This window comes from Brevibacillus jepli (assembly GCF_047229145.1).
In the GTDB taxonomy this organism is placed as follows: Bacteria; Bacillota; Bacilli; order Brevibacillales; family Brevibacillaceae; genus Brevibacillus.
The window spans coordinates 1-115,343 of sequence record NZ_JBFEFW010000001.1 but is presented as its reverse complement, the minus strand read 5'-3'; the positions used below and the strand labels follow the sequence as shown (position 1 = coordinate 115,343).

Sequence of the window (115,343 nt, the reverse complement as noted above, 5' to 3'; positions counted from 1 at the left end):
AATCCATCTGCTTCATGGAATGGGAATCCATCGCTCCTTGTGAAAATGCCTGCCCCATCAATTCTCTTTCATGGGTTACACCTAAATGACGAAACAATTCCGCTATCGGGTTTGCAGCGGTGGCACCATTCGCTGCACCAGGTGCTTGGGACAATATCTGCGGAATGCCTTTTTGCCCTGTATCTGTCGTTACCGCCTTTTGCTCTGCCATCTGCTTGTTTTGGATTGGCTCCTGATTCATCTGCGATGACTGTTGATTAGGCGAAGGCTGGTTACGAACGATGGTTGACTCGACACTGGGTCCACTGCTCTGGTTAGGCAACAATTGATTACTCTTCCCAGTCGTGTCGTTTTGCACCGTATCTACCTGCTTGCCGATGATGTTGGGCGCTGGGACTGTTTCTGTTGGAACTCTTGACGCCACAGCTTGCGATTGTGATGATGCATGACTGACAACCTGGTTAGGTGATGGAGACGACGTCTGGACTTGCGTTGAAGGCTGACCGTTCTTCGCAGGCAGTGGCTGAGTCTGGCTTCCCCCAGCTCCAGTCTGCGGAGCACCTTGATTGTTCGAAGTCGCTTGTGGCATCTGTTTGACTGCTGGTCCTTCTTCTGTTCCATCGTTGCCAGTGATGAGTAAAGACAGGCCTGACAATTTATCCTTCAACTGACTGACGAGCTGTCTGACATCTACCGTTGCTGCATTGGCTTGTCCGGGTGCTTGCTGTGATTGGCTCTGTGGGGATTGACCCGACGTCTGTGAAGGTTCGCCTTCACCATCTATGAAGAGTGAGGCTTGCTGCAACAGATTTTGGATGAGCTGCCCCATTGGCCTGTCCGATAAAAAAGCTTTCAACCCTGAGATCGTATCGGGAGTAAGCGGCAGATTTCTTTTCATAGCTGTCAGGAATGCCTCTATGGTGGCATTGTCGACTCCTAATCGTCCAGCAACAGCTGAAAAAGCTTGTATCGTATCCTTATTCACTGGAAGATTGGCACCGAGCAGAGCTTGCACGATCGCTTTGTTCTCTTTTGTATCTGCGACGCCTAACGACCGTATCAGCCCTTCAAGTGAAGCGTCTTTTCCTGCTCCTTCCCCAGCGGTCTCCAGGACCTTCAACGTGACGACGCCTGTAGATGGCTGGACTTGGAGCCAAGCTTTTTGGCCCGGTTCGAGACTTGCTTCCATTTTTGCCTGAACCTGCATTCCTCCGACTTGTACGAGCGCCATATTGTCCGGGTAATGCTTAATTACCGTGCCTTTAAACACTTGGCCGGGAGTAAGCTCAACTGGCTTCGGAGCGGATATGGGAGCTTTTTGCACGAATGATTGAATAAGTTGCGACGGGGAAAACATGCAGATCCTCCTCCTGTAGGCAGTATGTTACAAGCGCTCTTTATGCGTGTTCTTTTACGCCAGTGAAAGTCTTACGATGAATCGGCGTCGGTCCGAAGCTAGCGATTGCTGCCAAATGCTCTGCGGTACCGTATCCTGCGTGCTTGTCAAACCCATACGCTGGATATTGCTCCGCGTACTGAGCCATCAATCGATCCCGAGTGACCTTCGCTACGATCGATGCAGCTGCGATCGAGACGCTTTTCGCATCTCCGCCTATAATCGGGATCTGCTCGCATTCCATTCCACTCAGCTGTACGGCATCGATCAATAAAGCGTCTGGAGATTGTCCTGCCTGAAGAATAGCCAGCTTCATCGCTTCTTTTGTAGCCGCTAAAATATTGATAGCGTCGATTCTTGCTGCATCCACAATTCCGATACCAACAGCTAGTGCATCTCTTTGAATGATTTCGCAAAAAGCCTCCCGCGTAGAAACGGGTATCTTCTTGGAGTCATTCAAGCCTGGCAAATAAAAATCTTTAGGCAGACAGACAGCACATGCCACCACTGGGCCAGCCAACGGCCCTCTTCCCACTTCATCTACGCCGAATATGTATTGATGCCCCTTATCGAACATGGCTTTCTCATAAACGGTCATGTCGGCCCACATTTGTGCTAGCTTTTCTTGGCGCGCAATTGCAGCTTCCACCTGCTTCACTAGCGTCTGCACGCCCGCCCTTTTATCCTCTTTCAGCAATTGTAAAAAATCTTTGGGTACCTCGTCCAACTTTTCCATCGTCGCTCGTATTTCTTTTATCGACATATCCGCTACATTCATTGACTCATTTCTCCTTACAGAACCTCATAGTAAAAAAACCTGCCTACCGTATATGTCGATAGTCAGGTTTTTGATGGCTGCAAAAGCTTATTCCGGAAAAGATACCGGCTTGCCAATCGGCTCTTCCATTTCCCAGTCAATCGGGCGCTCGACAGATACCGTTCCCAGCTTACCGGAACGCAGCTCCCTGAGAAAAATTTCCGCAGCCTTGTCATAGTCGATATTTCCGCCAGAAACGAGGCATCCGCGCTTCTTCCCGATTTCCTCGAGCATTTCCACTCGATCCTCGGGTAATTCTTTTAGCTTGAAGCGTTCTATCAGGCGTTCCGGATAGTAGTGCATCATGTAGCTGATGACAAATAACGCTACCTCCGTAAAATCGATGAGTTCGTCTTTAATGGCTCCGCTTGCCGCCAAACGCAGACCTACCATCTGATCCTCAAATTTCGGCCAAAGAATACCTGGTGTATCCAGAAGCTCCAGTGTATCCCCCATTTTCACCCATTGCTGCGCTTTGGTTACAGCTGGGCGATCGCCCGTTGCCGCTACGGAGCGCTTCGACAATCGGTTAATAAGGGAAGACTTGCCAACATTGGGGATTCCCAAGATCATGATGCGGATGGCACGTCCTTGCATTCCCCGCTCGCTGCGCTTCGCCAGCATATCAGCAGCTAGCTCCTTGCACATTTCTGGCAGCTTACTGACACCTTTTCCACTCAAGGCATCAATCGGCAATGTACGAATGCCCTGCTTGCGAAAGTAAGCAATCCACTCATCTGTGGCCCGCTCATCAGCCAAATCTGCTTTATTAAGTAATATCAATCGTGGTTTATCACTGACAATCTCGTCAATCATCGGATTTCGGCTGGAAAGCGGCAGACGTGCATCGAGTAGCTCAATGACCACATCAATTAATTTCAGCTTTTCCGTTACTTGACGACGTGCTTTAGCCATATGGCCAGGAAACCATTGGATCGTCATGATGTCTCACCTACCTTGAAGCTTTACGTTATCTTGTCAAGCGAATACCTGCAACGGGCCAGAATGTAAATTCAGCCCGACCAACCACTGTACTGACGGCAACAGGTCCGATGGCTCTACTGTCATGACTGTTCAGCCTGTTATCACCCATTACAAATATATGGTCTTCTGGTATTTTGACTGGGGGAAAATCGTTAGTAAAGTACCGCTCCCCCTGTTGCTTCACTTGTTCTTTTAATGGTGCAAGATACGGTTCCTCTACCACTTTGCCATTGACCAGAAGTTGATCGTTTTTGACCTCGACCGTATCACCTTCAACAGCAATGACTCTTTTGATGTAATCCCGTTCCTTTTCTGCATGGAAAACGATGATATCACCAGGCTTCGGATCTTGCAGATAGTAAATCGCCTTGTTCACGACTAATTTTTCACTATTATGTAAAGTGCTTTCCATGGATTCGCCTTCTACAATAAACGGGGCGAATAAAAAGGTTCGGATCAGAAACGCCAATACCAAGGCGATCCCGAGTGCCTTTATCCATTCCCATAGTTCATTTTTCTTCTTATGACTGGAGGTAATTTCTTCGCTCATGACTTACGATCCTCCCATGAAAGCTCGTCCAACCTTAGCTGTAACATATGTCAAGATGAACTATTTTATTTCAAGATCGTTAAATGGAAAAAAGAGGCCTGGCAAGCAGACCAGTCCTCTTTCTAAGCATTACGCTTATCGACGAATTTCTTTAATACGAGCTGCTTTACCTACGCGATCGCGCAGATAGTACAGTTTCGCGCGACGTACTTTACCATGACGCACGATTTCGATCTTGTCGATCTTAGGCGTGTGTACTGGGAATGTACGCTCAACACCTACGCCGTAAGAAATCTTACGAGCTGTAAATGTTTCGCTGATACCTGTACCGCGACGGCGAATGCATACGCCTTCGAACAGCTGAATACGCTCACGCTGACCCTCGATAACCTTAACGTGTACACGAACAGTGTCACCAGGACGGAACGCAGGAATATCCTGTTTCAATTGAGCTTTTTCCAGTTCACGGATAATTTGGTTCATTTGTATTTCCTCCTTCCGATAGACGTTCTTACTCGTCTAACCCGTAGGTCCAGCCGCTAGTGCTGCGTTACGAGTAGCGGACCGCCTTAGTCAGCGGGCAAAATTGCCACAAGAAGTATATTAACACAGTGGGCAGTAAACTACAAGGATGTTTTCAATATGGTTCCTACTTTTTTTCCTGCTCCAGTTCAGCCAACAGCTTCTTCATTTCTTTCGTCAGCTCTATCTTTTCCAGCAAGTCCGGGCGGCGTTCCTTTGTTCTGCGCAATGACTCCTTTAATCGCCAGCTTTCGATATTGGCATGATGTCCTGACAATAAGATGTCCGGAACCTTCCACCCACGAAACTCAGCCGGTCTGGTGTAATGCGGGTATTCTAGCAGTCCAGTGGAAAAGGAATCCTCGACAGCGGACGTCTGGTTTCCCAAAGCGCCTGGCTGCAAACGAACGACACTGTCGATCACAACCATTGCGGCAAGCTCCCCGCCTGTCAGTACATAATCCCCAATCGAAATTTCATCCGTAACCAGATACTCCCGGATTCGCTCGTCATACCCTTCGTAATGTCCACAAATGAAAACGAGGTGCTCCTCTTGGGCAAGCTCTTCTGCTAGCTTTTGATGATAAGGCACACCTTGTGGACACATCAGAATCACACGAGGCTTCTTCTCGCCGCTCAAAGCTTCTACTGCTCGAAACAATGGCTCTGGCTTCAAAACCATGCCTCCGCCGCCACCATAAGGGGTGTCATCTACTGTGCCGTGCTTGCTCTCAGAGAAATCGCGAAAATTGGTTACGTGAAAATCAACCAGTTCCTTTTCGCTTGCCTTTCCCAAAATGCTGCTAGACAAAACACCTGTAAACATTTCGGGAAAAAGCGTAAAAATATCGATCCGCAATTGAGGTTCCTCCTACAGCAAGCCTTCCATCAGATGGCAGACCACACGTTTGTTCGCGATATCCACTTCCTTGATGCAGTCATCGATGTAAGGCAGCAAGATCTCTCCGCGCTTTCCTTTCACTACCCATACATCGTTTGCTCCCGGCTGCATGACATCGACGATTTTTCCCAGCTCTTCACCCTCGTCCGTCACAACCTCGCATCCGATGAGCTGATGAATGTAGAACTCGTCATCTTCTAATTCCATCAACGCTTCTTCTGGAATTTTCAACTCTCCGCCCTTGTACTTCTCAATATCGTTAATATGCTCATAGCCATGAAAGCTAACGATCTCAAAGTTTTTGTGCGAACGACGAGATGCGACTTTCAAAACTAATGGCTCACTGAGTGTCGGATGGAACAAATATAGCTCATTGCCTTTGCGAAAACGCTGATCTGGAAAATCTGTCGTTGGTGTTACACGTACTTCACCTCGCAGGCCATGCGTATTGACCAACTTGCCTACTCCGTAAAAACTTTTTTGACTCAACGTGTTCACTCCTCCTTTGCTTTTTTCCCATTATTCGTTTGTAACCGAATCTCATGCACCAAGCCATCTTTTATCATGATTTCCGTTCCGGACATGATTTCATCCCAAACATCGCCCTCTTGAATCGTTACAGGGCTTTGGACTGTCTGGTAATCAATCTCGCTCCCCTCTGGAAGATTCTCGACCTGCTGGAGAGTAAGCGCCAGATTATCTATTTTTTCCTTGCGTCGTCGCTCTTCCTGCGCGATTTTCTCTTGCGCCAACGCATATGTATCCGCAGACTTTTTTTTCGCCTCGGTTAATAGTTTTTTCGATTGAAACTGCCACTGCTCCCACTCTTTACGCTGCAAACGAAGTCGCTGGCTGTACTGATCGATTAAAGCGGCGCGCGATACCTCCGTGATGATCAGTTTGACTTGTACTGTCCGAAAAATCGTAAGCATGTACGCCACTCCTTTCGGAAAAAGCATAATGGTTTATGAGCATCTTGGATACTAGAAAAAAGACTGGGAAAGCTCCCAGCCTTTTCTCATACAATCTCAACCGTGACACGCTTGTCCGTTTCCACGGATGCTGCGATCACGACCGTGCGCAGGGCTTTAGCGATTCGTCCTTGTTTGCCGATAATCTTCCCCATATCATCAGGGTGAACCGACAATTCAAAGACGAGAGTACGCTCTTTATCCACTGCGTTAACACGAACCTCATTCGGATGATCGACGAGAGCTTTTGCGATCGTTTCGACCAGCGCTTTCATCATCAAACCTCCAGATGACCGACTTATTTGCCGTATTTGGTTTCGTGCACTTTAGCCATAACGCCCTCTTTGGAGAGAAGGTTACGAACGGTGTCAGTTGGAGCTGCACCATTCAGGATCCATTGTACCGCTTTGTCGGTATCAATTTTCACCACTGCCGGTTGTGCAACCGGATTGTAGTAACCGATTTCTTCAATGAAACGGCCATCGCGAGGGGAACGGGAGTCAGCTACTACTACACGGTAGAAAGGAGCTTTCTTGGAACCCATACGCTTCAGACGGATTTTTACTGCCATGTTGTGTCACCTCCTGTATTAATCAACGCTAGATGAACATCTGCGTTGGTGCTACTATATCTGAACCATCGCGTCCAACTGACAAGTCAGTGTCGCGAAGAGATCATGCCTGATTACTTGAACGGTGGCTTGAAGTTAAATGGGAAGTTCATCCCGCCTTGGTTGTTGCCTCCGCCTTTACCACCCATGAACGGTAGTCCGAAGCCCTTTTTCTTCGACTTCTTGACCATCTTGTCAGCAGCGCCCGAGAATTGCTTCATCATCTTTTTCATTTCCTCGAATTGCTTGAGGAAGCGATTGACTTCTTGAATGCTCGTTCCACTGCCGTTTGCGATGCGCTTGCGACGGTTGGCATTCAATAGATCAGGATTGGCGCGCTCTTGTTTCGTCATGGATTTGGCGATTGCTTCAACACGGGCGATCTGTTTCTCATCCACGTTCATTTTGCCCTTCATCTTGTTCATTCCTGGCAGCATGCCGAGAATGTCTTCAAAAGGACCCAAGTTGCGAAGCTGCTGCATGGAATCCAGGAACATGTCGAAGGTAAACTCACCTTGACGCATTTGGCGTTCCATATCGCGTGCTTTGTCTTCATCCACGGATGCCTGTGCTTTCTCAATCAGGCTGAGCACGTCACCCATACCCAAGATACGGGAAGCCATGCGATCCGGATGGAACGGTTCGAGCGCATCCAGCTTTTCACCCATTGCCGCGAATTTGATCGGCTTGCCAGTGACAGCTTTGACGGATAATGCGGCACCGCCTCGGGTATCACCGTCTAGCTTGGTGAGAACCACACCAGTCAGTTCGAGCTGGCTGTTAAAGCTCTCTGCCACATTGACGGCATCTTGACCTGTCATCGCATCCACGACGAGCAAAATCTCATCGGGCTTGGTTACCTCACGAATCTGCTTCAACTCGTCCATCAGTGCTTCGTCGATGTGCAGGCGGCCTGCCGTATCGATGAGGACTACGTCGAGATGATTCGTCTTCGCGTGTTCAATCGCTTGGCGAGCGATATCAACAGGACTGACTTGATCACCGAGAGTGAAGACGGGAACATTTAATTGCTCCCCTAAAACCTGGAGCTGCTTGATCGCAGCAGGACGGTAAATGTCCCCCGCTACCAGAAGTGGCTTGCGGTTTTGCTTTTGCAAGTACTTCGCTAGCTTACCAGTCGTGGTCGTTTTACCTGCCCCTTGCAGACCTGCCATCATAATGACAGTTGGCGGGCGGTGCGCCATCGTGAGCTGAGCGACATTGCCACCCATCAGAGCGACCAGCTCTTCATTCACGATTTTGATCACCATTTGACCAGGTGTCAGGCTTTTCATGACTTCCTGACCGACTGCGCGCTCCTTGACGCGAGCGACGAAGTCTTTTACTACTTTAAAGTTAACGTCTGCTTCCAACAGAGCCAGACGAACTTCACGCATCGCTTCATTCACGATGGTTTCGTCGATCTTCCCTCTGCCGCGCAGTTTGTCAAACGCGTTTTGCAGCCGATTGGCTAAGCTCTCAAACGCCATGCGAGCCCTCCTAATCCATCTCTGACAGTTGGTGGAGCAAAGTGTTCAGCTCGTCTCTTGTCTCGCTCTCCGACAGCTCATTCACAAGCTCGTTCATGCGATTCAACACTGCCATGCGGTTTTCATGACGTTCAGCGAGGCGCAGCTTCTGATCGTATTCAAACAGTTGCTTCTCAGCCCGCTTAATATGATCATAAACAGCTTGGCGGCTGACCTCATGCATCTCGGCAATTTCTCCGAGCGATAAATCGTCCAGATAATACAGCTCAAGATATTCTCGCTGCTTGCCCTTGAGTAGCGGCGCGTAAAAGTCAAACAAGAGATTGACTTGATTGGTCTTTTCTAACATGAAACCAATCCTTTGCTATGAGGTACTCGTTTCAAACTGTAAAGACTTTTTCTTTACAGCACGTAGATTATAGTACCTAATTCCACACCTAGTGTCAAGGTTTTTTATTGACATCATTTTTTCTTCTTCGAATCACTATGTTTTTACGCGTTTTCCTGCTCTTCTGTTTCATCTTTTTGGATCAATCCCGCAAATAACGCATGAACAAATTGCTCTGGATCAAACTGCTGCAGGTCATCCATTCGCTCACCCAAACCGACGTATTTCACTGGAATGTTGAGCTCGTTGCGAATCGCGATAACGATACCGCCCTTTGCTGTTCCATCCAGCTTGGTCAGGACCAGGCCAGTTACACCAGCTGACTGTCCAAAGGTCTTAGCCTGCGAAAGCGCATTTTGACCAGTCGTCGCGTCCAAAACAAGCAAAACTTCGTGTGGAGCTCCTGGCAGTTCGCGCTGCAATACACGGTGAACCTTCGCCAGCTCTTCCATAAGGTTGACTTTATTTTGCAAGCGGCCTGCCGTATCGCACAGCAGTACATCGACTTGACGGGATTTTGCTGCCTGGATGGCATCGTAAATCACTGCCGCAGGATCAGAGCCCTGCTGCTGCTTGATTACATCGACACCTACACGCTCTCCCCATACCTCCAGCTGCTCAATAGCAGCGGCTCGGAACGTGTCCCCTGCTGCTAGCAGTACTTTTTTATTTTGCTGCTTGAACATATGTGCCATTTTACCGATCGTAGTCGTTTTACCTACGCCGTTTACACCCACGAACAAAATGACGTTCAAGCGGCCATCCTCAACATTGAGAGCTGTATCAGAGGCCTCGTCATTTTTCAAAAGAGCAACGAGCTTTTCCGAGAGAATCGGTTGCAGATCGATAGCATTTTCGATCTTTTGCTTGCGTACTTCTGTTCGCAGGTCGTCAATGAGCTCCATTACGGTATTGACGCCCACATCGGACGTAATCAGGATTTCTTCCAATTCGTCGAAGAAATCGTCGTCGATCTTTTTATAGCGACGCACCAGATCCTCTACTTTTTCTACCAGCAGGTCTCTCGTTTTGGCTAGTCCGTCCGTAAACTTCTGGGTCACCTCTTCAGACTTTTGGACAATGGCATCACGAAGGCGCTTGAAAAAACTCATGTTCATCTTCCTTTGCGGGTAATATCAATTTGGATTGCGTATCAGATTAAGAGGCAGATTCGATAAACTTGTCGCTTTCCTCCAGCTTCACGGAGACGAGCTTGGACACGCCGCCCTCCTGCATCGTAATACCGTATAGCACGTCTGCACTCTCCATTGTACCTTTTCTGTGCGTGACGCAAATAAATTGAGTTTGGTTGCTGAAGTGATGCATGTACTCGGCAAAACGGTTTACGTTAGCCTCGTCCAGCGCTGCCTCGACCTCATCCAATACGCAGAATGGTACTGGCTTCACACGCAGGATGGCGAATAACAAGGCCATCGCGGTCAATGCACGCTCGCCCCCGGACAATAGCGCCAAATTCTGCAGCTTCTTGCCAGGTGGTTGGGCGACAATATCAATCCCTGTTTCAAGCAGATTGTCTGGATTAGATAGGACGAGATCAGCTCGTCCTCCCCCAAACAATTGGACAAATACGTCGCGGAATTGCTCAGAAATCGCATCAAACGTGTCTTTGAAGCGACGCGACATTTCAGCGTCCATCTCTTGAATCACCTGATAGAGCATATCTTTTGCCTCATTCAAGTCAGCTTCCTGCGAGCTTAAGAACTGCTGACGCTCAGACAAGCGCTCATATTCCTCAATGGCACCGAGATTCACGGTACCAAGCGCTGTAATCTGCTTTTTGAGGCGATTGACCACTTGAATCTCTTCCTGAAGATCCCCACGCGCCGGATATTTTTGCTTCGCCAGATCGTAGCTCATTTCGTATTCTTCGGAGAGTTTATTCAACAGATGGTCAAGTTCTACCTCGTTGCGGTTGACCTTTACTTCTTCCTGATGGAGCTTCTCCTCCAGAGATTTGACTTCTCTGCGGATTTCCTTCACCTGCTGCTCAACCTGCTCCTGTTTGTAAAAGAGAGTCGCTCGCTCGCTGCGTCGTTCTTGAATCAAGCCTGCTACACGGTCTTTATCCTGACGCAATTCCGTTATGCGCTGATCCAGCTCAAGCCCCGACGATTCATTCGTGCGCTCCAGCTCATCAAGGGATGCCAGGTTCGCATTTTGTTCTTCCCATTCACGCTGCAGCTGGCTTTTTTGCTCAAGCAAGCGCTCTGTTTGTTCCATGCGGGATTGATGCTCTTGCTTTACCTGCGCATTTAGCACTTTGAGACTCGTTATTTTTTGATTCATTTCTTCTTTGGATTCTAGCTGCTCCTGGCGTTTCGCCTCTGCCTCAGCAATTCGCGCACTGAGCTCTTGTTCCTCTTGTTCCATTGCGGTCAAGGAGGTTTGAAGCTGCTCTTGCTTGCGCTTGGCTTCTTCCATCTCTTTGCGATAGCCTTCAATATCTTGATCGACTAGCTTAGCTCGCTCACCCAAGGACCTTCCTTCTGCTTCCTTTTGCTGCAAGAGCCCTTTTACTTCCTGCTCTTTGAGTCGCAGACTCTCGCCTTCCGTGCGCAGAGCTTCCTGCTCTTGCTCCATTTGCGCCAGTTCCTTGGTTAGCTGCTCCATAAGGGTAGTATGTCCAGAAATTGCCTGGTCGATTTCTACCATTTGCGCTTCCAGCTCTTCTGATTGACGATTCCGTCCGAGCAAGTTCGTGCTGTTTTTCTTCAGCGCTCCCCCGGTCATGGAACCGCCTGCGTTCACGATATCGCCTTCCAGCGTTACGATGCGATAGCGGTAGCCAAGTGTACGGGCGACACGGTTTGCCTGCTCCAGCTTTTCCGTAATAATGACGTTGCCCAAAAGACTTTCGAGGATCGGTCGGTACGCTTCCTCAAAGGTCACGAGCTCACTCGCGATTCCGACGACTCCGCTCTCGGATTCCAGCTGGCGCTTATCGCTTGCCTGCAAGGTGCGAGGACGAATGACGTCGAGTGGTAAAAACGTCGCCCTTCCTGCATTGTGCTGCTTCAAGTGAGCAATTGCTGCACGACCTGCCGCTTCATTGTCTACAACGACATTTTGCAGGGCTCCACCCAATGCAACTTCCATCGCCGTCTCGTATTGCTGCGGCACGACGACCAGCTCAGCGACCGCTCCGTGGATACCTTTGAAGCCCCGCTCGCGAGCTTTCAATATTTCTTTTACCCCTTGCTGGAACCCTGCGAATTCAGACTGCATTTCCTTTAGCAGGTCAAAGCGGGACTTTGCTGCTTCCCGTTTTTGTTCCCAATGACGCAGTTCTCTGCGGGCTGTTTCGAGGCGGGCTTGTCCTTCTCGCATGCCCTCGACCAGCTCTTTATATCTCGACCCTGTCTCTTGGATGGTAGAAACGATCTTCTCTAGCTGATCCTTGAACTGACTCAACTGTGCTTGTCGTTCTTCCTCTTCTTGATCGAGCTGTTTTTTTCCAGACAGTTGGCGTTCTACTCTGGCTTCACTCGTCTTCAGCAGCTGCTCTTGGTGACGATTTTCGTTGCGCAGATTCGCCATCTCATTGAGCTTTTCGAAGTAGTCGCTCTTCAAGCGCTCTACATCATCTGTGAGTGATTGCACCATGGAAAAGAATTGACCTTCTGCTTCTTGGAGCGAAGCGTGGGCTTCGGACATTCGGCGATCTGCTTCCTTGGCGCGCTCTTGTTCTTCCGCCAGTTCTGCTTCAAGGCTGTGCTGCTTCTCCGTAATCCGATGCATCTGCTCCATCGTCTGTTGCCGATTGGCAGTGAGATTGCGCATCCGCTCCCGCAATACCTCGCGTTGTCCTTCTACTTTCTCGGTCTCTTCACTGACCGTCAAAAGCACCTGTTGCAATTCTTCGATGGATTGGTCAATTTGCGTCACATGAAAACGCGCCTGCTCCAAATCTGCTTCTTGCTTGGATGCCTCAGTCGTCTGCCCTATCAACAGATGCTTGAGCTCCTCAACACGTCCTGTTGCTGCTTCCCACTTCGTATGGGCCGCTTCAATTTGTTGTACATAGAGGGCTACCTCATGCTCAACCAGCTTGCGATGAAGCTCTTTGTACGTCTTGGCTGTTTCTGCCTGCTCCTGCAAGGGTCCGATCTGCTCCGTGATTTCACTGACGATATCGTGAATACGAACCAGATTTTGCTCCGTGTCATCGAGCTTTTTCTCCGCCTCGCGCTTGCGGGTCTTGTATTTAACGATTCCGGCTGCTTCTTCAAATATTCCGCGGCGATCCTCGGACTTGGTACTGAGAATTTCCTCAATTTTACCTTGACCGATAATGGAATACGCTTCTTTTCCCAGCCCGGTATCCATGAACAGCTCCATAATGTCTTTTAGACGGCAGGATCTGTTGTTTATGTAGTACTCACTGTCTCCAGAACGATACACTCTACGGGTAACGGACACCTCCGAATATTCCATATCGAGCGAACGATCCGTATTGTCCAAGGTGAGTGTCACTTCTGCAAAATTCACTGGCTTGCGCTTGTCACTGCCCGCGAAAATAATGTCTTCCATTTTCGCTCCACGCAGCGACTTGGCGCTTTGTTCTCCCAGCACCCAGCGGATCGAATCAGAAACGTTACTTTTTCCGCTTCCATTCGGTCCGACTACGGCTGTTACCCCCGGTACAAATTCCAATTCCGTGCGATCAGCAAAGGACTTGAATCCAGCAAGCTCCAGGCGTTTCAAATACATACTAACGGTCCTCCTTAAGAAACCATCCACGAATGCCTACCAAACTTACAGATGTAAACATGCAAGAATCGGATGGTACCCGAAAAGAAGCCCCTGCATCGAACAGGAGCTACCTACTACGAGCCTACATGGTCTTCTGTAGGTAAGTGTATCATAGATAGAGGGCATCTCGCAGTATTTTCCCTATGTTTCCCACCCGAAAGAAAAAAGCTGCACCATCTTGTAGCAGATGATGCAGCCCCTCACTTCACGAGTGATTATTTATCCCCCAGCTTGACCAACGCTCGCGCAGCAGCTTGCTGTTCCGCTTCCTTTTTGGAGCGGCCAGAGCCAATCCCAAGCGAACGATTGTTCAAAAGCACCTCAGATACGAACTCTCGATTATGAGCTGGTCCTTTTTCTTCTACTATACGATAATGGATGTCTCCCAGATTGTCTTGTTGAACAAATTCCTGCAACTGGCTCTTGAAGTCGGTTACCTGGGCAAACTCTCCCTTGTCGATGCGTGGATAGACGTATTTTTCCATAAAGGAAAAAACAGCGTCCAACCCCTGATCCAAATAAAGCGCACCTACAAACGCCTCAAAAACGTCCGCTAGCAAGGCTGGTCGCTGACGGCCACCTGTCAGCTCTTCCCCTTTTCCCAGCAATACGAGATCGCCAAAATTCAACAGTTCAGCAAACTTGACGAGAGAGGGTTCACAGACAATCGCTGCACGCAGCTTTGTCATTTCCCCTTCGCTCATCTTCGGAAAAGTTTTATACAAAAACTGGGAGACCGTCAATTCCAGGACTGCATCCCCCAAAAACTCCAGCCGCTCATTGTCTGATATTCGTTTGCCGCGTTGCTCGTTCACGTAGGAAGAATGGGTGAATGCCTGCCGCAAAACACTTTCATCGTGAAAGCGAAAGCCTATCGTTTCTTGCAGCTGTGCAAAACTCATCACCCTCACCACCATTCCAGGAGACTGCCTACTATTTCTCTCAGTAGGGCTCATTTATGCTTCGTATCGCTTCAGGACTACCGTTGCGTTATGACCGCCGAATCCAAAAGTATTGGAAACAGCCACATTGACGGTCGCCTTGCGCGCATGGTTCGGAACATAGTCCAGATCACATTCTGGATCCGGGTTTTCCAAATTGATTGTTGGAGGCAGTACTTGATCTCGCAGCGCATACGCTGTCGCAATTGCCTCGATACCACCTGTAGCACCCAGCAGATGGCCTGTCATTGATTTCGTCGAGCTGACAGCCAGCTTGTATGCGTGCTCGCCAAATACGGACTTGATCGCTTGTGTTTCTGCGATATCGCCCTGGTCAGTGGAGGTACCATGTGCATTAATATAGTTTACCTCAGATGGGTCAACTCCAGCATCTTTCAGCGCACTTGCCATGCAGCGTGCTGCCCCTTCGCCACCAGGAGATGGAGAAGTAATGTGATGGGCATCTGCGCTCATGCCGTAGCCAATCACTTCGGCGATGATCGTTGCCCCACGTTTTTTCGCATGCTCAAGCTCTTCCAAAATCAGAACACCAGCGCCTTCACCCATTACGAAGCCATCGCGATCTTTGTCAAACGGACGGCTTGCTTTTTGCGGCTCATCGTTTCTGGTGGACATTGCCTTCGCAGAGCAAAAGCCTGCAAATGCCATTGGACGTACGGTTGCTTCCGCTCCACCGGCGATCATGACGTCTGCATGATCAAACTGGATCAAACGCAGTGCATCACCGATTGCATTTGTTCCTGTCGCACAAGCGGTAATCGCGCTGGAAGTCGGTCCTTTAGCACCGTATTGAATGGATACTGCACCAGACGCCATGTTCGCAATCAGCATCGGAATGAAGAATGGACTCACGCGACGAGGCCCTTTTTCCAGCAATACGGAATGCTGTTCTTCCCAGGTAGACAGACCGCCAATTCCGGACCCGATGTATACACCCACTCGTTCCGCATTTTCTGGCGTGATTTCCAGTTTTGCATCTTCTACGGCCATCTTGGCAGCAGCCAATCCAAACTGAACGAATCGGTCTGTACGTCGAATATCTTTTTTGTCCATGTACTGCTCAGCATCGAAGTCTTTCACTTCGCCTGCAATTTTGGTTGGATAATCTGAAGCGTCAAAAGCAGTCAGACTATCAATGCCTGATTTTCCTTCCAACAAGCTATTCCAGAAGGTCTGTGCGTCATTTCCCACTGGAGAAACGACACCAACGCCAGTAATCACCACTCTGCGTTTCATTGCAATCACCTCTATATGAAAGTCAGCAGTCAGCTTCTTTACGTTCACTTCATGCAAAACGTGTAATCATTTGGATTATGTACATGTGACAATTGAAGGAGAAGTCCCGTATGGTACGGGACTTCCAACTGATCAACTACTTGTGAGATTCTATGTATTTAACAACCTCACCTACAGAAGTGATCTTCTCAGCATCTTCGTCGGAAATCTCTAAATCAAACTCATCTTCGAGTTCCATTACGAGTTCAACCACGTCCAGGGAGTCAGCGCCCAGGTCTTCTTTGAAAGAAGCTTCCAAAGTAATTTTGGACTCATCTACACCCAGACGATCGACGATGATTTTCTTCACACGCTCCAAAGTATCTGCCATCTTGCTTCACCCCCTCTCCCGTATTATAGTGGATGAGCTTTCAAAAAACCAGTTATCAGAAAACGCTGGTAAGTTGATTTCTTTACATGTACATACCGCCGTCTACATGCAGGGTCTGACCTGTCATATAATTGGCTGCATCGGATGCCAGGAACAGTACTACAGACGCAATATCATCAGTTTGTCCCAAACGAGCAAGCGGGATTTGGCTTGTCAGTCCTGCTTTTACATCCTCCGGCAAAACAGCGGTCATTTCTGTATCGATAAATCCAGGTGCCACAGCATTCACCGTGATGTTGCGGCTAGCCAGCTCACGAGCAGCCGTCTTCGTCAAGCCGATGACCCCAGCTTTTGCCGCCACGTAGTTTGCCTGTCCAGCATTTCCCAGTACACCTACGACAGAAGTGATATTGATGATTTTACCTGAACGCTGCTTCATCATCGGGCGGGTCGCTGCCTTCACGCAGTTGAATACACCCTTCAGATTCGTGGCAATCACATCATCCCACTCTTCTTCCTTCATACGCATGATCAGGTTGTCGCGAGTAATTCCCGCGTTGTTCACGAGAATATCGATCGCGCCAAAATGATCCAAAGCCGCTTTGAACATGTCATTGACGTCTTCAGTTGAAGAAACATTTGCCCGAACCATGATGGCATCGCGGCCCATTTCTTTAATTAGTGCAACAGTCTCACTCGCTGCTGCTTCACTTCCTGCGTAGTTAACGACTACATTCGCGCCTGCTTCAGCCAGCTTCAATGCAATTGCTCGGCCAATACCACGAGAAGCCCCTGTGACGAGTGCTGTTTTTCCTGCTAGCATAGTACCCCTCCGTTCAAAAGCTCAGTAAGCGAATCCATATCCTGCACAGAGATAATCGTCGTCTCTGCTGGTGCGATTTTCTTGATCAATCCGGCCAAAACTTTTCCTGGACCGATTTCTACAAAGGTTGTTACACCTTGTTCAACCATCCATTGTACAGAGTCCTCCCACAAAACAGGGGCGGAAACTTGTTGAACCAACTGATCCACAATGGTCGTAGCCTCAGTCACCGGTCTAGCTGTTACATTTGCCACGACAGGCACAGTCGCTTCCTGTACCGTAACACCAGCCAAAACTGCTTGGAGTTTGTCTGCTGCCGGCTGCATCAAGCTGGAGTGGAACGGCCCGCTCACATTCAGTGGCAGTACGCGTTTGGCACCAGCTTCCTTCGCTTTTTCTCCCGCCAGCTTTACACCTTCAGCCGAACCAGAGATCACAATTTGCCCTGGGCAGTTCATGTTCGCCAATTGTACCGGATGTCCGGTTGCCGTCACTTCTTCGCAAACAGCATGCAGTGCCGCGCGATCCATGTTCAGAACTGCTGCCATCGCGCCTTGACCTGCTGGTACTGCCTCTTCCATGAACTGACCACGAGCTCGAACTGTTTTGACTGCATCTGCAAAGGATAGAGCACCTGCTGCAACCAATGCAGAATACTCGCCCAAGCTGTGACCTGCTACGAATGCAGGCTTGTAGTCTGGAAGCTTTTCATTCAATGCAGCAAAAACGGCGATACTTGCTGTCAAAATGGCCGGCTGTGTGTTCGCAGTCAGCTTCAAATCCTCTTCAGGTCCTGCAAAACACAGTCCTGACAAGGAAAAGCCAAGTGCTTCATCAGCCTGCTCAAATATGCGACGGGCAGCTTCCGATTGTTCAGCGAGCGCTTGCCCCATGCCTACAAATTGTGATCCTTGTCCTGGAAAGACAAATGCTATTTTCCCCATTCCTACTTGCTCCCTTCTGCTGGTGTCGTGCACCACTTCAAAAGCGTCGCTCCCCAAGTCAAACCGCCACCAAAACCAACCAGAATAAGGTTATCGCCTTCTTTTACGCGACCAGCTTTTACTGCTTCATCCAACGCTACCGGAATGGAAGCAGAAGACATGTTTCCATAGCGATCCAGGTTGATCGCTACTTTATCCTCAGATAGACCGAAGCGCTGTACAGCGGAGTCGATGATGCGTTTATTCGCCTGATGCGGCACCAACAGGTCGATCTCATCCTTCGACACTCCAGCTTTGGACAAGACAGCCTCTGTTGCTGAATTCATCACACGAACAGCGAATTTGAATACTTCTCCGCCTGCCATGTAGAGATAATGCAGTCCTTGTTCTACTGACTCAGCGGAAGCAGGTGTTCTGGAACCGCCCGCAGGCTGGCACAACAGAGAACCACCCGATCCATCTGCTCCAAGCTCAAATGACTGGAACCCGTATCCCTCGGAAACTTCGCCGATAACCGCAGCACCCGCACCATCTCCGAACAACACACATGTGTTTCGATCTTTGTAATTCGTAATTTTGGACAAGGTCTCAACGCCTACAACCAACACTTTTTTATATAAACCATTCTGAATGAACTGAGTTGCCGTTGTAATGCCATACAAGAAGCCTGTACAAGCCGCAGAAAGATCCATAGCAGCTGCACGTGTAGCACCCAGCTTTTCTTGCAGCAAGCAAGCCGTAGATGGGAACGACATGTCAGGCGTGACAGTCGCTACAATGATCATATCCAACTGTTCCGCGCTGATGTTGGCTTTTTCCAATGCTTCTTTCGCAGCCTCGTATGCCAAATCGGAGGAAGCTTGCTCCGGTGAGCAAATGCGGCGTTCTCTGATTCCAGTACGGGAAACAATCCATTCATCGGAAGTTTCCACCATTTTCTCCAGATCAAAGTTCGTCAACACCCGCTCTGGGGTGTATGAGCCTGTAGCCAAAATCCCTACCGAACGCTTTGCACTCATCTGCTTCACTCGCTTTCTCCCCTAGTATTTTTCTGTAATGATTGCTGAATAACTTCGTTCACGTCCTGTTGAATAAAACGTGTTGCACTAACGATGGCGTTTTTCATCGCACGCTCATCTGAAGAACCGTGGGCCTTGATTACTGGTGATTTCAATCCAAGTAATGGAGCACCCCCGTATTCCGCATAATCCATTTTCTTTTTAAAGCGTACCAATCCCGGCTTGAGAATGGCTGCTCCTACCTTATTAATCAGGCTGGAAGTAAACTCCTGCTTCAACTGCGAAAAGATTGTGGAGGCAGCACCCTCTACGGCTTTTAACAAGACATTGCCTACAAATCCGTCGCATACAAGCACGTCACATGCTCCCTGCATCACGTCGCGCGCTTCCACATTTCCTACAAAGTTCAAGTCAGCTTCAGCGAGAAGTGGAAAAACAGCTTTCGTCAGCTCGTTCCCTTTTCCTTCTTCGGTTCCGACGTTGAGCAAGCCTACTGTCGGTCGTGTGAAGCCCAATACTTTTTCTGCATACAAGCTACCCATCAACGCATATTGTACGAGCTGATGCGGCTTGGCATCCATGTTGGCTCCGACATCTAATGTCAGGGTCACTCGACCTTTTGTATTCGGGATATAGGCACAAAGCGCTGGACGCTCGATTCCCTCCATGCGGCCCGCATACAGCAAGCCTGCTGTCATTAATGCGCCAGTATTCCCGGCAGAGATCATCGCATCCACTTTTTTCTCGCGTGCCATCTCGATCGCTACGACCAGCGAAGAATTCTTCTTACGTCTTACAGCTCGAACCGGTTCATCATCTGGCAAAATCACTTCCGCTGCAGGAACGATTTCGATGTTTGCCGGCATATTCTGCGGCATGTGGTTCCGAATAGCCTGTTCATCTCCCACCAATACAACTGTGATTGACGGGTTTTCCTTGACGGCAGCAAGCGCTCCTAATACTGCGCTTTTCGGTGCGTGATCGCCGCCCATCGCATCCACTGCAATTCGCAACCGTGTCTCCTCCTTACTCCTCATCCATGCTGTTATTGTAGCGCGACATTTCAACGACCCGGAAGGTTGCTGTAAAGACCAATTCACCCTGGACCTTGGTCTCTACACGTACCTTGCATCCGTCGCCGCTACGACTTCTCACCACCGCTTTGGCAACCAGCTTTTCCCCTGCTCGTACAGGACGGACAAAGCGGATTCTCGCCGTAGCTGTCAGTGCCACTTCCGCGTTAATCACTGCTACTGCCAATGAATTGGCCTGAGCAAATATGTAATGCCCTCTGGCAATTTGTGTTTTCGAAAAGACGTGTTCTTCTTTTATTTCCAACACGGAAATGGCTTGCGAATCAAGCTGTAGATCAATAATCTCACCTATGATTTCATCGATGCCCAATGATTTTACAGGATCCAGACTTTTCTCAGCGACTGTCTTGATTCGTTCGCGTAGCTCCGGTATTCCTAATTCCAGTCGATCTAAACGTATTGTTTGAATACTGACGTGAAATAACTCAGCCAGATCTTCGTCCGTCGCAAATGGGTTATCCGCCAGATACTGCACCAAGCGAGACTGGCGATCTTTTTTTGGCAAGCGGGCGATGCTGAACACCCCCTTAAGCAGATTCAGTTTTGAATATGTATGATTGCGATCTGTTTTTAATACCTGGTACCAAAACACAGTATAAGGGAGACGAACTGGAATTACAAGTGAAGTTCTTGAAAATGGGTAGCCGTCCCTAGCGGTAAATAAGTCGAATGATCTCCTCGATCCCTGGTTCTTTCATCTGGATGTCCACAGGCTCACCCCAGCTCGCCACTTCGGCAAGAATACGCGGGGACGAAATTTTGCCTTTGTCGAAGTAAATCGAAAGCACATGATCTGAAAGCTCCATCCGCTCGATACCTTCTAGCTCGTGCAGCTTTTCCGGCGGCTGTCGATATTCGATATGGATCAAGCTCGGCAGACCAATCTGGCGCCGCAAATCGGACAGGCTCGTATCCATCATCTTTTGACCATGATTGATTACGATGATTCGGTTACAAAGCTGCTCAATATCGTCCATGTCATGTGTGGTCAATAGAATCGTCTTCTTCTGCGATTCATTCACTTCTTTTAAAAATGCCCGGATACGTGTCTTTGCGACCACATCCAAACCGATTGTAGGCTCATCCAAAAACAGAACTGGTGGATCATGCAACAGCGCCGCAGCCAAATCCGCTCTCATCCTCTGCCCTAACGAAAGCTTGCGCACTGGTGTATCGAGAAATTCATTCAGATCCAACAGCTCCTGATACGCCTGCATGGAACGCCGATACGCCTTGTCATCTATCTTGTACATGGCTTGCAATATTTCAAAGGAATCTCTTACCGGCAGGTCCCACCAAAGCTGAGTTCTCTGCCCGAACACTACTCCGATTTGAGAGGCAACCTGAATCCTTTCGCGCTGCGGACTATATCCTCCGATTTGTATTTCCCCTTGACTAGGATGTAGAATTCCGGAGAGCATTTTGATGGTTGTCGATTTTCCTGCGCCATTCGGCCCTATATATCCTACGAACTCGCCTCTTTCTATCGAAAAAGAGATATCGTGTACAGCCTTGACTTCCCGTTGTTCACGAGAGAAGAGCGTTCGCAGTGAAGCGAAGCGCCCCTCTTTCGCCTTCGTCAGGAAAAATGATTTACCGATATGCTTTGCTTCAATCATGTTATCCCTCCTTAGCTCCCCGTACTATGGTAGTGTCGAATTCCGACATTCCACAGCATTCGAGACAAATATAATGCGGACAGTGCAGCCACAGGGGTTACGAGCGGATAAAACCAGTCGCCCCCTTTGTCGAGCAGAGTCAGCATAGGCAAATAATTCATATAAGCGATCGGGATCGCCGAGAAAAACAGCCATTTCAGCCAGCTTGGGTATAGCCCGATCGGATAATTGGATGCATTGGCTGGCGCGTAAATGGTAAAGGTCAGCATGTCTTTCATTTGGTGGGTCCAAAATGCGATAGCAGCCGTAGCAAGTCCAATAGAGAAATAGATGATCCCTCCAGACAAAATGGCAACGGGCGAAAAGAGCACCAGCCACATGATCGACTTTCCTTGCGCCGCAAGACCCGACAAAGAGATGACCAAAACAGACAATCCTTGCACCAAACCGCCCACTCTCGACAAGTCAAGATTGCGTGTCAATAGAAGCAATAATGGTGAAACGGGACGGATGAGCAATTGATCGAACTCACCCTGCACGACGTATTTCTCGAAGTCGTTGATTTCCGGGGCAAACAGTCGGTACAAGGAGACGGATGCAGACGATATCCCGTAGAGCATCCCTACCTCGTAAATATTCCAGCCGACTACATCGTGAAATCGGTACAAAATAGCTGACAGGATAATAAAATCAAGCACCATAATCATTCCGGTCGTGGCAGCACTCGTGACAAAATTCATTTTGTATTGCATTTGCGAACGTATACTTGCTCCGATTAGTTTCCGATAGAGGGCAAGCATGTGGTTATCCTCCTTGAATTTCTAGCTTTCTTCTTGCCATGTTCGTCACCCATAAAGCAACTGCGGTCAAAACGAGTGCCCAGCCAGTTTGTACAAGCAACCCATAAGGAGGTGCCAGCTCTAGCAAGGTCATGACTGGATAATAAATCATCGCGGAAAACGGCAAATAAGGCGCTACTTTCCCAATCATCCCGGGCATCAAGTCCAGCGGGATCATTTGTCCACCCAACCCGAAGATTAAAGACAAAAGAATGTAGTGTATCCAGCGAATTTCTGTCGTCCAGAAGGAGGAAATGCCCGCGAGATAAAAAAGCAGCATGCCTACGTAGGTTCCTAGCAGTAGCGAGAGGATAAACCAGAAGTAAGTGAACGGATCGGAGGGAAAAAAGAAGCCTACCGCTAATCCTAGCAGCAAGCTAATCGGAACACTTCGAAAACAAGCATTGTACACAAGTCGCCCAAACTCCTGACTAAGCATGTACCAAAGGTAATGAACAGGCTTAATCATATCCAGAGCGACTGCCCCGCTCCTGACTCCTATTTGTACGTTCAGACCTGGCGACAAAAACGTTGTCATCCAGAGAACACTCTGACAAATGGCAATGTAATACCCCATCGTTTTGACATCATACGGACCGTATACTTGCTTTCCAGATAGGACACCTGTCCAAATGGCAATAAAAACAAGCCCAAAAATCGAGCTTGCGACATTGTTAATGAGGTGCGATAAACGATACTGAAGATTTCGACGATAGCTCTTTTGGATAATCAGCCAATAGACCATGGAACCCCCCTTGGAAAAGTCAGGAATAATAGAATAGCAGGGGCTGTCGGTGATTGCAAGAAAAAATAAAGAAAGAACCCCTCTGAATTGAAGGATTCTTTCTGATAAATCCATTTGCTGTCACGCTGGTCTCCCATTCACGCCAGCCAAATGGAACTTATCCTCTTTTTTATGGATCAATAGCTTCATGAAGAAGCTACAATCACCTCAACATCGTTCGCTTGCAAGGCATCCGCTATTTCCTTTTCAGGCTGCTTATCGGTCACAATGATATCGATCCGGTCAAGACCAGCAACGCGGTATAACATGCTTTTTCCGAATTTGGTATGGTCCGTTACTATGATGACTTGATCGGCACGCTTGATCATTTCTTTGATCAGAAAGCCATGATCTTCCTCTGTAGACATGAGACCTTCCTTCGTAAGACCGCATGCACCAACCAGCACTTTGTCGACGTGAAAATCAGCGAGATTTTGGATTACGCGCGTACCGAGCACACATTGATCCTCTGCATGCACATCGCCACCCAGAAGCTTGACAAGCACCCCGTCTTTTCTAGACATACTGGCGGCTGTCGCCAACGAGTTCGTGATAATGACATGATCGCGGGTCTGCAAGGATTCCACTGTGAGCTGAACGGTTGTGGATGCGTCCAGCAGCAAGTAATCGCCATTTTTGATTAAACGGGCTGCGGCAGCTGCAATGCTGCGCTTCCCTGTCAAATCCAGCTGCATTCGTTCCTGATGGGAATAGCTCTTTTTGTTTAGACTAGGCAGTACTGCACCACCTCTGGTCCGCAGGATTTCTCCCTGCTCCTCCAGCTTGACGATATCGCGTCTTGCAGTATCACGGGAAACCCCGAATTGTTCAACCACTTCCTGAACACTGATTCGCTGATGCTCCTGCAAGTACGCAAGAATTGCAGCCAGCCTTTCCTCTTGAAACATGAAGCCTCAACCCCATCCTCATTTCCACTTCATTATAAGGCATGTAAGCAAATCATGCAAGCGATTATAAGCATTCGTAAGTAATGATAAGCAATTAGGATGAACAAAAAAAAGCAAGGCGATTTCTCACCTTGCTTTTTAGCAGCAAATATTACTTCGCTACTTTCACGCCTTTGTAGTGACCGCAGCTTGGGCAAACACGATGCGCAAGCTTGTATTCGCTGCAATTATCGCATTTGATCATGCCTGGAATCTCTAATTTGAAGTGCGTACGACGCATTCTTTTACGGGTTTTGGAAGTTCTCCGTTGAGGTACTGCCATCTTCCTTACACCTCCTTCAACTGACAAATGCTAAGAAGCTCTATTGGGTGGATAGTATAGGCAAAATGCTTATGCCATCCTTCAAAAATGAGACGCTGCCATAAATGATCGGCGACTCATCTTGAATACGGTAGGAATACTTATTTGCTGTCTTTGAAAAAGTCAGCCAACCCAGCCAATCTCGGGTCGACCCGCTCATTCTTGCAGCTGCATGCCACTTCATTACGGTTCACACCGCAAGTCGGGCACAGTCCTTTACAATCCTCCTCGCAAAGCGGGAAGATCGGCATCGCCAGTAAGAAATCCTCTTGCAACAGCGAGTCCAGCTCGATTTCATCACCTTCCAGGGGAAGAATATCACTGTCCTCGTCATCTTGCAGGATCGGATCATCTGCAAGCGCAAATGTCTCAGAGAAATCTACTGCTGCCTGATGGGTAAAAGGATTCAAGCATCTCGCGCAAACAAAATCTACGTCTGCCTTCATGTTGCCTTTTACATAATAGAGATTGCCCAGCTGTACTGCTTCACCACTCGCTGACACAGGAGTAATCCCGCGAATCTCGTGATGGCGCTTCTTCAGCTCTGCTGCATCCAGGGTTACCTGAAATGGCAACGGCTCTCCTTTTCGGTGTTCTAACTCTGCTAGCTTAATGTTCATAGCATTTCACCTCATGCACAACAAAGATGATTATAGACCCTGCCCAAAGCTTTGTCAACCATTTTTGCTTGACAGCTAGTTTGCTCAGGTTGATTTCGGTTTTTGTCCATTCAAGTACGCAATCGCTTCTCCTACCGTCTTGACCGGAACTACTTTCATTGACGTTCCGATCCGCTTGGCAGTAGCTAACGCCTCCTCGAAATTGGAGTTCGCATCTGGCGTATCCTGTGGAGCAAAGAAGATCTCTGCGCCCGCTTTGTCTGCTGCGATTACCTTTTGATTGATGCCACCGATCCTGCCTACTTTTCCGTCCAACGAAATCGTACCTGTTCCTGCAATTTTATAGCCTTTTGTCAAATCCGTCTCCGTATTTAACTGGTCATAAATCTCCAGCGTCATCATTAATCCTGCAGAAGGACCACCGATTCCTTGGGAGGCAATGGTTACTTCTTTCGGAATCACGATTTCCTGTTTGTTGTCAGGGCGTACGCCGATCCCGACTGACTTCGATTCAGGTAGTGGTTCCAAGGTTAACATCGTTTTGGCCTCTTGTCCATCTCTTGTGTACGTAATTTCGACTTGATCGCCAGCTTTTTTTGCGGAGAGGGCTGCCAGCAAATCCTTTGCTTCAGATGTGCGCGCCCCATCTACATACGTAATGACATCACCAATTTGCAATACTTTATGGGCCGGGAATCCTTCCAGTGTTCCCATCACCCAAACGCCCTGTTTCTCTATCTTCACTTCAAACCCTGCAAGGCGGAATGCGACTGCCTCCGCAATTTTTTGTGAATTATCCATGACTGCCTGTTCCCGACGAATAAAATCCTCGCTGTCTTCTCCTTGGCTGACAATCAGCTCCTTGGGCATCAGTTCAACATCCTGTGCCATACTAGCATACAAATACCACGGCAGATTAGCTTCGCCCATTCGAACCGTTGTGAGCATGAAGGAGCCCGTCTCGTCCTTCTTACCACCTTCCACGGCAATCATCGGACCTAATTCAATCGCTGAGCCCGGACGACTCACGTAATAATTCGTCGGGACAAAAAAAGAAATACCTAACAAGACAAAAACCAAGGCAAGTATCCAGCTAAAGCCTCTGGTTCCTGTAGGTCTGCGTCTATTGGCAGAAAGCTGATCCTCACTCATTCGTTTGCCTCCCAGTTTGCAATTAGTTCCTGGATGCGCTCTATATGTTCGGCACCCGCACGTTCGCCTAGCTCGATAATTTCTTCTACACCCGTGTATGCGATACTGCTATAGTGTCCAACATCCGGTCTGATTACGATATCAGCCGCAATGATTCGATGCCGCAGAATTTCCCTTTCCATCACATCAATCGTCTGGGCGATCACGTCAAAAATACTTTTGACCTCCATCCGCGTATCGAATTGGGCAACATCTACAGCGATAACGATATCCGCACCCATTTCACGCAGTACAGTCACGGGCACACGATCAATGACACCGCCATCGACCAATAGCCGATCCCCTACTCTTTCAGGTACGAAGATACCCGGTATTGAGATACTGGCTCTCACCGCTTGATCAATCGGTCCTTCGCGAAAAACAACTCGCTCTCCTGATTCGATATCCGTTGCAACAATGGCAAGCGGTTTGTCCAGCTCCTCCAGACGCTTCCCATGCGTCAACAAGCGAATTAATTGCTTAATCTTCTCCCCTGTTACGAAGCCCATGCTCGGTACGGTCAGATCAAGCCAATGCTTTCGTTTTAAATTCAGGGCGAGCTTCCCCATCATATGTGGTTCAATTCCGTTTGCATAGACTGCGCCAATCAGACTGCCCATACTGGAGCCAGCCAGCATGTCAATTTGAATTCCGTGTGCTTCCAGCGCATTCAATACACCGATATGCGCAAAACCACGAGCGCCGCCAGAACCAAGTGCTACACCCACGATCGGCTTACGTTTTGTCTGCATGGAATAACCCCTCCCTGTAACCAGCCTATGTGGTACATCACTATTCCTTTCACACTTGGGAGATATTCGTCGACCAAGCTTACGCATAGTTCTCCCGCCTGCCACGTAGACATGTACTACTACTTTTCTTCGATTCAGGAGGAATCCATGTCACGCCACTCACCCATACTTACTTTGTTGCTCGCCCTCTCGACAGTTTCTATCGTGATTTCACTGGTTGCTTACTCGCAGATTTCATTTGAAGCTGCCGTACGCGGTCTTAAAATATGGTGGGAGGTAGTTTTTCCCTCTACTCTTCCCTTTATTGTGCTCTCCGAGGTGCTGATGGGACTAGGTGTCGTCCACTTCGTCGGCGTTTTACTGGAGCCCTTGATGCGCCCCCTGTTCAATGTACCCGGCACAGGCGGATTCGTGCTGGCTATGGGCTTCTCTTCCGGCTATCCGGTAGCTGCGAAGCTGACAACTCGATTGAGACTGCAAGGGAATGTGACAAAGGCCGAGGGAGAGCGCCTCGTATCTTTTACAACGACAGGAGACCCCTTATTCGTCATGGGAGCCGTGGCAATCGGCTTTTTCCACAGTGAGCAAATGGGCATTATTTTGGCCATGACTCATTATTTGTCAGCAGTAATCATGGGCGTGATTTATCGCTTTCACGCGCCTTTTGCCATCACGTCAGCTCCGTTGGAGAAAAATTCGTTGCCGCTTCCCATACGAGCCTTGCAAGCGATGCACCGAGCACGGGTCCGCGATGGACGACCGTTCGGAAAATTAATGGGAGATGCCGTACAATCCGCTCTGAACACATTGCTCATGATCGGTGGCTTCATCATTGTCTTTTCGGTACTTATCCAACTCTTTTCCACAATTCATCTCACGCAGATTATTAGTACAGTACTCTCGATTTTTCTCGGTCCCTTTGGTTTTCCCCCAGCCTTTTCCCAAGCAATCGTGGCTGGATTGTTCGAAGTCACTCTCGGCGCACAGGCTGCGAGCATCGTACCGGATGGCGTTTCCTTGGTCTGGAAGGCTGCCATTGCCAGCGCTGTCTTGTCCTGGGGCGGTTTGAGTGTACATGCGCAGGTCGCGAGTATTTTGAGTGAAACCGATATTCGTGTCGGTCCCTATTTGATTGCCAGATCATTGCATGCTTTGCTTGCTGCGATCTTAACCTTTATCTTTTGGGGGCCTCTTGCCACTGTCAGCTCCTGGTTCATTGAAAAAGCTGTTCCCGTTTTTGTGCATACGACATCCGCCATATCTGCGACGAGCTGGTGGGAGACCTTGCTCCTATCAGGAGGAATCGCCATTGGAGTCGGTGCGATTCTTTTGATTGGCAGTTTGACTCTTTTCCATTGGAACCGCAGCAAGACGCGATAATCTACTCGGCCAGCTTTCGTTTCAGCGCTTCTTCTACGATCGGCGGCACCAGATCAGCGACACTCGCTTTGTACTTCGCCACTTCCTTCACAATACTTGAACTCAAGTACGAATATTGATTGTTCGTCATCATGAAAAACGTTTCGATATTTTCGTCGAGCTTTTTATTAATGGAGGCAACTTGCATCTCATATTCAAAATCAGAAACGGCACGAAGACCGCGAACGATCACCTGTGCACCCTTTTTGTTCATATAGTCAATCAACAACCCGTCAAAAGAGTCCACTTCTACATTTTTCATGTCAGCCGTTACCTGACGAAGCAATTCGACACGCTCTTCTACGCTGAACAATGAGTTTTTCTTTGAATTGATCAAGACTGCGACAATAACCTTATCAAAAACGTTGGCACCTCGCGCAATAATGTCGAGATGCCCATAGGTAACTGGGTCGAAGCTTCCTGAACAAACAGCGATTGCCATAGCGTGTAATCCTCCCTTAATGCCCCTTAAGGACGTTGTATAGCCATTATGCTTCCGGCTCTGAATCGTAATAATATACGGTAACAGCCGTATCACCATACTTTGCCGCCCGATCTTTTACACAATGACCGATGGCATCCGGGAATGAGTCAGCGATATCGTGCTCAGCGACGATCCACGCGCCGTCCGCAAGCATTCCCAGCTCCTGTAGCAGCTCAATCTCTGCGACAATTTTTTGCTGTGCATAAGGCGGGTCCAAAAAGACGAGGTCAAATTTCTGGCTGCGCGTACTCAGTGTACGTATGGCGCGATCCGCATCCATTCGATACAGCTCTGTGTACTCGTCCAGTCTGCAGGTGCTAACATTTTGTTTTACGACAGCAAATGCTTTTGGATCTCGCTCCACGAAAACAGCTCGTTCCGCTCCCCTGCTCAATGCCTCAATTCCAAGTCCGCCTGTTCCAGCGTACAGATCCAATGCCCATCCGCCATCAAAATACGGACCAATCATGTTAAAAATCGATTCTTTGACTTTATCGGTTGTCGGCCTGGTTCCTTTGCCTGGAACTGCTGCCAACCGTCTTCCTCTGTGTTCTCCAGCGATGACTCGCATACTCTTTTCACCTGTCAGCTTTCGTATGTATGTTTTATTCTGAACGTATATCGTCAGACGCGAATTGCTAAGACTGAGAATGATATCATACTATCACAACTGCATACACCCGTAAAATTAGCAACTGGAAAATTTTATGTATAGAAAATGTATACAACCTACCTGATTTGGAAAAGATGATGAATAGCGACGCAACGGTGTCGCTGACAACCGCGGAGAAGACTTACGTTTCCCCATAAGCTCTTCCTCCGGTTTCTCCTCTCCCATAATTGAAAGCCTGTTCACTTTGGCGCACGACGTGTCTGATAGGAGCATTTCGTGCCATTGCTCCCTTATTGGGAGGAGTTGAACGGCTGCCCCTCGTCTTTTGGCGGTGGGGTATTTTTTTGTGCGCAGGAGCATACTACATGTGCGTGTTCAAACAACCTGTACATCCAGATTGCCTGAAAGGAGTGAGTCGTTCATGGCAGCAAAGCAACCGTCTGAACAAAAGCTGAAGGCGTCCAAAGCCCAGTCCATCGCGGACCGCACTGGCAAGGATGTCGAGCTAGCGCGAGATATGCAATCGCGTGCAGACCAATCGGACATTATCAAGCACGGACAATAACAGCAGGGAAGCCAGCCGTCATGCCTCATACGGTTGGCTTTTTACTTTTCCACCTTCAATTCCCTCGGCGCTTCTTCTCTTTTGATACAGATACTATACGAAAATGGCTGTGAAGGAGGTATCCGTATGCATACGGTGTGGAAGGGCTCAATTAGCTTCGGCCTCGTCAATATTCCTGTTCGCATGTTTACTGCAACGGAAGAGCGCGATATTCGCTTTCGCCAACTGCATAAAGAGTGTAATACCCCTATCAAGTACACAAAAATGTGTCCCCACTGCCAGCGTGAAGTCGATGCAAGCGAGATCATCCGCGGCTTCGAATATGAAAAAGGCCATTTTGTCATGATTGACGATGATGATCTCGAAGCCATTACGCCTGAAACGCGAAGAGCCATCGAAATCCTTGATTTCGTGGACTTGTCGGAGATCGATCCTGTCTATTTTCATAAGAGCTATTTCTTATCTCCACAGGACACTGGCGAAAAAGCATACGCATTGCTCCGCTCCGCCATGGAACAGACAGGAAAAATCGGCGTTGCACAAGTAACGATGCGTAATCGCCAAAGCTTGGCGGTGATCCGTCTCTATGAACATTGCATTATGCTGGAGACGATTTTTTATCCAGATGAGGTCCGGCCTGTCAGTCAAGTACCTGCCTTGCCGGAAGCAACTGTCTCATTAGCGGAAAACGAACTGAAGATGGCAACCGAGCTGATTAGCAATATGACGATCCCTTTTGATGCTGCAAAATATACAGATGAATATCGTTCCGACCTGCAAAAATTGATTGAGAAAAAACTCGAGGGTCAGGAGATCGCAACTGCGCCTACTGTGGCAAGAACGAATGTAATTGATCTCATGCAAGCTCTAAAAGAAAGCTTGGAGTCCACAGCCGGTCAAGCCGCAGCACCCATCAAAATCGATCCGGAACCTACTCCGGCAAAGACTGCGCGAAAACGCACTACTGCAGCTTCTTCGTCGGAGACAGATGAAGCCGCGAAAAAGGCTTCTGCCAGTCCGAAAAAGACTGCGACCACTTCTACAACAAAAACTTTGCGCAAAAAGAAGGCTACCACCGTCTAAGCTGTACGTAAAAAACCTGCCCACTTTTGGACAGGTTTTTTGTATTCACATCAGGACATCTAGCTTGGCGCCATCTTCCTGCATGGTTCAATATGGATATGAACGGTGTTAATTCGGTGGATCTTGCGCATTTGTTCTTCAATTTTCTCGGTGATTGTGTGGCTCTCCACCACATTCAGACCTGGGTCTACATGGATCACTACATCAACCAGTACGCTGCTTCCATGGTAGCGGGCTTTGATGTCACTGATATCCTTCACTCCTGAAATCGAGGAAATCGTCGTCCGCAAATCTTCGAGCTTGGTCTGATCAAAGCCATCTGTCAAACGGTGTGTTGCCTCCCTGAAAATGTCCCATGCAGTCTTCAAGATGATGAGACCAACGACAAAAGCAGCTAAAGGATCGAGCCAATGCAATTGAAACTGTGCGCCAGCTACCCCGATAAATGTCCCTATGCTGACGAATGCATCTGAACGATTGTCTGCGGCCGCTGCAAGCAGTGCTTGACTGTTTGTTTTGATGGCGAGATTTTTGTTGTAGCGGTATACAAACAGCATAATTACTGCGGTCGCAAGTGCTGTCCACCCCGCCAACAAGTCAGGTGCCGCGTGATGTGGATCAAGCAATGATGGTACGGCATTCGTGACGACTTGAACTCCGACAAATAGCATAATAAATGAAGCGACAAGTGCTGAAATCGTCTCGGCACGAAAATGGCCATACGGGTGGTCTTTATCTGGCGGTTTCCTAGCAATACGCAGACCGATCAGAACAGCAATCGATGCGACGACATCCGTTGAGTTGTTAAGTCCGTCCGCCATTAATGCTTCAGACGCAGTTACGTACGCAACCCCTATTTTTAATACGGAGCAGAAAATGTAGGCGAAAATACTCACCCACGCGCCACGCTCTCCTTGTTTTAAATCCGAATAAACATCCATACCTCATCACCTCAAAAAACATCTCAAGCATGCTCCGCAACCTAGGTAAATCAAGGCATCTGGAAACAGTTGCTTTTTTTTCGAACTTCATCGTAACAGATAGGGTTCATGTGGGTCTACAGAAACAGTTTTAGTCCGATTCACGAGAATAGAGGGGGGGAAAATGTGTTGCACGCCCGCAATATTTCTCTGGAAAATTTTCCTTGAAATTAACTGGACTTCCCGTTATCCTAATCTTGCAATCCGAAATAAAAAAGCACGGGAGCTTGGAATTCACCAGGCTGAGAGGATGGTACTGTGCCATCGACCGTTGAACCTGAACTGGGTAATGCCAGCGGAGGAATGTCATATACGACACGATAAGATGCGTGTATCTTTAGGATACCCGTTTCTTCTCTACTCTCGCGTTGGCGTCGCATGTTGTTTTCATGTGGCGCTTTTTCGTGGGCAGTTTCTTTCGCCTCCCTAAACGGTTCTCGCTTTCGTGCAACCAAAACAAGGAGGTTTTTCTTATGTCATTGGTGTCATCTTTTCCAGGCAGTCGCAAAGTATACGAAACAGGTAGTCGAGCGGACATTCGTGTCCCGATGCGCGAAATTTCCCTTCACCCTACTGAAGGACTGTTTGGCTCCACACCCAACCCACCTCTGCGTGTTTATGACACAAGTGGCGAGTATACCGCAGCTGATTATGTCGCTGACATTCGAGCAGGTCTTCCCTCCATACGCCATGAGTGGATTGATGAGCGAAAGGATGTGGAAACGTATGTGGGTCGTAAGCCAAAGCTAGTCGACGACGGAATCAGAAGCGAAGAAAAGGCAACCGCACTCCCTTCTTTTCCAAGAGAAGACTACAAACCTAAACGAGCACAAGCCGGGAAAATTGTTACCCAGCTTCATTATGCCCGAAAACATATCATCACACCGGAAATGGAGTACGTTGCCATTCGAGAGGGCGTTTCCCCTGAATTTGTTCGGGCAGAAATCGCCGCCGGACGTGCGATCATCCCGTCAAACGTCAATCATCCCGAAAGCGAACCGATGATCATCGGCCGCAACTTTCATGTAAAAATCAATGCCAACATTGGAACTTCCGCTGTCAGCTCCTCGATGGAAGAAGAAGTCGAAAAAATGATTTGGTCGGTTCGCTGGGGCGCTGACACTATTATGGACCTGTCGACTGGCAAACACATTCACACCACACGCGAGTGGATCATCCGCAATAGTCCCGTCCCAGTCGGAACGGTCCCCATTTATCAAGCACTCGAAAAAGTAAATGGAAAAGCGGAGGATTTGACGTGGGAAGTTTATCGAGACACCTTGATTGAGCAAGCGGAACAAGGCGTCGATTACTTTACCATTCACGCTGGCGTACTTTTGCGCTATATCCCGATGACAGCGAAACGTGTCACGGGTATCGTCTCCCGCGGTGGATCGATTTTGGCTGCTTGGTGCCTCGCACATCATGAGGAAAACTTTTTGTATACGCATTTCGCTGAAATTTGCGAAATTCTGAAGGCGTATGATATTTGCGTATCTCTCGGGGATGGTCTGCGCCCTGGCTCTATCGCGGATGCGAACGACGAAGCGCAATTTGCCGAGCTCGAGACATTAGGTGAGCTGACAAAAATAGCATGGGAGCACGATGTGCAAGTCATGATTGAAGGACCCGGCCATGTCCCTATGCACTTGATCCGGGAAAACATGGATAAGCAGCTAACCATTTGCCATGAGGCACCGTTTTATACGCTTGGGCCGCTCACGACAGACATCGCCCCTGGCTACGATCACATTACCTCAGCCATTGGCGCTGCCATGATTGGCTGGTTCGGAACAGCCATGCTCTGCTATGTGACACCGAAAGAGCACCTCGGCCTGCCCAATAAAGAGGATGTCCGCAACGGTTTAATTGCATACAAAATCGCAGCCCATGCCGCTGACCTCGCAAAAGGACATCCCCGCGCGAAGCAGCGAGATGACGCTTTATCCAAAGCTCGCTTCGATTTTCGCTGGACGGATCAATTCAACTTATCCCTGGACCCGGAACGCGCTCGCGAATATCACGACGAAACTTTACCCGCCGAAGCAGCCAAATCCGCGCATTTTTGTTCCATGTGCGGGCCTAAATTTTGCAGTATGAAAATATCGCACGACATCCGTCATCTTGCAAATGAGCAGGAGTCTGCCCAAGAAGCTTCTTCCATCCACGCAGGCATGCAGGAGAAAGCGCGTGAGTTCCGCGAGCAAGGAAGCCGTCTGTATCAGTCGTAATAAGGAGGATGCATATGGAGGAAGCCAGCCGTTTACGCGAAAGGATCATGCGACTTGAAGCAGAGCTAGAGCAATCCAAGCAGCAGTTGCGACTGATTCAACAGAACTGCACCCATGTTTATATCGAAACACCGCTCACTCGAACATGCGCCAAGTGTCTGCAGACAGAAAGCCTCTATTATTAATAGTCATAAAAAAACCTCTATCGAGGCCTTTTCAAAGTGGAGCGACCGCGTTTTAGCGGAAAGTTTCCATGCGCTCCGAAATTTTACAAATTCCTATACGTTCACAAAAAAAGGTCGAAATCCACTTGCAGGATCTCGACCTTCTTCTTGCTTATTTCGTCATTCCGACTTGCAACGGAAGTCCTTCTTTATAATAGAGAGTTGGCGATAGCAGGATGAAAAAAATATGGACATTCAGAAAGCCCTGCTTCTTCAAGACGTCGTGTATGGCGCTAGCGATCGCGTCATGCTGTTTTTGGTCTCGCGGAAACATCATGATCTCTACTGACAAAGGACTGTTCGTCAGTTGTTCTACCTGTAGCAGCTCCAATTTGACCTTTTCCTGGGCTACTTCAGCAATTTGGGAAAACTCTTCGATAAGAATCTGAGAAATAGGCTGAATATCTTGATGATCAAAGCCTTTAAATCGAAGAAACGGCAAGTCAATTCCTTCTTTCGTAAATGAGTTCGCACAGTCATTATAAACAAGTCACTAATTGCAGATCAATTAAAAAAGGGTTAAAGAGAATGAAATTCAAACATTTCCAACGTGATTGATCACGAAAGAGGGCCATATCAGAGAGCGCTCCTTCCCATGAGGTGTGGTGGACGTACCACGGAAGGAAGGAACAGCTCAACCAGATATAGCCCAATTCGTTATTAGTATAGCTCGAATCCAATACTTAATCAACAAAAAAGTTTCGTAAAATTCAGTGAAAATAGCCGGTTGTTGGGAGCTATTGACTACCTCTATCCTCAGCTTAAGATGAGAGGTGTCACGAATGAACAACTACAACCTATCGTCAAAACTGTACAGAAACATATTTATCCTGTTAGTTAGTGCATGATTGGCTGTTCTCCTAAATTGGGAACAATATCAGTAATTGATCTCGATTTAGGAGGAATTATGGATATTAATCCAATCATACCATTTGAACCCATAAGTGCTGATCGTTTGCCAGGAGGAAATAACTGGATTGCACAAATTAAGTGGGACGGTGTAAGAATGTTAACCTACTATGATGGTCGTGAAGTACGCCTAGTCAACAGGAAATTGAATGATCGAACATTACAGTATCCCGAATTTTTAGATGTAAAAACCTATTGTTCAGGTTCCTCCTTTATCCTCGATGGGGAATTTATTGCTTTTGACAGTAGTAGGCCATCCTTTTATGAAATCATGAAAAGAGACAGTTTACGAAATAAGCAAAGTATTGATCTTGAAATTAATCAAACTCCTGTGACCTACATGATTTTTGACGTTTTGTATTACAATGGTGATTGGGTTATTGATCAGCCATTAACAATGCGACACCAATTGCTTGAACAGATCATTATACCTCAACCAAATGTACAGATTGTACAAAATTTTAACGATGCAAACGCACTATACGAGATAATGAAACAACACGAAATGGAAGGGATCGTTTACAAGGATCTTTCCAGTACTTATGCAATTAACGGTAAAGATAAACGATGGCAGAAAAAGAAAATCTTCCGGGACCTCTTCGCTATTATCGGAGGTATAACACTTCGAAATGGAATTGTAAACTCGTTACTTCTTGGTTTATACAACGACGATGGAAAACTAATATATATTGGACATGCAGGTACTGCGAAATTTAGTAAAAAGACTTGGTATGAACTAACACAGAAGATACTACCGTTAACAATACAAAACAGTCCTTTTAGCTTTGAAGTTGACAGAAGTAAAGACGCTATTTGGGTCAAACCTGAGATTGTAGTTAAAGTGAAGTTTATGGAATGGACACCAGGAAAAACGATGAGGCATCCCAGTGTTCAAGCTATTGTTAACACGCTTGTATCAGATTGTACATTTTCCCAAAACTAATATGTTATGACCAATCGTTCGTTGAAAAAAATGTTTTAGACTGAACCCGAATATTTGAAACAGCAGCGACCTAAGACCTGAAAATAAAGTCTTAGATTCGCTGCTGTTTTATTAAGCTAACGATACTCGTTAGTTTTATCAAAACTAGCATTTTAGTGTTATATCCGATCCTCCCGATATGCCTGCTTTACCCGCTCTATCTGGGCGAGGTGGTCATGGACATGCTGGACGCGAATTTCCAGCAACTCTTTAAACATGTACCGCGCTCCATCGGGATATATCCCCACCCGTTCAAGCTGCTCGGCAGTCAGATTTTCCAGAATCGGCTTCATGCTGGCCCGCAGCATTTGGAACAGGAGCAGATGCTGCTCGAGGTCTAACCGTTCATATCCTAGGTTATCCACCCAGGCTTCCTGATCAAATGATTGCAGAAGTGGTTCTTCCTCCGCCAAGACTTTTCTCATCCGATGTGTCGACAGGATTTCGGAATCCGTCACATGAATCAAAATCTGATGGATGCTCCATTTGTTCGGTGCAGGTTGGAAACGCAGCTCTTCCTCAGACAATCCTTCGACAGTCTCTCGCAGCAACGCATAGCCTTGGCCGTACTCCTCGATCAACTTTTCCATCCGACCCTCTCCTTCGTCTTTTTCCCGTTTTCCCGTGAATATTCTACGTTACAAAATAAATACCTTCTTGGATCTGGTTCTAACCAATAATAAGTCACCCTAAAGTGATTTCTTCGGAAAGTCCTAAATGTTTATTCTACTATTGGAACTTTAGAGGTTAAGCAAAACTGCCCAATAGCTTAACGAGGCTGCCGGATCACATTTCCAGCAGCCTCGGATGTTTTTGCGAAGCTATCGATCTCCGTTAGTTTCGTCCTCGAATTTTTTCATGAAATTTTATTGGTCCTTTGTAAACATATAGGCTCGTCGTTTATAGAACCTGTGAGAATGTATTCGACTTGGGTGGGATAACAGTTTCATTCCAGAAAAACCATTGTCCTTTCCCCACTGTTCAAGACGTTCAATCAACACGCTGCCTATACCTTGATTTCTATAACTATCTTTTACAACAAATCCCAGGAGGACTATCAACCTAATCCTTAACCTCAATTTCATGTGATGTTTTTAATACAACGCTACTAACATTGTTGTAATAAAATTGCAACTAATTTCAGTTTAAAGTATGTTAGAAATAAAATATGGGAATCATGAATGCCAGTTAAAAAAGCGAACTTGAGATTATTGCGACAGAAGCAAATAGTTGAGGAGAGATTAAATGAAATCACAAATTAAGTGTGTGCTTCTTATGTTTCTGTTAAGTATTTCAATAACTGCGTGTTCCACCAATAAAAGCAGTGTAAACCTAAATAATGACAGTAGCTCAAGTAGTAATAAAATTTCTGACACCAGTGTTCCAGCAATTACTTCTTCTGCCCATATTACTCCTTCTGAAAGTAAACCTGAGAACAATAAGAGTTTAGCAATGGAAGCATATAAGTTAGTATTGCAAAATAAGATTGAATTTTACAGCATAGAAACTAAGAAAAAGGTATATTTGAATGATTTTTTAACTAATAACGAGATTTATGGAACTACATCTAAAATAAATCACTTTGCCGTGCTTGATATGGATGGTGACAAAATACCTGAAGTTGTTCTTGGATTAACAGTAGATGAGAATCCAAATTTTGTTGAAGTCCTGCATTATATGAACGGTGAAGTCTATGGCTACTTTTTTGGAAAGGACCAGATAAGTGATCTTAAAACTGACGGAACATTTAGATGGTTAAGCGGCGGGTTAACTTACAACGGATATGGAAAATTAAGATTCCAAACCAATTCCTGTGAAATTGACAACTTAGCTTATCATGAATCAAGTGCTACTGATGAATCATTCACCACATTCGCCACAGCATACTACATCAATAATAAACTAGTTACTAAAGATTCATATAAAGCTTTTGTTAAAGAAGAAGATGCTAAAAGGGATGTAACGTGGTATGAATTTTCTCAAGAGAATATATCAACAGTGACTTCAAAAACAAGATAGTGATATTACGTGATATATAACAATAAAGTGCGATAATAATTAATACCATGGAAATAATCATTTGAATTATGAAACTAACCAAACTTTTCACCCCTTATTATCACTAGCAAGGCTAGTTATTATGCAAACCTACCCGTTAGTTCAACGTTATCTGATGACCACACTACTATTTGTTATAAAAAGTGTTTAATATTCCAATTGCTTTTATTTCAATTTTTTTACCGTTCTGGTCTTCATAATAATCTCTATAAATCGAAAGAATTCCATAGTCCTTTACAGACCGCGATTCCGGGCAATCCATCACGGAGGATGTCGTTAGACTGCTTGCTGCTGACAGGGTATCCTTCTGTGGCAAAACGTATTTGGCGAAGGAAATTGCCCAACGTTATCAGGAGTCTGGCTTTAGAGTGAAAATAACAAGTGAGCTAGATGGGGACAGCGTCCATAATAAAGCACATTATAACAACTTATAATCCATCTAAGATCACCGAGCGAGCATTGCAATAAATCTGTATTTGAGCTAACTCTGGGAATTGGTGAGTCCGCTCATTTATTCTCCGATTGTATAAACGAGTTCCCTGTCCATCAAAGTACGTTAGGATTCGAACCCCATCCCATTTAACTTGGGCGATCCAGTCGGCCCCTTTGGGTATTTCCTCACAACTAATTGGCTCCATAGGTATAATTGGATTCATTTTTCACCTCAGAAATGGGAAATGTAGTATTCATCTTATACTCTTCTTTATGGGAGTTTTTGTTGTGCTTCATACTAAATTCGCTTTCAGAAATTTTCCATGCGGAAAACGAAACGACCGCTCCCCATTGGAATATCGGGTAACGGTCGCTGCGTAATTGCTGTCTTTTTAAGTGTGCTCCAGCTCCTTCCTATACGTACAAATGTCCGGTTAACCTATTGGGTAAACGATAGGGCCCAACAGGTACTTGTATTAAACAGCTTTGGTTTACATTCGTGATTTTGTAGATTTTATCGCATGTTTTTGCATCATACTCGAGAAGCGGATGGCCTGCCAATCCGATCGAAGAAGCTACCAACAGTAATTTTTGTACAAGTATACCCGCTTCCATTTGTTGAATACGATATCCTCTGTATCCGAGTTTATGTCTGTAGTAATGATAGTCCCCTACTACATGCAGGCAGATCGGAACATCGAGTAAATTGAAGTCGCTTCTAGTCATTGCCTGTTTTAATATGGGGCGATGGTCTCCTAGACGAATGAGCCTTAATTTATGGGAAGGATAGTCATAATAATAGGCGCCAGCGGGAATATCCTCCACAGAATAGAGACAGCAGTACAACGAAACTCGAGACCTCGGTTGTTTTTGGGTTTCGGGGATATCTATTCGATCCAGATCATTACGGTAAAAGAAAGCATTTGTCGCCTCACGCAAAAGAGTGGCTAATTGCTGTTGACTCACTTCGCGTAAAACGAAGTGCTCACCAGGTGAAAACCTCTTTCGGCTTGCCTCCATGAGATCCCAGTTTAGAGGTTTTACGTTTGGTAATGCCAAAGAAGGACCTCCAAGGGCAGGCTTTTTTTCTCCCCGTACCCGCAAAAAGCAGTCCGTTGTTTCGAACTTTGATGCCTCATTCAACTTTATCAGCATGGGATATTTTCTTATCCTTCGAGAACGGGTATAGGAATGATGCTGAACAGCGGGTAACTTCCGATACAATTCTATATCCCAAACACTTGCCATTCCTTCACGCTTATGGGCAAACCAATTGATATCTGATTTTATCGAGAGAGGAATCACCGCATATACGCTTTCTTCCCATTGGTTCAGTCCCAGCAGATGATTGACGGCTCGATCGAGAAATTGATAGTAAACACCTGTTGTAAAACCAAACCTTTTCGCTGCTTCAAGCATTTGGCCAATCAGTACCCCTGCATCCAAACCTTGGAGGCGGTATGACAGATTATGATACTTAAAGAAATTTTTCCAAAACATTGTCGATACAAATACTGCAGCAAAACACTCCGACATGTCACAATAGTAACCCAGAGCCATTGTCAGATATGAATCGCAATTTCCTTTGCGCAGCAACACCAAACGATGATGGGCAGCGTCGTAATGGTACACTCCCTCGGGCAAGTCATCCAAGTTAACATACACGTATAATTCGCTTGGATACAAAGCCCCTCCAGACGGAACAAATCTTCGGAATAACTCCTCTGATCTTTGGTCGAAGGAATCCCAGTCATTACCTGGATCAGACACTCGAGTAAGACCAAATGTGACCCAGAGAAAATGGCCAATATCATGAATGGTTGGCTTCGATGACTGTTTTTTTCTGCCGTGTTCAAGAGACAGCGGAACTTCTAACGAAAGCGGCACGACAGGCAGCTCGAGATAGATCTTATAAACCAGAGGGGAATCTTCCCAATCTACTGTCCAGTCGGCGGGGATAATTTTTTCGACATCATACAGCAGATTGTGCAAAAATACATCCCTGCGCATACTTTTTCCTCCTACTTCAAGACCTATGGAAATGGATGCGGATGCGGATTCAGTTGTTCATATGTCAGGGGATGTTTGGTATAGCCAAGCTGCATGGGTACGTTCAAGACACGATCCAGTCCTGTTAAGCGGGTTAAGTGATAGCCAAACGTCATCGGCAGCATCCCTGGGATCAGAACTTTCACGCTGTACAGTTCGTTTCTGATCATTTCTGGTGTCGTCTGGTTAACCACTATCACTTCGAGGTTTAATTGCTTAAAAATCTGCAGAATGCCTTTCAAATCATCCGTCAGGTCATGATGACCTGCCTGCGGCTTAAACTCCTCGTCAAATGTTCGCATGGGCCGATCATCATAAAGCAAAAAGTGCAGTCGCTCTTCCGCTTCAGGCAGACTGTACAGCATCCCGTGGTCTTTCATCCTTTGCACCCGGAAGGGATCGTGCAGCATTTGCAGAAACTCTTCCCGATGCGTTTCATATTTTTCATCCAGTGTTAACAGCATATCGGCCAGTTCATGTACCGCGGTTTTTACAGCTCGCAACGGATCCGGATGAGACCCGGCGGCACAGACGAGATTGACTCCCTTCTGTTTCCTGTTTTTCGTAATGGCCCAAACACTTGGTATCCCATTCTCCATTGTCGCGTTATACAAATACAAATCGTAGCCTGCCACTGCTTTTATTCTCTCAATCATCAAGAGCAATTCTTTGTCTTTCGCAGATGCAGGATCAAGCCGCGGTAAAGGCAGTTGTGCGTACCATGTCAAAAGAAATGCGTCTCGTTCCACCACTTCCAATATACCGTAGAAAATGGCCTCCTCTAAACACCTGCCTAACGCGCAACCATTGGAGTTTTCATAGACGAAGTCATCTTCCAGGTCGTAGTAAGCAATCGATTCTGGTACCAAGATTGGCTTCTCCTTAAAAAATGAATAACCCCATACCCAATTCATGGGTCGTTTTGGATCAAACCTTTGGAAACGATAATCAGGACTTGCATATTGTTCCTCCGAATGCAGCCCGATCTTCACCGGGTTGAGCGCGTGGTCTTTCACCTTCTCATAACTGTCGCAGATGACCGTTCTTTTGCCTCGTGGATGCAGACCTGCGTATCGCTCCAATGCCTCCAGGATGGCTGTCAGTTCACTCTGCTCATAAGAAAGTGTTCTCCCGGCTGCTCCTTCATTAGACTTCATCATCGGCAGATTCACGCTCATGACGGCAAATGGGGTCAGTTGGTCTTTGGTTTTTTGGTTGATCATGCCAGTTCGAAAATCGAGATATTCCTGAATGAGGACTTCCTTCAAAACATCTAGCGAACTGATTCGATAACTGTTGGGATTTGCCTTTGGTCTTGGTTGAAGAGTAATACTTGCGGCCTCAGGTGTATCCTCAGGCAATTCCCCACATACCTCACATATTGGATTTGGCAAAAAGAAGTGCTCTGAGGTCGCCAGCGTTTGCAAGTTTACCAAATGGATTCTTGTTCTTTGTACTGTATATGGGCGACTGCCCTGTAACACTCTTTGCGCTTCCGCTGTGATCATGTTCGCCAATTGGTACATTCCCGTATTTGATGCCCATGCATCACGCTGTCGTTTCTTTTGATTTTTTAGCTGGAGTTGAATTTCCCTCAGATCTCTCCGGTTTTTGCGGGTCATCAGTCTTCGGAAGTCGGCACACTGCGGACATCCTTGCATATGTGGTCCCACGAATGGTCCTACTACGCCCTCTCCAAATGAAACAAAGCCCCTTAACCAAGGAATGCCAGCCTTCTTGAACACCTCTTCAGCCTGCAGATGAATGGAAGGATGCCAGAAATCATGCAGTACGAAAGCCAATTCCACCTCTTTGGGTATATCAGCCTTATAATCAGGCTGCTGCACGACACTGTATTGACTGGACAAGTTCCGATATACGAAATCCGCTAACAATCCCTCTCCGACAATCATCAGGACTGTGCTCATCAGGATTCATCCTTTCGTAACAGCACACCAAATACTCCTGCCAATTCCTCTTTGAAGACTTGCTCCAATTCCAATTCACATACGAACAGCTCTTTATTGTTTCGTCTCAAAGAGGACAAGGCGGCTTGCAACATTTCGGAGTGTGCTGCCTCTTCAACTGTGGGGATGACCAAACTGTGTGGAAGCTTTTCTTTTACTACAATGGAGGACGGATGAATCCCATATGTCGTTATTTGGCTAAGAGTTGGGGTATGGTTTACCCATAACGCCTGCTGCAATGCGGTGCGCAATCCCATAGTCAGATGTAAGCATACGCTGTAATACCAGCGATCATTTGTCCCTATCCAGACTACCGGGAAGCCTGATATTTCCTCCCCCAGGCATACCGTTGGTGGGCCGTTCATGATTGTCAGAGCCTGTAAGTAAAAAAGAGATTGTTTATCTTCTATTGAGTTTGGCTCAACTGGATAAACAGCAGTTTGGTGGTTTTCGAGATGTTTACGCAGCTCTGCTGTCAAACACTTTTGCAATCCTCGGGTAACGGCTTCCGGAACTGTCTCACCCGCACCTATTCCAACAAATTCCTCCGTCCCAAATAGCGGTTTAGCCATTCTCGATGCATACGCTTCAATTCCCGCCAATCCCGCTTCACGCCTAGCTCCATCATGCGTCAAATCTGAACTAACGATGTCAGCAAGTAACTCTACCGGACCTTCGGATATAGGATCAACTACTACCACTCGGCATTGCGCCAATGGGAGTTGTTCCAATCCCCCCTCGTCCCAAGTATGAAAAATTCCTGTTTGATCCGATGTTAACGAACCAAAGAATGCTGGCAAATCATATGAGCCATTTTGATGGGTACGTTGTTCAAAAAGTAGATTCGTGTCCTGCACCCATTTCACACGTACACCACCAGTCACCAAAGGGTGAGGGGTAAACGGATGCCACTCTCCTTCCATCGTCTCCAAATTCATGAGAAAGATTTTATTTTCCTGCCCAGATGTCCCTGTAATGGTCTTAAGCAATTCAAACACAACGATGTTTGCTAACATGGCAGCGGAAATGGCGGAATAAGCGCTGAAACAAGAGCCGTTGTTGAAAGAAGATCGGTGGATTCGACGCCAGGCCGATTCAAAACATCCATCTGCATCTGGGCGTAAAACTGGCCCCACAATTCCAACTTGGTCCTGGCAAATAGCTGGAATAAAGATTTTGTTTTCTTCCTTGCAAATCGAAGAAAGCTCCCGCAATTCCTCAAGGTCGCCTTCTTGTTGTACATATAAGACAACTTGAAAAGTCTGCACAGCCTTCTGCCAACCATCCCGATCATTTTTTTGCAGGTAAATTTCCTCCACCTTTACCTCGGAGTCCTCTTTTCGAGCATGTGCTGCCAATTCCCACAAACGTTCCCGATTGGTCCTGGTGGAATGGGGAGTGACTATGTATATAGCAGGCAATCCTGATTCCAACAATGCTGCAACCAAAGCAGAAAGTAGGGGACCAGAGCCAACGGCCAGCACTTTGGTTTGACGGTACAACTGAAAACGATAGGCAGCGGAATCAGTGAAGCTGTTCAAAAATTGTATCTGAGGAGCGTATTTCTCCATAATTCCCTTGGATAACTGGTGTGGAAGCTGACTGCTCCAATCGTGGACAAAGCCGTTTTGGTACAGCATGTCTGCAATGTGATAGATGTGATTTCTACGCTGGTCAGACAGGCCATTTGTCAATTCTTCCAAAGTATGTTCCCCGTTAAACAAGGGCATCAGTTTTTCAATCCACTTGTCAATTCCCTTCCCTTCCATCTGAAATGATCCTAGATTGTTTTGAAAATACACTCGCCCATCTGGATCAGGAACGTAATACGTATCCCCTTTTACTTTTAGTCGCATGGATGGGTTGACAGATGTCATTTTATGCCTCCTCCCGTGACCTGATTTCGGAAATATGCCTTTCACAATTATTTTGATCTTATGCTCTGCAATTTGTCCTTCTTGTCAAAAAATGATGGGGAAGAAAAAAAGCCATAACCCACGATAATCATGGATTATGGCCTTTCTATCAGCATATCTATTTCTTACCCTCTAGACACCTGTCCCAACATTAGTCCCAACATCTGGGTCTGCATCTGTCTCTACAACCGCATCTGTCTCTACAACCGCATCTATCTCTACAACCGCATCTGTCTCTACAACCACATCTGTCTCTACAACCACATCTGTCTCTACAACCACATCTGTCTCTACAACCGCATCTGTCTCTACAACCGCATCTGTCTCTACAACCGCATCTGTCTCCGCATCGATATTGGTATAAATCCCCAGAATCACTACTACTATCATAAAACATGCTGCTTGCATTTATCCTGTTTACTTCCATACTTTCAAAATCTCTCCTGAAATCACTGCTCACTTGTTTTCCTCCCTTTTTCATGTCCTAGGGCATTACTTAAAAACCCTAATTCTCTCAACCCATGATCAACAAAACCTACTACCAGGGGAGTTAAAGTACTTCAGTTCGTCTTGCTGCAAGATATTCTCGGAACAACTTGTTCGTCACTTCATTTCCTCAATTCGGGTATTTGCCAAGCGTACAAAAAAGTCCAGGAAGAAAAGAGTGATCAATAATGTCTAACTCTCCAACGAGGAGAAAAACCGCACATTTCTCATTAAATGTGATGGTACAGAAGGGTGCATTTGAGGATTTGGAAATAGCCAAGTCTACGGTGAAACAAAACGTTGTCTATGCGCAACATTATTTTGATAGGAACGCTGAGGTGAATGGTTTTCCATGGATGAATCTCGTGTTTCATGAAGAAAATGATGTCTTCGAGAATGACAGGCTTCAGCATAGCTTCCACTCATCGCACGACTTACGGGATTTTTTTATAGAAACCGCTCGTGCAGGAGGTTGGAGAAAATCAAAACAACGATTACCTTGTATTAACATCTACTACCTTATTGCAATCCCTCCTGATGGTATATCTGCTGGCGTTCATATACCCGGTGCTGCAACATTCTGCAATCTGCGGGCAATCGAAAAACTATCTTTGTTGCTGCGGAAATGGAAGAGGGCCAGTCCTTCTGAACACCTTGCCTTGTACGGAATTATTAAGCATCGCCCTTCCGTTTTTCTTAATGCAAACGCTATTGCGCCATCTACATTGGCTCATGAGATTGGTCACATCTTGGGGTTAGGCCACAGTTCAGAACCGAGTAACCTTATGTACCCCATAGCTAATCAACGAATTCAATGTGAACTAACCTATGAACAGAGCATTTGTTTGAGAGATGGAATATGGAAGTACAGTCACGGGTATTTTCCGTTCCTATGACGATCGCAAAACAAGAAAAAAGCCCACCCGTTATACGAGTGGACTACAGGCTATCGATAAGGTGAATCGCAGCGACTAAACAACCTTTTGAACCTTGTTTTACCTCAGAATTAAAAATAGTTTCAAAGAAAAATACTAGCTCCCCAATTCGTAACCACGATATTCTCTTCTTCATTGTCGGAACGAACCAGACTCTTTTGCCCTCCCCAGCCTTTGCTTTCCATGGTTGAGAGCCTGCATTTCCCCGTAGCTCGTCAACAAAGCAATCATTAACAAGACAATATACGCAACGGCTGTCGCAACCCCTGCTACTGCTGGTTTGTTTTTAAAAATGTCCCCAACTATAATGACGAGCACGCAACCAATCAAGCAGACTGTTGTGCTCCACACCATCGTCCGGTAAAATCGATAAAGCTTCGTTCCCTCGGGAATGAGGCTTTGCTCCCTTCCTTTGTTCTTTCGCCTTACATGAATGAGCAAAAAGAGCGCCAACGGCAATTGGAAGACGAGCACAATCACCGGCAAGCTATAGCTAATAAATTGATCAATATGCGCTATATTTGGAAAGCCGAATATGGACGATACAACCATAAACCATCCACACGGAGCATTGAATGTATTATAATGCCGCTGTCCACCAAACGATCCAACCCCGACCAAAAATGCCAAATAAGCGACGATGACCTTGATCGTAAAAGCAGGGAACCAAATGCTAAAAAGAATCATTTCGACCCTGTCCAGAAAATCTGTGACGTGAATTTGCTGCACAAGAATATAGATGGGGAAATTCAGCCGACCGGCGATAATGAAGCCCATCACCCCGAGCAAAATGAGCAACAGAATCGTTGTCCCAAAGCCAACAATGATGACCCCGTGCTTCATGGCAGCATAAAAGAGTCGTGGTTCTACAATGGCATGCAAAAACGCTCCGATCAGAAATATATCCCCATACACACCAAGAGGCATAAAATTACTGACCACGATCCGATCCAAGCTGCTGGTCAAGATCGGCTCCAAGCGCTCCACGTTGTATTCATTAATCAACAGGAAATACAGCGATATGCACATGATGAAATATAGAGGAAAATAAAATTCATTCACCCGTGCCGCCACCTCGAGACTCGTTTTGCCATAGTACATCATCAGCAGGACAAAGACGAGTAAGATGATCTCCAATGGTGTGGTTGGCAATAACGAGATATGTAAAAAATCAGCAACCCCTTTAATATCGATCGCCAGGATGATCCAAATGTAAAACAAAATGAGCAGATTGACAGCTCCACCAATCCACTTCCCGCCAATAATAAACAAGATTTCAAAGATATTTTTCCCTGGGTACGCCTCAACCAGCCCACTAAAAACATAGGCGATCAGAATCGCAAAAAAGATGGGTAATATTTGAGAGAACCAAGCATCCATCTTAGCTACCTGAACGACAGACTTCAAGAAACTGATCATCATTCCTGTCATCAAGACACTGCCGACCAGCCAGGCAATTTGCCGGTGATTGACAACTTGCTTGTGAATCATACTTGGCCTCCTAATACGAACTGATCCACCCACTGCTTAACATAGGGTGATAAAATATTCATGATATGACTCGCAGGTAGCACTTGATAATACTGGAATTGCAAAGCGATAAGACAAGCAATGGTTAAGGTGTAGAAAATAGCAATGACTCGCTTCTGCCTCCCCTCCATGCCTTTTCGCTTGAGGATAAATTCTCCAAACGAAAGTAACAGCATGGCGACGAAAAAGACTAGAAAGATTCTATTCATGATCATCTTCACCTTGGGTAATATTTTTCGTTGTCTGTCCGAAATTGGCCATGTTCACTTTGGTTCTGATTTCATAAGTAATTTTCGGAAGCTCCTCATTCCATCTGTTCCGATACCGGACTCGCCACTCCTGTGGATAATTCCTTGACAATGTGATTCCTAGCCCGATGAAGTCTGATCGGTGACGTTGAATCGTTTGCATCGTCTGTTTCACACCGCTATTGATTTGCTCAGCGAGCTTCGCTTGCAGCATTCTGATATTTTTCTCTTTCTCGAGATCGAGGTTTGACATATTCTCTGTTACAACAGCAGAAGCATAGAGATCAATATTGAAATGGACGTGTCCTTTCCTGATCTCTGGGTTGATATTCGCTCTTCCTTTCGAGTAGATAATCGTAAGCTGTTCATGCTTGTTAAGGGGCAGCACGACTGAAAACGGTGTAAAATTAGGCTGGAACAATCGCAAGCCAGTCAGTTCTTTCGGCTTCGCAATGGTAACGAGCTTGTTGTGTCGAAACAGACCTACCCCCGTCGCCTCTATTTCTTTTGACTTTCCTTTTGGATGGGAATCCACTGCTGCCAAAACGGGCAAAATTGCATCAACCCCTGGTGTACTGAGCATCTGAGCCACATCCTTAAGCGATACCTTAATGCCCCCCATTTTGACCAGCTCACGCATCGCTTCACCTGAAAAACGTTCAAATTGCGGTTGGGCAGTTAGCAATTCAATCCCTTTGCCTCTCGTCATGACAATATACGCTGTCAACCTGTTTTCGGGAAAGCGCGCGACGATATCCAATACTTCCGACATGCCCTCCTTCGCTAATTGTTCACCTATGACAATCATCCGGTGATGGGAATAGTAAATTTCTCGTGACATTCTTGCTTGGATCAAATTATTTGCTTCCCTGATCGTCCTGCCTACTGCAGAATCTACATAGTAACTCTTGTCACCACTCGTACCTCCACCACCTCCGGACTGTGCACCGAGGCTACTGACCAGCGGAACCTGGATGGATAACCGATACCTACCGTCTGGTTCCTTATCCATCGCCATCGCAATGACGATCGCTATATCATTTACTTCACGGCGATCCCAACATCCAGATACTAGGAACATACAGAGCGACAGCACCAAAATTCGGGTAACAGCCTTCACGATTTCCCCACCTCATTCGGATCACTGTTGCCTGTCACCCCGGATTGCCCTCCTCTTTGTTGAATCGAATTAGCATAACCATCGTTCATACGCCTTGCATTTTGAACACCCAAAAAGCTCGGGCGTTTTTCCATCATCGACCATGGCGCCCTCATCAGTACGTCTTTGAGATCGCCGATCGACATCGGTCCTAGCGGGGATAAATAAGGAATACCAAAAGAACGTAGGTTAGCCATGTGACCAAGGATGAGCAATAACGCTACCAGCATCCCATAGATGCCGAGGATCGAAGCTGCAATCATGATCGGAAAACGCAGCATCCGCAGTGAAATCGATGCATTAAAATGCGGGATGGTAAACGAGGCAATCCCTGTGAGCGATACGACGATAACCATGGGGGCAGAAACGATCCCCGCCTGTACGGCTGCCTGACCAACGACCAGTGCGCCTAAAATACTGACGGCTTGCCCGACTGTTTTCGGGAGACGAATCCCCGCTTCTCGCAAGGCTTCAAAGGAAATTTCCATGATTAGAGCCTCCACAATAGCCGGAAAAGGAATGGACTCCCGAGCAGCCGCAATGCTTAAAAGGAGCGTGGTTGGCAGCATCTGCTGGTGATAAGTAGTAATGGCCACATATAAGGCAGGGGTAATGAGTGAAATGACGAGGAATATGTAGCGCAGCAATCGAACAAGGGTGGCCATTTGAAATCGCTCGTAATAATCCTCGCTGGCCTGCATCATCATCCAAAACGTAACAGGCACGATCAAAACCATCGGTGTCCCGTCCACAAATATCGCGATACGTCCCTCGAGCAATGCCGCTGCTACCGTGTCAGGTCGCTCTGAATACATCACCTGCGGGAAAGGCGAATACGTGTTATCCTGGATCATCTCTTCGATATATCCGCTTTCCAGCACCGCATCCATATTGATCTTGCTGATTCGGCCAGTGACCTCCTGTACGATCTCTGGATCAGCAATCCCATCAAGAAAGGCAACCACCAGATTCGTGTTCGTCTCACGTCCAACCACCAAGGACTTCATTTTTAATCGAGGTGTTCGCAATTTTCGCCGGAGCATCGAGGTATTGGTACGAATATTTTCGATAAAGCCCTCACGTGGCCCCCGTACGACCGCTTCTCCTTCTGGTTCGTTGACGGAGCGTTTTTCTGCTCCACGGATTCCGAGCGTCAGCGCTTCTGTATTTCCCTCTACGAGAATGCCCGTATCCCCTGAAAGCACAGCTTGTAACAGCTTTTTGTAATCGTCTACTCTTCCCATCTGGGAAACGGGCAAAAGCGCCTCTTCTATTACTTTTATATCTTCATCGCCGTCTTCAAGCACCATTAACGATTTCAGTGCTGAATTGACCTCTTTCGTATCAATCAGCCCATCTACGAAGACTGCAACCGCACGCACACTGTTTTTTTGACGGAATTCTCTTAAGACAAAATCGGAGCAATCAGAGAACATTTTTTTCAACAAATCAATGTTCTCATCCAATCGAGGCGAAATCGGTATACCCTCCAGCTCAATCAAGCTGCAGGAATTCATCGTTTCAATCAGTTCTTTCATCTTATCTTTCTTCTTGAATTTCATTTCATCACCAACCACTGGAAAGCTACCCGTATTATGGTTGATTGACAGGAAATATATGCAAAGAGGTATTTCCACTACATAGAGAAACGCGGATGGGAGATAGTAGGAACACTTATGCCATTAAAAAAGAAGGTGAAAAAGTCATTGGCTCCAGCAACAAAAGAGTACGAACTGACCATCGATAATCACACCTTGTCCATTACCAATCCTGACAAGCCTCTATGGCCACAGGCCAAGGTAACCAAGCTAGATTACTTGCGTTATTTGTTGATTGTCGCAGCCCCACTCCTGCGGTATAGCAAGGATCGGCTCTTAACCGTCATTCGCTACCCTCACGGAGTTGGCGACAAACACTTCTATCAAAAAAACGCCCCTGACTATGCGCCTGACTGGATACAAACACATACGTGGGAGAATGTTCGTTACATACTGTGCAATGACAGGGCGACACTCGTATGGATGGCGAATCAAGCAGCATTGGAGTGGCACGTTTCCTTTCACCTCGCCCAGGATGAGACTCCGACAGAGCTCGTATTTGACCTTGACCCTTCCACAGATGATTTTGCTGTTGTGATTGAGTCTGCCCTCTTATTGAAACAGCTGCTCGATGAATTGCAGCTGCCATCTTGGGTTAAAACTTCTGGTTCCAGCGGCTTGCAAGTATACGTCCCAATCGAACTCCGCTATACGTTTGAACAGACGCGCCAAGTCGGACATTTCATCGCATCCTATTTGGTCAGCAAGCATCCCTCCCTTTTAACCATCGAGCGCTTGGTGAAGAATCGGGGAGATAAGCTGTACATTGACTATTTGCAGCACTGGCGCGGAAAAACATTACCTGCGCCCTACTCAACTCGCGCAAAGGAACAGGCTACCGTATCAACACCACTCCTGTGGGAGGAGGTTCCCCATTGTCATCCCACAGACTTCACCGTTTATACGGTTCCCAAACGGCTGGAGACATTCGGAGATTTATTCTCATCCGTATCTGCTCCGTCGAGACGAGCCTCCCTTGATGCTATCCTCGGTTTTTTGCAGTCACCGTAAGCCATTAGTTGGAATCCTATAGCCCATTTGTGCTATACTTGGCACAGATGTTTTGAGGCAAGGAGGCACATTCATGATTGATCCGATCGCAATTGCAATCGGCCCCTTAAAGATTCACTGGTATGGCATTATTATGGGGCTGGCTTTTTTCTTGGGTACTTATCTCGCTCGCTACAATTCCAAACGTTCTGGCATTGATCCTGATCACATCTTGAACATGGTGGTTCTGATCATTCCGGCTGCCATCGTTTGTGCAAGATTGTATTATGTCACGTTTGAATGGGAGCAGTACAAAGACAACCCGCTGGACATCTTCGCAGTTTGGGAAGGTGGCTTGGCCATTCACGGCGGATTAATCGGTGGTGTTCTGGCAGGAAGCTGGTATATTCGAAAGCATAATCTGCCGTTTCTTCGGTTGGCTGACATTTTTATGCCAAGCGTTATTCTGGGTCAGGCTATCGGACGTTGGGGTAACTTTATTAACCAGGAAGCGCATGGTGACGTGGTCTCTGCAGAATTTATGGCAAACTTCCCTGCGTTTATCCGCGATCAAATGTTTATCGGCGGACAATATTACCATCCTACGTTCTTGTATGAATCGGTATGGAACCTTGTCGTTTTCGCGATTCTGATGTTCATGCTTTACCGATTCAAAAAATTCGATGGACAGGTATTGTTCAGCTACATGATCCTGTATTCGATCGGTCGCTTTTACATTGAAGGCATGCGTACGGACAGTTTGTTAATTGCTGATACTCTCCGTGTCGCTCAGTTAGTCAGTCTGTGCTTAATCGCTGCTGGTGTCGTGCTCATGCTCGTTTTTGCACGTAAAAGCAAACAGACAGGACATTCTCAAAACTCGATTGAATAACATCGAGATGTCAACCATTTATAACCACTCGGGTCAGGACGACTGAGTGGTTTTTTCTATGCCCTCGTCTGAATTGTCGCAATGCGGGGAATAACTAGTAGATAAAATGAAAAAGGAGGGAAACAGGATGGATGATGGGATTTTGGAAGATTATCTGGATCGCCATGTACGTATTCATTTTGCTCCTGATATGATCGGTCAAGGATTATCTGCTTATGCGGAAGGCAAATTGTATGATTACAGTCCGAACGGCATTTTAATAGAAGAGCGCGACGGATCGCTTGACTACATTCCATTCTCTGCCGTACGACTCGTGCAAATTAAACCCAAGCCCGGCTTATGGGAACGATTAACCGGTTCATCCTAATGAAAAAGACACCTTCCCGCGTATCTATCACGGAAAGGTGTCTGTTGTATGAAGGTAATCACCTACAGAAACACGTCAAACACTACGTAGCATGCAGCAGCCAAAAGTCCGGTAATCGGAAGGGTAATGACCCACGTGACCAAAATGCGGCCAGCCACGCCCCATTTTACTGCGTTCAGCTTTTGCGATGCCCCAACCCCCAAGATAGCGGAGGTGATTACATGCGTTGTGCTCACAGGCAGTTTCAAAGCTGTAAAGATTGTGATAATCAAGGCAGAAGACAGGTCTGCTGAGAAACCGGAAATTGGCTTGATTTTCATAATCTTACCACCCAAGGTCTTGATGATACGCCATCCACCAAACGCTGTACCAGCAGCCATTGCCACAGCCGCTGAAATTTTTACCCACAGCGGAATAGTGAATTCGCCTGGTTCTTGTATTAAGAAACCTCCAGAAATCAGAGCAAGGGTGATTACGCCCATTGTTTTTTGCGCATCGTTAGCTCCATGGCTAAATGCCTGCCAAGCCGCTGACACAACTTGCAGCGAACGGAAGCCACGATTGGTTTTGTGGTACGCTGAGTTACGAACAAGGAAAGACACGAGCTTGATTACTACAAAACCAACAGCAAAAGCAACAAGAGGTGAAACAATCAACGCTTGGATAATGCTAGCGAAGCCAGACCAGTTAATGGCACCACTTCCTGCGGCACCAAAAGCAGCACCTGCAACGCCACCGATAATCGCGTGCGAGGACGAACTAGGAATTCCGAACCACCAGGTGATCAGGTTCCACAAAATCGCAGATGTCAGCGCAGCCAAAACGACGACCAATCCATTTTCCAGCTTGAATGGATCGGTAATGCCTCCCCCGATTGTCTTCGCTACACCCGTATACGAGAGTGCCCCAATCAAGTTACACAAGGATGCAATAATAATCGCCGTTTTCGGACTTAAAGCACGCGTCGAAACAGAAGTCGCAATTGCGTTCGCTGTATCGTGAAAACCATTAATAAAGTCAAAGGCTAGCGCCATGATGACGACGAGTACCAGAATAAGCAGCTCTGGCGAAAGATCAGGCATTCTTTAACACGATCCCTTCTACCAGGTTAGAGACGTCTTCAGCGAAGTCAGCACAGTCCTCAAGTTTATCGTAAATCTCTTTCAGTTTGATCGCTTCCATTGGATTCGTATCAGGAGAGTTCAAAAGATCAGATACCATTTTGCGGTAGTTGGAGTCAGATTCATGCTCCAAATCTTTGATTTCCCCAGCGATTTGTGTAACAACTTTATGATCCAGCTTACGCAGTGTGCGAATCAGCTCGATCAGTTTTGCTGAGCATTTCACCAAAATATTAGCTTGTGCCAAAACACGTGGATCTGGCTGACTAACTTGATACAGATACATGCGATCAGCGACACCGTCAATGTAGTCGATCATCGAGTCCATTGTATGAGCGAGTTGGTGGATGTCTTCACGCTCAAGCGGAGTGATAAAAGTAGAGTTTAACTCGTTCATGATGCGACGAACGATCTCGTCTCCTTCTTTCTCAACAGCCTTGATTGCCTTAACCTTTGTTTCTAGATCTTGATAGTTACCTATCATTTCGTAGAAAAGATGAGTTCCTTTGTGCACCGTGGCAATCTGCTGCTCGAACAGATCAAAGAAGATATACTTGTTTGATTTCAACATACGGGACTTCTTCACTCCTTTGAATAAATGACACCTTACAGATTATATCGAAAGTTATTGTTTCCGTAAATTTAAAATCAAGGCTAAGTGTGTATATTTTTCTTTAAGTAATTATTAAGTTTTTGTAAATATCCTTTACAAAGAAAAAAAACACTCGTGTCAAGATTGATTACGAGTGTTAGTCTTGCCAATTTTTATCTTTTAATGCGATGCGACCATCATGCAGTCTTTCTTTTTTTTCGCTTCATACATAAGCATATCTGCTTTTTTCGCTAATTCTTCCGCTGTTGACGCATGGTGTGGATATGAGGCTACTCCGATACTGACCGTGACACCTGAAAGCGCATGTCGCACTTGATTTTGAATTCGTTCTCCAATGGCCAATCCTCTTTTTGTGTCTGTATGCGTTAACAAAACGACAAATTCTTCGCCACCCCACCGTCCAACAGTATCTTGTTTACGTACACTTGCTTGCAATAGCGTCGCAAATTGGCACAGGAGCCGGTCCCCTTCCAAGTGACCGTAACAATCATTGAATATTTTGAAATTATCCAAGTCAATAAATAATAAGGTAACAGATTGATGATTGCTTTTTGCCAGCTCAACTTCTTCGACCAGCTTGTCCAAAAATCTGCGATTCACGAGAACACCTGTCAGTGAATCGTGATAAGCCATCTGTTGCAACTGATTTACATACCTCCCGATTTGATAGGCAGTAATCGTTTGAACGACGACCACAAGTAAAAGAAAGATAATCATGCTCTCATCCGCTGGCAAACCGTATCCGATAAGCCAAACCGAGATGATTACACAGGACACACCCAAACCAATCCAGCGTGAGTCCATCGTACATTACCCCCGATCTATCCGATGTCACCCTCTTTTCTCTTCATACATTAGACCTATCTCATAAAAATGAATATAGGTCTTTTATCACATATACAGGAATATTTTACCTATCTTCTTTTGTAAGTTCAAGCAAAACCACACAACTGCCACATGCTTTCTTTGAATTGGAATCAACTGGAAAGGATAAAATAATGGCGAATACATTAGACGGGAGTGAATGAATGGATGCCCCGTATTGAAGCAGTCGCTACGGCCGTACCGCCACACGAGATCACCCAAGAGGATTCCATGAAGCTTGCGCGTCTTTTCTTTGAGGATGCTTTTCCAGACATCGATCGTCTTTTACATGTTTTTGCGCATAGCCACATTCAAAAGAGACATTTTTGCATGCCGATGGATTGGTTTTTGGAGGACCGTCCGTTTGCAGAGAAAAATAACTTGTATATCGAGCATGCGGAAGCATTGGCAGTGGAAGCTGCCCGAAAATGTTTGTCAAAAGCGGGAGTCGAGCCTTCATCCGTCGATTGTTTGATGTTTGTATCAAGCACAGGCATTGCAACCCCAAGTCTTGATTCCCGCTTGCTTCATCGTTTAGGACTGCGTTCGGAAGCAACCCGTGTCCCCTTGTGGGGCTTAGGCTGCGCCGGTGGTGCGATGGGACTGTCGCGTGCATGTGAGTACACACAGGCTTATCCTTCGCGACGAGTTTTGCTCGTAAGCGTAGAGCTATGCGGCTTGACCTTCATCCGACAAGATTTGTCCAAAAGCAATTTGGTTGCAACTTGTCTGTTTGGAGATGGGGCTGCTGCTGTATTAATAGAAGGGGATCACGTACTGTCCTCCTCAGATACACCCAAGGTTCAATTTTGTGATGCTCGTACGACAACATGGCCGGATACCCTTGATGTAATGGGATGGGAATTGACTGATCCAGGGCTAAAAGTCATTTTCTCACGCGACATCCCTACTCTCATTCGTTCCTCGATGCGCGAAAACGTTGAGAGCTTTTTAACTCCGCACGGGGTGTCGATTGATCATTTACGCCATTTCATTTTCCATCCAGGAGGAGCCAAGGTGTTAACTGCTTATCAGCGATCGCTGGGAATTGGTACAGAGGCGACTCGTTTTTCCGAGGACGTCTTAACCAACTTTGGAAACATGTCTTCGCCTACTGTTTTGTTTGTCTTGGAAAAAAGCATGGAGAAGGCGTGGGAGCCAGGAGATCGCGGCTTGGTCGCTGCACTTGGACCGGGCTTTAGCTCGGAGCTGCTACTGCTGGAGGCGAGATAATCATGTTGGGTTTCTTTGGATTCGTCTTTGGGGCTGTCGTGCTGCAGCGAATGGCTGAGCTGTTCATTGCGGCGAGGAATGCCACATACATCCGTGCAAAAGGTGGCTACGAGGTTGGGGCAAGTCACTACAAATACATCGTGCTTCTACATCTTCTCTTTTTCCTTTCCCTTATGATAGAGGTTGCCGTGAAAGGAAGCGGTATGTCACTCCCCTCATGGTGGTCCATTCCTTTCGTCCTGTTTTTACTGGCGCAAGGACTGCGTTACTGGTGCATTCGCAGTTTGGGAAAACGGTGGAATACCCGCATCTTCATCCTTCCGGGAGAAGCCCCGATCAAACGTGGTCCTTATCGGTTCCTTCGTCACCCTAACTACTTGGTCGTCATGATCGAGTTTCTCATGCTACCATTGACTTTCTCCGCTGTCGTAACGGCATTGACGTTTTCACTCTTCAATGCATGGCTGCTCTTACGCGTAAGGATTCCGCTAGAAGAAGCTGTGGTCTACGACGGGCACAGCGAGTCATGAAAAGGAAAAAGTCTTTGGCTACCACTCAAGCCAAAGACTTTTTATCGAGTAAAAGGTTTATCACTCGCTGCCAAGCGGGAAAAGGAAAGAAGCAGTTACTTTTTCCCGTGAGGTGGATCTCAAGTGAATCGTACAAGCATAGTGGAGCCTCAGGAGACGAAGCGTATCATCGTCCGAGACTTTTTCGCTTTGATTGAAACGGTACCGAACAAGGATGACCAGGCTAGTATTCAAACATTTCTCCGCTACTTGCAAAGTCTTTTACGAATCAAGCAAGTCGTTCCTCCGGTTGTGGAAATCATGACCGTCATCAAACAAAACAAGCCCCTTCTCTACCACGCGGCACGCAGAGGTACTCTTCCTTCAAGCAACCTGCACATGCTTTTTCAACTAGAAATGGACATTGTGCTTGCTCACGAAAGGCTCCGACAGTACGACAAACAATAGGGGTAGGTCTTTGCCTTACCCTTTCAAGTTTTCTGGATTCAGACACTCAAGCTCTGGAATGACAAAACGACCATCCTTGCGAATCAGGACGTCATCGAACCAGATTTCCCCGCCACCCCAATCTGGACGTTGAATGGAAACCATATCCCAGTGTACAGACGATTTGTTACCATTGTATGCTTCGTCATAACATTGACCTGGTGTGAAGTGAAAGCTGCCGTCAATTTTTTCGTCAAACAAGATATCTTTCATCGGGTTGCGTATGTAAGGATTCACACCGATAGCAAACTCTCCAATGAAGCGTGCTCCCTCATCTGTATCCAAAATTTGATTCAGACGTTCTGTATCATTCGCTGTTGCTTCCACAATTTTACCGTCTTTGAAGGTCAAGCGAACATTTTCAAAAGTAAAGCCATGATATGGGGTTGGCGCATTATGGGTAATGACGCCATTTACGGAGTCCTTCACAGGAGCAGTATATACTTCTCCGTCTGGAATATTGCGCAGGCCCGCACATTTCACAGCAGGAATGTCCTTGATCGAGAAGGTTAAATCCGTTTCAGGTCCGACCAAGCGCACTTTATCCGTGCGGTTCATCAGATCAACGAGACTGTCCATGGCCTTGTCCATTTTCGCGTAATCCAGATTACACACCTGGAAGTAAAAATCTTCAAAAGCTGCTGTAGACATGTTCGCCAGCTGTGCCATAGAAGGATTCGGGTAGCGCAGAACGACCCATTTTGTTTTCGGCACGCGTACGTTCATCACCGGCAGTTCATACAGACGCGAATAGATGCCGAGCTTTTCACTTGGAACATCCGCCATCTCATTGATGTTGTTCGCTGCGCGAATTCCGATGTAGCCTTGCATTTTTTCCATGAGTTCAACTTCATGCGAAGCCATGATCGTCAGCTGTTCTTCATTGCAATTCATCGCGATTTCACGGCTTACGGCAGGATCAATCAATTGAACGTAAGGACTTCCCCCTGCTTTGTAAATCTCGCGCACAAGGGCTTGCACCAATTCTGGTGTGTCTCCTTTTGCGTTGATCAAAATGTTTTCCCCTGGCTGTACCCGTACGGAGTAGTTGACCAGATTGTAGGCCAATTGATCCAATCGTGAGTCTCTCATGCGTGACACACCCTTTTTAAATTTTCTGATTCCTCTTGTATTTTTACCGATTCAATCTCTCAAGTCAATAAAAAATTTTTTATCAACTATCCAGAAATGGGCCAGCCTTCATGCATCCAGGCTGGCCTTATTCTTCTTATGTGGTTACGTCGTTGCTTCCCTGTCTTCAATCGTCCCCATCTTGTACATGTCACTGACCAATTCCTGTGTCGTAGCCAAGCCAGCCGTGTGTTCGTCAGCTTCTTGATAATAGACTGCTCCGCTTGCATCTTCTGTGCCTTGATCACTCATCCTGTGTCGAGTCTGCTCTTTATCATGATTTGCCATTTTCATTCCTCCTTCCTTTGCCGTTTCGATCCGGTATAGTTTGTACGAGAATCTCCAGATTTAGCCGAAAAAAAAGACGCCTTGCCCAATCGAGGGACAAAGCGTCTTTATCATCAGTCATTATTTATCGTTATCGGATTCTGGTGCACTCATTGTCCAACCAGCTGCTGGAGCACTCACAGGAACAAAGCCGCCATTTGTAACAAATTGATCTGTTACTGGCATCATAGCCCATCCTGCTACATTGGAAATTACTGGAATGTATTGGCCACTCACGAGTACGAACTCATCTTTACCTGGCATCGTCATCCAGCCACCTTGTTGAGACAGGCCTTGGATAGGGCTTACTGTTTCAGGAGTTGCAGGTTTTACTTCAGGTGTAGTTGTAGGTGCAGTTGTTTCAGTTGCAGGCTTCTCTTCTGTTGCTGGTTTCTCTTCAGTTGCTGGTTTCTCTTCAGTTGCAGGCTTTTCTTCTGTTGTTGCAGGTTTTTCTTCAGTTGTTGTCGCTTCAGTTGCCGTAGTAGTTTCGGTAGCTTTTACTGCCTCTTCTGCAAATGCAGCTTGTGTAAACAGAGCTGCTCCCAAAATACAAGAACTCATGATCAGTGTGCTTTTCTTTTTCATATGTGTACACTCCCATTCCCGCGGTACACACTTTTGTCTTGCAAGAATGTCCCCAAACCCCAACTTGATAGCGTGCCTATATGCACTGCTGCATTTTCCTGAGAAAATACGTAAACTGATCTAACTCGTCGTCAGTCAGATTCTCCAGCAGCTTTCCTACTAGTGCTCTCCTGTCGCACAAAAGTCCTTCCAGAGTCGGAATCGCTTGTTGCGACAAAGTGACCCACACGACACGTCGATCTTGTTCGTCTCGGACACGGTCGATGTAACCGCCCTTCACCAGTCGATTGAGTGCAATTGTGGTGGCACTATTGGATAATTTCAAAATGGTCGCCAGCTCAGAAACTGTGCTTCGTCCTTTTTGATGAAGGACACGTAGCAAGATAAACTGCTTCGGACTGATTGACTCTTCCTCTAGCCAATTACTAATAAAGAAACGAGCAATTTCGACAAATACTCGATCCAGGTCCTCAAGTTTACTGGCACGGGACATATTGCTCACAACATCACCCATTTTCGGAAAATTAATAATATAAGTACTTTTACTATAAAACTATATAGTCTAAGTACTTGAAGATCAAGAGGACTCCCCAAAATTATTTCTTTTCACGAAAGATATGTATGAGCCAGACAAAGTGTTTACCACTTAATATTTTTATTGTAAAACTTATTTCAAGAACATCTTAACTCAAACAGGAAAAACTGACAATAGGTAAGCTAGCAAAATAATGTTACGACTTTTTCCATCTTCATCCACCGAGCCAATTATTTCCTTGAATCATCTTTCGTATCTATTCGTATAGCATGTATAATGGAAAGGCAGCCTTACACGCAAGAGGCAATCGACCACGGCATGTTTGCCACAGAAACCACATACATAGGAGAATTATTAATGGAACAAACCAACCCTACACCAAAATGGAAAGTGGAATTGCTCGATTGGTTAAAATCGTTTGTCTTGATTGGCGGTTTGACCGCCTTTATCTACGTCTTCGTCATGGCTCCCTATGTTGTCCAAGGGCGTTCCATGGAAAGTACGTTGCATGATCGCGAGCGCGTCATCGTAAACAAAGCAATTTACTATCTGAAAGAACCGCAGCCGGGAGAGATCGTCATCGTTCATCCGGATGCAACGGGTGACAACTGGATCAAGCGAGTGGTCGCAGTAGCAGGTGATACTGTGGAAGCCAAAAACGATCAGGTTTATGTCAATGGTCAACCGCTCAGTGAAGAGTATTTAGTCGAAAACAAGTTAAAAGCTTCAGCTTCAGGCGTAACGCTAACCGAGGATTTTGATCCTGTGACGATCCCAGAAGGCAGTGTGTTTGTCATGGGAGATAATCGCAACAATAGTATGGATAGCCGCGTCATTGGTCCTGTTCAACTGGATCATGTAGTCGGACGTGCAGAAGTCGTTTACTGGCCTCTCTCCGAAATCCGCCTTCCACGCTAAGTTTTTTTGCAACAAAAAGCCGCTCCATATACGAGCGGCTCTTTTTCGTTTTCATTTGAATTATTTGTGGGCAATCGCCGCTCCAGAGAAATAATCCTCCAAAGTGAGGCCACCTGCCATAATTTCTGTCGCGATATCCTTACCTACATAACGCAAGTGCCACGGCTCATACGCATATCCAGTGGTTTCTTCCTTGCCTTTCAAATAGCGAATAACGAAACCAAATTCTGCACAGTTTGCCTCTAACCATTGTCCTTCCGGCGTCTCGGCAAACGACTGTTCCAAGCGTGTTTTTGCATCTAATCCGGAAACATCCATTGCTAATCCAGTCTGATGCTCGCTCTTCCCAGGTACTGCACTAAAGGCTGCTGCATGCTCGGCACCTTGCGTTCTTACATACGTTTCGTAGAGCGATCTCTGGGTCTTATACGAACGATAGCCAGAAACGGCATACAGCTCAATTCCTTCTGTCTTTGCTTTGGCAAACAGTTCTTCTAATGCTTGTGCGGCTTCCGCCCTCAACAGTCGCTTTTCTACTTTTTCATCAAAAGGAAACGGCACATTTGGCTCTACTAAATCTGGTGGAATATAATCTGCCGGCAATGCCCGCTGCTTGTTTACGACAACCGTGAGATCTGTTGCATTCGTTACGGTTGGTACTCCATCCACATCTGTAATCGTCTCTGCAAGAGATGCCAGTTGAGGGCGTGCTGTCCCCTCGTTCGTTGGCTCAACTGTTGTTGTTTGCGTTCCCTCACCCGTCGTCTGTCCATTCTCAGCTGCTCCGTTAGACTCACTGGATAACAATCCACTTAATGAAGGAGGTTCACATCCACTGAGTAGTGCTACTGATAGTGCGGCGACGATCGCAAGACAACTGGTGCGATTCTTATTCATGATCGATCCTCCTGGTTCCTTACAGACACATATGTTCTGCTCTACCTTACCATGGAGTTATACGAAAGAAAAGGTAGCTAGGTCACGCTTTTTGCGTGGTATATTCCTCATTTACTGTTTTAATAAGCGCTGGCATCCATTCCTCCAGCGACCAAAATGGGAAGCCCGCTGCTTTTGCCTTGCTGTTATCCATGTAAAAGGATGCCACAAATCCGAATGGAGACTCATCAGCAGCGTCTGCCGTTTGTTCTATTCGAACAGGTTTCCCGACGGTTTGCGCAATCGTCTCCATCAGTTCAGCAAGCGAAACGGTTCCATCTGAGCACGCATTCACAGGCCCTGTGATAGACGCAGTCGCCACCCATTCCAAAAATTGTGCCGCTTCCTGCGCATGAACGAAGCACAGCTGAGCAGCGGGGTTCGAGATACCTATCGGGCGCTCCTCTTGCACATGCTCAATGTGAAAGTATAGTCGACGCGTGTAATCGTCTTCCGCCAGCACGATCGGAAATCGAACCGCTACGACAGGGAAGACCTGCTCCTGAAAAAAGACGGCTTCTGCTTGACGCTTCCCCTCTTGATAGGTCACCTCTTCTCTCGTTTGCGCCTGGATCTGATACGCATACGGATCAAATGCTTCTTCCTTCAAGCTTTCCTCTGCATAATCGTATACCGACAACGTTGAGGTCAAAACGTATTTACCCACTTTCCCCCGGAAAACCTTACATGCATCCATTGCATTTTGGGAGGAATAGCAGATGTTATCGTACACCACATCCCACTGCTCTTCCCCTGCAACCGCAAGTGAGCCGATGTCATCGCGATCAAGTGTTAGCCTTTTGACTGAGGCAGGCAAATCCACATCAGCTAGCCCCCTCGTTGCCACCGTCACATCTGCTCCTGATTCAACGAGGAGATTCACCAATCGTTTTCCAAAAAATCGCGTTCCGCCTAGAACAAGTACTTTCTTCATTTTTTGCCACATCCTTTTCTTGATCGACCTACTTGGTGTTCGTCAACTCGATAGACCGCTCCTCTTCCTTCCAGATGACCGTATAGCCGAGCTTTTCGCCAACTTTTTTGACTGGCAAAAATGATATTCCGTTTACCTTCACTACATCTGACTGGAAGGCCTTCAATTGTTGACCCAGCCCTAACAACAGCTTTTCGGCGTGAACATATGCGGCTCCATCTATCATCGCTTTTTGTTCTGCTGTATACGGATACACATGTCCATTTACGCGTAAATCAAAGGAACCTTCCTTTTCTTCCGGCGTCTGAACGGGCTGTGCAGCTGTATACGCAATAGCATCGACCCCAAGCACCGTACCCTCTCGCGTGTTATCTGCTCCGCCGTACATTTTTCCCGTTTCAAAATCGTAAACAATTGCTTGAACGTTACCAATGTTCGTTGGCTTTTCGGCAAAAACGTGACCTTTTGCCATCAATTGCAGAATGACATCTTGGTCAATGCCCGCTTCCCAAGTAACATTCGGATAGCTGCTAGAGAAAATGCGCGGCGCGCGTATCGCATCCTGAATCTCCATTCCGTGGTCAATCACATTGAGAATGGTCTGGGAGACAGAAGCGATGATCGTGGACCCTCCAGGTGAACCGATTGCCAAGAATGGCTTACCGTCTTTTAGCACCATCGTGGGAGTCATGCTGGAACGTGGACGCTTGCCGGGCTCTACCTGATTGACGCCGCCAGGAATCGCATCAAAATCCGTCAGCTCATTATTCAGCATGAAGCCGTAACCCGGGACCATCACTCCGCTGCCAAAAATATCTTCGATCGTGGTCGTATAAGCCACGATATTCCCCCATTTATCCATTACCGAGAAGTGCGTGGTCTGTTTGACAGGGCTTTGATCCGTCAGCTTTATGGTCACCTCGGGCTTTTTGCCGGGATCGTACTTCCACGGATCACCTGCCTTCACACTGGTATTTGCCGTCACTTCACGAATGAGCTGGCGCCGTTCCTTGATGTATTCGTCCGCAATCAGCCCCTTCTTCGGCACCGGATACACGTCCTCATCTGCCATATACGCAGCCCGATCTGCATAAGCGAGATGATTGGCTTCGATCAGATGATGCAAATAGGCTACAGAGCCGAATCCATCTTTTGCGTTATCGTAGCCTTCCATCAGCTTCAGAATCTGGATGAGTGTCAAGCCGCCGGAGCTGGGCGGTGCCATCGAAATGACTTCGTACCCGCGATACATGCCGCGAACCGGCTCACGTTCTTTCACTTGATAAGCCTTCAAATCAGCAAGCGTCATAGAGCCACCCGTTCTCTGTACTTCCTCGACGAGTGCCTTGCCGATCTCCCCTTCGTACAGGGCATCAGAGCCTTTGTCGCGGATGATCTTCAGCGTCTTCGCCAATTGGGGCTGTACCAGCATTTCCCCTTCCTTGAGAGGAACCCCATTTGGCGCAAACACCTGTGCAGCTGTCCCGTGCTTTTTCAGCTTCTCCATGGAATTGGCGATATACTGAGCGGACACCCAGTTGACGCGAACACCTTTTTCCGCCAATTCAATCGACGGTTCCACCACTTTATCCATATCCCATGTACCATACGAGTCCAACGCGTGTTCTACCCCCAGCAGTGTACCGGGGACACCTACAGCCTGACCGCTTGTATGACGCTCCTCAAATGGGATCGGCTTACCGTCTGCTTGTAAAAACATATCGGGGGTGACCTTTGCAGGGGCCATTTCCCGACTATCAATCACAATCACTTTGTTTTGTTCCTTTACATAAATCATCATAAAGCCACCGCCGCCGATACCGGACATATACGGTTCGGCCACATTCAGAGCAAATTGGATCCCAGCCGCAGCATCAATCGCATTGCCGCCTTGGGCTAAAATATCTCTGCCGACCTGGGCTGCCGCTGGATGAGAGACCGCAACAATCCCCTTCGTAGCTCCTTGCACGCCTGCTGGCGCACCTGGAACTTTTCCCAAGGCAAAATGAGGAAACGACAGCACGGAAACGATCGAGAGGGCTACCAACATCCCTTTTTTCATGCGATCCCTCCTAGTTCATTTATTTGCTTCTTTCATTATTATAATTTTCAGCAATTTTTAAGGTCAACCCACTTTCACAGTTGCCCATACAAACTTTTCTCTACAAAAAAACACTCTTCTGAAGCAAGACTAGTCGTCTCGTCAGAAGAGTGTGCAGGTATACGCTTATGGCATGATGACCAAATTGCTCACCACGCGTCTTTCTTTGCCACCTGAAGGCTTGTTTAACAGCTTGCCATTGAAATAAAACGCACTGGAGCCGCCGCCATCGAGGTTATACGCATCTACTACATGCCACTCTTGCAGCTTTTTCTGCGCTTCCTCCAGCGTAACACCTTTACTCCAGCCTTCCCGTCTTCCGTCAATGACAATAAGTAGTAAATCGCCGTTGTCAAAATGGCCGATCAGCGTCCGCGGTTGACGCGCATTCGCCCAATCACGCGGGATCGGAAGTCTTTTTCCATCCTGCAGAAGGCGCGGCAAAAAGCTCGCTCCCTGCAAAATCCCTTGTTGCGTAATTTGAGCCTGTGTCTTGATGTTTGTCCCGACCAGATGACCTTTGTTGTTAAATCCAACAAAGCTTAGCTTCGAATTATTGGAAAAGGTTCGAATCTTGCCATCAACGACAGTGATGCCTAGCGGAGTCAAATTCCCCTGCTTGTCAGACATAAAGCCGCCTGCATTGATCGCAAGGATGGCTCCTGTACGCTTACCTGCTTGACTCGTCGTCTCACCTTTGCTTTTCACGGAGTTGTTCGCAAGCACCATCTTCAGCGCATTCGGATTTTTTAGGCGAACTTTTGCCATATAGCCCCGGTATCCGCCTTCTTGCAAGGAGTACACCTTCACCGTAGAATTTTTCCCGAAGTGTTGACCGATCGGTTTGCCAAGCATGTTGGACAAAATCGTGTCCAGCACATCCGCGGATTTTTGCGTTTGTGATTTGCTGGCTTCAAGCGCGCTATTGATTTTCTTGTTTTGCTGCTCGTATTCTTTTTGTTCCTTTTTCGAGCGATCACGAATATCTTCGACGATGACCTCGACATTCCGAAGCTGTACTTTGGTTTCGTTGATCCGTTCCCCCAGTGCGACTGCTTGGCTATTCGATTCTGCCACAGGAAGCTTCAAGCCTTCTGTTTGGAGCTTGTCCACTGGATTTGCCTGCGAAAAAGCTACCAAAAAACCGAGCGCAGGTGCCAAAAGAAAGAGGAAGAAACGGTTTACCTTACCAAGCACGGGCAGCATCCTCCAATTTTTTCAGAGATGCTTTCAATTCACCCAGTTGTTTATTTAATTGGTCAACGCGATCCTGCAATGCTTCTTTGGTCTTGTTCGTTCCACCAATTGTTTCACCAGTCAACGCCAAATCTTCTTCCAGACTCGCAAGACCCTTCTGTACATTTTGCATCTCATCCTGCACCAGGGTCAGTTGATCTCCCAATGCCTTCATCTGCTGTTGATTGTCTTCTTGTACTTGATCAATTCGTTGGTTCACAAATTGTTGCTGCTTGTCCAACGTATAAACAGCAAAGGCATAGCCAGCATAGGCAAGTCCTACCCAGACCAGTACGGCCAAAACGATAGGTAGTAAAGGACGCTTACCTTCTGTCTGGGAGGGAATCAAGGCCTGAAACAGGCTGCCTCTTCTGCGTCTTCCTTTCTGCTTCCCGTTTGCCGGGAGTGGCAGCGTGGGTGACGAAGTCGATGACGCTCCCATGTATTTGTCGTCCATCGGCTCCCTCCTCCTTTCTGTGTCATAGAATGAGGTTTTATTATAACATAGAAAGTTTTTGAAGCAGCATTTTGCTGAATAATGGAAAAATAAGTCGATATAAGAAAATACCGCCAAACATTTATTTGGCGGTACTTCTCTTTATTTACGGATATGAAATTCGTTTTGCAGCTGATTGTGTAGCCGATGCAAAAACAGAATCGGGTCTTCTCTGTTGATCTGTTCGTCATGAAGCTCTAATTTTTTGCGCATAATGCTTGAGATCTGACTGCCGAGCTCATACTTCTTTTCTTGGGAGAGAGAAGGCAATCTGCTGATGAAGGAGGAAAGCAGCTGCCAGTCCTCACGGGTAATCGCCTGTTTTTGCCGCTCATCTAGGACGAGTGGCGCTTGATTCAACTCAAAGCTGTTTTTCGCCTTGTCTTTCTTTCCCTGAAAAAGAGTGGATCGTTGGCCCGTTTCCACAACGACTATCGTACCTGCTACCATATCGCCAATTCGCTTATCGCGGGGGTGGAAGAAGCAGACGAGCGCTCCCAGAAAGTAGCCAGATGGCATCCCATCAACGATACGAAACAAATTCCGAATCGTCGAGGAAATAAACGTTGCTGGCTGACCATTATCACGGATGACACGGATTCCCAACAGCCTTTTGCCAACGGTCTGTCCGGACCAGAGTGCTTCCAGAAATAAAAAGTAGCCAAAATTAATGAGGAAGATCAGAAGGATGACGACTGCCATCGCGTAGCTGCCAGAATCCAGGAAAAAATCATCTTCATTTCCAAATAAAACTATACCAAACATTATAAATACAGTAAGATTAACCAGGAGCAAGATGACGAAATCAATCAGCATAGCAGCTGCACGGCTGCCAAGTCCGGCCGTCTGAAATCTTAGCATAACATGCTCTGGTGTCACTACCGACGCTTCTCGATTTGAATCACTGCCGTATGTCGGTTCATTCATGATGATTTACTTCCCCCTTTCGATACTTTGCTAATAAGGAGGCATTATACATGGATATTACCTCGTTTTGGCACAAGCATAAAGCCTCTTGGGCCGAACTGGAGCAATTAGTGGAGCGTTTTACCCGCCAACCGCGACACATCAGTGCGACTGATATTGATCGACTGACCCAATTGTACAAAAAAACATCTGCGCATTTGGCTTATGTACGTTCCTACCATCCTGCCGACGAGATCACCCTATACTTAAACCAACTCGTCTTACGCGCACATAACTTGGCTTACAAGCAGCGGATGGGCAGCTGGCAGCAGCTCAAGTATTTCTTCGGCAGCTACTTGATGGGGCTGGTCCATAAGCGAATGAGCTTCATTGGCTTGGCAGCACTTCTATTCATCATCGGTGGTGTGTCTGGATTTGCCGCTGTCATGGTCGATCCGCTCAACCTGTATTATGTGTTGCCACAAGGGATGGCTGAACAGATCGATCCATCCAGGCTGGGAGAAGGGCATGAATCACTTAACAGCCCGGTCATCTCCACGATGATTATGACGAATAACATGAAAGTAGCCATACTCGCCTTCGTCAGCGGGATTACGTTCGGAATCGTCCCGATCTATCTCTTGCTTTTCAACGGCCTGCTGGTTGGAGCCTTGGCAGCGGTCTATTATCAGGCTGACAGCAGCTATGCGTTTTGGGCCTACATTTTGCCACATGGCGTGATCGAGCTGACTGCCATCTTCATTGCTGGCGGAGCAGGCCTTCACATGGGGTACCGCTTGCTAGTGCCCGGTCGCTACGCGCGAAAACATCAATTTTTGGAGGCGGCAAAAGAGTCTGCGCAACTGCTATTGGCCACGATCCCCCTCTTGTTCATCGCAGGAATTATCGAGGGTTATATTACCCCATCGAGTCTCTCACTCGAAGCCAAGTACATCGTAGCTGTCGGGACATTGCTTTTGCTTATCGCCTGGTACCTCGTCGGATGTAGACCCGATGATTCTCACAAAGCTTCTCTTGATTTGATGTCCAAATAAGCATTGATAACTGTCAGCGTCAATTGATCGGCCGGAACGTCCAGTACCTGGATACCTGCGCCGATCATTTTTTGTTGAAACGCCCTACGATCCAGCTGAAACCGTTGTGCTACTGCCTTCGTAAACGCCAAGCTGCTGTTGCTCGTGTTCGTATGACTCCATTCATGCAAAAGCGGATCTGCCAAAGAAAGCAGCAAGAGCAAATGCGAACGGCGCATCCGCCACAAATAATTGCTCAACTGATCTTCGACGAGGTAGTTCTCCATATCCGAAAAAAGAACGACCAAGCTCCTTCTCTTCTGCTGGCGATTTAAAAATTCGAGCGCCTTCGCCGGATCTGCCTCTACAAAATCACTTTTCAGGTTGTATGTTGCCTCTAGAAGGGTATGCAAGTGGCGCAGCCCTCTACCTGGAGGTATGTACGTCTTTATTTCATGCGAATAGGCTAATAGCGCTACCTGATCTCCTTGGCGCAAGGCTACCGCAGCTAAGGTGAGGGCAGCCTCCAGCGATATATCCAGTCGCGTTTGGTTATCCAGCTCGACTCCCATTAGCCTGCCACAATCAATCAGAATGGTAATGACCTTGCCGTGCTCGGGGCGATACTGATTCGTCATCAGACGGCGGGAGCGTGCTGATGCTGACCAGTTGATCGTGCGCGGATCATCATCAGGAACGTAATCGCGAATGGCATGAAATTCAGTACCCGCTTTCGCTCTACGCATGATTTTTTTCCCATCGACGATCAAGCTCTCTTGCAACGAAGCCAAATAGCCGCGAACGGCAGAAAGGTCTGGATATACCTTGACGGTTTGTTCACACAGAAAGCGGCTTTGGCGATACCATAAACCGACCTTTCCATTCCAACGCATGTAAAGCCAGCGGAACACGTATTCACCGCGTTCTTTTCCTCGCGTCATGAAAGCTATTTTGTTTAAGGGTTGATCCATAACACCTGTGACTAGACCTGCTTCCTCAAAGGACAACGGCAGATCATCCACAATGAAGTAAGGAACAGATTGCCCGCTTCTGTTCGCAAGTTCCAGCTCGATCGAAAACGACTGTCCGATATCCGTCTGCTCTGGCAAAATACGCCGGATCGACAAGTCACGTCGCTTTGGGATGGTAAACCAGTCTATGATGCTTGCGATTACGAGTAAGCCGTTGTACAAGAAGAAAATGGAATAGCCAACCTCCAGTATAAACCCGATGACCGCGATCGGTACGCCAAGCAATACCGCGACAAGCAGGCGCTTGGAGGGCAGGACAAAACGGTCCGCCAAAAAATCAGCGAGGAACTGGAATAGCCGCCAGCGTCTCTTCGATGATGTGGTCACTGGTACCCCCCTCCAATTCTACCTGCGGTGACAGTATGAGTCGGTGCCGCAATGCAGGACGGGCCACCATCTTCACGTCATCAGGCGTTACAAACATGCGATTGTCCAAAAGTGCCCACGCTTTGCTCGCCATCAGCACAGCGATTCCTGCACGAGAGCTGGCACCCAGGAGCAGTCGTTTCGTTTCGCGTGTATTTCGAATCAATGTCGTAATGTACTCCAAAATCGAATCATCCACGACAACCTCTTCTAATTGGCGTCGCTTTTCCAATATCGCATCCCATGTAAAGAGCGTCTCTTGCGTGCGCTCGTGACTGCGTTTATTCGGGATATGCTTCGCGAGTATTTGCTTTTCATTTTCATGGGAAGGATACGACATCGTCAGCTTGAACAAAAAACGATCGAGCTGTGCTTCTGGCAGCACATACGTACCTTCGTACTCAACCGGGTTTTGCGTAGCGACGACGAAAAATGGATCAGGTAACGGATAGGTGACACCATGAATCGTCACTTGTCCTTCTTCCATCGCTTCCAATAAGGCTGCTTGCGTTTTCGGTGGTGTCCGATTGATCTCGTCAGCCAGCAATAGGTTTGCAAAAACAGGGCCTTTGATTGTCTCAAACTGGTTCTGTTGCATGTTAAACACCACATGGCCAATAATGTCAGATGGCATCATGTCAGGCGTAAACTGGACGCGCTTGCTCACGCCCCCCATTAATTCCGATAAGGTTCGCACCATTTTCGTCTTACCAATACCAGGTACACCTTCTAGCAATACATGACCGCCGGCAACCAAAGCCGTTAGCAGTAACCGAATATTTTGCCGCTGACCAACCAGCTCTTTTTCCATTTGTTGCAATAATTGCTCCACGGTTGTTGTCACTCCTTCTCCAAACGCTTCATAATCTCATCTAACAAGAGACTGTCTGCAAGCAAGCTCTTCGATGAATAACGCCCTTCGATTTTTGCCTGTTCCAGTCGTTCCAGCAGATGAGCAATTTTCTCTACCTCTTGATTTGTCCATTTTGTTTTGGCGTACCTCACTATCTCCACACGGTCCGCCCGCTGGTGCACACCCCAGCGATCGTGCAACAGCTGTCGCATGTACGCTTCTCGATGCCGCAATGCATCCTGAGCCAGCCCTCTTCTTTCATACCAGCTAGACACAGCGAGCAACGTTTCATCGCCTCTGCGCACCGTCCATTCCCTGAGCGTATAGACAGGACCGAAACGTTTTCCCTTCCACCACACGTACAGTAAGAGAACGATGCCGAGTTGTATGCAGGCTGCCACTAACCAGCCTGGGTAGATCGCCAATAACCCTGGTTTCTCTAGCAAGCCGTGATGGTATTCGTCCACCCACAGGACGGACCATTCTCCTTGTAAATACGGCCATATTGCTTCAAAGTGGGACAGCTGATCAATTCTTTGGTTCGTCAGCCAATCCGGTACGAGAAAAAACGTAACGGTACCGTCTCCCACTTCTGTTCTTCCAGCGAGTATCCCCTGATCGTCGTAGAGAAGCGGCTCCATGTCTGCTTCTTCTATCAATCTGAGCGAGGTCTCTGCTCTGCCCATGAACCTCCCCTGGACGAGAGGTCCCTGAAGGTTGCGCTCCTGATTCTCCTTGTCTTCGATGTAATCCGTATCAAAAGGAAGGTCTTCCCACTCGGATGGATTCGATTGAAACAGAATCAGGTGATTACCTTCACTAACCCAATCCAGGATGTCTATCTGTTCCTCTGGCACGAGTCTTTTCGGCTCTACTACAAGCATGGCCTGACCTGTTGCTGCCGGCAAAACACGCATTGGCTGCCGCCATTCCTTCACCTGCTTGCCTTTTTCCTCTAGCAGTACGAGCACCGCCTTGATTCCTGTCGGCTGTGCGGACGAAGCCAAGTACGGAGGGAGACTCTCCGCTGTAGGTTTAACGATAAACCAGCCTACAACGACAAGCAGCAAGGTTGCCAAAATAATTCCGACACGATAGGTGCGCAAACTATCCATGCTGTACCTCCTCGCGCCAGATGCCTTCTAGTTCGTTCACTCGTTGCCAGAACGACACTTCATCTACAAGCGCCTTTCCGTACCAAACAGCATCGAATTCGCGTGCAAAGCGGCCGAACACCTCGCGTAAGCTCGGTTGATTTGCCTCAATTTCTTCTGCGTATTCCCAGTTTGTTTTCCATTTCTCTACTCGAACCCATGACTTCATTTGAAAATAAACCAACAACGCCAAAAACAACGCACGTTCTCCTTCCCGCCATTCTCCTCGCGCTGCTTTCTCCTTCGCATCGCGCAAATAGTCTGCATGAGAACGTATTTTTTCTCCGTCCATAAACAGCGGTCGATTCTTCTTCTGTTCCCAAATCATTCTCCGGAACAACCAGTAAATGATGCCGATCAGTCCCAGTACTGCGATCGTGAGTACGATCGTTGATACCGTATTTGCAGCACCGGACGGGATACTGGTCCACGAAAAGAGATCAGCGATCAGCTCGATCACATACTCTATCGCCTTTTGAAGCCAGCTCTCCCCGTCCCCTTGGGGCAAATGGAACTCATCTCGGGCTAGAATCTCTTGTAAATGTTCCTTGTCATCCACCCAAGGACTCGTGCTAATCATGTCTAACTCCCGGCTCTTGTGTAGGAGTAGAAGGAACTGCTGAAGTGGTTTCTGGTGCTACTGGTGTATTTTCTGGTGCTGATGTGGCAAGCTGACGGCTCACCAGCTCTTGCAAATCCGAACCGTCTTTTCTCACGCGCAGATCAAAGTAGGCCAAAGCGTAAACGATGGACATCCACGGCATTAAGAGGCAGGTAAGGACAACCAGAATGATTTGCGCGAGTATAGACGTACCCAGGACACCAGTGAGAACTAATTGCATGCCACTGGAGAACATCGAGTAGATCACGCTGAGAACAACAAAAATACCGAACAGTCTCCAAAAGTTACCTTTTGTCAAATTCCAGCTCTGGCCGATGCCAATACCATCGCGTTCGAACAGAACGAGTGGCATATAAAAGCCCCAGCGCAGCAAGAAGAAGCCCGGAACAAGCATCATTCCTGCAATTAAAAATAAATAGCCAAATATAAACAATACGATCATAAACACTACGCTGCTTTCATCAGACGGATCAAACATGGTCTCAAACGACATTCCACCAGCGACGGCTATCAAAACGATGAACAATCCATATACAATGACAAATGCTGTTGTCAGTGCAAACACGATCAATCCATAAACGAAAGTACTGCCAGCGAGCGGCCAAAATCTGCGAAGCGGCCCCTTCAACGCATCCTTTAAGCTCAAGGCTTCTCCCTCTAGAGCAGCTTTTGTCAGCAAAATAGAGCCCGATATCATTTGCGGATAGGCGACGACCATAAGTAGCGGTGCGACAAGGAATATAAATATGAGCAGCATGGGCAGGCTCTGTGTCATAAATTCTTCTTGTCCGGCAAACCTTGCGCCTAACGATTCTGCAAAGTCCATACCTTCTGTATTTTGTGCAAGCAGGGGAACCCTGGTAAGATCAACCAGAAGCAATTGCTGCAGGAGTAAAAATGGACCGAACCAAATCAAAGCCAACAGAAAGAATGCACCAAAATGCTGGCGATACACAGAAAAGCTCTTGTCCAACAGCTTCCCCACTCCCATGGGGGCAATCGGCATACGATTCATTGAGAAACCTCCATCTTTCTTTTTGAGATTACCTGATAAGTATACACGATTTTCCTGTCTTTTTAAAAAAATCCTCTAAATCTGCTAATGTTTTCCTGCCTGATTTTGTCAAATCAGGTGTTAGTCCAATGCGGTCATCCCCTTACTGAATATGATAAATCATGTATTGTAAGGGGGGTGTTGACTTTGAAACCATCGAGAAAGAAGAGGATTAAAGCAAAGAAAGCCCGTTGCTGCCCCTGCAAGCGACGACGAACCGCCAAACGCAAAACCAATAGTTTGATCAAAAAATTACGCCGTTTTGTGCGTATCCACGTACGGTCCCCGCAAGTAAATGTGACCACACCCACACCACAAGTAGAAGCACCTGTTGTACAAGTAGAGGCACCTGTTGTACAAGTAGAGGCACCTGTTGTACAAGTAGAAGCACCCGTTGTACAAATCGAAGCTCCAAGCCCTATCGTCATTCCCGCACCTGTTGTGAAGGTTGATGTCGAAACGAAAGAATCTGCTGATCAAGCCTGTTTAGACGAGCTTCGTCAAGAACTCGGCAAATGCATGAAAAAGAATCAAATCGTGGAGGTCTTGCTGTTGACGGATTGGGGACCAGAGAGCCGTTCCTATCGAATCGGAAAACTTCTTAGAGTGGAGGAAGGAATCATTGAATTACAAACAATATCCTCCTCAGCTACGAATGGAGCATCTGTCGTTATTCCTATCCCCCACATCGTCGCGATTATTCCGAATGCAGAGCCCAATTGAACAAGCTGTTGTTCTTCGCAGCTCTCACTTTGCTTGAAGATGCGGGGAGTCTGAATGTCGTAGATTCCCCGCATCTTCTGTGATCGTGTACCCCTCGCATATGGGACAAGCCTTTGATGGTGCAGCTTATCATGCAGGCTCGTCCATTCTCGCAGGATCGTACATCACCCTCTCTTGGCCAAAAGGTGTAAGTAAACGCCCACTTCTCCGATCTCTCAGGGAAGTGGGCTGTAGTATTCGCTTTTTGGTGTTACCTTGCCCAGTTATTCCATACGTCTAGCACATCTCTTGCGACACGATCCCATGTAAATCTTTGTTCGGCAAGCTGGCGTCCGCTTCTCCCCATTTGACGCTGGAGATCGCGGCTGGACAATAGTTGTTTCAGCTGTACGGCAAACGCTAGAGGGTCCTCCGGCTGCTCGACCAACAGTCCATTGCCTCCGATGATCACCTCAGCATTTCCACCCCGCTTTGTCGTGACAAAAGGTAAACCGGCAGCCATCGCTTCATAATGAACACGCGCTAGCGGCTCCTCCCATTGTGATGGACAGACAAAAACGTCACCCGCCCAGAACCAGTGGTGAATCTGATCTGCCGGAACAAATCCCGTTGTAATAACCGGAACAGGCGAACGATTCGCTAATGAGCGTACATACGCTGCATAATCACTGATTTTATTCTCACCATACCAAGACCCTCCAACCAAGACGAGAGCGATGTTGGAATGGTAGGAGCGGAGTTCATTCATCGCACGAACCAGAATGTCGGCCCCTTTTTTCGGCGTCAGTCTTCCTACAAACAAGATCACTTGTTTGTTGCCAAGATTGTGCGTCGCCCGCAGTTCCTGACGAATTTTTTGCGCCATTTTGGATCCTTCCACCGGAACGAATGTGTCCAAGTTCACACCTGAATAAATCGTTCGAAGCTTATTTGCTGCTTCGGGATACAGTGAGGCAATGACCCGGCCGACATAATCACTGATGGTAATGATGCGTTCTGTTTCAGCAACGGCTCTGGCAGCATCTGCCTGCCCTATTTTTACTGGATCAAACATATCATTGTGCATGCTTAGGATGATACGTGCGTTCGGGCATACTTCTCGAATGATAGGAACCATCCGCGGTCGGTTAAAAACATGGATGACATCATAGTTGTTCGCACTCAGGAACGCGGCTACTTCACGTGCATAGTTCTCGAAAACACCTTGACCGTCTACCCGCACATAACGCGCATTGCGAACTTTTTCATCCTTCGGTAGCGTGGGATCCGACGTTCCCAGGATAGTCAGCTCATGATGCCTCCCCAGAATATCTGCAATCCCTGAAATATAAGTCTGAATCGCTCCCCCTCGTATAGGAGGGACTGGCAATTTTTCTGTACAGACCATGATAACTTTCATCCGAATTCTCCTTTCCCGTTCCGACTTCTTACATTAGTTGCCTTTTGTCTTCTTTGTTTTTTGATGCTGCTTCTTCATCTGATTATTGATGAATTTACGGCTTGGTTTCGCCGATTTGGCAACCTTCTTGCTTTTGTTGGAAGTGACGGTCCGGGACTGCTGGTTTGCTGTCCACACAGTTTGTTTTTTGTTTTTCCCTGCTTGACTTATTGGTTTTTCTTGTGATGATTTGGGCTTTACATTGATAGCGACTCGTACTTTACTTTGAGGCTTGCTTGGCTTTCTGCTGCTGCTTTTTGAGACAGCAGAGCTCATTCCCCGCTTTTTGTTTGGACGAACGAGTTTTTGTGCTTCTATCGAAACGAGTGGCGCTGAAGGCGTAAACGGAACATTTCCCGAAAATAAGATCGGAGCTCTGCGGGTAGTGCTTCTTTGTTCTACCTCTACCCCTTCCTTCCGACTTTCTTTTGGTTTAACTGGCGTTTGCTTGGAAGTCGGAAGTGAACTGGCTGCCTGGTCGCTTGCAGGCTCCTTGACTTTGGACTCTTTTACTTTGGACTCCTTGACTTTGGACTCTTTTACTTTAGAATCTTTTACTTTAGACTCTTTGTCTTTGGATCCCTTCACCTTAGACTCTTTATCCTTGGGCACTTTGATCTTGGACTCTTTGATCTTGGACTCTTTGTCTTTTGGCTCCTTGACCAAAGACTCCGTTGTCGGAATGGAAACCGCCGCAACAGGTATGAGTTCCTTGATATCTGATGCCACCCTTTGCGGTTCAACGACTTCCGTTATTTGGTCATAGTTGCCCGGTTCATATTTGCTGATGTCTTTCGCGAGCTCTGCCAATGCCGCATCTTTCGTTTTATCCCCCGTCAATACTCGCTGCAAGATGCCTTCTGCTTCCGTGGACAGAAAGATTGCGGGATCATAAAACATCTCTTTTAGGTGCTTATAAAATTCGTTTGGCACTGCCATGTCATTTAAGAGCACTTCAAACGATTCACGATCCAGTGGATTTGCCTTATGATAGGCTTCGATCATGCCGCGCATCCAGGTAACATCCCAGACGCCCATATCATCCATCGTACTGGTGATGAGCTTGCGCAAATCCCGAAACGGCAAATCGTACGACACGCCATCCAGGTCGATGACCCAAAGCCCTCCCGGACCATTTTGTCCATTTGACCAGCCGTAATCTTGGTGCACCAATCCCCAGTGAGCCTCTCCCATTTTGATCATTTTCGGATAGGCAGAAGCCTTTAATTTTTCTAAGGCTGCCCATGCTTGCTGTTCATAGTGGTCGACGACGGCCAAAATAGATTTACTTGCCGGGGCTTCACTGTAGGCTTTTGCTACTTCCCGCATCCAGCCTATTTTTTTGGCAATCTTTTGATAATGATTGGGCCAACGATATAAACGGGAAGAGTTTTTGGCTCCTGCGGGTGGAACATAGCCTTTCGAATGACGATGGAATTCACCAAGACCGTAGCAAAGCTCTTGCGCGCCTACCAAATCTACTTTTGTTGCTGGTTGCAAGGCAATCCAATCGGTAACAATCCAGAGTTTCCCGCCTTTTTCCACATAAAGACTGCCATTTCGGGCTGGAATCAGTGCTGGTACCCTTGCCCCCTGTTTGACGACGTATTCTTGGAAAGCCACACTATAGAGACTTCGTTCAGGCGTACGGTGCAGTACCTTTAGGCTGCGCGGACCTTTATCGGTCTCAATGCGCCAAATAGCCCCGCCTTTGTCTGGCTTAGAAGTAATGAGCGTACGACTCTTCACCGACATGTCATACTCTTTGATCACTTGTTCTGCGACCGCATCTACTTCTGGTGGCACTGTCAAATCCCAGTTAGCCGGTGTTTCCACATTCCCTTCTCGGGTATCCCATGGCTTAATCACATATTGTTCCATTCCATTCCCCCCACACTACTGTGGTGATGCCTTCGTCCTTCTTCATAAGCTATTCGCTATGTTCTTTTCTCGAACCGGACAAATATCACTGGGAGTCTGCCAATTCGTTATTCGCACAGGGATAAAGTCTCTCAAAAAAACAGCTTGACCCCTCGCATGGTAGCGACAGTCAAGCTGTTCCGTGTTAAATCATCAGCAATTCGCGTATTTCTTGCTCGGTTATAGAAGAGATTGCCTCTTGCCCCGGGGTAATGATTTCCTCAATCAAGTTTTTCTTTTTTTGTTGCAGTTCGTACATCTTCTCTTCGACAGTCCCCTCTGCAACAAGCCTGATCACTTGGACAACGTTTTTTTGTCCGATACGATGGGCACGATCAGCCGCCTGTTGTTCTACGGCTGGATTCCACCACAGATCATACAAGATGACAGTATCCGCACCTGTCACATTTAATCCTGTTCCCCCAGCTTTCAATGACATGAGAAACAAATCCCGCTCTCCTTCGTTAAATCGGTTGCACAAATCTAGTCTTTCTGCTATTGGTGTCTGTCCATCCAGATAAAAAAACGGAACACCATGATACCCCAGCTCGCGTCCGATCATCCCTAGCATCTCCGTAAATTGAGAAAAGAGTAAAACGCGCTTCCCGGCGTTTTTGCATTCCCCGATGATCTCGAATAGCTGTTCGAGCTTGGCTGACCCTCCATCATACTCTTTGACGAACAGCGCTGGGTGACAACATATCTGGCGCAGCCTCGTCAAGCCTGCGAGAATTTTGATCCGATTTTTTTGAAAGCCTTTATTGTACAGGTGCTTTACCGTTTCCTGTTGGAGCTGCGCCAAATAGGCAACATACAGCTTTTTCTGTTCTGGCAACAGCCTTGCGCTTTGCAGTGTTTCAATTTTGGCCGGCAATTCCTTCAGAACCTCAGTCTTGAGCCTGCGCAATAAAAACGGACGTGTCCGCTTCGCAATCGTATCTCGCGGCAAGTCGAGGAATTCCTTTCGTGCAGGAAAAAGCTCTGGAAAAACAACATCGTAGATGGACCATAGCTCTTCTACCCTGTTTTCCACAGGTGTTCCTGTAAGAGCAAAGCGATGCTTGGCTTTTATTTGTTTTACTGTCTGTGCTGTTTGGGTGACATAGTTTTTGAAGGTCTGCGCTTCATCCAAGATCAAGGTGTGGAAGGAATGCTCCTCGAATTGGGCATGATCACGACGCAAGAGCGGATACGAAGTAATCAGCACGTCGATTTGTGACAGCTCGTTTACGATTTGATTCCGCTCTTCCTTCGGGCCATCCACAATCACGCTGCGGATATTTGGCGCGAACTTTTTGATCTCGTTGTGCCAATTGTATAAAAGAGAGGCAGGAGCCACGATAATCGCTGGGAGCTTTTGTTCTCGGATTTCGGGCAGAACTGAGAGAAGGAAGGTAATACTTTGCAACGTCTTCCCCAGGCCCATATCGTCTGCGAGAACTCCCCCAAAGCCGTAGTGGGCCAGTGTTTTCATCCATTGATAGCCAAACTTCTGATAATCCCGAAGTGTCCCCTGCAAAGATTCGGGTACGGGAAAGTCCAGATTATCAGGGTTACGTATATTCTCCAAAAACTGGCGCAACGATTTGCCTAGCTGAACAGACTGTCCCTGCGTGGGGATATCAAGCAGACGCAGCCCGCGAAAAGCAGGCAGTTGAAAGCCACTCCCCATTTGCTCAGCATATTGCATGCCCATCTCGTCTAAGAAACGATTGATTTGCTCAAATTCCTTTGTCTCAAGCGGCAGAAGCGCTCCATTCGACAGCCGATGATATCTGCGCTTTTCTTCTACCGATTGGATAACACTTCGGATCTCGGACTCGGGCATCCCATCCATATCAAAGCGAAAATCCAGCCAATTTGTTCGCTCATCGACATCCACTTTTACTTTTGGTGGTAGGTGCAGAGGCTGAATCCTGATTTTTACGGAGGTCGTCGCGTATACCTTTACCAGCTTTTCCAGCTTAGGGACGACGTGGTAAAGGAAGTCATACTCAGCTTCCTCGTCATCGAGAAAATACCCTCCTTCCGTGCGGATAAAAGCACTTTCCTCCATCAGCTCTAAAATCTGCCGCTCCTTCTCCCCGTCACGCATCAAAATCAGCTCACTGCCACGTTGCCCTTCGCCTTCATAGCCTTCCAGTGGATTGATGACGATATCGCCGTATTGAAACTCAAGTCCCGCCAGCAGCCGGTCTCTTACCCTGTCCAAATACAATTTGGCTTTTAACTGGAATTGCACGACTCGTTGCGAGACGGCTTTTGCAATTTGCACGTTCCCCAGTTTCATCAAGGCCGGGACAACCTGAACCATGAATGGCTCGATTTTTTCGGCGGGAATGTGAATCCGCTCACTGCTATGAGATTCTAACAAGTGCTTCAGCTCTGCCAAACTGTGGCATTGTTCCTTCGGCAATCTGTGCCATTTTCCATCGACGAGCAACAATCCGTAAGCTTCCAAGACAGTGATTTGCTTAAAGCCTTGCACTTCCAGCTGATATTGATCTGTTTTTGTCTGGTCAAATTCGAAGTGGAGCGGCGGCGGTTCATCTATACATGCAAACGTGGGATACATTTGGTCTTGATGCTGAATGTGAACAGAGGGTGCGGTAAGTAGCAAACCAAATAATCGCTCCCAGGTAAACGGTGGAACAAGCAGAACCCGTTCTCCACCCACATGCTTCTGTTCCTGATAATGGTAGCTTGCTGTCTCCCGATATATTTTTTCCGTGCGGTAAATTTGCAGGAGTTCGCGGAGGATGGCTTCATGCTCTGGCAAAAAGCGATGCAAATTCGGGTCATACGTAAATTGGCTAGAGAAACGATACACTTGCTGCTTATCCACCCGGTCTAAGAAAGCGCGAATGTCCTTTACGATGTACAGCCTCTTTGGCCCTAGCTTCAGCTCTATTCCGATCATGCTCTTGCGAAAGCCGTACGGCACGATTTTACATATGATTTCCAAGGCAAGCGTTGTTCGCGAATCCAGCAGCACGCGATTATGGCTTGTCCGAATCGGCCGATCCACGAACAAGCCGAACAGTCCCTCTGTTAGTTGGGAATCAGCCTGTCTTGTCATGCCTGCTTGTCTCGCTGTAAAGGAAGGGGAATAGCTGTCAGGATGCTCGTCTAATTGCAGATCACGCAAGGTTAGCAACGAGGCTGCAACATGCTGACAGTAGTGATCGTACGACGCTAAAGTAGGGCAACTGCATACTGCTGCCATACCAGAGTCGTCCAGTTCAATCGTAACCTGATAATTATTTTTTCCTGCGCTCACTGTCGTTTTGATCCAAGCAGGCTCCAATTGAAAATGCTCCACAAGCACGTTCCCAGAACGGTAAAAAGTCTTTCCTCTTTCATAAGAAAGGCGACCGCACCATTCTTTTATCGTTTGATGACTCACTTGAAAGCTCATTTTCTGTTCCATCCTCATCATGAAATATGTTTAATATTACAGAATGCAACAGAAAAAAGATACGCATGCACGCGTATCTTTTTCCACAAATAGAAATCAATTAGGCGTCATCGGAATCTTCGTCATCAGAATCTTCGTCATCGGATTCTTCGTCATTGGATTCTTCGTCATTATAGTTTTCCTCATCAGAATCTCCATCTTCATCATCTTCATCGTCATCTTCGTCATCATCGTCATCATTGCCGAAGTATAATTTTTTCGTAGTGCCATCTTCGTATTCAATTTTTATTTCTATTTCTTCTGCACCTTCACCAATGGCCTCACGTAATTGCTCCAACCATTCGTCCATGTTAACCACACCTCCTGGAAATAATGATTGCTTGGCAGTATTTGCCAACAGCTTCACTGTCGACATTGATACTATATGAAGAGTTCATTGTTCATGTATGGACAGTTGACCCTTACTCACAGTAGACTTTTACACAACTTGCCATTGCACGAAGCAGTCTGCTGTTGCATACGCATCGGTTACATATTTGGAAGTAGACTGGACAAACTTTTGATGGAATCGCCTTGCATACATCATGACTTCGCTGAGGAAGGGAGAGCTCATTATTGAAAAGACGATTTCTCCAAAGCTTGTTGATCGGGATTAGCTTGTTGCTTACAAGTGCCTTGCCAGTTGACTCGATTATGGCCTCACCAGATCACCCGTACCATTTTGGATTTAAAAAGAGCAAGAATGGTCAGTTACCCTCTATCAACGAGGAAGGCTTTAAAGGCATTGTGGATCGGCACGGTGCGGTTTTTTTAGGGGATACCACGAAAAAAGAGCTTTATTTGACGTTTGATAACGGTTATGAAAATGGCTTTACGCCAAAGATTTTAGATACACTTCTCGCGAGAAAAGTCCCTGCCATTTTCTTCGTGACGGGTCATTTTGTGAAGGAACAGCCCGAGCTGTTAAAGCGAATGGCACAAGAGGGGCATCTGATTGGCAATCATTCCTGGAGCCATCCTGATATGACAACCGTATCCAATGAGAAAATCAGAGACGAATTAACAAAAGTAAGTGAAGCTGTCCAGCAAGTGACCGGACAAGCTACCATGCGTTATTTACGTCCTCCCAGAGGAATTTTCAGCGATCGTACACTTGCTGTAACGAAGGACATGGGCTACACAAACGTATTTTGGTCTGTAGCCTATAAGGATTGGGATACCAAAGTTCAGCGTGGCGCTAGATATGCTTATGACAGCGTCATGACCCAAATGCATCCCGGCGCTGTAATTCTGCTCCATTCGGTCTCCAAAGACAATGCAGAGGCTCTGGGGATGATAATCGATGAAGCTCGCAAGCAAGGCTATGAATTCAAGAGCTTGGATCAGCTTCCAAAAAAGTAGTGCATTGCAAGCAAAAACTCCCGCGGCATCGCATGTAACGACGCGCGGGAGTTTTTTGGTTTAGTCGCGATCCAGCAAGGAAGCTCCAGCAATACCTGGATGAGTCATTTCAAATGGATCGAGAATCAAATCCAGCTCTTCTTCTGTCAGTACATTATGCTGCAAGCATAGCTCACGTACAGACTTTCCAGTCAAAATGGCTTCACGTGCAATGCGAGCAGCAGTCTCATATCCAAGATGAGGATTCACCGCAGTAATTACGCCTACGCTTTTTTCCACGTATTCTTTCATACGCTCGCGGTTTGCTTCGATTCCTTCCAAGCAATGGCGCGTAAAGACAGCGAATGCATTGTCCATGATGCTGATCGATTGCAGCAAATTAAAGACAAGAACAGGCTCCATAACGTTCAGCTCCAGCTGACCAGCTTCGGATGCCAGACAAATGGTATGGTCATTACCGATGACCTGAAAAGCTACCTGATTGATGAGTTCAGCCATTACCGGATTTACTTTTCCTGGCATGATCGAGGAACCTGGCTGACGTGCTGGCAAGGAGATTTCTCCCAGTCCAGCTCGTGGTCCTGATGCCATCAGACGCAAGTCATTGGCGATTTTGGACATGTTCATCATGCATACTTTCAGCGCTGCAGATACTTCGGTGTACGCATCTGTGTTTTGTGTAGCATCCACGAGATGCTCCGCACCTGTAAGCGGGAAGCCTGAAATATCTGCAAGATGCTTGACCACTGACGTAATGTATCGAGGGTCAGCATTCAGCCCAGTGCCTACTGCAGTTGCGCCCATGTTTACTTCGTACAAATGCTGGCGAGATTGCTTAATACGCTTGATGTCGCGTTCAAGCACCCGACGATATGCTTCGAACTCTTGTCCCAATCGAATCGGAACTGCATCCTGCAAATGCGTTCTACCCATTTTAATAACATCGTCGAATTCTTTGGCCTTTTGGCCAAATGCGTCATGCATCGTTTCCATCGTTACGAGCAGCTTTTCCAACAGGGTGAGTGTTGAAATATGAATCGCTGTCGGGAAGGCATCGTTTGTAGACTGAGACATGTTTACATGTGTATTTGGGCTAAGGTGGAAATAATCTCCTTTTTTCTCACCCAGCATCTCAAGACCGCGGTTAGCGATTACTTCGTTGGCATTCATATTGATCGACGTACCTGCTCCACCCTGGATCGGATCGACGATAAACTGATCATGCCATTTTCCTTGCAAGATTTCTTCCGCAGCAGCGACAATCGCATTTCCTAACCGCGGATTCAATCTGGACACTTCCATATTTGCCATCGCGGCTGCCTTTTTTACCATTGCCATTGCATTAATGAGGGAAAAATGAAGACGATACCCGGTGATCGGAAAGTTTTCCGTTGCTCTCATCGTTTGCACGCCATAATAGGCATCTACTGGAATTTGCTTCTCGCCGAGAAAGTCTTTTTCCACTCGAAACGTCTGTTGTTCCATTCTTATCAGACCAGCCTTCTAGGAATAATGGTTGCTACTTCCTCCCCATTCTACCACAGTTTGACCCAAGAAGACCTATCCACCTGAAACACTCTTGTTTGTTTTTACGTCTTACTATTTGTAGATACCATTTCATACCAGACAGAATCGAGGGATACCATGAAAAAAATCCTTTTGCTGCTGTTGACGATCGGCTTGCTGCAAGGATGCACGAGTGGCACACAAAGCCCTTCCACTCCAACAGAACAACAGAAGCCACCCGTTGCAGCCGAGCCCGAGACACCTGCTACCGAGCCACCGGCATCCACGCAACCACCTACATCTGCCGGGAAGCCGCCAACGGAGGAACCAGCTCCAGAAGAGACTGTCTATGCCAATGATATCTTCCGCAATGTTACTGTAAAGAAAACGGCCCAGGATACGTTTGAAATCAAAGGACAGGCGCGCGTGTTCGAAGCTGTACTCAATTATGTCGTAGAAGATGGACATAACGAGCTGACGCAAGGATTCGTGCAGGCTACGACGGCTGCTCCTGATTGGGGAGATTTTACGCATACATTGAAAGTGAAAAAAGCGGAGCCGAACAGCACACTGACATTAATCTTGTTTGAAACAAGCATGAAAGACGGCAGTCGAAGAATGGAACTCATCATTCCGCTCCCTGAATAAAATTGGCTAAAAAATCAGACCCTCTCTATGTTAAGAGAGGGTCTGATTGAAAAGGGTCTATTGCTATATATGAGGGGACGGTCAGTTGCCGTATGTCTTGCTGTTGCTTTTACTCGCCTTGTTCTTCCTTGAAGCATTCCATGCAGAGTGCACCATTGTTCTCGATTTCATACTCGGTCAAGCGAGCCTGGCAAGACTTGCATTGTTTTTCCGTGAGCACTAAGTTCAAGACTATATCTCCTCTCAATGATGTAACGTAGTCTATTTATATTATAACCAAAGATTTATATCAGACAAATAGCTATGTGTTAAAATTTCGTGAATTTTCAAATATAAAAAATAATAAACAAAGAGGAGATCGTGATGACCTCACCCTATTTTTCACTTTTCCTGACAGGTGAGCCGTTTCGGCTGTTTTCCCCTTCCCACCTCATCACCTTGATCATGGTGCTCTGTCTGGTCGTTCTCACCTATTTATTTCGGAAAAAGCTCCAGGCCCCGGCAAATCGATTCGCCACACGTTACGTGCTAGCGGGTATCTTACTTTTGTCAGAGGTTTGTTATCAGCTGTGGCATGTTTATACCGAGAGCTGGACCGCGGCTTACACATTGCCCTTGCAGCTGTGTAGCGTGACCCTCCTTCTCTCTGCCATTATGCTGATGACGAGAAGCTACGGGCTGTATGAGATTACGTTTTTTGCCGGAATTGGTGGGGCCATGCAGGCATTGCTTACACCGGAATTGTTCTATCCATTTCCGCATTTTCGCTTTGTACATTTTTTTGTCGCCCACGCGGGAATCGTTCTTGCCTGCTTGTACATGACATGGGTAGAAGGCTACCGTCCAACTGTCCGATCTATTTGGAAAACGATGGGCTTTCTAAACCTTCTCTTGTTCATCGCGCTTTTTGTAAACAATGCGACGGGAGGCAATTACTTATTTGTCTCACGCAAGCCAGACAATCCCAGTCTGATTGACTTTTTGGGACCGTATCCATGGTACATTGTATCGCTGGAAGTCGTAGCACTCGCTTTGTTTTTCCTTTTATATATGCCCTTTATCCGAGGGCAGCAGCAAACGAAGAAGGTCGGGCGCGATTTCTCTGTCTGAAATTCGCCTACAGCTCGTTCACCCATTCTGTTACGAACTGCAAAAAGCGTTTGGCAGCCGGTGACTGCTTGGAAAAAGAGGTAGCTGCCACTCCTAGCGAACGATAATGCTCCCCTTCAAGCGGAATCATCCGAATGTTTGCAGGCAAGCGGAACAAAATCATTTCAGGGAGGATGCTGATGCCGAGCCCATTTTGGACCATGGCAATAATCGCATGATCATCCCCCACCTCGTACTTGATCCGAGGCTCAAGCTGATACTGGGCCAGCAATCGCTGTATATCATTGTCACAGCCTGTCTTCGGCATGATAAATGTCTCGTCGGCCAATTGGCGCACATGCACCCGCTCCTCCCCATAGAGCGGGTGTTCATCTGTCACCAGCAAATACATCTGATCCTTTTTCAAAGGAATACATTCCAGATCCTCTGTCGTCGGCAAGGAGACGAAGCCAAAGTCAATCTCCCCGCTTTGAATCCAGCTCTCAATCCCGTCATAATACCCTTCCATCAGCTTGATCTCGATTGCAGGATATTGATCTTGAAAACGTTTGAGGATTCCCGGAAGCCATTGCGTGGATACACTCGTGAACGTTCCGATTCTCACCGTCCCGACCTCCAGCCCGTTGATGGCAAACACCTCTTGTTTCATCCGCTCATGACAGCGCAAGGTCTCACGCATATATGGAAGCAGTCGTTCCCCATTGCTCGTAAGGCTAATACCCGATCGTCCTCTGCTCAAAATCGAAAAACCAAACTCCCGCTCCAGACTAGCAATCGCATGGCTAATGGCTGATTGTGTCAGGCCTAATATTTCCCCAGCTTTTGTTAAGCTCCCTGACTCAATGACGGTGATAAATACTTCAAACTTGTTCAGGCTCACCTTTCCCTCGTCCCCTTTACATGAATTCGATTCATGAAAATCATCACAAACATTCATTTTTCTTATTCAAACGATACTCGTATACTGATTATTGCGCAACACCGATTACGCCCGCTGTTCCCCGGGCAAGGAGGCTCATCATGAAACCGCAAGTGAAAGCCGATTTGGCTATGATTTTGGTTACCCTGTTTTGGGGAACCTCGTATGTGTTTATGCAAATGGGATTGCAGGATTTGGAGACATTCAATCTGATCGGTATCCGCTTTGGCATTGCGTTTATACTGGCAGCCGCCCTGTTCCACAAGCGACTACGTGGCACGAATCGGAAAACATTGCTTCATGCATTCGTACTCGGTGCGATCCTTTTCGGGGTATTTGCTACAATCACCAACGGAGTGAAATCCACAACAGCTTCTCAAGCAGGCTTTCTGGTTAGTTTGACTGTTATTTTTGTTCCGCTCTTATCGATTCTTATGCGCAACCGACCTGAAAAACGGGTATTTGTCGGCGCAGGACTAGCCATGATCGGTATTGGCCTCCTTACGCTAAGCGCTGAGTTTCGCATCAGCCAAGGAGATCTCTTGTGTATTGCCGGCGCCCTTTTCTATGCTACGCATATTACAGTAACAGGCAGATGGGCTAATCAATCGGATACGATCCAGCTCGGGATTTATCAGCTTGGCTTTACTGCACTGTTGGGCATTATTTTTTCATTTACTCTGGAAACTCCTACATTGCCGCAGTCTAAAGAGGCATGGATTGCTGTGCTCGCGCTTAGCGTATTATGCAGTGCGATTGGCTTCGTCGTGCAAACTGTGGCCCAAAAATATACGACCGCCACACACACAGGTGTTATTTTTTCCTTGGAGCCTGTCTTTGCTGCTCTGTTTGCCTTCCTGGTCACTGGCGAAACACTGTCTGTTCGCGGATACATAGGCGCAGGTCTCGTTTTGATCAGTGTGCTGATTGCTGAAATCGATGTGAAGAGCTTGCTGCGAGGAAAGCAGCTGACAAAAAACCCGACTCACTTATCCTGAGCCGGGTTTTGCGTTATTCAAGAGAGCATCTTGTCCAAGGCAGCCGCTGTTTTTTATTTTCGGGGTTAGTCTATTAAGACATGTAGCATACTTTTCCACCAATGACTGTCATCATGACCTTGGTCGAGAGCAGCTCGTCTGGATCGATGGTAAACAGGTCTTTGGAATAAACGGTCATATCCGCATATTTTCCACGCGACAGCGTGCCTTTGACATGATCCTCGTTCGTCACCTGTGCACTTCCCAACGTAAAGAGATGGATTGCTTCCTCCATCGTCAGCTTCTCTTCCGGGAAGTATCCATCGTGTGTTTCTCCCGGCGCTTTACGTGTGACCGCTGCGTGTATCCCCAGAAGAGGATCGATTGGTTCTACCGGTGTATCCGAGCCCGCCGCGCAAATGATTCCATAATCCATCATTGTTTTCCAGATGTACGAGTGCGAAATCCGCTCCTGGCCTACACGATCCATCACCCACGGGAAGTCTCCGGCGAGAAAACGCGGCTGGATATCTGCGATCCGATGAGGATGCTTCAGACGCGCAAGCAGGTCTGGTCGCAGGATTTGTGTATGAATGAGGCGATCCCGATACGCAACTCCCGGAAACTGATCGAGACTATCCAAGACCATTTCCAACGCTTTGTCGCCAATGGTGTGTACGGCAATCGGCATCCCCAGTCCACGTGCTTGTCGAACCAGCTCTGTCAGCTCATCCTGCTCATGCACGGGATATCCGCTCGTGCTCGGATCATCAGCGTACGGTGCAGACAAGTAAGCGGTCCTGCGTCCTAATGCGCCATCTGCGAAAATTTTCACCGCACCGATTTGCACATGAGCGTTACCGTAGCCTGCCGTCATATGTAAGTCGCGCAGCTCATGCATATGCGGATAGAAGACAAGCAGATTGCAACGCAGTGCAAGCTCTTCGCCATTGATGAGCTCATCGTAGATTCGATACGTCTGGCCCAATCCGCCCAGTTCCCGCAAATCCTCCGTATGCGCCCCTGTTAAGCCATGCGCCATTGCATAGAGAATCGAGCTGCGCAGGCTTTGCTTCAACTGATCGTAATCAGGCCTCGGAATATGCTTCAGAATCAGGTTGGAGGCCGTTTCCAATAACATACCCGTCGGCTTGCCGCTCGCGGGATCATGAACAATGACTCCCCCTGCTGGCACCTCCATGTCACGGTGATAGCCACATAGCTCCAATGCCTTGCTGTTGACCAGATTCGCATGACCGCATATACGTGCCAAAAGAATCGGGCAATGAGATGCGGCTTGATCGAGTTCTTCGATGGTAGGAATTCCGCCGCCATCCACGAACAAATTCTCATCCCAGCCGTAGCCTTGTATCCACGCATTTTCTGGAGTTGCTTGTGCTTTTTCTTTTAGAAGGAACAGCATTTCGTCCTTGGAGCGAGCTTTACTCAAATCCAACTGCAAAAAGGTGAGACCGAGCCAGCCCAAGTGCAAGTGGCTATCGATTAACCCCGGTGTGGCAGTACATCCCTGTAGATCAACAACCTTCACATCACTGCCTCCGTATTGAAGAAGCATGTCCGCATCGCTGCCCAAGTCATGGACAATTCCATCACGGGCGACCAATGCCTGTACGAACAAATGCTTGGAATCTCCAGTGTAAATCCGTCCATTTCTGAAAATGGTTGTCGCCATCTTACGCCCTCTTTTCTTTTCGCTTCTGTATTTTCGTGTGTCTATCCTCTCTTATTTGTTTGCCGCTCGTCGTTTTCCTCCCCGAAATGAAAAAACGTTCAGGAAAAACATGGTGCTTTTTCACTTTCCTGTTGAAAGCAGCAGCAGTGGGGCACGTTAAGTTCATGTCCTATTTATGTACGGAGGGAACGTATGCTACAAAAAACAAAAAAACGTCTTCCATCCTTCCTTCAAACGCAGAAGTCCACTGGTATGAAAATGTCGCGCCGTGAGCCTTCTTTGCAAAAGCAATCAGGGCGGCTAGACAATCAGGCCAAGCTGCTGCTCCTGGTCAACGCTGTATTCATTGCCGCCGGAGCTCTTTCTGGTACGTTTGTGAACGTCTATTTATGGAAGGTGAAAAGTCAATTTGCTCCGATCGCCTGGTTTACTTTCGCAGCCCATCTTGCGGGTGCGATCACCTTCTGGCTTGCTGGCTGGTACGTCAAGCGTCTCAACAAAATGAATGTCTTGCGTGCTGGAATGGCGGTTTCTGCCCTTTTCTATTTGCTTGTTCTTCTCGCAGGACCCAAAGCCGTCACTTATGCTGTACCGCTTGGTCTCGTACAAGGCATGGCCAATGGCTTTTTCTGGCTTTCTTTTAATGTGGTGTACTTCGAAATAACAAATGCGGACAACCGCGACCTCTTCAACGGATGGGCGGGTTTGCTTGCTTCCATCGGCGGTATGCTCGCTCCATGGATATCAGGCTTGCTCATTACACGGCTTCCAGGCAATAGCGGCTACTCTCTTATTTTCGGGATCTCTCTTGCACTATTTGTCGTCGGCGTGTTCATCAGCTTTTTTCTGAAAAAACGCCAATCGGAAGGGACGTATTCCTGGAGCTTTTCCTTGCGTTGTTTGCGAGAGGAGCCCGAGTGGCGCTGGGCGGCAGGCGCTTTGGCTGGTCAAGGACTTCGTGAAGGTGTATTTGGTTTCGTGATCGGTCTACTCGTCTACATTTCCACGAGAAGCGAGATGACCTTAGGCAACTACTGGCTAACTACGTCTGCGGTCGGGCTTGTGAGCTACTTCCTGATCGCCAAATGGTTTGCTCCCCGTTATCGCAAATGGGGAATGCTGGCTGGCGCTGTCATCATGTGGGGTATTCTCCTCGTGTTCTTTTGGCAAGTGAGCTTTAAGACGCTGCTCATTTTCGGGATTGCCGTGTCCATCGCTTATCCGCTATTTTCTGTACCGATGCTCTCGACGATCTTTGATCTGATCGGCACCAACGAAGAGAGTGCACGTAATCGGGTCGAGTATGTCGTGCTCCGTGAATTCGCGCTGGATGTCGGACGGTTGGTGGGGATTCTCATCTTCCTGCTGGTGACGTCCGCAAGCGTCTCTTCTGCTACGCTAAACTGGTTGATTCTATGCATCGGAACGGGCCCACTCATCGCGTGGCTGTGCATGACCAAGCTATTCCGCCACATCCCTGCTACTAAAAAAGCGGACAACTAAAATCAAAAGTGCGACCACAACAAAACCCGCTTCGGCTCTCTTGCCTAGCGGGCTTTTTGTGTAATTTAGGAAGACAGTCTCCAGCCACTCGTCTCTTGCTGTAGCTTCCACAGTCGCGCATACAAACCGTTTTTCTTCACAAGCTCGTCATGCCGCCCCTGTTCGACGACACTGCCATTTTCCAACACATAAATGTTGTCAGCATTTCGGATGGTTTTCAGGCGATGGGCAATCGCAATCACCGTTCTTCCCTCGATAAGTGTGTCGATCGCTTTCTGAATTTGCGCTTCATTTTCAGGATCAAGTGAGGCTGTCGCTTCATCTAAAAGAATGATCGGTGCATCTTTCAATATCGCTCTGGCAATGGAAATGCGCTGTTTTTCCCCGCCTGACAACGTGCTTCCCCCTTCACCTACGACCGTATCGTATCCATCCGGGAGATTCATGATAAACTCGTGGCAACACGCTTGCTTTGCTGCTTCCTCGACCTCCGCTTGTGTCGCATCCCTTTTTCCGAAGCGAATGTTGTTTGCAATCGTGTCCTGGAACAAATATACGTCCTGAAACACCATCGACACACGGGAGAGGAGTGCTTCCGGGTCCATGTTGACCAGTGGTTGATTCCCCAGTTGAACAGTGCCCTGCGACGGATCATAAAATCTGGCGATCAGCCGCATCACCGTGCTTTTTCCGCTGCCGGATGGCCCGACCAGCGCTGTGAACGACCCGACTGGCATGTGCATGCTTACGTTGTGCAGAACGTTCTTTTCGATGTAGCCAAAAGAGACGCCTTCGAGCTTTACGTCGTTTTCCGCAGGCGGTTGCTGCTCTCCTGTCATGATCGGCTCCGCCAGTAGCTGAACAATCCGCTCCCCCGCTTGTTCGTGGTAACGGAATTCTGCATAGTTGACGAGGGCGGCTGTCAATGGATCAAAAATACGTGTCCCAACCAGCAGGAACATGACAAACGTGATCAGGTCCATACTGCCCGCTATAAGCAAATACACGCCGACCATGACCATGAGTGTGAGGCCAGCCCGGATAAAAGCAATGGCGGCCAGCACAATCGGTCCCAGCAAGCCTTCAATACGTATGCTCTGCCGCATGAACTCCCGGAAGGATTGCTCCAGCCGCACAAAACGTTCGCCTGTCAGATTGTACGCCTTGATGACGCGAATGCCGTTCAAATATTCCTGCAAGCGATTGGCTGTGTCGATTTTGGCTCGCATATGCGTAGCTCCCAGCCTCCGTTGAAGTCCTGACGTCATCAGAACCAAGAGAATGGCAATGGGAAACGCAGCAAACAAGGCAAGTGCCATGCGCCAATCGACGAATGAAAGACCTACGATCGCCATGACAGGCATGATGATCGCCCCCAGCATTTGCGGGACGAGATGGGAAATGCCGTGCTCCACCATCGTAAAATCCCCCATCATCATATTGGCCAAATCACCAGGGTCTCTTTTGTTCAAATAGCCGAGCGACAGCTTCCGCAGATGCTCTGCGAGCTTGGTCCGCCCTTCGGCAGCTGTACGATAGGCGCCGCGAAACTGTGAGCGATACGCTGGAATTTCGCATACAAACAATAGGAGCAACGAGACTACCATCCATCCGCATACCCACCACAGTCGCTCGATGTTCAATGAGGCACCCGGCTGGGCAAACGGCTCAAAAATCAAACGGGCAGCCTCCACGAGCAAGGCAAACGGCAAAATTTGCGCAAGGTTGGCAAGTGTCGTGTACATAACGGGTTTGATCAGCGCCCGCGGTTTACCTGCTGTGATATTGTTCAGCATACTCATCTGCATCCACACTCCCCTTTCCTTCCCCCATTTGCCAATCCTGCGCATCGGTGTAAGCCTTCCACATCCGCGCATAGAGCCCATTTGCCTCTACAAGCGCTTGATGCCTTCCTTGTTCAACCAGCTTCCCTCTTTGCAGCACCAAAATTTGATCCGCATCCCGAATCGTTGAGAGACGATGCGCGATCACAATAACGGTTTTGCCCTTCATCAGCTCTGCCAGGGCGAGCTGCATCTCGTACTCATTTTCAGGATCAGCAAAGGCAGTCGCTTCGTCCAGCACTAGAATCGGTGCGTTTTTCAGGATCGCCCGCGCGACAGCCACACGCTGCTCTTCTCCCCCGGACAAGTAGACGCCACCTTCGCCGATCAGGGTGTTATAGCCTTGCGGGAGCTTTTGAATAAAATCATGGCATTGCGCTGCTTTGGCCGCTGCATGAACCGCCTCAGGGGTTGCATCTGGCAATCCGATGGCAATATTGTTGTAAACCGTGTCGTAAAACAAAAACGTATCCTGAAAGACGAAGGCGACCGTATTCATCAAATCCGTGCTCGATAGCTCACGAACATCTACATGACCAATGCGTATGGCTCCGTTCGATACGTCCCAAAACCTCGGAATGAGATTCGCCACGGTAGACTTTCCAGCTCCAGACGGTCCGACCAGAGCAGTCACTTGCCCGTGACCCGCCACAAAGGAAATGTTCGAAAGCGCCTCTCCCCCGGTTTTCCCCTCTGCTGTATAAGAAAAAGATACATTTTCAAATATGACGTCAAAGCTCTCGGGTCGCTTGGAGGTGAGCGGTTCGGAAACAGGCTGCTCCGCCAAAATCCGATCCATACGCTCCACTCCCTCGCCAATGTCACGCAGGGTAGAGGTCAAAAACAAAAGCTTAAACATCGGCGCAGATACACCTGGCGCCATCACGAGGAAAAAGAGCAGAACAGAAGCAAACGCGACATTTTGCGGTTCGCGGCTCAGCATGAACACCCCTACCGGGAGAATGAAGGTGGAAAATGAGCTCAAGATCACCTTGAACGTCAAAAATCCGTTTTGAAAATCATCAGTATGCTTGACGCAATAGTCCCGATAGCTGATCATGTCCGCATAAAAGCGACGAAAGGAATGAACCGTCTGCCCGAATACCTTGATCGCAGGCATTCCCCGCACATACTGGACGGCAGATCCGTTCATCCGTTCTAGCGAATCGTAGTACCTCTTAATATTTTCTTTCGTTTTCGTCCCGGAAAAGGTAATGATTTGCACGATCAGTCCCAGTATAATTGGCACGACGCAGGCAAGCGCCAACCAAACGTTCAAGTAAAACATCACGCCGATCATGAGCACCGTCGTCACGACTACATGCACCAAATCCGGGAGCTGATGTGCAACAAACGTCTCGACCTTTTCCACGTTTTGCTCCAATGTTTTTTTGACAGCACCCGTAGACGTTCCGTTCAGCCAGCCGAGCGGCAAACGGCCGATATGTGAAGACAATTTGACCCGCATTCCGTATAAAATGCGAAACGCAGCAATATGGGACACCATCCCGCCGGCATACATCATGACCAGACTGCCTACGAGTCCGAACAACGCAATGACTCCCCATCGAATCATGTACGCCCCATCCGCCATAGCGGGAGACGCTGCATGCATGAACAGCTCGCGTAAAATGAAGTAGACAGATGCATAAGGCACCAGCATGCATATTGCGCTCAAGGAAGACAAAATCGCCGAGACGACGAGCAATCCGCGCTTCTCATCCGCAATCTCCAGTAAGCGACGCACGCCTTTTTTGGGCTGCATCCCCTCTCTGCTCTCCATTGCCATTTTTGTTCTCCTCTCTTCTGCTTCCTTCTTTTCTTTTGTCTCACCCTTTATCATAATGGAGACCATCTACGCTCAACCGCCGATTGCCGGATAGATCTTGCCCCTAGCCGGAGAATTTATGAACAACAAAAAACCTTTCCCACAAGGAGGTTAGCTCCTGCAGGAAAGGTTGCGCTGATTTTTATTTGATTACGGATTGACTACCTTGTCTTTGGTTTTCGTTACGATGTGGTGACCGAGCGGCAAGCCGCGCTGCTCCAGCTCATCAGCTGTCACAATATGGAGCGTCTCACTTTTACACGGCATGGGCATCAATCCGCCCAATGGACTCATCACTCTTCCGATCGTGTCTGTCTCAATGAGCACGTACAGGCCTTTTTCCTCCAATTGTTGCATGAATTCACCCCAACGCTTGGAAGTAATTTGATCGGCGTGCTTGGTGAATATGACACCCATTTCTTGTGCTAGCATGAAAAATCTCCTTTGTTCTATCCATCAAATATATGCTTCAAAAGATAATCTAACAATACAGGGAAACCTCCTTTCTGGCAAAATCCGTGTAAGCCAAAAAAAGACGAAAAACGGTTGTTTTTGACCGCTTTTCGTTTCAGGAATCTCACATCTTCTTCGTACACACCGTTTCAGCATGGCACGCAGTTTTTTGCGACTTGCCTTTTTCAAAGGCGCCCTTTTTTTCATTATAGATAGCTGAGAGCCTGTTTACCCAGTGCTTCCCAGCTCGTTTTCATGGAGGTATGGGGGCACCCGCCGCTGTTTAATTCCGGTAAGCGGATCATTGACATAGGCGTATGTTTCGTCATATCCGACCAGAAGAACGGCATGTTCATCAAAAGGAGCGACCACTTTTTTCCCGTCCTTGTACCAGCTCTCCCATTCCGTCGGAAATGGCATGTTGTAAACAGCAAAAGGGTTCCCGACTAGACAGGGCCTCATGTATGGAGCGCCTAGAAAACCGCTGCCAGCTCCACATGCAGCAGTCGGGCAAAAGGAACCCAGTGAATCTCGGAGCCTGCCCGAAGCTTGAGGCGTCGTGCTGCTTGATCAATATGAATGACTTCGGCGGACAAGCGTCGCGGCTCTCGTCCGTCATAATAGGTCAGCGTCAGGATACTCTCTGTCTGGAACGCCTGCCATACCAGCTCGCTCAAGGCGCTGAGCTGCTCCTGATCCAGCTCGGGTGGTACATAGCGGCGCTCTTCTTCCTTGATGCGCAAATACATTTCCCGATGTTCCGGCAGTACAAACCGACTGGCCACGAATACATTTTCCTTTTTGGACACGCGTTTTTCCCTCATCGCTTGTTCTCTCCTCGCTGTTCATATCGGGTCCACAAATGGACGAGCTCCTGGCACTCTGCCCGCAATACCTCAATCGTATAGATCGCTTCTCGCACGTACCCGCGCTGTCGATAGTGGACGACATACATATGTCCCTGACGTCGTGAGCTGACCACTGTGCACCCTCGCTGACTCAAGATGCGACGCAGCTGGTGATGCTGTCGTTCCGCCCACCGCGAGAGCTCATCGAACATCATCTGATAAGAAAACTTCAACGGCACAATCCGCATCTGCCCCAGATCGGCCATGACTGCCCGAAACAAAATGCCAAATAAAATATACTGGCGTATCAATTCCTGCTCGTCTGACACCATCGGCTCCGTCACTTGTAGTGTCCTCCGATCTTACGCGCACGGTCTTTCGCCTGTCCCGCTTCCAACGTCGAGGTAGCGCGCAGGATGGCGTCCTGACCGTATCGGTTCCGAATATCATCCATGGCTTGAGCCAGCGAACGCCGCTTGTGATTGTCCGTGAACAGATTCAGCTGCACCACGTTGTCAGGGACAAGCTGCCCCAGATTGACACCGATACTGCGGACGGGCGTTTCCTGCCAATGACGGTCAAACAGAAAACAAGCTGCTTCGTATAACGTCATAGCATCGTTCGTCTGTTCCGTGAGCTTCATCTGCCGCCCAAAGCCCGTTCCGGCAGCCAAATCGGCTCCGCGACAGCCCACAGACAGAACGGAGCCCATCAACTCCTTTTTCCGCGCCCGACGGCACACTTCTTCGCACAGCTCAAGCAAGATAACCTTGATTTCTGCTGCTGTATGATAATCCCGTGGCAACGTCATGTGATGACCGATCCCTTTTTGTGAATCATAGGAGCCCAGAGCCACGGGCGAATCGTCTATTCCATGAGCCGTGCGCCATAGCACTTCCCCGTTCACTCCCCAGTGACGAGTAAGTATCGCTGGCCTCATATCAGCAAGCTGCCCGATCTGATAGACGCCCATTCGATGAAAATGGCGCTTCATACGTGAACCTACCCCGAACAGCTTTTCAATGGGAAGCTTCCATAGCGTATCCGCCAACGCTTCCCGCTTGAGCCAAAAAACCCCTTCCTCCCGCTTCTTGGCGAAATTGTCGCAGGCCATTTTGGCCAATACCTTGTTCTCACCGATTCCTACCCGACAATTGATTCCCGTCTCCATCCAGACGCGCTGCCGAATCTGTGCAGCCATCTGCAACGGATCACCAAACAGGTGGACGCTGCCTGTCACATCGAGAAACTGCTCGTCGATCGAATACGGCTCCACCTTGTCTGTAAATGCTTCGAATATGCGAGTGATCTGCATGGAGATGCGAATGTACATCTCCATGCGCGGACGAACCACTACGAGCTGGCGACACTTTTGCTGCGCCTGCCAGAGCGCTTCTGCCGTGACCACTCCGTATGACTTGGCAATCGGACACGCTGCCAGCACGACTCCGCTGCGCCTCTCTGGATCACCTGCAACGACAATCGGCTTGTTTCGCAGCTCTGCATTGGCCCCTTTCTCGATACTGGCATAAAAGCTCTGCATGTCGATCAAAAACACGATTCGCTTGTTCGCATTGGACATACGATCATCCCCTAAACAAGAACTTATGTTCTCTTTTTGCTTTGTTCTTATTATAGCAAACAAACGTTCGCTTTTATGCCTGTCTTGTGCAAAAAAAAGTTGGTAATTATTTCTTCTCGGATAGGCACACGCTGGTAGGTGTTCCGCAAACGAGAGCGAATGCAATAAAGGGTTACTTTTTCACCACAGGAATCCAAATCTCGCTGCGAAAGGTCGGTGATGTCATCTCTTTATTTTCGTTCCACAAAATTTCTGGACCGCGAGCCGCCTCATAACCAGAGGACACAAACCATTCAGCATAGATGCGACCCCAAATGTCTTGCAGCGTATCGGGAAATGGACCCACTGATTCGAAGACGGCCCAGGTAAAAGCAGGAACTTCAAGCACCGCCAGATTGTCTGGACATTCCTTTGTAGTGGCTACCCCGATAAAGTGATCGAGCTCACCATATTCCAGCCGACCTTCTGAAAAGTTAGTGGATGCACTAAGCAGGCCAAGTGGTTCGACATCAGATAGCGACTTCAGTTTATGAATCGTCTCCATATCTAACGAAGCCCACATGGCAGCAATCTCCGGGTTCACACCACGATAAATCAGCGGGACTCTTTTTTTAATGCCAACCAAGCGAAATGCCTCTTTTTCTTCCATACGGTAGTTCATGGCACTGCCTCCTTTAATGGATAGATGAAAGGTCATTCGCGGATAAGCCTTCAAGGAATGGCCGCTGTGTCGGGCTTCCGTCGGCGTTACTCCATGCACACCCTGAAAAGCTCTGGTGAAGGAATCAGCCGAACCGTATCCGTATTTCATGGCGATATCAATGACTCGCTCGCTGCTGTCCCTAAGCTCAAGAGCCGCTAGTGTAATGCGTCTGCGCCGGATGTACTCAGATAGCGGAACACCTGCGAGAAAAGAAAACATTCTTTTGAAGTGATACTCGGAGCAGCAAGCTACACGCGCGATTTCTTTATAGTCAATCTCGCTGGTCAAATTTTCTTCGATGTAGTCTAGGGCCTCATTCAGCTTTGTAAGCAGATCCATGGAAATGACCTCCCTTTCACCTTGAGAATAGCAGAAGCAAAATGAGTCGATCCGACATTTCACAGACGTTTTTTGACGGGTCGCACTTACAATCATTCACACACAGAAAGGAGTTTCATCACAATGACAACCACTTCTCCCCTGCTCCCCCGAATCGGAGCCATCTTTGTAGCTGTCAGCGACATCGAGCGCGCACGCGACTGGTACTGCCACCTCTTGGGCATTCCCGCAGACGGTGAGATCATGTTCGGGCATATTTACTGCATTCCTTTGCAAAGCGGACTGACGCTCGTTCTGGACAGCAAAATCTTTCCGAAGCGCATCGTTGATGATGCCCCCATGTTTCATTTCAACACGCAGGATATTGAGGCCTCTTATGCATTTCTGAAGGAGAACGGGATAGAAGTAGTCGGCCCCATCCAGCATGGCCATTGGTTCAACTTCCGTGACCCCGACGGCAACCTGATCATGGCGAGCAAATGTTAAGCGAAGAAGGAGACACCCGTATGACCATCCACTTGCGCCGCACTACACCCATAGACATTCCATTTGTATGTGAAGTAGAAAATGCACCCGAAAATCGTTCGTTCATTATCCCCTGGAGCGAAGAGCGGCATCACGATGCTCTTGGCAATCCAGATATTCTCCATATGATTGCCGAAAAAAAAGAAACAGGCCACCCCGTAGGCTACGTCATCATCGCCGGGCTGGCCAATCCACATCTTAGTATTGAACTTACACGTATTACAATGGCAGTAAAAGGAGAGGGCTACGGACGCAGCATCCTGCGTCAGATCAAGCATTGGGCATTTGTCGAGCAAAAAGCACATCGACTATGGCTGGATGTAAAAGAAACGAATGACCGCGCCCGCAGCCTATATTTATCCGAAGGGTTTCACGTAGAAGGAACATTGCGGGAATGCCTAAAATCAGGCGATACTTACGAATCGTTGATGATTTTATCCATGCTGGCAAACGAATATGACGCTTAAGGGGCAAATATCTCCGATGTCTTGATGTACAGCCATTTGCCATCATTGCTGGCTCCCAAAATAGATACGTCTGTTGGCAGCCCTTTTACTAGCACAGATTGTTGCTTGCGATCAGCATCAAACAGAAACAGCGACTGCACAGAATCCGCTCCCTGTTCAGCTTTTTCCCAATCCACATAAACCAAATGGTGAGTGCCTGGAATCCATGTCGCCTCTGGCTTCACCTCCATCAGCTTGGCGTCGCCCTTAAACACCCCTGCATTCCAGTACATTTGATAGGCGCCATCCGTTGACTGGATATAGCCGGACCAAGCATCTTTGGGTACGGGGGGATTCCAGCTAATCACCTTGTCCATCTTCCAATCGTAGCGTTGACGAAGCTCTTCAAAGCCTTCTTCCTCTGTTCTCATTTCAAACGTCGCGTACCGTCCATCATCAATAAAGCTGACAGGCTGGACTTGCCCATTCATCTCGTCTGTTGGGACCCAGCCCTTGATTACGCCTGGGTGGCGACGTTCTTTTCCTGTAGCAAAATCATACACGACCAGATCCAAATCCTTTTTCTGCTCGGCCTTGCCTACAGCCATCAATAAATGCTTACGATCGAGGCTAAAGCTGGCTCCATGTACGTAACCATCGACCTTGACTTGGGAGGCAAACTCGCTTTTCGGTACGTCTGTCCCCTTTGGTGGAAGGGAGAAAAAGAAGCCGCGACGATCTGCCATGAAGTCGCCTGCCCCGCTATAATTGTCTGTCAGCTCCACCGGATATGAGGTCAGCTCTCGTGTCTGTGTGTCATAAATCGAGTACAGCATCGGGAAACGGGCATCGCACTCACAATATTTTGTAAATCGCTCCAGTAGCACATACCGCTCCTCTGGATCTATAAATTCCATGGGAGTCCTGACGGCGAAGTCCGTCATTTTTTCTTTCACCTTACCATCCACGGATACTCGCCAGATCTGAGACGGAGCAAACACCACCGCCCGGAAGTAATCCTTATCGTCCAATACGTTTCCCTTCGCTGTCTTCGCTCCTGCTACATTCAAAACGTATTCCGTCCAGTCTCTGTCATTGGCAAGCGTATCAGGAAGGGCCGCGAGCAGCTGTAATTGACGGTCGTGAACCCAGTGAAACGTGAAGATCGGCTCCACATAGCCTACGCCCTCTTTCTTCGTCTCTTCCTTGGCATTGTTACGGATAGCGGTTTCCACAGTTCCACGGTTCACGGCTTCCTTGAAAAAGAAGGTGTACGACTGCGGTGCAGGTCCCACGACCGTTCTTCGAGGAGAGCGGAGCTGTGGAGCTTCATTCAGTTGAATGACTACGTCTTCTTTCATCGCCGCGTAATCGTAGGGCAGCTCCTTTTGCTTCCATTCCTTTGTTGCTTGGCTGGTCGTATGAGATGGGCCAGTCTGAGCAATCCGACTGTCCGGTGAAGTAGCTTGCGCGAAGTCGGATCCTGTCATGATAAGCAATGCGAATACAACTGACATGCTGATACCTCGAATTTTTCGCAAAGACAAAAAACTCGCCTCGCTTCCTAGAAAAATTTCCCTTCAGAGGATAGACGTTGATGGCCTGCTTTATGTTTCACCCTAAAAGAAAAAGCCTTCCCACACATCTGAAGTGAGAAGGCTGTCTATTTCTAATTAATCGAAGACGACGCCATCAAGCACGCCTTCCTTCTTCAAATAGTCACGCAGCCAGTGATACTTTTCGTCCCGCCAGAAGGAGTCCTCCGCTACCAGCTTGACTGTCTCCTGCCTCGCTACCTCCAAGGCTTTGTAATCACTTAACAGATCTGCCACCTTGAACTCCGGCAAGCCGCTCTGTTTCGTCCCGAAAAAGTCACCCGGTCCGCGCAATTCCAAATCGCGCTGCGACAGCTCGAATCCATCCGTCGTCTCGCACATGACACGCATCCGTTCTTTTCCGATCTCGGATTTCGGATCGGCGATCAGCACACAATACGACTGCTCCGAGCCACGTCCTACCCGCCCACGTAATTGGTGCAGCTGAGCGAGACCAAACCGCTCCGCATCATAAATGACCATGTAAGTAGCATTCGGGACATTTACCCCTACCTCTACAACTGTGGTACTGACCAAGACAGCATGCTCTGCTGCAAGAAACGCTTGCATGACCGCATCCTTTTCCTTCGCTGGCAGTCGTCCGTGCATAAGACCTACACCAAACTCTGGAAAAATATGTGTGAGCTGAGCGTGGACATCAATCGCATTTTGTACATCGAGCTTCTCCGACTCCTCAATGAGCGGACAAATGACGTATGCCTGCCGTCCGAGACAAAGCTCATCCCTCATTTGCTCCAAAACAGCCGGGAACTGATCGTGCTTTTTCCATGTCGTCTCAATCGGTTTGCGTCCCGCAGGCATTTGATCAATCGTCGAGACGTCCATGTCGCCAAATGCCGTAATGGCCAGTGTTCTCGGAATGGGCGTAGCGGTCATAAACAAGACGTCAGGTGACAAGCCCTTGTTTCGTAAAACACGCCGCTGCTCTACACCGAATCGGTGCTGCTCGTCCGTAATCACGAGACCCAGACGCGAGAAAAAGACATCCTCTTGAATGAGCGCATGGGTACCGACCACGACATCGATCAACCCCATTTGCAGCGAACCGATGACTTCGCGTCTACGTTTGGCTGTAAGCGAGCCTGACAAGAGCGCGACCTGAATCCCGTAATCGGACAAAAGCTTCGTCAACGACTGCACATGCTGCTCTGCGAGAATCTCTGTTGGCACCATCAGTGCTCCTTGATAGCCTGCTTTTACTGCAGCGATTAGGGCAATGGCAGCTACTACCGTTTTCCCCGAGCCTACATCCCCTTGCAACAGCCGATTCATTGCATGAGGGGCACGCATGTCATCCAAAATTTCTTTTACCACTCGCTTCTGCGCGTCTGTCAAAGGGAACGGTAATCCTTTGACAAATTCCCGCACCTCGTCCATCGGAATGGACAAAGCCACCCCATCCGTCTGCTGCCGATTTATTTTGCGGAGTGTTTGCATTTTCAACTGGAATAAAAAAAGCTCCTCGAACATGATCCGTCGCCGCGCCTGACGTCCGTCTTCAGCATTTTCCGGAAAATGAATCGAATGAAACGCATTGATCCGCGGCATGAGTCGGTAGCGCTCCACAATATCCGCAGGAAGGATCTCCGGGATCTCTTTCCCGTACTGACGCAAGGCTTGCTGAATCGATTTGCGCAGCAGCGTATGCGTCATGTCGCCTCCTAACGGATAGACAGGAGCGAGCTCGCCTCTTTTGGTCGCACGCTCGGAGTCGACCTCCGTCATCTCGCTCACGGTGATTTGGAGCTTGTGCTTGTCCCATTTTCCCGTGACGAGTATTTCCTTGCCTGGCGACAGCCTGCTTTTGACAAACGTCTGATTGAACCAGACAGCCGTCACCACGACACGATCCATCACAACCTTAACCGAGAGACGCGACTTTCTTTTTCCATAAAAACGAACAGAGGGTTCGCCGTACACCGTACCCGCCAGCGTGACCCTCTCTCCGTCTTTTACTTCTGTCAAATCGCGCACACGGTAATCTTCATAACGGGAAGGGAAATACTCCAGCAAATCACCGATACTGTGTATCCCGAGTCCTGCAAATGCCTTCGCCCGTTCTTCCCCAACCCCGTGCAACAGGGAGACGGGCGCTTGATAAGCTCCAGCCATTTACTTCTCCATCCGTACGCCGAAAACTTTTGCTTCGATCATGCGACCTGTTTGTGTAGCAGCCAAACCACCCTGAGCGGTTTCCTTCAGCGTTGTCGGCATGGCGCAGCCGATTCGGTACATGGCATCGATGACTTCATCCGTCGGGATCACGCTCTTGATACCGGCCATCGCCATATCTGCGGCTACCGTCGCAATCGCCGCTCCCATCGCATTTCGTTTGACACATGGCACTTCAACCAGTCCGGCTACGGGGTCACAGACTAGTCCGAGCATATTTTTCAATGCAATCGCTACGGCTTGGGCAGACTCCTCAGGAGTACCGCCAGCCATTTCCACAATCGCCGCCGCTGCCATTGCGGTCGCAGAGCCTACCTCTGCCTGGCAGCCACCCGCAGCACCCGAAATAAATGCGTTATTGGCAATGCAATATCCGATTGCCCCTGCCGTGAACAAATAATTCACCATTTCCTCACGGGTCGGCTGCAGCTTGTCAGATACGGCAAACAGCGTCCCTGGTACAATTCCACAGGCTCCTGCTGTAGGCGTAGCGACAATTGTACCCATCGCAGCGTTTACTTCGTTTACCGCCACAGACATCGAGACGGCATTCAAAAGAGTCGGACCAGACAAAAATGTCTTCGTCTCCATATATTGTTGCAGCTTCTTCGCATCGCCGCCCGTCAATCCGCTATGGGAGCGAATATCTTCAGTAAGCCCGCGACGCACTGCTTTTTCCATCACATCGAGGTTGGCGTACATATCTTGCATAATGGCATCCCGAGTGCGTTGGGATACTTCCATCTCTGCTTCAATCATCACCTGGGAGATTTTCTTTCCCTGCGATTCGGCCAACTCTACTAGTTCAGCCACATTCCGAAACATCTGGTTGTTCACTCCTCTAATCCTGTTCGTCTTTGTACCTAGTTCAACGAAAGCAGGGATACGTCAAAGATATGGGGGATCTGACGGATTTCCTCCAGCACTTCGGGGGAGATCGTCGAATCTGTTTCGATCGCCATCAAAGCACGTGATCCGCGTGTGTGTCTAGACACTTCCATGAGTCCGACATTAATGCGGTGCTGGGTCAATACTTTTGCCACAGCCGCAATCATCCCAAAGCGATCCTCATGCAAGACCAAGAGCGTCGGTGTGTCAAAGCCCAACTGAAAGGAAAACCCGTTCAACTCCAACACTTCGATCTTCCCGCCGCCAATGGAAACACCGACGAGTTCAATCTGATTCTCGTCATCCGACAGCTTGATGCGCGCTGTGTTTGGATGTTCTGTCAGGACATCAGAAGTGGTCAGCGCAACTTCCATGCCAGCTTTCTCTGCGATACCCAGCGAATTTTTCAGACGCAAATCTGACGTGTCAAAGTCAAGAATTCCTGCCACAGTCGCCACATCAGAACCATGTCCTTGATACGTTTTTGCAAATGAGCCGTAAAAAACAATCTCTGCTCGTGTAGGCATTTTGCCAAACAGCTTGCGAGCTACACGACCGATTCGGGCTGCACCAGCTGTATGTGAGCTGGATGGCCCAACCATGATCGGGCCGATAATATCAAATACGCTTTTATATTTCAACCGGTTCTCCTCCTGAATCACAAGGGGTAGGGCAAGATTCACTCTCATTGTATCCTACAGCCTGTGAAAGCGCTACAGAGGAAACTGTACATACAGCAATCATAACCGTTTTAAGCTGATGGCATGCGGTTATATCGCGTTATATGAAAAAACTCCCTTTTTAAAGAAGTATATAAAAAAAGAAGCCCCCTACCTAAAGGGAAGCTCCTCTCCATACTCTATACCTTACTACTCTTTCACCATCACGATCCCGAGAAGCCCCGGACCTGTATGCGTTCCAATCACTGGACCGATCTGTTCCAACCAAGAATCCGTCACCGTAAACTCTTGCTTGAGTCGCTCCAAGAGCTCAGCTGCCTGATCAGGAACACTGCTGTGCAGCACAGCAATTTTCACAGGCTTGCCTTGTGCGTATTCTTGCAGAGCTTCAAAAACGCGATTCAAAGCTTTCTTCGTCCCTCTGACCTTGTCAAAAGCAGATACGTATCCGGCTGCGTCCAGCGTCAAAATCGGCTTGATATTCAAGAGCGAGCCGATAACGGCAGATGCTCTTCCAATCCGACCGCCTTTTTGCAGGAACTCCAGTGTATCCACAATAAAGTATACCTGCACTTCATCCAAATAACGATCAATCTGCTCCAGAATCTGCTCCTTGTTCTTGCCTGCTTGTGCGGCTTTCGCAGCCTCAACGCAGATCATCCCGTGAACGAAGGAAGCTTTGCGAGAATCTATTACAGTAATGTCAATATTTTCATCCAGCATCGATTTGGCGATCATCGCAGATTGATACGTACCCGATAAGGAGCCTGATAAGAGAACGGCGATGATTTGCACGTCCTTGCCGTACTTCTCATAGATCGATTTGTACGCTTCGGCAAATTCAAGCGGGGACGGCTGCGAGGTCGTCGGCATCACGCTCGATTGCTTCAGCTTATCAAAAAACTCCGATGAAGAGATAGTCACTGCGTCCACATATGTTTCCGCCCCAAACATGATTTTTAACGGGACGGCAACAATCCCCAATGACTGCCTCACAGACGCATCAATATCAGACGAACTGTCGGTAAGAATCACAATTGGCATCCACGAACGCTCCTCTCCCTATTCGTTCGTGCTCAAAAAGTTGCTTGACGACTTTTTGAACAACCTATACTACTCGACGGAAAAAATGAAAGGATACAACGGTTGACCGCCTACCTGGATCTCAACTTCCACATCCGGGTACGCGTCAGATAAAGCTTCTTCTAAAGCCTGTGCCTGATCTTCCGTCGCATCTTCTCCTAAGAACATCGTAACGATTTCGGAGTCTTCATCCACCATTCCCAAGAGCAGCGTCGTCGCGCACTCTAGCAAGTCGGGTCCTGCTGTGACGATTTCTTTTTCAGCCATGCCGATAAAATCGCCTTCTTTGATTTGTACCTCACCCATTTGCGTGTCGCGAACCGCATGTGTCACCATGCCTGTCTTCACTTGGGCAATTGCCTTTGTCATTGCTTGTACGTTCGCTTCAGGCTGGGCATCGGCACGGAAGCTGACCAGTGCAGCCAGCCCTTGCGGAATGCTCTTCGTCGGTACGACAGATACGGGAACCTCAGCCAGTTCAGATGCCTGCTGCGCCGCCATGATGATATTGCTGTTGTTTGGCAGGATGATGATTTGCTGGGCATGCAGTTCTCCGATGGCCTTCATGAAGTCCTCTGTACTCGGGTTCATCGTTTGGCCGCCTTCTACTACCACATGTACGCCCATGCTACGCAAAATCGTAGCGATTCCCTCACCAGCAGCTACCGCGATCAATCCGTATGGAAGCAACTCTGCGGCAGGTTGAACAGCTGCTTCTGGCTTCGCCTGTCCTTTGTTCTCTTCCGCTTTCAGGATGTTCGCATGCTGCTCACGCATGTTTTCTATCTTCAGTCGATGCAGGCTACCGAATTGCTGCGCGTATTGCAGTACGCTTCCCGGATGCTCTGCATGAATATGTACCTTGACGACTTCATCATCGGAGACGACAAGAAGTGAATCGCCCATCGTATCCAGATGGCTGCGGAACAGCGCTTCCGAGAATGGCTTTTTGTGCGGCTCGGTGCTATGCGCTACATGAACCATAAACTCGGTACAGTACCCGTACGTGATGTCTTCTGTTTTCATGTGGATTTGCGCATTATGCTGCTCAGAAATGAGCTTGTCCAGCTCTTCCTGACCGATTTTGGGAACCGAACGCTCGCGGTCTGCGGATAGCTCTTCCCCGCGCAACGCTCGCAAAAAGCCTTCATAAATGAACAAGAGACCTTGTCCACCTGAGTCGACTACGCCTACTTCTTTTAGAACAGGCAGCATTTCCGGCGTACGCAACAGCGTAGCTTGCGCCTGCTCGTATGTTTTTTCCATGACAGAGACAATATCATCTGACGTGCGCGCTGCACGCACAGCCATCTCCGCCGCTTCGCGGGCAACAGTCAAAATGGTGCCTTCCACCGGCTTCATTACTGCCTGATACGCAGAATCCACGCCAGCTTTCAAGGCATCAGCAAACTGACGAGCATGAATCTCGTCTTTTCCATTGACTGTTTTACTGAAGCCGCGGAATAACTGGGACAAAATCACGCCGGAATTACCGCGCGCGCCCATTAACAGACCTTTAGCCAAAGCAGCAGCCGATTCAGTGATTCGGGGGGATTCCTTTCGAGACAACTCCTCCACTCCGGAAGAGAAAGTCAAATTCATGTTTGTCCCCGTATCGCCATCCGGCACAGGAAAGACGTTTAATCCATCCACTACTCTGACGTTGTCGGATAAAAGGTTCGCCCCCAGGTAAACCATCCGGCTAAACAGCACGCCATCTAGACGCGTATGTACCAACTGATGTTCCTCCTTACATATCCCTGTCTGTACGAACTCCCTGCACAAAAATATTAACGGCAGTCACATCAATGCCTACCGTTTGCTCCAAGGTATATCGCACACGGCGTTGAACGTTGCCTGCCACCTCGGAAATTTTTACGCCATAGCTGACGATAATGTGCATGTCCAGTACTACTTCGCCATTTGTGTTATGAACGACGACACCTTTGCTCAGGTTGTCTTTTCCTAACAGCTCAGCGATTCCATCTTTCAACGCTTTGCGAGAAGCCATGCCCACAAGTCCAAAAACTTCCATGGCCGCGCCTCCAGCAATCCGTGCGATCACGTCTTCTGTAACATCGATCTTTCCTAGCGATGTGTTCATTTCCACTGTCATGCAAGGACTCCTCCTCTGTTAAACAGCTTGACCGTCATAGGTAAGCGTAACCATGCTTCTTTCAATTCTACACTAACACAAAAGAGAAATGAAGCGTTTTGTCGAAGCTATCAACCCTAGTAGAAAGACTGGGCAAATCATCTTGTCAAGTATTGCAATTGACAGCAATGTTGTGCTAATATAGTCGAGTATTTGTATTTCCCACAAAGGAAATCCCGTTTATATGTAACAAGGGAGGTGGATTGTAATGGCACGTCGTTGCTTTGTAACAGGTAAATCTGCTAAAGCTGGAAACGCTCGCTCCCACTCCATGCGCGCAACTCGCCGCACTTGGGGTGTCAACGTACAAAAAGTGCGCATTCTCGTAAATGGAAAACCGAAGCGCGTTTATGTAAGTACTCGAGCACTGAAATCCGGTCTCGTAACTCGCGTGTAGTTGATTCAACTACGCGAAAAAAAGCACCCTCGAGGTGCTTTTTTGCATTTCTCCCGTTTCTCCACTCTTCCCCTTAAGGAGGCGCGGGTCGAGGCGTCATTTTTTCTTGTTGAACGCCTCGATAATGCCCCGAATCATGCCACCCAGGAACTTCGGCAACTTGATGGTGTAAAACCGCATGCTACCCCTCCTCACCGAAATTACTACACACGATACAAATACACGCCGGCCCCTATGAGTGCAAATGCCAATAGGCTATACCAAACCCACGGAGGTGCCAAATACAAGAAAATGGTGATTCCCCCGACAGCCAACGCAACCCCGAGAACACGTCGCAAGGCGCCCCCCTGTCGCAGGCGATAGGAGCGCAATCCCATTTCGTGCCGCACCTCCTTTAGGTGTTCTCAAAAACGTGCATATTACATCATATTCTGCTGTCGGATAAACATGTATCCTGCCACATGAAAAATGTATATGTCTGCTACGTAAAAAAATCAGGCAACGAAACTCGCTGCCTGATTACATTATGTGAATGGTTTGTACTTGATGCCGATTTTTCTTTTGTATCTTACGCGACTCGGTCGCGTGCAGGGAACAGCAGCTGTGATGCGCTGCTAAGCACAACTGTCAAAACAACTCCCGCGATAATCATTTCTGGCAGCAAATACGTGATGTTATAAATGAGGGAATATTGCCAGACTGGCACACCTTCTGGCGCGTAGCTGCCAAACCAAATAACACCCGATAGAAAATGGCAAACAAAACGCCCAATTACGCCGATAAACAAGCCGCTCCACAATACCATGATTCGCTGCTTCGTCCCTTCATAGCCAGACAAGCGAACAAGCCCTGCGAGACCCAGAACCCCAAAAGCAAGCGGATAATCCAGCAGCAGCTGTACCGGATGGACTACCGTACTGCCCAAAAGCAATTGAAGAAATCCGACAACAAGGCCCGTAATCACACCAGCGGCGAGGCCACGGCGAACAGCGATTAAAGCGATCGGTACCATCACCAGGGACACTGAGCCACCCTGTGGCATTTCGAAAACCTTGATCTGACTAAACACAATTGCAAGAGCAGCCATCATCGCCATTTCCAACAAAATGACCAATCGTTGACGATCCAAAATAGTCAACTCCTCAAAATAGAATAAATAAAAAAATTTTTACACTTGATTCTAGCCCAAGTATATGCACGTGTCAAAGAAAAAAGCCGCTGCCTCATCGGCACTGCGGCTAGTTGTATTACCGAACCTTCTCCAAAAACTGCTGGGCCCGTTCACTTCTCGGCTTTTGAAAAAACTCTTCTGGCGGCGTATCCTCCAGGAGACGGCCGTCATCGAGGAACAAGATGCGATCTGACACCTCTTCGGCAAAGCGCATTTCATGTGTGACGATTGCCATGGTCATTCCGCTATCAGCGAGGCCCTTCATAACCTCCAAAACCTCCTTGACCATCTCTGGGTCGAGGGCAGAGGTTGGCTCGTCAAACAGCATAATTTGCGGCTCCATGACGAGCGAACGGGCAATGGCTACACGCTGCTTTTGACCGCCTGACAAGCGCGACGGAAACACATCCGCTTTGTCAGCCAATCCTACCCGCGTCAAAAGCTCTCTCGCCTTTTGTTCCGCTTCAGCCGCGGACATGCCCTTTACTTTCATCGGTGCATAGGTCAAGTTTTTCAATACCGTCATATGCGGAAACAGGTGAAAATGCTGGAAAACCATCCCGATTTGCTGGCGAATCCCCATCACGTCAGCTTTTGGAGCAGTAATTTCCTGTCCATTGATCGCGATTGTACCGGAAGTAGGCGTTTCCATCAGGTTAATGCAACGCAACAGCGTTGACTTCCCCGATCCAGATGGACCGATGATGGCGACAACCTCTCCTTTTCCAATGTTCGTGGAGATGCCCTTCAATACATTCAATTGGCCAAATGACTTCGTAATGTTATCGATCTTAATCACTGAGTCTCATCCTCCGTTCCAGTACGCGAGCTACCCAAGTCAGCATCATAACCATGACATAGTACAACAGACCCGCGATGAAGAATGGCTCAAAATAGCGGTAGATGGCGCCTTGGACCACCTTCGTGTTCTGCATAATATCTGCAAGACCAATCGTGGAGACGAGAGCGGATTCCTTTAGAAGCGCAATCGTTTCATTGACCAGCGCTGGCAAAATATTTTTAACCGCCTGTGGCAAAATAATGTCCAGCATCATTCGGTGATAAGGTACACCAAGCGCTTTAGCCGCTTCCCACTGACCTTTGTCCACAGCAAGAATCCCGCCACGAATTGTCTCGGAAATGTACGCGCCCGAGTTCAAGGTAAACGTCAGAACAGCTGCTTCGAGTGCTGTAATATTGTAACCAGTCAACTGTGGTGTAGCAAAATACACGAAAGTAAGCTGCAAAATCAAAGGAGTTCCACGGAAAACGGAAGTATACGCTACCGCAAACCAGTTCAGTGGCCCAAAATTGGAAATTTTGATAAGTGCGAGAATCGAACCCCAGACAAAGCCTAATACAACAGAAATCAACGTTACGAGAAGCGTACCCTTTATCCCATCCAAAATGAAAGGAATATAGGGCACGATTTGTGAAAAGTCAAAATTCATGCCCATTCTCCCCTCTTGCTGCTCACATAGTTATTCTTCTTTGGTGGAGAGATTATTGACCGAACCATTTTTGGATCAGCTTGTCCATTTCTCCGTTGTCATGCATTTTTTTAATCACTTCATTAAACTTCGCTACATTCGGCGAGCCTTTTGGGAAAGCGATAGCAGAACCGTTCGATTCTACCTCTTCAATTGTGGTGAATTGCAGCATGTCATTGCTTTCCACGAAACCTTTTGCTACTTGATCCTCGATGATCGCAGCATCTACACGGCCTGCTTTTACTTCTTCCACAATCTCAGGCAGCTTGTTCAACGAAGTAATCTGCAAGCCAGAAACCGTTTTTGCCAGATCCTTTGCTATACCTTCCTGAATCGATCCGAGCTGTACCGCCACTTTCTTGCCAGCCAATTGTTCAGGCTTGGTCAGATTGCTCTCTTTCTTTGCTACGATCGTATTTCTCGCATCATAGTAGATGGTAGAGAAATCTACGTTCTTTTCACGCTCAGGTGTCGGTGTCATTCCCGCCATGACGAAGTCCGCACGATTTGTTTGCAATGCCGGAACCAGCCCGTCAAAGTTCATGTCGTTGATTTGCAGTTCGTAGCCGAGCTCTTTTGCGATGTATTTGGCGATATCCACATCGAAGCCCACGATCTCATCCTTACCGCTGCTCAGGTCGTGATATTCATACGGCTTGTAATCTGCCGAAGTAGCCATGACCAGTGTTTTTTTGTCGCCAGCAGAAGGCGCAGATGCTTGTCCTGTCGCAGGTTGGTTGCCTGTTCCGCAGCCAGCGATAACAGCTGCCGCAAGCAAAGAAGTAAGTGCAAGAGAAATAAATGATTTTGATTTCTTCATGATGAACCCCCGTCGTTATGATTTACTGCATAAAGCAGTCTAATTGCAGCATTAATTTGCACGAAAACTTATATTTATGCATCACAATGATTATTTTACTCATAATCTGAACAATTTCAATCCTTTTTTACTTACATTTCAAACGCAGAATATACTGAATTTTATGTACAAATCTTTATTTTTGTGGCAGAAAAGCAGACAAGGCTTTATAGTGCTAGTAAAAGGAATCACAGGAGGCTGACATGGAAAACAACTGGACGTCCTACTTTCGGCAGCAGCTCCCAGAAATTGTCGAGGAGCTGCGTACATATGTCGAGATGGAAACACCAACCCACAACAAACAAGCCGTCGACCGATTGGGTAGCCTGATCACAGAGCGCTTTCGTCAATTGGGGTGTCGGGTGGAGAGCATACCACAAGAGCAATACGGAAATCAGCTGCGAATGGAGTACGGCGATGGTGACGAACAAATCCTCATTCTCGGTCACTTCGATACCGTAAAAGAAATAGGTACATTGGCCAAAGAGCCTTGTCGCGAGGAAGATGGCCGTCTCTATGGGCCTGGCACATACGACATGAAAGCAGGCATCGTTTTTAGCTATTTCGCCCTGCGTGCCATGATTGAAAATAATCTTACCCCCCAAAAAAAGCTCGTCTTTTTTTGGAATACCGACGAAGAGATTGGCAGTGTTTCTTCCGAGATGCTCATTAGAGAGGAAGCAAAAAGAAGTAAATATGCATTGGTGCTGGAGCCTGCTGCTGGGGATGGCTCTTTGAAAACAAGTCGCAAGGGCGGCGGAGATTTCATTTTAAAAGTAGCAGGCCGCGCCGCGCATGCAGGGAATGATCACGCCAAAGGAATCAATGCGATTGCGGAACTCGCTCACCACATTCTCGCCATTCAATCGTTTACGAATTACGAAGCGGGCACAACCTTGTCTGTCGGCACCATTCAAGGAGGCAGTGCATCAAACGTCGTGCCTGACTTTGCGATGACAGAGATCGATGTGCGTATCCAAAGCCGTGAGGAAAGCGAACGCATTACCCAATTGATGAGTCAGCTGACCCCTGTCCACCCCGAAGCCAAGCTATTCGTGGAAGGCGGAATCACCAAGCCTCCCATGGAACGTACTTCTGGTACCGAACAATTATTTTTACACGCGAAGGAACAAGCCAGACTGGAAGGCTTTGAATTGACGGAGCAGGGTGTCGGTGGGACGAGTGATGGAAACTTCGCCGCCGATGCAGGTACTCCAACGCTTGACGGTTTGGGGCCTGTAGGTGATGGAGCCCATGCTTCCCACGAGCACATCGTCATTGACGCCATACCTGGCAGAATAGCCGTGCTGCTTCGCATGTTTGTAACCTTGTCATAATAATATTACAGGTGTATAATTTTATGGAAAAATAAGGCTCCGTCAACTTAGCGACGGAGCCTTATCTGCACTATTTTCGAATGGGTAGTCATATAATATATACCTATTCGAATAACAAGGAGAGGTAAAACATGGAACAAATTACTACAATACCAAGCAATCCCGTAGGGTTTTGGCGCAGGCTCGGTGCTGGTCTACTAGACGCACTCATTATCGGAGTACCGCTAATCTTGATCACCTATATCATTACAGGGAAGACAGAAGACAATTTGATTTCGAATATCATCACCACACTGTACAGTCTCCTCGTTCCTGTTTTCTGGCATGGCTATACGGTGGGCAAAAGAATTGTCGGTATTCGCATCGCCAGAATCGATGGGGAGCGTGTAGGAATCGGAACCATGCTGTTGCGCAACATCGTTGGCGCACTCGTGTACGCGGTTACGCTCGGTATTGCGATAATCGTCAGCGCCATCATGGTCAGTGTACGTCAGGATAAGCGTTCGATCCATGATTTGATTGCAGGTACGTATGTAACGTCGGATCAGCCTTAACAGGAACACTCATGATGAAAAAAGGTCGGATATCCCGACCTTTTTTCATTTCTATACGGAAAGCGCCTATTGGAACAAAACATTATCGGTTTTTACATCCACAAATACCATTGATGTGTATGGTGGCAGGCTTGCCCGCAAAATGATATAAGGTGTATGCAAAGCAGGCGTTGTAATATCTTCTGGAGATGGATTTGTCAGCTCAACATAAATCGTGAGCATTTCCCAGCCTTGCTGAACCCCAACAACCTTTAGACCATAGCCAGAGGTTGGCATTTCACCACGGGAAACCACATACAGATCGCCTTGATTATGCACGCCTTTTTTCGATTTTACTTTTTCTACGAATGCTTGTTCAACCGCTGACAAGGAGCCTTCTTTTTCAATAGAGAATGTTTCTGTCGACATGTCTACATGAGAAGCCAGGATTGGCTGAGACTGCTTTTGTTCTGCATGTACTGCGGATTGTGAAAGGGGCAGGATGGAGAGCATGGTGAGAACCGCTACACTGTTTTTCCATAACGATTTCATACGAGATCAACTCCTGATTTTTTTAAAAGGCTGGAACATTTCTTGATACTGGCCAGTATCTCTCAATACCAATATCTGGATAATTTGATTTAATCATTATATTTGTTTCGTTGCAATATTTACCATAATATTTTATATTTGTTCATTTACCTTTAGCGTCTATCTCTCACAATCCTTATAGGAATAAGGAAATTTCGTTATTGTTTTAAACATTGAATACAATATAACAAAACTTGTATTTTTATTATTTCTTTATGCATCATATAATTATGTAATTAAAATAAATAATTTTCAGATAATTAACTAACTATTTCAACGATAAAAAAGCTGGCGCCGATGGAGTGATATTACCCCCGTCAAGTAGACAGCATTAAAACTGATAGGTCCTAAGCAACCTTGGTACGGTATTCCACCGGACTAAGGTTGTTTAATTTTGCCTGAAACCTTTCGTAATTATAAAACCGTATGTACTCATCTAT

119 protein-coding genes, 1 pseudogene and 1 riboswitch (1 of these 121 running past the window's edge) are annotated in these 115,343 nt (G+C 47.6%); of the genes and pseudogenes, 27 read left to right on the top strand and 93 right to left on the bottom strand.

Annotation, left to right across the window (positions count from 1 at the left end; genetic code table 11):
- The 30 genes from AB1L17_RS00600 to AB1L17_RS00455 form a co-directional block, all read right to left on the bottom strand.
- A protein-coding gene (locus tag AB1L17_RS00600) for a TP0910 N-terminal domain-containing protein (RefSeq protein ID WP_412843179.1) crosses the window boundary here: on the bottom strand, window positions 1-1,357 show its 5' portion. The gene continues 536 nt to the left of window position 1, outside the view; only the first 1,357 of its 1,893 coding nucleotides appear in the window; its start codon is at window positions 1,355-1,357; its stop codon lies beyond the left edge, outside the window.
- A 40-nt stretch (window positions 1,358-1,397) separates the two neighbouring features.
- On the bottom strand, window positions 1,398-2,174 hold the full coding sequence (gene rnhB / locus AB1L17_RS00595; RefSeq protein WP_412843180.1) for a ribonuclease HII: 777 nt from the start codon (window positions 2,172-2,174) through the stop codon (window positions 1,398-1,400).
- Between the two features lie 87 nt (window positions 2,175-2,261).
- The gene (ylqF, locus tag AB1L17_RS00590) at window positions 2,262-3,155 is read right to left on the bottom strand and encodes a ribosome biogenesis GTPase YlqF (protein WP_412843181.1); all 894 of its coding nucleotides are present in this window, start codon (window positions 3,153-3,155) and stop codon (window positions 2,262-2,264) included.
- A 28-nt stretch (window positions 3,156-3,183) separates the two neighbouring features.
- Window positions 3,184-3,747: a signal peptidase I gene (lepB, locus tag AB1L17_RS00585; protein ID WP_412843182.1), complete on the bottom strand. Its 564-nt coding sequence runs from the start codon at window positions 3,745-3,747 to the stop codon at window positions 3,184-3,186.
- Between the two features lie 135 nt (window positions 3,748-3,882).
- Complete coding sequence (gene rplS, locus AB1L17_RS00580; protein ID WP_015891886.1) at window positions 3,883-4,230, bottom strand: 50S ribosomal protein L19; 348 nt, start codon at window positions 4,228-4,230, stop codon at window positions 3,883-3,885.
- A gap of 166 nt (window positions 4,231-4,396) precedes the next feature.
- Entirely contained in the window at window positions 4,397-5,128 is a 732-nt protein-coding gene (gene trmD, locus AB1L17_RS00575; RefSeq protein ID WP_412843183.1) for a tRNA (guanosine(37)-N1)-methyltransferase TrmD, read from the bottom strand.
- Window positions 5,129-5,140: 12 nt separating this feature from the next.
- Window positions 5,141-5,659 carry a ribosome maturation factor RimM gene (gene rimM, locus AB1L17_RS00570; protein WP_486599179.1) on the bottom strand — a complete coding sequence of 173 codons (519 nt, stop codon included), beginning with the start codon at window positions 5,657-5,659 and terminating at the stop codon, window positions 5,141-5,143.
- Between the two features lie 5 nt (window positions 5,660-5,664).
- Entirely contained in the window at window positions 5,665-6,102 is a 438-nt protein-coding gene (locus AB1L17_RS00565) for a YlqD family protein (RefSeq protein ID WP_412843185.1), read from the bottom strand.
- Window positions 6,103-6,188: 86 nt separating this feature from the next.
- On the bottom strand, window positions 6,189-6,416 hold the full coding sequence (locus tag AB1L17_RS00560) for a KH domain-containing protein (protein ID WP_007719711.1): 228 nt from the start codon (window positions 6,414-6,416) through the stop codon (window positions 6,189-6,191).
- A gap of 23 nt (window positions 6,417-6,439) precedes the next feature.
- The gene (gene rpsP, locus AB1L17_RS00555; RefSeq protein WP_007719713.1) at window positions 6,440-6,712 is read right to left on the bottom strand and encodes a 30S ribosomal protein S16; all 273 of its coding nucleotides are present in this window, start codon (window positions 6,710-6,712) and stop codon (window positions 6,440-6,442) included.
- A gap of 113 nt (window positions 6,713-6,825) precedes the next feature.
- A complete protein-coding gene (gene ffh / locus AB1L17_RS00550; RefSeq protein WP_412843186.1) occupies window positions 6,826-8,241 on the bottom strand; it encodes a signal recognition particle protein in 1,416 nt (471 codons plus the stop codon).
- Window positions 8,242-8,251: 10 nt separating this feature from the next.
- Window positions 8,252-8,590: a putative DNA-binding protein gene (locus AB1L17_RS00545; protein ID WP_412843187.1), complete on the bottom strand. Its 339-nt coding sequence runs from the start codon at window positions 8,588-8,590 to the stop codon at window positions 8,252-8,254.
- 143 nt (window positions 8,591-8,733) lie between these two features.
- Window positions 8,734-9,741 (bottom strand): signal recognition particle-docking protein FtsY, encoded by a 1,008-nt coding sequence (gene ftsY / locus AB1L17_RS00540; RefSeq protein WP_412843188.1) that lies wholly within the window; start codon window positions 9,739-9,741, stop codon window positions 8,734-8,736.
- Window positions 9,742-9,787: 46 nt separating this feature from the next.
- Window positions 9,788-13,360: a chromosome segregation protein SMC gene (smc, locus tag AB1L17_RS00535; protein WP_412843189.1), complete on the bottom strand. Its 3,573-nt coding sequence runs from the start codon at window positions 13,358-13,360 to the stop codon at window positions 9,788-9,790.
- A 257-nt stretch (window positions 13,361-13,617) separates the two neighbouring features.
- Complete coding sequence (gene rnc, locus AB1L17_RS00530; RefSeq protein ID WP_412843190.1) at window positions 13,618-14,304, bottom strand: ribonuclease III; 687 nt, start codon at window positions 14,302-14,304, stop codon at window positions 13,618-13,620.
- A gap of 54 nt (window positions 14,305-14,358) precedes the next feature.
- Window positions 14,359-15,600 (bottom strand): beta-ketoacyl-ACP synthase II, encoded by a 1,242-nt coding sequence (fabF, locus tag AB1L17_RS00525; protein WP_412843191.1) that lies wholly within the window; start codon window positions 15,598-15,600, stop codon window positions 14,359-14,361.
- 136 nt (window positions 15,601-15,736) lie between these two features.
- Entirely contained in the window at window positions 15,737-15,970 is a 234-nt protein-coding gene (acpP, locus tag AB1L17_RS00520) for an acyl carrier protein (protein ID WP_005834336.1), read from the bottom strand.
- Between the two features lie 82 nt (window positions 15,971-16,052).
- Window positions 16,053-16,793 carry a 3-oxoacyl-[acyl-carrier-protein] reductase gene (gene fabG, locus AB1L17_RS00515; RefSeq protein WP_412843192.1) on the bottom strand — a complete coding sequence of 247 codons (741 nt, stop codon included), beginning with the start codon at window positions 16,791-16,793 and terminating at the stop codon, window positions 16,053-16,055.
- A complete protein-coding gene (gene fabD, locus AB1L17_RS00510; protein WP_412843193.1) occupies window positions 16,787-17,737 on the bottom strand; it encodes an ACP S-malonyltransferase in 951 nt (316 codons plus the stop codon). Before fabD ends, fabG begins: the two co-directional genes overlap by 7 nt.
- 2 nt (window positions 17,738-17,739) lie before the next feature.
- Window positions 17,740-18,756, bottom strand: a complete 1,017-nt coding sequence (locus AB1L17_RS00505; protein ID WP_412843297.1) for a beta-ketoacyl-ACP synthase III — start codon at window positions 18,754-18,756, stop codon at window positions 17,740-17,742.
- Between the two features lie 5 nt (window positions 18,757-18,761).
- Entirely contained in the window at window positions 18,762-19,769 is a 1,008-nt protein-coding gene (gene plsX / locus AB1L17_RS00500; protein ID WP_412843194.1) for a phosphate acyltransferase PlsX, read from the bottom strand.
- A gap of 13 nt (window positions 19,770-19,782) precedes the next feature.
- Window positions 19,783-20,373 (bottom strand): transcription factor FapR, encoded by a 591-nt coding sequence (fapR, locus tag AB1L17_RS00495; RefSeq protein ID WP_412843195.1) that lies wholly within the window; start codon window positions 20,371-20,373, stop codon window positions 19,783-19,785.
- 127 nt (window positions 20,374-20,500) lie between these two features.
- Complete coding sequence (locus AB1L17_RS00490) at window positions 20,501-21,469, bottom strand: ABC transporter ATP-binding protein (protein ID WP_412843196.1); 969 nt, start codon at window positions 21,467-21,469, stop codon at window positions 20,501-20,503.
- Between the two features lie 11 nt (window positions 21,470-21,480).
- Window positions 21,481-22,269, bottom strand: a complete 789-nt coding sequence (locus AB1L17_RS00485) for an ABC transporter permease (RefSeq protein WP_412843197.1) — start codon at window positions 22,267-22,269, stop codon at window positions 21,481-21,483.
- A gap of 4 nt (window positions 22,270-22,273) precedes the next feature.
- Window positions 22,274-23,053, bottom strand: a complete 780-nt coding sequence (locus AB1L17_RS00480; RefSeq protein ID WP_412843198.1) for an ABC transporter permease — start codon at window positions 23,051-23,053, stop codon at window positions 22,274-22,276.
- Window positions 23,054-23,238: 185 nt separating this feature from the next.
- Complete coding sequence (locus tag AB1L17_RS00475; protein ID WP_412843199.1) at window positions 23,239-24,000, bottom strand: DeoR/GlpR family DNA-binding transcription regulator; 762 nt, start codon at window positions 23,998-24,000, stop codon at window positions 23,239-23,241.
- A gap of 151 nt (window positions 24,001-24,151) precedes the next feature.
- On the bottom strand, window positions 24,152-24,322 hold the full coding sequence (gene rpmF / locus AB1L17_RS00470; protein ID WP_005834357.1) for a 50S ribosomal protein L32: 171 nt from the start codon (window positions 24,320-24,322) through the stop codon (window positions 24,152-24,154).
- Between the two features lie 140 nt (window positions 24,323-24,462).
- On the bottom strand, window positions 24,463-24,981 hold the full coding sequence (locus tag AB1L17_RS00465; RefSeq protein ID WP_412843200.1) for a YceD family protein: 519 nt from the start codon (window positions 24,979-24,981) through the stop codon (window positions 24,463-24,465).
- Between the two features lie 84 nt (window positions 24,982-25,065).
- Window positions 25,066-26,133 carry a SepM family pheromone-processing serine protease gene (locus tag AB1L17_RS00460; RefSeq protein ID WP_412843201.1) on the bottom strand — a complete coding sequence of 356 codons (1,068 nt, stop codon included), beginning with the start codon at window positions 26,131-26,133 and terminating at the stop codon, window positions 25,066-25,068.
- A complete protein-coding gene (locus tag AB1L17_RS00455) occupies window positions 26,130-26,924 on the bottom strand; it encodes a patatin-like phospholipase family protein (protein WP_412843202.1) in 795 nt (264 codons plus the stop codon). Before AB1L17_RS00455 ends, AB1L17_RS00460 begins: the two co-directional genes overlap by 4 nt.
- Before the next feature lie 147 nt (window positions 26,925-27,071).
- Between AB1L17_RS00455 and ylbJ the strand changes: the two genes are divergently transcribed.
- Window positions 27,072-28,304: a dipicolinic acid transporter SpoVV gene (gene ylbJ / locus AB1L17_RS00450; protein ID WP_412843203.1), complete on the top strand. Its 1,233-nt coding sequence runs from the start codon at window positions 27,072-27,074 to the stop codon at window positions 28,302-28,304.
- A 1-nt stretch (window position 28,305) separates the two neighbouring features.
- Here ylbJ and coaD read toward each other — a convergent pair whose 3' ends face one another.
- Together coaD and rsmD are read right to left on the bottom strand one after the other, a co-directional pair.
- On the bottom strand, window positions 28,306-28,785 hold the full coding sequence (coaD, locus tag AB1L17_RS00445; protein WP_412843204.1) for a pantetheine-phosphate adenylyltransferase: 480 nt from the start codon (window positions 28,783-28,785) through the stop codon (window positions 28,306-28,308).
- A 46-nt stretch (window positions 28,786-28,831) separates the two neighbouring features.
- Window positions 28,832-29,398, bottom strand: a complete 567-nt coding sequence (gene rsmD, locus AB1L17_RS00440) for a 16S rRNA (guanine(966)-N(2))-methyltransferase RsmD (protein WP_412843205.1) — start codon at window positions 29,396-29,398, stop codon at window positions 28,832-28,834.
- 463 nt (window positions 29,399-29,861) lie between these two features.
- On the opposite strand from rsmD, the gene AB1L17_RS00435 reads away from it, so the two are divergent.
- Both AB1L17_RS00435 and ku read left to right on the top strand, forming a co-directional pair.
- Window positions 29,862-30,005 (top strand): hypothetical protein, encoded by a 144-nt coding sequence (locus tag AB1L17_RS00435; protein ID WP_412843206.1) that lies wholly within the window; start codon window positions 29,862-29,864, stop codon window positions 30,003-30,005.
- 126 nt (window positions 30,006-30,131) lie between these two features.
- Window positions 30,132-31,088 (top strand): non-homologous end joining protein Ku, encoded by a 957-nt coding sequence (gene ku / locus AB1L17_RS00430; protein WP_412843207.1) that lies wholly within the window; start codon window positions 30,132-30,134, stop codon window positions 31,086-31,088.
- A 59-nt stretch (window positions 31,089-31,147) separates the two neighbouring features.
- Here the strand turns inward: ku and AB1L17_RS00425 are convergent, their stop codons facing one another.
- Window positions 31,148-32,029, bottom strand: a complete 882-nt coding sequence (locus AB1L17_RS00425; RefSeq protein ID WP_412843208.1) for a cation diffusion facilitator family transporter — start codon at window positions 32,027-32,029, stop codon at window positions 31,148-31,150.
- Between the two features lie 248 nt (window positions 32,030-32,277).
- Window positions 32,278-32,390, top strand: a riboswitch (TPP riboswitch).
- Window positions 32,391-32,541: 151 nt separating this feature from the next.
- Here AB1L17_RS00425 and thiC point away from each other — a divergent pair.
- Window positions 32,542-34,299 (top strand): phosphomethylpyrimidine synthase ThiC, encoded by a 1,758-nt coding sequence (thiC, locus tag AB1L17_RS00420; RefSeq protein WP_412843209.1) that lies wholly within the window; start codon window positions 32,542-32,544, stop codon window positions 34,297-34,299.
- Between the two features lie 14 nt (window positions 34,300-34,313).
- Window positions 34,314-34,484, top strand: a complete 171-nt coding sequence (locus AB1L17_RS00415) for a hypothetical protein (RefSeq protein WP_412843210.1) — start codon at window positions 34,314-34,316, stop codon at window positions 34,482-34,484.
- A 151-nt stretch (window positions 34,485-34,635) separates the two neighbouring features.
- Here the strand turns inward: AB1L17_RS00415 and AB1L17_RS00410 are convergent, their stop codons facing one another.
- On the bottom strand, window positions 34,636-34,965 hold the full coding sequence (locus tag AB1L17_RS00410) for a DUF1904 family protein (RefSeq protein WP_412843211.1): 330 nt from the start codon (window positions 34,963-34,965) through the stop codon (window positions 34,636-34,638).
- A gap of 465 nt (window positions 34,966-35,430) precedes the next feature.
- Between AB1L17_RS00410 and AB1L17_RS00405 the strand changes: the two genes are divergently transcribed.
- Window positions 35,431-36,375, top strand: a complete 945-nt coding sequence (locus AB1L17_RS00405; RefSeq protein WP_412843212.1) for an ATP-dependent DNA ligase — start codon at window positions 35,431-35,433, stop codon at window positions 36,373-36,375.
- A gap of 158 nt (window positions 36,376-36,533) precedes the next feature.
- On the opposite strand, the gene AB1L17_RS00400 is transcribed toward AB1L17_RS00405, so the two are convergent.
- Complete coding sequence (locus tag AB1L17_RS00400) at window positions 36,534-37,004, bottom strand: DinB family protein (protein WP_412843213.1); 471 nt, start codon at window positions 37,002-37,004, stop codon at window positions 36,534-36,536.
- Between the two features lie 276 nt (window positions 37,005-37,280).
- A complete protein-coding gene (locus AB1L17_RS00395) occupies window positions 37,281-37,499 on the bottom strand; it encodes a GNAT family N-acetyltransferase (RefSeq protein WP_412843214.1) in 219 nt (72 codons plus the stop codon).
- Between the two features lie 160 nt (window positions 37,500-37,659).
- Between AB1L17_RS00395 and AB1L17_RS00390 the strand changes: the two genes are divergently transcribed.
- Window positions 37,660-38,433, top strand: a complete 774-nt coding sequence (locus tag AB1L17_RS00390; RefSeq protein ID WP_412843215.1) for a hypothetical protein — start codon at window positions 37,660-37,662, stop codon at window positions 38,431-38,433.
- Between the two features lie 473 nt (window positions 38,434-38,906).
- Here AB1L17_RS00390 and AB1L17_RS00385 read toward each other — a convergent pair.
- The 5 genes and pseudogenes from AB1L17_RS00385 to AB1L17_RS00365 all read right to left on the bottom strand — a co-directional run.
- Window positions 38,907-39,128, bottom strand: a pseudogene (locus AB1L17_RS00385) (ATP-dependent DNA ligase); the annotation flags it as partial.
- Window positions 39,129-39,318: 190 nt separating this feature from the next.
- The gene (locus AB1L17_RS00380) at window positions 39,319-40,914 is read right to left on the bottom strand and encodes a SagB family peptide dehydrogenase (protein WP_412843216.1); all 1,596 of its coding nucleotides are present in this window, start codon (window positions 40,912-40,914) and stop codon (window positions 39,319-39,321) included.
- Between the two features lie 23 nt (window positions 40,915-40,937).
- Window positions 40,938-42,881 (bottom strand): TOMM precursor leader peptide-binding protein, encoded by a 1,944-nt coding sequence (locus AB1L17_RS00375; protein WP_412843217.1) that lies wholly within the window; start codon window positions 42,879-42,881, stop codon window positions 40,938-40,940.
- Complete coding sequence (locus AB1L17_RS00370; protein WP_412843218.1) at window positions 42,881-44,797, bottom strand: putative thiazole-containing bacteriocin maturation protein; 1,917 nt, start codon at window positions 44,795-44,797, stop codon at window positions 42,881-42,883. The genes AB1L17_RS00375 and AB1L17_RS00370 overlap by 1 nt, the downstream gene beginning before the upstream one ends.
- Window positions 44,798-44,968: 171 nt before the next feature.
- The gene (locus AB1L17_RS00365) at window positions 44,969-45,226 is read right to left on the bottom strand and encodes a hypothetical protein (protein ID WP_412843219.1); all 258 of its coding nucleotides are present in this window, start codon (window positions 45,224-45,226) and stop codon (window positions 44,969-44,971) included.
- Window positions 45,227-45,510: 284 nt separating this feature from the next.
- Here AB1L17_RS00365 and AB1L17_RS00360 point away from each other — a divergent pair, with 284 nt between their 5' ends.
- Window positions 45,511-46,218 carry a matrixin family metalloprotease gene (locus AB1L17_RS00360; RefSeq protein WP_412843220.1) on the top strand — a complete coding sequence of 236 codons (708 nt, stop codon included), beginning with the start codon at window positions 45,511-45,513 and terminating at the stop codon, window positions 46,216-46,218.
- A 171-nt stretch (window positions 46,219-46,389) separates the two neighbouring features.
- On the opposite strand, the gene AB1L17_RS00355 is transcribed toward AB1L17_RS00360, so the two are convergent.
- The 4 genes from AB1L17_RS00355 to AB1L17_RS00340 are packed head-to-tail and all read right to left on the bottom strand — an operon-like array spanning window position 46,390 to window position 50,732.
- Entirely contained in the window at window positions 46,390-47,748 is a 1,359-nt protein-coding gene (locus AB1L17_RS00355; protein WP_412843221.1) for a GerAB/ArcD/ProY family transporter, read from the bottom strand.
- Window positions 47,745-47,996, bottom strand: a complete 252-nt coding sequence (locus AB1L17_RS00350; RefSeq protein WP_412843222.1) for a hypothetical protein — start codon at window positions 47,994-47,996, stop codon at window positions 47,745-47,747. The genes AB1L17_RS00355 and AB1L17_RS00350 overlap by 4 nt, the downstream gene beginning before the upstream one ends.
- Window positions 47,989-49,155 carry a Ger(x)C family spore germination protein gene (locus AB1L17_RS00345; protein WP_412843223.1) on the bottom strand — a complete coding sequence of 389 codons (1,167 nt, stop codon included), beginning with the start codon at window positions 49,153-49,155 and terminating at the stop codon, window positions 47,989-47,991. The genes AB1L17_RS00350 and AB1L17_RS00345 overlap by 8 nt, the downstream gene beginning before the upstream one ends.
- The gene (locus tag AB1L17_RS00340) at window positions 49,152-50,732 is read right to left on the bottom strand and encodes a spore germination protein (RefSeq protein WP_412843224.1); all 1,581 of its coding nucleotides are present in this window, start codon (window positions 50,730-50,732) and stop codon (window positions 49,152-49,154) included. Before AB1L17_RS00340 ends, AB1L17_RS00345 begins: the two co-directional genes overlap by 4 nt.
- Before the next feature lie 168 nt (window positions 50,733-50,900).
- On the opposite strand from AB1L17_RS00340, the gene ligD reads away from it, so the two are divergent.
- From ligD to AB1L17_RS00325, 3 genes are all read left to right on the top strand, one after another.
- Window positions 50,901-51,803 (top strand): non-homologous end-joining DNA ligase, encoded by a 903-nt coding sequence (ligD, locus tag AB1L17_RS00335; RefSeq protein WP_412843298.1) that lies wholly within the window; start codon window positions 50,901-50,903, stop codon window positions 51,801-51,803.
- 73 nt (window positions 51,804-51,876) lie between these two features.
- Complete coding sequence (gene lgt / locus AB1L17_RS00330; RefSeq protein ID WP_412843225.1) at window positions 51,877-52,674, top strand: prolipoprotein diacylglyceryl transferase; 798 nt, start codon at window positions 51,877-51,879, stop codon at window positions 52,672-52,674.
- A gap of 127 nt (window positions 52,675-52,801) precedes the next feature.
- On the top strand, window positions 52,802-53,041 hold the full coding sequence (locus AB1L17_RS00325) for a hypothetical protein (protein WP_412843226.1): 240 nt from the start codon (window positions 52,802-52,804) through the stop codon (window positions 53,039-53,041).
- A 62-nt stretch (window positions 53,042-53,103) separates the two neighbouring features.
- Here the strand turns inward: AB1L17_RS00325 and AB1L17_RS00320 are convergent, their stop codons facing one another.
- The 3 genes from AB1L17_RS00320 to AB1L17_RS00310 all read right to left on the bottom strand — a co-directional run bounded on the left by AB1L17_RS00320 (window position 53,104) and on the right by AB1L17_RS00310 (window position 55,579).
- Window positions 53,104-54,123 (bottom strand): inorganic phosphate transporter, encoded by a 1,020-nt coding sequence (locus AB1L17_RS00320; RefSeq protein ID WP_412843227.1) that lies wholly within the window; start codon window positions 54,121-54,123, stop codon window positions 53,104-53,106.
- Window positions 54,116-54,733, bottom strand: a complete 618-nt coding sequence (locus AB1L17_RS00315) for a DUF47 domain-containing protein (RefSeq protein WP_412843228.1) — start codon at window positions 54,731-54,733, stop codon at window positions 54,116-54,118. Before AB1L17_RS00315 ends, AB1L17_RS00320 begins: the two co-directional genes overlap by 8 nt.
- A gap of 201 nt (window positions 54,734-54,934) precedes the next feature.
- Complete coding sequence (locus AB1L17_RS00310) at window positions 54,935-55,579, bottom strand: GGDEF domain-containing protein (RefSeq protein WP_412843229.1); 645 nt, start codon at window positions 55,577-55,579, stop codon at window positions 54,935-54,937.
- A 228-nt stretch (window positions 55,580-55,807) separates the two neighbouring features.
- Between AB1L17_RS00310 and AB1L17_RS00305 the strand changes: the two genes are divergently transcribed.
- The 3 genes from AB1L17_RS00305 (at window position 55,808) to AB1L17_RS00295 (ending at window position 57,849) form a co-directional block, all read left to right on the top strand.
- Entirely contained in the window at window positions 55,808-56,872 is a 1,065-nt protein-coding gene (locus AB1L17_RS00305) for a type III polyketide synthase (protein ID WP_412843230.1), read from the top strand.
- A 2-nt stretch (window positions 56,873-56,874) separates the two neighbouring features.
- Complete coding sequence (locus AB1L17_RS00300; RefSeq protein ID WP_412843231.1) at window positions 56,875-57,402, top strand: isoprenylcysteine carboxyl methyltransferase family protein; 528 nt, start codon at window positions 56,875-56,877, stop codon at window positions 57,400-57,402.
- Window positions 57,403-57,525: 123 nt separating this feature from the next.
- A complete protein-coding gene (locus AB1L17_RS00295; RefSeq protein ID WP_412843232.1) occupies window positions 57,526-57,849 on the top strand; it encodes a hypothetical protein in 324 nt (107 codons plus the stop codon).
- Window positions 57,850-57,864: 15 nt separating this feature from the next.
- On the opposite strand, the gene AB1L17_RS00290 is transcribed toward AB1L17_RS00295, so the two are convergent.
- From AB1L17_RS00290 to AB1L17_RS00275, 4 genes are all read right to left on the bottom strand, one after another.
- The gene (locus tag AB1L17_RS00290) at window positions 57,865-58,980 is read right to left on the bottom strand and encodes an aminopeptidase (RefSeq protein WP_412843233.1); all 1,116 of its coding nucleotides are present in this window, start codon (window positions 58,978-58,980) and stop codon (window positions 57,865-57,867) included.
- Between the two features lie 144 nt (window positions 58,981-59,124).
- Window positions 59,125-59,307 (bottom strand): DUF4025 domain-containing protein, encoded by a 183-nt coding sequence (locus AB1L17_RS00285; RefSeq protein WP_412843234.1) that lies wholly within the window; start codon window positions 59,305-59,307, stop codon window positions 59,125-59,127.
- Between the two features lie 120 nt (window positions 59,308-59,427).
- Complete coding sequence (locus AB1L17_RS00280; RefSeq protein ID WP_412843235.1) at window positions 59,428-59,931, bottom strand: hypothetical protein; 504 nt, start codon at window positions 59,929-59,931, stop codon at window positions 59,428-59,430.
- A 76-nt stretch (window positions 59,932-60,007) separates the two neighbouring features.
- Window positions 60,008-60,433: a MarR family winged helix-turn-helix transcriptional regulator gene (locus AB1L17_RS00275; protein ID WP_412843236.1), complete on the bottom strand. Its 426-nt coding sequence runs from the start codon at window positions 60,431-60,433 to the stop codon at window positions 60,008-60,010.
- Window positions 60,434-60,823: 390 nt separating this feature from the next.
- On the opposite strand from AB1L17_RS00275, the gene lepB (AB1L17_RS00270) reads away from it, so the two are divergent.
- Window positions 60,824-61,384 carry a signal peptidase I gene (gene lepB / locus AB1L17_RS00270; RefSeq protein ID WP_412843237.1) on the top strand — a complete coding sequence of 187 codons (561 nt, stop codon included), beginning with the start codon at window positions 60,824-60,826 and terminating at the stop codon, window positions 61,382-61,384.
- 60 nt (window positions 61,385-61,444) lie between these two features.
- Here lepB (AB1L17_RS00270) and AB1L17_RS00265 read toward each other — a convergent pair whose 3' ends face one another.
- The 6 genes from AB1L17_RS00265 to AB1L17_RS00240 form a co-directional block, all read right to left on the bottom strand.
- Window positions 61,445-62,281 (bottom strand): M15 family metallopeptidase, encoded by an 837-nt coding sequence (locus AB1L17_RS00265; RefSeq protein WP_412843238.1) that lies wholly within the window; start codon window positions 62,279-62,281, stop codon window positions 61,445-61,447.
- A gap of 82 nt (window positions 62,282-62,363) precedes the next feature.
- Window positions 62,364-63,254, bottom strand: coding sequence for an NAD-dependent epimerase/dehydratase family protein (locus AB1L17_RS00260; RefSeq protein ID WP_412843239.1), 891 nt, complete (start codon window positions 63,252-63,254; stop codon window positions 62,364-62,366).
- 28 nt (window positions 63,255-63,282) lie between these two features.
- Window positions 63,283-65,316 carry a gamma-glutamyltransferase gene (gene ggt / locus AB1L17_RS00255; protein WP_412843240.1) on the bottom strand — a complete coding sequence of 678 codons (2,034 nt, stop codon included), beginning with the start codon at window positions 65,314-65,316 and terminating at the stop codon, window positions 63,283-63,285.
- 165 nt (window positions 65,317-65,481) lie between these two features.
- Window positions 65,482-66,561: a phosphodiester glycosidase family protein gene (locus AB1L17_RS00250; protein ID WP_412843241.1), complete on the bottom strand. Its 1,080-nt coding sequence runs from the start codon at window positions 66,559-66,561 to the stop codon at window positions 65,482-65,484.
- Complete coding sequence (locus tag AB1L17_RS00245; RefSeq protein ID WP_412843242.1) at window positions 66,542-67,048, bottom strand: hypothetical protein; 507 nt, start codon at window positions 67,046-67,048, stop codon at window positions 66,542-66,544. Before AB1L17_RS00245 ends, AB1L17_RS00250 begins: the two co-directional genes overlap by 20 nt.
- Window positions 67,049-67,189: 141 nt before the next feature.
- Entirely contained in the window at window positions 67,190-68,014 is an 825-nt protein-coding gene (locus tag AB1L17_RS00240; RefSeq protein ID WP_412843243.1) for an RDD family protein, read from the bottom strand.
- Between the two features lie 50 nt (window positions 68,015-68,064).
- Here AB1L17_RS00240 and AB1L17_RS00235 point away from each other — a divergent pair, with 50 nt between their 5' ends.
- Window positions 68,065-69,048 carry a stage II sporulation protein M gene (locus tag AB1L17_RS00235; RefSeq protein WP_412843244.1) on the top strand — a complete coding sequence of 328 codons (984 nt, stop codon included), beginning with the start codon at window positions 68,065-68,067 and terminating at the stop codon, window positions 69,046-69,048.
- Here AB1L17_RS00235 and AB1L17_RS00230 read toward each other — a convergent pair.
- The 5 genes from AB1L17_RS00230 to AB1L17_RS00210 are packed head-to-tail and all read right to left on the bottom strand — an operon-like array spanning window position 69,015 to window position 74,068.
- Window positions 69,015-70,385: a DUF58 domain-containing protein gene (locus AB1L17_RS00230; protein ID WP_412843245.1), complete on the bottom strand. Its 1,371-nt coding sequence runs from the start codon at window positions 70,383-70,385 to the stop codon at window positions 69,015-69,017. The two genes, AB1L17_RS00235 and AB1L17_RS00230, sit on opposite strands and share 34 nt — an antisense overlap.
- Window positions 70,336-71,256, bottom strand: coding sequence for an AAA family ATPase (locus tag AB1L17_RS00225; protein WP_412843246.1), 921 nt, complete (start codon window positions 71,254-71,256; stop codon window positions 70,336-70,338). Before AB1L17_RS00225 ends, AB1L17_RS00230 begins: the two co-directional genes overlap by 50 nt.
- An 8-nt stretch (window positions 71,257-71,264) precedes the next feature.
- Window positions 71,265-72,392, bottom strand: coding sequence for a DUF4350 domain-containing protein (locus AB1L17_RS00220; protein WP_412843247.1), 1,128 nt, complete (start codon window positions 72,390-72,392; stop codon window positions 71,265-71,267).
- Window positions 72,385-73,011, bottom strand: a complete 627-nt coding sequence (locus AB1L17_RS00215; protein ID WP_412843248.1) for a DUF4129 domain-containing protein — start codon at window positions 73,009-73,011, stop codon at window positions 72,385-72,387. The genes AB1L17_RS00220 and AB1L17_RS00215 overlap by 8 nt, the downstream gene beginning before the upstream one ends.
- Window positions 73,004-74,068, bottom strand: coding sequence for a DUF7847 domain-containing protein (locus tag AB1L17_RS00210; RefSeq protein ID WP_412843249.1), 1,065 nt, complete (start codon window positions 74,066-74,068; stop codon window positions 73,004-73,006). Before AB1L17_RS00210 ends, AB1L17_RS00215 begins: the two co-directional genes overlap by 8 nt.
- 177 nt (window positions 74,069-74,245) lie before the next feature.
- Between AB1L17_RS00210 and AB1L17_RS00205 the strand changes: the two genes are divergently transcribed.
- The gene (locus AB1L17_RS00205; protein WP_412843250.1) at window positions 74,246-74,830 is read left to right on the top strand and encodes a hypothetical protein; all 585 of its coding nucleotides are present in this window, start codon (window positions 74,246-74,248) and stop codon (window positions 74,828-74,830) included.
- A gap of 250 nt (window positions 74,831-75,080) precedes the next feature.
- Here AB1L17_RS00205 and AB1L17_RS00200 read toward each other — a convergent pair whose 3' ends face one another.
- The 4 genes from AB1L17_RS00200 to AB1L17_RS00185 all read right to left on the bottom strand — a co-directional run bounded on the left by AB1L17_RS00200 (window position 75,081) and on the right by AB1L17_RS00185 (window position 81,955).
- Window positions 75,081-76,229, bottom strand: a complete 1,149-nt coding sequence (locus AB1L17_RS00200; RefSeq protein ID WP_412843251.1) for a glycosyltransferase family 4 protein — start codon at window positions 76,227-76,229, stop codon at window positions 75,081-75,083.
- 33 nt (window positions 76,230-76,262) lie between these two features.
- Entirely contained in the window at window positions 76,263-78,149 is a 1,887-nt protein-coding gene (locus AB1L17_RS00195) for a CotS family spore coat protein (protein WP_412843252.1), read from the bottom strand.
- Window positions 78,150-78,333: 184 nt separating this feature from the next.
- Window positions 78,334-81,606: a DEAD/DEAH box helicase gene (locus AB1L17_RS00190; RefSeq protein ID WP_412843253.1), complete on the bottom strand. Its 3,273-nt coding sequence runs from the start codon at window positions 81,604-81,606 to the stop codon at window positions 78,334-78,336.
- Window positions 81,607-81,706: 100 nt separating this feature from the next.
- On the bottom strand, window positions 81,707-81,955 hold the full coding sequence (locus AB1L17_RS00185; RefSeq protein WP_412843254.1) for a DNA primase: 249 nt from the start codon (window positions 81,953-81,955) through the stop codon (window positions 81,707-81,709).
- A 266-nt stretch (window positions 81,956-82,221) separates the two neighbouring features.
- On the opposite strand from AB1L17_RS00185, the gene pdaA reads away from it, so the two are divergent.
- Window positions 82,222-83,007, top strand: a complete 786-nt coding sequence (pdaA, locus tag AB1L17_RS00180) for a delta-lactam-biosynthetic de-N-acetylase (RefSeq protein WP_412843255.1) — start codon at window positions 82,222-82,224, stop codon at window positions 83,005-83,007.
- Window positions 83,008-83,067: 60 nt separating this feature from the next.
- Here pdaA and aspA read toward each other — a convergent pair whose 3' ends face one another.
- A complete protein-coding gene (gene aspA, locus AB1L17_RS00175; RefSeq protein WP_412843256.1) occupies window positions 83,068-84,492 on the bottom strand; it encodes an aspartate ammonia-lyase in 1,425 nt (474 codons plus the stop codon).
- Between the two features lie 159 nt (window positions 84,493-84,651).
- Between aspA and AB1L17_RS00170 the strand changes: the two genes are divergently transcribed.
- Both AB1L17_RS00170 and AB1L17_RS00165 read left to right on the top strand, forming a co-directional pair.
- Complete coding sequence (locus tag AB1L17_RS00170; RefSeq protein WP_412843257.1) at window positions 84,652-85,161, top strand: Gmad2 immunoglobulin-like domain-containing protein; 510 nt, start codon at window positions 84,652-84,654, stop codon at window positions 85,159-85,161.
- Between the two features lie 363 nt (window positions 85,162-85,524).
- Complete coding sequence (locus AB1L17_RS00165; RefSeq protein ID WP_412843258.1) at window positions 85,525-86,271, top strand: YwaF family protein; 747 nt, start codon at window positions 85,525-85,527, stop codon at window positions 86,269-86,271.
- 7 nt (window positions 86,272-86,278) lie between these two features.
- On the opposite strand, the gene AB1L17_RS00160 is transcribed toward AB1L17_RS00165, so the two are convergent.
- A complete protein-coding gene (locus tag AB1L17_RS00160; protein WP_412843259.1) occupies window positions 86,279-87,151 on the bottom strand; it encodes a LysR family transcriptional regulator in 873 nt (290 codons plus the stop codon).
- 140 nt (window positions 87,152-87,291) lie between these two features.
- On the opposite strand from AB1L17_RS00160, the gene AB1L17_RS00155 reads away from it, so the two are divergent.
- Window positions 87,292-88,188, top strand: a complete 897-nt coding sequence (locus AB1L17_RS00155) for a DMT family transporter (protein ID WP_412843260.1) — start codon at window positions 87,292-87,294, stop codon at window positions 88,186-88,188.
- Window positions 88,189-88,261: 73 nt separating this feature from the next.
- Here the strand turns inward: AB1L17_RS00155 and AB1L17_RS00150 are convergent, their stop codons facing one another.
- Complete coding sequence (locus tag AB1L17_RS00150; RefSeq protein WP_412843261.1) at window positions 88,262-89,860, bottom strand: amidohydrolase; 1,599 nt, start codon at window positions 89,858-89,860, stop codon at window positions 88,262-88,264.
- 192 nt (window positions 89,861-90,052) lie between these two features.
- On the opposite strand from AB1L17_RS00150, the gene AB1L17_RS00145 reads away from it, so the two are divergent.
- Window positions 90,053-91,363 (top strand): MFS transporter, encoded by a 1,311-nt coding sequence (locus tag AB1L17_RS00145; protein WP_412843262.1) that lies wholly within the window; start codon window positions 90,053-90,055, stop codon window positions 91,361-91,363.
- A 65-nt stretch (window positions 91,364-91,428) separates the two neighbouring features.
- Here AB1L17_RS00145 and AB1L17_RS00140 read toward each other — a convergent pair whose 3' ends face one another.
- The 8 genes from AB1L17_RS00140 to AB1L17_RS00105 all read right to left on the bottom strand — a co-directional run bounded on the left by AB1L17_RS00140 (window position 91,429) and on the right by AB1L17_RS00105 (window position 98,960).
- A complete protein-coding gene (locus tag AB1L17_RS00140) occupies window positions 91,429-93,165 on the bottom strand; it encodes an ABC transporter ATP-binding protein (RefSeq protein ID WP_412843263.1) in 1,737 nt (578 codons plus the stop codon).
- Window positions 93,134-94,972: an ABC transporter ATP-binding protein gene (locus tag AB1L17_RS00135; RefSeq protein WP_412843299.1), complete on the bottom strand. Its 1,839-nt coding sequence runs from the start codon at window positions 94,970-94,972 to the stop codon at window positions 93,134-93,136. The genes AB1L17_RS00140 and AB1L17_RS00135 overlap by 32 nt, the downstream gene beginning before the upstream one ends.
- A 213-nt stretch (window positions 94,973-95,185) precedes the next feature.
- On the bottom strand, window positions 95,186-95,467 hold the full coding sequence (locus tag AB1L17_RS00130) for a hypothetical protein (RefSeq protein ID WP_412843264.1): 282 nt from the start codon (window positions 95,465-95,467) through the stop codon (window positions 95,186-95,188).
- Between the two features lie 249 nt (window positions 95,468-95,716).
- Window positions 95,717-95,950 carry a hypothetical protein gene (locus AB1L17_RS00125; protein WP_412843265.1) on the bottom strand — a complete coding sequence of 78 codons (234 nt, stop codon included), beginning with the start codon at window positions 95,948-95,950 and terminating at the stop codon, window positions 95,717-95,719.
- Window positions 95,951-95,961: 11 nt separating this feature from the next.
- Window positions 95,962-96,312: a YolD-like family protein gene (locus AB1L17_RS00120; RefSeq protein ID WP_412843266.1), complete on the bottom strand. Its 351-nt coding sequence runs from the start codon at window positions 96,310-96,312 to the stop codon at window positions 95,962-95,964.
- Window positions 96,309-96,680 carry a YhjD family protein gene (locus tag AB1L17_RS00115; protein WP_106653341.1) on the bottom strand — a complete coding sequence of 124 codons (372 nt, stop codon included), beginning with the start codon at window positions 96,678-96,680 and terminating at the stop codon, window positions 96,309-96,311. Before AB1L17_RS00115 ends, AB1L17_RS00120 begins: the two co-directional genes overlap by 4 nt.
- Window positions 96,677-97,918, bottom strand: a complete 1,242-nt coding sequence (locus tag AB1L17_RS00110) for a DNA polymerase IV (protein WP_412843267.1) — start codon at window positions 97,916-97,918, stop codon at window positions 96,677-96,679. The genes AB1L17_RS00115 and AB1L17_RS00110 overlap by 4 nt, the downstream gene beginning before the upstream one ends.
- A 172-nt stretch (window positions 97,919-98,090) precedes the next feature.
- Window positions 98,091-98,960, bottom strand: coding sequence for an AraC family transcriptional regulator (locus AB1L17_RS00105; protein ID WP_412843268.1), 870 nt, complete (start codon window positions 98,958-98,960; stop codon window positions 98,091-98,093).
- A gap of 123 nt (window positions 98,961-99,083) precedes the next feature.
- Between AB1L17_RS00105 and AB1L17_RS00100 the strand changes: the two genes are divergently transcribed.
- Window positions 99,084-99,446 (top strand): VOC family protein, encoded by a 363-nt coding sequence (locus tag AB1L17_RS00100; protein WP_412843269.1) that lies wholly within the window; start codon window positions 99,084-99,086, stop codon window positions 99,444-99,446.
- A gap of 20 nt (window positions 99,447-99,466) precedes the next feature.
- Entirely contained in the window at window positions 99,467-99,952 is a 486-nt protein-coding gene (locus AB1L17_RS00095) for a GNAT family N-acetyltransferase (RefSeq protein WP_412843270.1), read from the top strand.
- Here the strand turns inward: AB1L17_RS00095 and AB1L17_RS00090 are convergent.
- The 7 genes from AB1L17_RS00090 to AB1L17_RS00060 all read right to left on the bottom strand — a co-directional run bounded on the left by AB1L17_RS00090 (window position 99,949) and on the right by AB1L17_RS00060 (window position 108,486).
- Entirely contained in the window at window positions 99,949-101,448 is a 1,500-nt protein-coding gene (locus AB1L17_RS00090) for a hypothetical protein (protein WP_412843271.1), read from the bottom strand. The genes AB1L17_RS00095 and AB1L17_RS00090 overlap by 4 nt on opposite strands.
- 156 nt (window positions 101,449-101,604) lie before the next feature.
- Complete coding sequence (gene recG / locus AB1L17_RS00085) at window positions 101,605-103,659, bottom strand: ATP-dependent DNA helicase RecG (protein WP_412843272.1); 2,055 nt, start codon at window positions 103,657-103,659, stop codon at window positions 101,605-101,607.
- Window positions 103,660-104,544, bottom strand: a complete 885-nt coding sequence (gene sdaAA / locus AB1L17_RS00080; protein ID WP_412843273.1) for an L-serine ammonia-lyase, iron-sulfur-dependent, subunit alpha — start codon at window positions 104,542-104,544, stop codon at window positions 103,660-103,662.
- Between the two features lie 38 nt (window positions 104,545-104,582).
- Entirely contained in the window at window positions 104,583-105,248 is a 666-nt protein-coding gene (gene sdaAB, locus AB1L17_RS00075) for an L-serine ammonia-lyase, iron-sulfur-dependent subunit beta (RefSeq protein WP_412843274.1), read from the bottom strand.
- 228 nt (window positions 105,249-105,476) lie between these two features.
- Window positions 105,477-106,331, bottom strand: coding sequence for a fatty acid kinase binding subunit FakB (locus AB1L17_RS00070; protein WP_412843275.1), 855 nt, complete (start codon window positions 106,329-106,331; stop codon window positions 105,477-105,479).
- Window positions 106,332-106,400: 69 nt separating this feature from the next.
- Window positions 106,401-108,107, bottom strand: a complete 1,707-nt coding sequence (locus AB1L17_RS00065) for a fatty acid kinase ATP-binding subunit FakA (RefSeq protein ID WP_412843276.1) — start codon at window positions 108,105-108,107, stop codon at window positions 106,401-106,403.
- A gap of 13 nt (window positions 108,108-108,120) precedes the next feature.
- Window positions 108,121-108,486: an Asp23/Gls24 family envelope stress response protein gene (locus AB1L17_RS00060; protein ID WP_106838774.1), complete on the bottom strand. Its 366-nt coding sequence runs from the start codon at window positions 108,484-108,486 to the stop codon at window positions 108,121-108,123.
- Window positions 108,487-108,733: 247 nt separating this feature from the next.
- On the opposite strand from AB1L17_RS00060, the gene rpmB reads away from it, so the two are divergent.
- Window positions 108,734-108,922 (top strand): 50S ribosomal protein L28, encoded by a 189-nt coding sequence (gene rpmB / locus AB1L17_RS00055; protein WP_005831020.1) that lies wholly within the window; start codon window positions 108,734-108,736, stop codon window positions 108,920-108,922.
- Window positions 108,923-109,018: 96 nt separating this feature from the next.
- Here rpmB and spoVM read toward each other — a convergent pair whose 3' ends face one another.
- From spoVM to AB1L17_RS00025, 6 genes are all read right to left on the bottom strand, one after another.
- On the bottom strand, window positions 109,019-109,102 hold the full coding sequence (spoVM, locus tag AB1L17_RS00050) for a stage V sporulation protein SpoVM (protein ID WP_005831022.1): 84 nt from the start codon (window positions 109,100-109,102) through the stop codon (window positions 109,019-109,021).
- 23 nt (window positions 109,103-109,125) lie between these two features.
- Window positions 109,126-109,299 (bottom strand): hypothetical protein, encoded by a 174-nt coding sequence (locus AB1L17_RS00045; RefSeq protein WP_412843277.1) that lies wholly within the window; start codon window positions 109,297-109,299, stop codon window positions 109,126-109,128.
- A 191-nt stretch (window positions 109,300-109,490) separates the two neighbouring features.
- Complete coding sequence (thiT, locus tag AB1L17_RS00040) at window positions 109,491-110,051, bottom strand: energy-coupled thiamine transporter ThiT (protein ID WP_412843278.1); 561 nt, start codon at window positions 110,049-110,051, stop codon at window positions 109,491-109,493.
- A 118-nt stretch (window positions 110,052-110,169) separates the two neighbouring features.
- Window positions 110,170-110,892 carry an amino acid ABC transporter ATP-binding protein gene (locus AB1L17_RS00035; RefSeq protein ID WP_412843279.1) on the bottom strand — a complete coding sequence of 241 codons (723 nt, stop codon included), beginning with the start codon at window positions 110,890-110,892 and terminating at the stop codon, window positions 110,170-110,172.
- Window positions 110,885-111,544 (bottom strand): amino acid ABC transporter permease, encoded by a 660-nt coding sequence (locus AB1L17_RS00030; protein ID WP_412843280.1) that lies wholly within the window; start codon window positions 111,542-111,544, stop codon window positions 110,885-110,887. Before AB1L17_RS00030 ends, AB1L17_RS00035 begins: the two co-directional genes overlap by 8 nt.
- A 52-nt stretch (window positions 111,545-111,596) precedes the next feature.
- Window positions 111,597-112,403, bottom strand: a complete 807-nt coding sequence (locus tag AB1L17_RS00025; RefSeq protein ID WP_412843281.1) for a transporter substrate-binding domain-containing protein — start codon at window positions 112,401-112,403, stop codon at window positions 111,597-111,599.
- A 242-nt stretch (window positions 112,404-112,645) separates the two neighbouring features.
- Here AB1L17_RS00025 and AB1L17_RS00020 point away from each other — a divergent pair, with 242 nt between their 5' ends.
- Both AB1L17_RS00020 and AB1L17_RS00015 read left to right on the top strand, forming a co-directional pair.
- Window positions 112,646-113,779 carry a M20 family metallopeptidase gene (locus AB1L17_RS00020; protein WP_412843282.1) on the top strand — a complete coding sequence of 378 codons (1,134 nt, stop codon included), beginning with the start codon at window positions 112,646-112,648 and terminating at the stop codon, window positions 113,777-113,779.
- A 131-nt stretch (window positions 113,780-113,910) separates the two neighbouring features.
- Window positions 113,911-114,333 (top strand): RDD family protein, encoded by a 423-nt coding sequence (locus tag AB1L17_RS00015; protein WP_412843283.1) that lies wholly within the window; start codon window positions 113,911-113,913, stop codon window positions 114,331-114,333.
- A 66-nt stretch (window positions 114,334-114,399) separates the two neighbouring features.
- Here AB1L17_RS00015 and AB1L17_RS00010 read toward each other — a convergent pair whose 3' ends face one another.
- Window positions 114,400-114,864: a protease complex subunit PrcB family protein gene (locus AB1L17_RS00010; RefSeq protein WP_412843284.1), complete on the bottom strand. Its 465-nt coding sequence runs from the start codon at window positions 114,862-114,864 to the stop codon at window positions 114,400-114,402.
- A 386-nt stretch (window positions 114,865-115,250) separates the two neighbouring features.
- On the bottom strand, window positions 115,251-115,343 hold the full coding sequence (locus tag AB1L17_RS00005) for an IS3 family transposase (protein WP_412846021.1): 93 nt from the start codon (window positions 115,341-115,343) through the stop codon (window positions 115,251-115,253).

Coding starts and splice junctions, on each gene's coding strand:
- rnhB (WP_412843180.1), bottom strand. CDS start 2,174: ATGAATGTAGCGGATATGTCGATAAAAGAAATACGAGCGACGATGGAA.
- ylqF (WP_412843181.1), bottom strand. CDS start 3,155: ATGACGATCCAATGGTTTCCTGGCCATATGGCTAAAGCACGTCGTCAA.
- lepB (WP_412843182.1), bottom strand. CDS start 3,747: ATGAGCGAAGAAATTACCTCCAGTCATAAGAAGAAAAATGAACTATGG.
- rplS (WP_015891886.1), bottom strand. CDS start 4,230: ATGAACCAAATTATCCGTGAACTGGAAAAAGCTCAATTGAAACAGGAT.
- AB1L17_RS00565 (WP_412843185.1), bottom strand. CDS start 6,102: ATGCTTACGATTTTTCGGACAGTACAAGTCAAACTGATCATCACGGAG.
- AB1L17_RS00560 (WP_007719711.1), bottom strand. CDS start 6,416: ATGAAAGCGCTGGTCGAAACGATCGCAAAAGCTCTCGTCGATCATCCG.
- rpsP (WP_007719713.1), bottom strand. CDS start 6,712: ATGGCAGTAAAAATCCGTCTGAAGCGTATGGGTTCCAAGAAAGCTCCT.
- ffh (WP_412843186.1), bottom strand. CDS start 8,241: ATGGCGTTTGAGAGCTTAGCCAATCGGCTGCAAAACGCGTTTGACAAA.
- AB1L17_RS00545 (WP_412843187.1), bottom strand. CDS start 8,590: ATGTTAGAAAAGACCAATCAAGTCAATCTCTTGTTTGACTTTTACGCG.
- ftsY (WP_412843188.1), bottom strand. CDS start 9,741: ATGAGTTTTTTCAAGCGCCTTCGTGATGCCATTGTCCAAAAGTCTGAA.
- smc (WP_412843189.1), bottom strand. CDS start 13,360: ATGTATTTGAAACGCCTGGAGCTTGCTGGATTCAAGTCCTTTGCTGAT.
- rnc (WP_412843190.1), bottom strand. CDS start 14,304: ATGAGTTTTGCACAGCTGCAAGAAACGATAGGCTTTCGCTTTCACGAT.
- fabF (WP_412843191.1), bottom strand. CDS start 15,600: ATGAAACGCAGAGTGGTGATTACTGGCGTTGGTGTCGTTTCTCCAGTG.
- acpP (WP_005834336.1), bottom strand. CDS start 15,970: ATGGCAGATACTTTGGAGCGTGTGAAGAAAATCATCGTCGATCGTCTG.
- fabG (WP_412843192.1), bottom strand. CDS start 16,793: ATGCTAGCAGGAAAAACAGCACTCGTCACAGGGGCTTCTCGTGGTATT.
- fabD (WP_412843193.1), bottom strand. CDS start 17,737: ATGGGGAAAATAGCATTTGTCTTTCCAGGACAAGGATCACAATTTGTA.
- AB1L17_RS00505 (WP_412843297.1), bottom strand. CDS start 18,756: ATGAGTGCAAAGCGTTCGGTAGGGATTTTGGCTACAGGCTCATACACC.
- AB1L17_RS00490 (WP_412843196.1), bottom strand. CDS start 21,469: ATGATTGAAGCAAAGCATATCGGTAAATCATTTTTCCTGACGAAGGCG.
- AB1L17_RS00485 (WP_412843197.1), bottom strand. CDS start 22,269: ATGCTTGCCCTCTATCGGAAACTAATCGGAGCAAGTATACGTTCGCAA.
- AB1L17_RS00480 (WP_412843198.1), bottom strand. CDS start 23,053: ATGGTCTATTGGCTGATTATCCAAAAGAGCTATCGTCGAAATCTTCAG.
- AB1L17_RS00475 (WP_412843199.1), bottom strand. CDS start 24,000: ATGTTTCAAGAGGAAAGGCTGGCTGCAATTCTTGCGTACTTGCAGGAG.
- rpmF (WP_005834357.1), bottom strand. CDS start 24,322: ATGGCAGTACCTCAACGGAGAACTTCCAAAACCCGTAAAAGAATGCGT.
- AB1L17_RS00465 (WP_412843200.1), bottom strand. CDS start 24,981: ATGAACATTAAGCTAGCAGAGTTAGAACACCGAAAAGGAGAGCCGTTG.
- AB1L17_RS00460 (WP_412843201.1), bottom strand. CDS start 26,133: ATGAGTGAGGATCAGCTTTCTGCCAATAGACGCAGACCTACAGGAACC.
- AB1L17_RS00455 (WP_412843202.1), bottom strand. CDS start 26,924: ATGCAGACAAAACGTAAGCCGATCGTGGGTGTAGCACTTGGTTCTGGC.
- ylbJ (WP_412843203.1), top strand. CDS start 27,072: ATGTCACGCCACTCACCCATACTTACTTTGTTGCTCGCCCTCTCGACA.
- coaD (WP_412843204.1), bottom strand. CDS start 28,785: ATGGCAATCGCTGTTTGTTCAGGAAGCTTCGACCCAGTTACCTATGGG.
- rsmD (WP_412843205.1), bottom strand. CDS start 29,398: ATGCGAGTCATCGCTGGAGAACACAGAGGAAGACGGTTGGCAGCAGTT.
- AB1L17_RS00435 (WP_412843206.1), top strand. CDS start 29,862: ATGGCAGCAAAGCAACCGTCTGAACAAAAGCTGAAGGCGTCCAAAGCC.
- ku (WP_412843207.1), top strand. CDS start 30,132: ATGCATACGGTGTGGAAGGGCTCAATTAGCTTCGGCCTCGTCAATATT.
- AB1L17_RS00425 (WP_412843208.1), bottom strand. CDS start 32,029: ATGGATGTTTATTCGGATTTAAAACAAGGAGAGCGTGGCGCGTGGGTG.
- thiC (WP_412843209.1), top strand. CDS start 32,542: ATGTCATTGGTGTCATCTTTTCCAGGCAGTCGCAAAGTATACGAAACA.
- AB1L17_RS00415 (WP_412843210.1), top strand. CDS start 34,314: ATGGAGGAAGCCAGCCGTTTACGCGAAAGGATCATGCGACTTGAAGCA.
- AB1L17_RS00405 (WP_412843212.1), top strand. CDS start 35,431: ATGGATATTAATCCAATCATACCATTTGAACCCATAAGTGCTGATCGT.
- AB1L17_RS00400 (WP_412843213.1), bottom strand. CDS start 37,004: ATGGAAAAGTTGATCGAGGAGTACGGCCAAGGCTATGCGTTGCTGCGA.
- AB1L17_RS00395 (WP_412843214.1), bottom strand. CDS start 37,499: ATGAAATTGAGGTTAAGGATTAGGTTGATAGTCCTCCTGGGATTTGTT.
- AB1L17_RS00390 (WP_412843215.1), top strand. CDS start 37,660: ATGAAATCACAAATTAAGTGTGTGCTTCTTATGTTTCTGTTAAGTATT.
- AB1L17_RS00380 (WP_412843216.1), bottom strand. CDS start 40,914: ATGCGCAGGGATGTATTTTTGCACAATCTGCTGTATGATGTCGAAAAA.
- AB1L17_RS00375 (WP_412843217.1), bottom strand. CDS start 42,881: ATGAGCACAGTCCTGATGATTGTCGGAGAGGGATTGTTAGCGGATTTC.
- AB1L17_RS00370 (WP_412843218.1), bottom strand. CDS start 44,797: ATGACATCTGTCAACCCATCCATGCGACTAAAAGTAAAAGGGGATACG.
- AB1L17_RS00365 (WP_412843219.1), bottom strand. CDS start 45,226: ATGATAGTAGTAGTGATTCTGGGGATTTATACCAATATCGATGCGGAG.
- AB1L17_RS00360 (WP_412843220.1), top strand. CDS start 45,511: ATGTCTAACTCTCCAACGAGGAGAAAAACCGCACATTTCTCATTAAAT.
- AB1L17_RS00355 (WP_412843221.1), bottom strand. CDS start 47,748: ATGATTCACAAGCAAGTTGTCAATCACCGGCAAATTGCCTGGCTGGTC.
- AB1L17_RS00350 (WP_412843222.1), bottom strand. CDS start 47,996: ATGAATAGAATCTTTCTAGTCTTTTTCGTCGCCATGCTGTTACTTTCG.
- AB1L17_RS00340 (WP_412843224.1), bottom strand. CDS start 50,732: ATGAAAGAACTGATTGAAACGATGAATTCCTGCAGCTTGATTGAGCTG.
- lgt (WP_412843225.1), top strand. CDS start 51,877: ATGATTGATCCGATCGCAATTGCAATCGGCCCCTTAAAGATTCACTGG.
- AB1L17_RS00325 (WP_412843226.1), top strand. CDS start 52,802: ATGGATGATGGGATTTTGGAAGATTATCTGGATCGCCATGTACGTATT.
- AB1L17_RS00320 (WP_412843227.1), bottom strand. CDS start 54,123: ATGCCTGATCTTTCGCCAGAGCTGCTTATTCTGGTACTCGTCGTCATC.
- AB1L17_RS00315 (WP_412843228.1), bottom strand. CDS start 54,733: ATGTTGAAATCAAACAAGTATATCTTCTTTGATCTGTTCGAGCAGCAG.
- AB1L17_RS00310 (WP_412843229.1), bottom strand. CDS start 55,579: ATGGACTCACGCTGGATTGGTTTGGGTGTGTCCTGTGTAATCATCTCG.
- AB1L17_RS00305 (WP_412843230.1), top strand. CDS start 55,808: ATGCCCCGTATTGAAGCAGTCGCTACGGCCGTACCGCCACACGAGATC.
- AB1L17_RS00300 (WP_412843231.1), top strand. CDS start 56,875: ATGTTGGGTTTCTTTGGATTCGTCTTTGGGGCTGTCGTGCTGCAGCGA.
- AB1L17_RS00290 (WP_412843233.1), bottom strand. CDS start 58,980: ATGAGAGACTCACGATTGGATCAATTGGCCTACAATCTGGTCAACTAC.
- AB1L17_RS00285 (WP_412843234.1), bottom strand. CDS start 59,307: ATGGCAAATCATGATAAAGAGCAGACTCGACACAGGATGAGTGATCAA.
- AB1L17_RS00280 (WP_412843235.1), bottom strand. CDS start 59,931: ATGAAAAAGAAAAGCACACTGATCATGAGTTCTTGTATTTTGGGAGCA.
- lepB (WP_412843237.1), top strand. CDS start 60,824: ATGGAACAAACCAACCCTACACCAAAATGGAAAGTGGAATTGCTCGAT.
- AB1L17_RS00265 (WP_412843238.1), bottom strand. CDS start 62,281: ATGAATAAGAATCGCACCAGTTGTCTTGCGATCGTCGCCGCACTATCA.
- AB1L17_RS00260 (WP_412843239.1), bottom strand. CDS start 63,254: ATGAAGAAAGTACTTGTTCTAGGCGGAACGCGATTTTTTGGAAAACGA.
- ggt (WP_412843240.1), bottom strand. CDS start 65,316: ATGAAAAAAGGGATGTTGGTAGCCCTCTCGATCGTTTCCGTGCTGTCG.
- AB1L17_RS00250 (WP_412843241.1), bottom strand. CDS start 66,561: ATGCTGCCCGTGCTTGGTAAGGTAAACCGTTTCTTCCTCTTTCTTTTG.
- AB1L17_RS00245 (WP_412843242.1), bottom strand. CDS start 67,048: ATGGACGACAAATACATGGGAGCGTCATCGACTTCGTCACCCACGCTG.
- AB1L17_RS00240 (WP_412843243.1), bottom strand. CDS start 68,014: ATGAATGAACCGACATACGGCAGTGATTCAAATCGAGAAGCGTCGGTA.
- AB1L17_RS00235 (WP_412843244.1), top strand. CDS start 68,065: ATGGATATTACCTCGTTTTGGCACAAGCATAAAGCCTCTTGGGCCGAA.
- AB1L17_RS00220 (WP_412843247.1), bottom strand. CDS start 72,392: ATGGATAGTTTGCGCACCTATCGTGTCGGAATTATTTTGGCAACCTTG.
- AB1L17_RS00215 (WP_412843248.1), bottom strand. CDS start 73,011: ATGATTAGCACGAGTCCTTGGGTGGATGACAAGGAACATTTACAAGAG.
- AB1L17_RS00210 (WP_412843249.1), bottom strand. CDS start 74,068: ATGAATCGTATGCCGATTGCCCCCATGGGAGTGGGGAAGCTGTTGGAC.
- AB1L17_RS00200 (WP_412843251.1), bottom strand. CDS start 76,229: ATGAAAGTTATCATGGTCTGTACAGAAAAATTGCCAGTCCCTCCTATA.
- AB1L17_RS00195 (WP_412843252.1), bottom strand. CDS start 78,149: ATGGAACAATATGTGATTAAGCCATGGGATACCCGAGAAGGGAATGTG.
- AB1L17_RS00190 (WP_412843253.1), bottom strand. CDS start 81,606: ATGAGCTTTCAAGTGAGTCATCAAACGATAAAAGAATGGTGCGGTCGC.
- AB1L17_RS00185 (WP_412843254.1), bottom strand. CDS start 81,955: ATGGACGAATGGTTGGAGCAATTACGTGAGGCCATTGGTGAAGGTGCA.
- aspA (WP_412843256.1), bottom strand. CDS start 84,492: ATGGAACAACAGACGTTTCGAGTGGAAAAAGACTTTCTCGGCGAGAAG.
- AB1L17_RS00170 (WP_412843257.1), top strand. CDS start 84,652: ATGAAAAAAATCCTTTTGCTGCTGTTGACGATCGGCTTGCTGCAAGGA.
- AB1L17_RS00165 (WP_412843258.1), top strand. CDS start 85,525: ATGACCTCACCCTATTTTTCACTTTTCCTGACAGGTGAGCCGTTTCGG.
- AB1L17_RS00155 (WP_412843260.1), top strand. CDS start 87,292: ATGAAACCGCAAGTGAAAGCCGATTTGGCTATGATTTTGGTTACCCTG.
- AB1L17_RS00150 (WP_412843261.1), bottom strand. CDS start 89,860: ATGGCGACAACCATTTTCAGAAATGGACGGATTTACACTGGAGATTCC.
- AB1L17_RS00145 (WP_412843262.1), top strand. CDS start 90,053: ATGCTACAAAAAACAAAAAAACGTCTTCCATCCTTCCTTCAAACGCAG.
- AB1L17_RS00140 (WP_412843263.1), bottom strand. CDS start 93,165: ATGAGTATGCTGAACAATATCACAGCAGGTAAACCGCGGGCGCTGATC.
- AB1L17_RS00135 (WP_412843299.1), bottom strand. CDS start 94,972: ATGCAGCCCAAAAAAGGCGTGCGTCGCTTACTGGAGATTGCGGATGAG.
- AB1L17_RS00130 (WP_412843264.1), bottom strand. CDS start 95,467: ATGCTAGCACAAGAAATGGGTGTCATATTCACCAAGCACGCCGATCAA.
- AB1L17_RS00125 (WP_412843265.1), bottom strand. CDS start 95,950: ATGAGGCCCTGTCTAGTCGGGAACCCTTTTGCTGTTTACAACATGCCA.
- AB1L17_RS00120 (WP_412843266.1), bottom strand. CDS start 96,312: ATGAGGGAAAAACGCGTGTCCAAAAAGGAAAATGTATTCGTGGCCAGT.
- AB1L17_RS00110 (WP_412843267.1), bottom strand. CDS start 97,918: ATGTCCAATGCGAACAAGCGAATCGTGTTTTTGATCGACATGCAGAGC.
- AB1L17_RS00105 (WP_412843268.1), bottom strand. CDS start 98,960: ATGGATCTGCTTACAAAGCTGAATGAGGCCCTAGACTACATCGAAGAA.
- AB1L17_RS00100 (WP_412843269.1), top strand. CDS start 99,084: ATGACAACCACTTCTCCCCTGCTCCCCCGAATCGGAGCCATCTTTGTA.
- AB1L17_RS00095 (WP_412843270.1), top strand. CDS start 99,467: ATGACCATCCACTTGCGCCGCACTACACCCATAGACATTCCATTTGTA.
- AB1L17_RS00090 (WP_412843271.1), bottom strand. CDS start 101,448: ATGTCAGTTGTATTCGCATTGCTTATCATGACAGGATCCGACTTCGCG.
- recG (WP_412843272.1), bottom strand. CDS start 103,659: ATGGCTGGAGCTTATCAAGCGCCCGTCTCCCTGTTGCACGGGGTTGGG.
- sdaAA (WP_412843273.1), bottom strand. CDS start 104,544: ATGTTTCGGAATGTGGCTGAACTAGTAGAGTTGGCCGAATCGCAGGGA.
- AB1L17_RS00070 (WP_412843275.1), bottom strand. CDS start 106,331: ATGCCAATTGTGATTCTTACCGACAGTTCGTCTGATATTGATGCGTCT.
- AB1L17_RS00060 (WP_106838774.1), bottom strand. CDS start 108,486: ATGACAGTGGAAATGAACACATCGCTAGGAAAGATCGATGTTACAGAA.
- rpmB (WP_005831020.1), top strand. CDS start 108,734: ATGGCACGTCGTTGCTTTGTAACAGGTAAATCTGCTAAAGCTGGAAAC.
- spoVM (WP_005831022.1), bottom strand. CDS start 109,102: ATGCGGTTTTACACCATCAAGTTGCCGAAGTTCCTGGGTGGCATGATT.
- AB1L17_RS00045 (WP_412843277.1), bottom strand. CDS start 109,299: ATGGGATTGCGCTCCTATCGCCTGCGACAGGGGGGCGCCTTGCGACGT.
- AB1L17_RS00030 (WP_412843280.1), bottom strand. CDS start 111,544: ATGAATTTTGACTTTTCACAAATCGTGCCCTATATTCCTTTCATTTTG.
- AB1L17_RS00025 (WP_412843281.1), bottom strand. CDS start 112,403: ATGAAGAAATCAAAATCATTTATTTCTCTTGCACTTACTTCTTTGCTT.
- AB1L17_RS00020 (WP_412843282.1), top strand. CDS start 112,646: ATGGAAAACAACTGGACGTCCTACTTTCGGCAGCAGCTCCCAGAAATT.
- AB1L17_RS00015 (WP_412843283.1), top strand. CDS start 113,911: ATGGAACAAATTACTACAATACCAAGCAATCCCGTAGGGTTTTGGCGC.
- AB1L17_RS00010 (WP_412843284.1), bottom strand. CDS start 114,864: ATGAAATCGTTATGGAAAAACAGTGTAGCGGTTCTCACCATGCTCTCC.